Genomic DNA, 115,343 nt, shown 5'->3' on the forward strand with positions numbered 1-115,343 from the left:
AATGTAGCAAGGCTTTTTTAAATTGTTTAATTCTTGTTCTACTAATATCGTTATTAGCTAACACTTTAATTGTTTTAATAGTCTTTTGTTTAATTCCCACAATGCTGTTTTGTTGCTATCCCATTTCAAAAGCGTTACTGCTTCCTCAAAGCATAACCACTTATAATTGAAGTGTTCTTTAGATAATGAGATGTTTTTTGTAGGGACTTTAACTCCGAAAGAAAATTCTTTTATTACATAAACATCTTCTCCCCAAAGGAATCCTCCAACTACATCCTCTACTGGTAGTGAAGACACAGAATCTAATTTTATATATGGGCATTCTCTTGAAATACCAGCTTCTTCAAACGCTTCCCGTTTTGCTGATTCAATAGGAATCTCACCGTCTTCTCCACCACCAGCTATTCCTTGCCAATAACCATAATCACTTCGGTTGAAAATGGCATATTGAATAGAATCGTCAGTTTTTATATAAGGAAATATTAATACTTGATATGGTGCTCTCATTGCTTAACCTCCTCTCAAAAATAAGCTTTAAATAAATATAAATAAAGAGCAAACATCACAATTCTACATTAATAATGCAGGTTTATGGTGTCAGCCCTCTATTTTTAAAGAATTTTATTTTTCATATACAGACTTACTCTTAACGGAGGGAAAAACCGCTTATTTCCTGTCGAATTCGCTTAGCGTGTTTTTTTCTAAATGTTAGCAGTACCCCATATTATTCAATTGCGCCAGCAACATCATAATCATTTAAATCTAATTCAATTGATTGTCCCAGCGCTAATTTAGCAAGTTCTGACCCTAAAAATGGACCTGCAGTTAAACCTGAAGCACCTAATCCGTTCGCAACAAGAATGCCTTCAAAGTTAGGAAGCGGGCCAATAACAGGTAAGAATCCTGGCGTAAATGGTCTGAATCCAACTCTCGTTTCAAGCATGGTAGCATTTTCTAATCCAGGTGCAACTGTTAATGCTTTTTGGAAAACTTCATTTAAACCACCAGCCGTTACACGGTGATCAAAACCAGTATCATTCTCATGTGTTGCACCAATTACGACATGGCCATTGTCAAACGTTAAAATGTATTGATCATTTGGCGGCATAACAACTGGCATATTTTCTGTTGCTGTATTTTCCATTTGCAGATGAACAATTTGTCCTTTTTGGAATGTAACTAAGAAATTAATTCCTAATGGGTTCAAGATTTCGTTCGCCCATGCACCTGCAGTTACAATAACCTTTTCTGCTAAAATTGTTTCATCGTTTACTTTAACTCCAGTAATATGATTACCTTCACAGACTAATACTGCATCGCCTTTTATAAAAGTTGCACCATGTTTTTTCGCAGCGCTTATTAATGCGTTGCGTAATAATCTTCCGTTTACTCGTGCAGCACCACTAATATGAACAGAACTATATTCATCTGATAATGCTGGGAATAATTTTTTCGTTTCTTCATCTGATAAACGCGTAATTTCACCAATCTCTGGTGCATCTTCACGACGTTTATAAGCTCGCTCTTCCATCTGATCTAGTTTTTTCTCATCAGTATGTAAACTAATTGCACCTACACGGTTGTAACCTGTATCCGTTTCACCGTCTTCTTCTAATTGCTGAATTAAGGAAGAATAGTAACGTGCACCGCCTTTAACGATTCTATACCACGCTTTATTACGACGTTGCGAAAGCCATGGACAGACAATACCTGCTGCTGCATCCGTTGCTTGACCTACTTGTTGACGATCAACGATAGTAACGTTCGCGCCAGCCTTAGCAAGATGATAGGCAGTAGACGCTCCTAAAATGCCAGCTCCAACTACAATATACGATTTCATTTCAAACACCTTTTTTCTTTTGCTAATTATTTAAATATAAGAACATACTTTAGTATACTGAAAGGAATCCTTTTTTCAATGTGCCAAACGCAATTAATTGTTGCATCATTGTGAATTGCCTAGTCTTACTTTTTCTTTTTACGAAATAATTCGATTGTTTTATAGCCTTGTGAAAGAATTTCAATCATTTTTTCAAGACGTTTTTCACGTGTTTTTGCTTGTTTTACAGAAAACAGATTACGTGCCCAATCTTTTTGGTATCCAGGTGTTAAACTTTGATAAAACTTAAGTTCATTTGGATGATTAGCTAATAAAGCTTCAACATCTTGAATTCGATCTGCATAATCAGCTACACATTGGCTCATTGCAGGCGTTTTCGTCGCTTTTTTCTTCTCACGCTTTAAACCTACAACAGTAAAAACGTCATCCATACTTACCATTCGCGCAAATTTAATATCGCTTTTTCCCACATATCCATCTTCTCCAACGTTTAATGCTGGAAACATCTCATCACGGTGAATAAACGTACTGTAGCGAGAGTTACCTTTTTTCGGATATGCGAAGAATATATAACCTTTTTCAATCAGTAACTCTTCATTACTAATAATATAATTCGTTTGTTTCATCATTTCATCAAGTGTTTCTACAAAAATAAAAATGGCATCGTGTTCTTTTGAAAATACAGTTTCTTTATCTGTAAAAACTTCGTAATCACTTGGTTCATTAATAACAACCATATTCGTATACTTGTTAAGCTTCAATTTATCGATAACTGACATAAAAATCTTCCTTTACATTCAAAATTCATTGTACATACTTTTTCATACCGTTCTAGTGTATTATATCTATTAAGAAAATTAAACTTTAATAGTTATTTTAAATCACAATTAATATAATAGCCGGTTCTGAATAAGAACCGGCTATTTGTTTTATCATAACTTAATTGCAAATAAAGTATATAAAAGCTCTCTATATTGATCTTCTGTAATTTCACGTTTCGTTTTTTCCCCATGAATTATTTCAGTTAAACTTGTATTCGTTAAAGAGACATGGCCAGATTCTGTTAATTTGACCGCAATGGGTCCTTTATTGAAAATAGATTTCTCATCTTCTATTACTCTTTTTTGAACATCATTCACTACTGCCTCATCAATCATACGATTATAAAAAGCATGGCAAACTTTCCACTCACCGTTAATATCTTTTCTTTCTAGAACGTAATTCCCTTTACTCGTATCTTTTCGTCTCACTCGATACGTACCATTTTTAGAAGAAACAGACTTGCCAGTAAAAGGTACAGGGACTAGAGGTACTAATGAAGCAATACCTACATCAATTAAGTATCGTTCGTTAGTATAATTTAAAATAATCGTTATATGTCCATCCTCAAGTGCCCATGCGTTTATATCATTTTTATATACGGTACCTAATGCGAGTTGTATATCATAACCACAATCTTTTAAAAAGTAGTAAAAAAGAGTATTTAATTCATAACAAAGTCCGCCGCGGGATCTAGTTGAAATTTTATCCTGTAAATTTTCCATAGTAATTGCATTCGTATTACGTGCTATAACATCCAAATTCTCAAATGGTATAGTGTGTGCAAATGCAAAGAGAATTGTATTTAATTCTTCAAACTTCACTTCAGTACGCTTCGCAAGATTCAATCTTGTAAAAAGCTTATGTTGTAGACTTGTCATAGTCAGCACTCCTTAAAATGTATAAGTTAAAATAGTATATGCTGATTGTAAATTTGATGGGGTACGGAAACAATGTACATTTCGTTTAACTGTACCGGTACAAAAAGTCTAACTCACAAGATTACTTAAGATAAGAAGTTACGAATACAAATGTAATAGTTTGTCTATAGGTAAATTATTATAATCGCTGAAATCAACAAAATATTGAAGTTGCCACATTTGGCTCTTTTTAGCTTGATTGCTAACAGGGTTATCCCATATAGGATAAATCCTCATAGCCATCTTGCCTTTTTGATTTTGTGTTCTCAAGATTTTTTCCTTAAGAAGAATCTCTTTAGGGAAAATAAATTGTCCTAGTTTATTATCAACTATACAAGTGATAACTAATAAGTCAGGAGCAGCGTCATAAGAAAACGCTTGATTTTGCATATTGTCATCTTTCTCCCAAAAAGAAACAAATTGACCAATTTTATTAGGAGTAATTTTTGATTTTCTAAAACGAATGCTTTTGTTATTTAAGTGAAATAAACATCCTGCATATTCTGCGTTTTGCTTTTCTTCTTTTAAATTCGTAATTATTAAATTGTTAGGTTTGTAAACTATATTGTTTAAATTTCGGATCGTATCATTAAAATTGTTCAAGAGAACTCCCCCTTTATTCATTTCTTAGTTTACCACAAACGTCAGTTCTTCTATGTTGTAAATAATAAGCGATGTGAAAAAGAGGGAGATTTTACTGGGGTATTATTATTGCTTTAATGTACTTAGTTTTTCAATTGCTTGTTGTTCGGTTGCTAAGTAAAAAATGTCTTTACCTTTATTACATTCATAAATAAAATCCTTTAAGCTTTTACTAGTATACATAGAGAAATCTCCAATGATAGCAATCTTTACCTTGTAGTTTATAAACTTTTGAAGGATATCGCCCGCAAGACGTGTTTTTAGATCAAAGAAATCTTCACTTATTAAAGATTTATGGATAATAATATGTTTCGCATCTACCTCATATTGAACTGTTGCCATAGTATCTAATGCAGATTGAACATCGGATATTAATACCTTATCGTTTCTAATGACCGCAATATTGGTTCCATCGATTACTACTTTCTTTATTTCCATAGTCCCACCCCTTTATAATTTACAAAGTATGAGTAAGATTGTTTTACAAAACTTCGTATTAATTATAGATAAAATAGCCGCAGTTATTAAAATGGCCTCTATTTTTTATAACTAATACGGTCAATGAAATTAATGATAGTTTCTCTTTTTTTATATTTTTGAATATATATATGGAATTACTTTTACTTGTTATAAAAATATTGTGGAGTAACATAACTTAACAAACTATCCAAAGTGTTAATCTCGGCATATGGTTGTATTTTGGTAGTATTCTTGATTTTCTGAGGGTTAAACCACACACCTTTTATATTTACATTTTGAGGACCAGCAATATCCTTTTCTAAGTCATCTCCAATAAATAATACATCTTCTGGTTGCACATTAAGCTTATTTAATGCTAGTTCGAATATACGTTTATCAGGTTTACTCAATCCCACTTCTTCAGAAATAATAATCGTATCAAAGTAATTGTTTAAATTCGTGTTAATTATTTTGGCCTTTTGCCTTTGAGTTGAGCCATTTGTTATAATTCCAACTTCAAAGTGCTTCTTTATATGATTTAAGAAATGAATAGTGTTTTTGTCTATTGAAAAACATTTAGGAAAATTATTATTCCAAAAATCTTGGAGGTAATTGCGTGGTAATCTATACTTCGGCGGGAATACATCAAACAATGATTCTAAAACTATCGTTTTATCACTCATGCCGTATTCCCTTTTATCGTATTCTTTGAATTTCTGTAACATATTGTTTTTGACTGTATCACTAACATCCTCATAACACTTTTCTAAAACAAATAAAAACAATTTATCTACTGCCTTATCCCTATTAAGTAACGTATCATCTAAATCAAACAGCATAGCTTTATAACCTCTCAAATAAATTCACAACCTTTCTCGCATGATTTAAATAATTCTTAGTTCACACCTGAAGCTTTTACTAAATTAGCAAAAAAACTCCAAAGTTTGTGATGTACCCCCTAGAATTTCGCTAACTTCTTTTATATTGAAATTCATCACCTTTTCCCCGCCTATTAAAGTAGCGAAAGTAGATTTTCAAACAGTTTAAGAAATCACATGTAATTTACATTATTATACATTAGTTTTTCGTAAATAGTAATCGTTCAGCTTTTTATACGATAAGTTTTTTTATGGAGAATAAATACACAATCTTGAAATGGATCTAATACAGTAAACTTCCTATGAAGTTTCCTACTGTATCTCCACATAAACTCCAGATTGTACGGCTATAATGACTACCAGAGGTGATATTATGAAAAACTATCATATCCTCGTGGTTGAGGACGATCAAGAAATTCAGGAATTAATTAAACAATTTTTAATGACACAACAGTATACAGTGGTAGTTGCTTCCGATGGACTAGAGGGTATGACACAATTTAATAAGCAATCCTTTGATTTAATTCTTCTAGATGTAATGATGCCCAATCTTAATGGATTTGAAGTTGCTAAAATGATTCGAGGTCAGTCAAACGTACCAATTATTATGCTAACTGCGTTGGAGGAAGAGGAAGATCAGATGAAAGGGTTCGATCTTGGGATTGATGATTATATAACAAAACCCTTTTCGTTTCATGTTTTAATTAGACGAGTCGAAGCTGTACTTAGAAGAAGTTATGATAAAAATGTAAATAATCATTTGGTATTTAAAGAAGTGCGCATTGATGTTGATGCATATCGAGTATATGTAGATGATGTTGAAATTTTGTTAACGACCAAAGAGTTCGAAATTCTACAACTACTATTTCAAAATGAGAGAAAAGTACTTACAAGAGAAAATATCGTAGAAAAAGTTTGGGGATACGATTATTTTGGAGAAACACGAATAATTGATACACATATTAAAAACCTACGTAAAAAACTAGCTATTCCCTACATTAAAACAATAAAGGGTATTGGTTATAAAGTGGATGAATAAAATTTTAAAAATCATGAAGATGAAGCAAATTACTTATAAACTCTTTATGACTACATCTCTCATCTTGTTATCCTTTGCAGTATTGATTTATTTAACTTTATATTTCTTTCTCCCTACGTTTTATGAGCAATACAAAACAGATCAACTTCAAACAGGGATAAAAGAAATAATTGATAAGTCAAAAGATCTTACGTTTCAAGATGCGATACCACTTTTTGATGAATACGCAAAAAAAAATAACGCGATGCTTTCGCTTCAAAATAAAGAAGGAATAATTATTTACTCGCCTTCATTTTCTTTTATTCAACGTGGTACACAAACAACAGTAGTTACTAAAGCAGCACGATTTGAGAATGCAGGTACCATTAGCAATTCATATAATGTTACGGAACCAATTCAATTCCAAGATGGTAGTTTAACGCTTGTAGTGTTCGCAACATTTCAACCGATTGATGAAGCTTCGCAAGTATTAGTGCGCTTTCTCCCCTATATTAGTATCATTGTGATCGTAATTGGTATAGGGAGTGCTTATTTCTATTCCAGGTTTATTACAAAGCCACTTATTTATATTAATGAGGGTGCACAAAAGATGGCAAATTTAGATTTCTCCGAAAAAATTGAGGTTCGTTCTACAGATGAGTTAGGAGAATTATCTAATAGTTTGAATGACATGTCTATTAACTTACAACAAGCTATGTTTGATTTAAAAAAAGCAAATGAACAATTAAAAAATGATATTGAAAAAGAAAGAGAAATAGAAACAAAACGCAGAGAGTTTTTTGCGATTGTAGCACATGAATTAAAGTCCCCTCTTACTGTAATGAAAGGATACTTAGAAGGGATGATATACAATATTGGCCCTTATCAAAATCGTGATCAATATTTAAAGAAAAATCATCAAATTATTGAAAGTATGGAACAACTAGTTCGTGAAATTTTAAGTATGTCAAAGTTAGAACAACACACTTTTAAACTAAAAATAGAAGAAGTTAATCTTTCAAAGTTAATTGGTACAATCACAAAAGATCTTGAATTTTTCGCTTCTCAAAAAAGCATCCAAATAATAAAAGAAATTGACTCTGACCTTTCTGTTTATACAGATCGTGTTCTTTTTGAAAAAGCATGTAAAAATATTATCCATAATGCAGTTATGTATTCACCACATAATGAAAAAGTCTATATAAAGTTAAGTAAGGATTCTAAACAAGGTCAAATTAAAATGCAAATTATAAATACAGGTATCAATATTAAAGATGAAGATATACAACAAATTTTCAAACCATTTTATCGAATTGAAAAATCTAGGAATCGAAATACCGGAGGAAGTGGTTTAGGTCTATATATTGTTAAACAAATTCTTGAAACACTAGATATAAAGTATTCTATACAAAATAGGGAACATAGTGTGCAATTTTGCATGAACATTCCTTTATCTGAACAAAAAACAAACAAACTCCCCTTTTAGTAGGACGAGTTTGTTTGTTTTTGTAGTAAGTATAAACTTATTAGGGTTCAATTGTCCCAAGGGTGAGTGTGTACCTATCTCCCCACGATTCTTGTAGTAGTTCAATCACTCTCGCGTGGGTAAGAATGCCTAAAAACCTTTCATCTTCCCCTACAATCGCAATATCAAGCATTTAATCGTAAAGAAAATTTGGTAGAACGAAGCATTTTCTTTGATAAATTCCGCCGTATCGATTTAAAGGAAGGGATATTTTATTAATACAATCAATTTTTATTGTACAATTGTTCTTACGATATGAAAATACAGTGTAAAGATGAACCTGATAAATCATATACTTGTAGAATTTAAAAAGAGATTAAAACAAATCAATTTTCTGTATTTCAAAACAGTAATGTTCGGGCTGATATGGGCGAAAAACATCAAGGCTCTAATCATTTAAAGTTTAAACTGTATAAAAGTTAGCGTAAATGACGAAGGAAAAGACAGCTTTGCATTGTGCTGCACATTCAAGAATTAATTCTTACGTAGGGAGTGCTTATATGAAAAGCATAAAAAATGTAATATTACTAGTAGTATATTTCATATTTTTAAGTGGTTGTAATCAAGAAAATGAATCTGAGGTACAAGAATATATAAAAGAAAAACACGGTATCGATATTGTGGTAACAGATTGGAGCTCGATAAATGAAAATAATGGTGGTAATACCTACCATACTGTGCAAGAAAAAAACAACAAAAATTTCAAATTTCGAGTAAAGGTACAAGGCCTCCTCTATTCATATATAGTAGGTGATGAATACAAATATGGAAAAAAAACATATGAGGCATATCAGAAATTCCAACCAACTCTAGAAGAAATGAAAAAGTTAGGGTACGTGGAAAATGAAAATGAAAATGTTCTGCAATATATGTTGGATAATCAAAATCCAGAAGAAGGAAGCCCAACAGATGAGTTGCTATTAACTTTGCAAATGAGTAACGAGATTGACTTTAGCCAATTGGATTCCGTAGAATTAGATCGTTTATATGCCCTATTTCAACTGATTCAGAAGAATAATAAAAAGATAACAGAACTAGAAATTAAAGATCATACTGGTAAATCTTTAGGTGGACCTTTTAAAAATGTACAAAGAGTAACAACAAAAGAAGAACTGTTACAAACAATGAAATCCACAATGAAAGACCCAATAAACGAATACTAGAAAAATTGGATTAGAACGCAGACCAAAGTAGAAGAAAAATTACATGAAATGCAAAACGATCGATTTTCAATTGAAGGTATTACGTATTCAAGTTCGGATGATGAAAAATATCGAAAATATATAGTGACTTTAGTTATTAATACGACCAATACTATATTTGAAAATAATCCCCCTTTAATTGAGGATTTAATCAAAGTAACCACAATCCTTAAAGAAGAACTAAATACGAAAAACTTTGACATCAATTTAAAAAATAAGTCTGGAACAAGAAATACAAATTGGTTATCATCAAAAGAAATTAAAGAAGCAAATAACATTGAAGATCTTGTAAATGAGAAGTACCCTGCGAATTAAATGTAAATTCCTATTCATGTTTGTTATTTAATGTGAAATCAAGCTCTTTCGATTTATTATGAAAACTTACAAAATACTTAAAAACCCCCAACAAATCTTTAGCTGTATAGAGAAAATGAGAAATAGGGTCCTATTCATATGGGGCTCTATTTGTATATCAAATTAATTTAGGTGTTTACACATACGCATTGCAAATTCATTGTTGTTTCTATTTAATGTGAAATCAAACTTTCAGATTAATTTGGAATTCTTTTATGATAAGCTATATGTAAAGATTAAACATAAAACATAAAGGATGATTCGTATGCAAATAAGACCAAAGATAAGTGAATATAACTCCTATTATGCAACGTATATTAACTTGGTATCAGACGGAAATATCATACATATTTTAGAACAACAAATGAAGAAAACGAATCTTTTATTAAAGGGAATTTCTGATAGTGAGGGACTTTTTCGGTATGGTCCTACTAAATGGAGTATAAAAGAAGTACTCGGTCATATAGCGGATACAGAACGAATTATGGCGTATCGATTGCTATCTATTGCTCGAGGCGAGACAGCAGAACTTCCAGGCTATAACGATGATATGTATGTTCTTAGAGCTGCTTTTGATAAGCAATCTATGCAAGTTCTTCTTGAGAATTTAATAGTTGTTCGCCAATCTACCCTGTATTTACTTAGAATCTTAGATAAAGAAGCTTGGTTACAAAGAGGAAATGCGAACAATTCTGAAGTTACAGTACGTGCATTAGCATACATCATTGCTGGCCATGAGCTTCATCATGTTCAAATTCTAAAAGAACGTTATCTTGGTTCTGATGCACATCCAGCAAGTTAATACTTGAAGAAAAAGAGTCCTATTTAAGTAGGGCTCTTTTTCAGTATTTATAAAGGATTAGTGCTTAGAGCCATGACTAATTAAACGTCTTTATTTATAAAATTCACCACATATGATGTAAGCTATCCCCTTCTATTCTGTGCATAATTTTCTTCAGGCTCGTATACTATAAACACTATAGTTCAGGAAAGGTGATGACGCTATGTATGAACAACAAACTAATAGGGATAGAGATCAAAAAATGATGTTTTCTATGCAAGGAGTTCCCTCAAATAAAGTTAACATGAATCAATTACCTAAATGGATTAGAATTTTCGGCTATTGTGCGTTTGGTTGGATGATAGTATTTAGTTTATTTGTGATAGTAGGTTTAATTCTTCAATAACTATGTAGATAAATAATTAAACGGGATAGTATTTAGATCATATATCTAGGTAATGTCCCGTTTTTTATGTGTAATTACCCCATGATATAAGTAACCAATTATAATAAAAAGAACCTGTAGAATATCCTACAAGTTCTTTTTCAAATATTGTTACAACGGGAACAACAAACTATCTTAACATTCAATACAGGGAGACCATTTTGATTATGGCTTGATTTTATTATAAATCAAATATAAGCTTTTGAAAGTGATGAATTTCGAAAATTATGTGAATTGAAAAACTACGATGTTTATATTAGATTTCGTTTACGACCAACTTCTTATTACTTAAATACACTGCACGATCTGATTTTCTAGCAACTTCCTGTGAATGCGTCACAACAATAATACATTTATTTTCTTTATGTGCAAGTTCTTGAAACAGTTCTATTATATCCATGGCCGTTTCTTCGTCGAGGTTTCCTGTTGGCTCATCCGCAATAAGTAAATCAACATTACAAGATAACGCTCGAGCAATTGCTACACGTTGTTGTTGCCCACCACTTAGTTGCAAGACGTTTCGTTTTGCTTCTATTTCTGTGAGTCCCACTTTCTCTAATAATTCTAATGCCCTTACCGTCTTATTTTTCACTTTGACACCTGTAATTTCCATTGCTGTTAGGACATTTTGAAGAGCAGTCATATAGGTAATCAAATTATAAGATTGGAAAATTACAGATACATTTTGATTACGGTATCGATCCAAACCAATTTTTCGAATATCTTTCCCATTATACAGTACATAACCATTTTTGGGGACATCCAGTCCACAACCTAAGCTTAGAGTTGTGGTTTTTCCAGATCCGGATGGTCCTAAAATTGTATAAAAATGACCTTTTTGAAAAGAAAAGTTGACATTATCTAGTATCGCTACATTTTTCCCATTACTTTCATAATAATAATCCAAGTTTTTAAATTGTAAAATCGTTTCCATATTAAGCCTCCTTATTCATCTTTTAAAAGAATTTGTTTTGGATTTAAACGTAGAATAGATAATGCCGGAAGAAGCGTTGCTATTATAGCAATAGCTAGTCCAATCCCCCCCATTTTCCCTACATCTTCTCCTGTTACACTTACATCAATTTTATCAATTGGATCTTCTTTTTGGTTTTGTAAAGTACCACCAGGTCCAGACATCATTACAGTACCATTTCGCGTAGTGTCTGTTTCTTCGCTCGCTGCAGCAATTTCACTCGAAAGTAAATGATCCCCGATATATTGAGAAACTTTAGCTCCAGTTGTTACGGATAATCCAAATGCTAAAATAGCGACACATACTACTTCTATTACGAACTGCGCCATCAGTTTCCACTTTTTCTCTCCAATAGATAACAGAATCCCCATTTCCTTACGACGTCCTTTAATTGATAGCATAATGATTAATCCTAAAATAATCGCACCAGCAATCGATACAATATAAATAATCATTTGAGAAGTCGAAGAGATACTCTCGATAGGACCAATCATTTGTTTGTACAATGAATCATGTGCATCTAATTTATAATAAGTAAAATCAATATTAGATTTTTTTGCTTCTTTTTTAAATGCATCAATGTATTGTGGGTCATTCAAGAAATACACGACTTGAACACTACTTATACCTTGATCTACTTCTAATTTTTTCATAGTTGAATGCGGCATATATAGTTTATTAGCTGGATCCATTATAGGGGGGGCCTGTTGACCCATTGCTTGCTCATTCGTTTCGTAAATACCGATAATTTCAACCTCAAGGGTTTCCTTTTTATCCCCTGATTGCACTTTAACTTTGTCTCCTACTTTCAAATTGTTTAATTCCGCTAATCGTTTTTCCATTAAAGCTACATTCTGATCTTTCATCTGTTCTGTAATTGGTTTTCCATCAATGATTTTACTTTTTCCGTTTTTAAAGCTTTCTTGTAAAGCTGTCTTGCGAACTCCCTCAATCATAAAAGAAGCATTCATATCTATTTCTGTACCAGAGCCTGAACCGCCTCGTACAGCCGCCATTCCCACTTTACCTTTTCCTTCATCTTCTCCTTCTGAAGCTCCTACTAGTTTAAGCCCATCAGAAATTCCGAAAGTATTGCCTATGTAATTATAGTCTTTTACATATTTTGATTTCGCTAATTGATCTGCTTCTTTTGTGTTAAGCTTCGGTGGATTAGGCATCTCTCCAGTTTCACGAGCTTGTTGACCTAATTTATCGAAATCAAGACCTAAAGTAACATCTGCACCTAGTTTTTTTCTTGCAGCATCCGCTGCTTTTTTTGATGCATTTTGGATTGTGAACCCTGAAAGAACCAAATTTGTAACAATCAGAAAAACTGCTATCAAAATTAATGATGTTCCTATCCTTTTTTTCATACTGAGAATTGCTCGTTTCATAAAATTCATTTTCTCTTACCTCCTTGATAACTTGTATTCTATATAGGTTATCTAGAGTCTATATGGAGCTAATCGGTAGTTTATCTAGAGATATAAGGAGTTTATGTGTAGTTATGTATTTATCTGTTGAAGAAAAACTAGAACACAAATTTAAAAACGTAAGCGTTTTTGAAGATTGGTAAGAAGTTAGTCCGTTTAAGGAACTTATAAAAAAAGAGAGATTAAGCTTAAATTAATGTATGTAACATAAAAAATATATTTAACGTATAATTTTTATACGTTAAATATAGAGAGCCTATTTAAATATCTATATGGGGATTGTTAATGATTCTCATAGAAATCACGTCATTTTCAAAGGTGTACCTCCACAAACTTTATTTTTTAATAATGTGGAGAAAATATGTTTCAAAAAGAACACTGCCTTTTTATTAAAGCGCTTATTTAGTCCTTCAGGACACATAAGAGTTCCTGTTGATGCATGTAGCTGACTACACAATCGGACTAATGAATCACTCGCTACTCGTTGACTAATCCAGACACATATAGTAGCTAAATCATATCCTGAAAATTTACGTTTTCGTTTTACAAAACCTAGCTCTCTAGCGAGATTTTCCAAAAATGAAGGGGTAAGATGTTCATATAATTCTTCAACGAATAATTATAATTCGTCAAAAATTGATAGATACATACAAAAACGCCATCCTTTCCTATGATTCTACAGAAAGAATAGCGTATTTTTTGGTTCTGGTGCAAAGGTAGTGGAAAAGAAAATATAACATATATATTTCTAGCATAATGGTAGGATAATCCTGGTTCCTCATCATTTCTACTAAATCACGAAAAATTAAGTTGTACCGTACCAACGTACAGTTAACAAAATAATACCTTGCTGATAATGCTTCCATTTGAACAAATTTTCCTTTTCCATACCGATCACACATCTTTTGTAGAGTAATAGTATCAGCATATCCCAGTTTAAGAGGTTACTTACGAAATATTTAGAATTTTTTTGCGATAATCCTCCGAAATGTAATACGGACTTTAAATACTTTCATTTATAATTCTCTATTTGTCTATACTTTTCATATCGCTGTTGTATAAGCTCTTCCGAGGATAATAGTATCAATTTTTTTAGAGATGATTCGATTACAGATTCAATCATTTTTGCCTGTGATTTTATATCATTTTGTGCTCCACCTTTAATTTCAGGAATGATTTCATCAATAATTCCTAAATGTTTTAAATCTTTTGCTGAAATTTTCATATGTTCAGCAGCTTCTGGAGCATACTTAGCGTCCTTCCATAGGATAGATGCTGCTCCTTCTGGCGAAATTACCGAGTACCATGAATACTCTAACATATGGATATGGTTACCGACACTAATGCCAAGAGCTCCACCACTTGATGCCTCTCCAATTACAATACAAACAATTGGCACTTTAAGTGTAGCCATTTCAAATAGATTTCGAGCTATCGCTTCAGAAATTCCACGTTCTTCAGACCCTTTCCCTGGATAGGCGCCTATTGTATCAATAAATGTAATAATAGGGCGATTAAATTTATCAGCTTGTTTCATAAGTCTTAGCGCTTTTCTATAACCTTCTGGATGTGCCATTCCAAAATTTCTTTCTATACTTTCCTTTGTATTTCTACCTCTTTGATGACCAATAACCGTAACGGGAATCCCTTTAAATTTTGCAATACCACCTATCATTGCTTTATCATCACCATATAATCGATCACCATGAAGTTCGAGAAAGTTTGTAAACAATAAAGGTATATAGTCCAATGTCGTGGGCCGGTTACGTAGCCTTGCAATTTGAACTCGTTGAAAAGATGTAATATTAGAATAAATTTTATCTTGCATTTTATTTAAACGTTTTTCTAATACATGAATTTCTGATGATAAATCTACATTATTTTCTTTCATAATTTTCTTTAATTCATCAAATTTCTCTTTTAATTCAATAATAGGACGTTCAAAATCCAAACTCATTTTATCCTCCAAATGTTATGATTTACCTCACTCTAATCAAAAGGCTTAGAAATAGAATCAATAAATAATTCAAAACCATCCACAACTATTTTTTGTTCTGATTCTGATAAATTATTGAGAATACTTTGATAAAATGTAATGGATTGCTCTCTTAAGCAATTAACAGTTATGTGACCTTTTTCTGTGAGGTGCAGAAAAAGTTCTCTTCTATTTTTTTCATTTACTTCACGATAAATAAGCCCCTTTTTTACTAACTTATCTACCAATCTACTTACAGTTGAAGTCTCTAATCTAAGTTTATTGGATAGTTGCCAAACAGTTAATTTTTCCACCTCTAGTTCTTCTAACGCCATCATTTGAGAAGTTGGTAAAGGTTTTTCAAATGGTCCATTGGGCAAATTTTGAGATTCAAAAACCCCAGTTATTATAATCATTTTCTTAATATCTGTTCTTAGTTTTAAGGCATCTTCTCTTTTCAAAAAGGTCACCCTCCTACAACTATTGTATCATACATCAATTGTATTATACATGAATATGATTTTTTCACAAGCTTAACGTAAGCCAATATTACAACATGGACGAGATATTTCTTCTTGTTAAAATGGTATAAGTGGATTGTTTTCTACAAATGGCAAAACATCAATTATGTATCAGGGGCCTTTATGGGGTACCGCTCATCGAAATCAAGCTAAGAAAATAAAACTACCCCAAAAACGAAATTTTGTGATAACTTGTAACAAAATTTCGTTTTTGGGGGGAATTCTAAATTCTTAAGTTGATGGGCATGGGGTAGTACCAACAAAACGCGAATTTCGTACACTAAGATTTTTCAACATAAAGATTGTTGATGACTTGTAAGTGTCAGTAATTAAATAAAAAGAGCATGTATTAAAAAGATGATAATAACATGCTCTAAACTTATCTATTAATTTTAATTTCTTAAGGATGTCTACAAGTAATATTGAAACATCTCATGTGTTAAAAAGTGCTCCCTGCAGTGCTTTTATGTATCGATCTGCTGACTTCTGAACAGCAAGGTTAGCATGCTCTGACACGACTCGATGAAAAACATTATGATCTCTCTTACTTTACTAGCAAGAAGTGGAATCAGGTTTGGATAACTGTACATGAAAACTAACCCAATGACAGTCGGCAACCACTTAAATGATATCACTTGTTTACAAAATACTTTTAATATGATTTTCACCTTTCCAGTGTAAAACTGTTCCTCCTTTAAAATGACCTCCAAGACGATTTAAAGTAATGCCATTTGTTAATACAAAAGACTCACATACTTGTATACTCACAATCCCTTTGATTTGTTTTTGGATGGTAAAACATGTTTTTCTACTCTTTCATATTGAGTAAGTAATTGCCTAATAAAAGATAATTTCGGTACTAACCAATACGAAAATACCGCTGAAATACATCCTATTAAAGCCCCTACTGCAACATCAAAAGGATAATGAACCCCTACCCAAATACGAGAAATCGCTACACAAAATGCAAGTATAAGCCATAACCATCCAGTTTTTTTACGAACAAGCCAAAACGAAAAACAAATCGAAAAAAAGAGAATTGTATGGTCACTAGGAAATGAATTATCTACAGTATGGTCGATAAGTTTATTAACATCAGGCAATGCTGCAAACGGTTGATAATTCAGATGAAATTTCCCTGCTATTTTTCCGGTCACCTCAGCGATCACAAAAGCAATCATCGCTTGAATAACCATCACCCTACTTTTTCTAGCCCCAGTAAACCAATAAGCTAAAATAATTAAAGCTAAAATATATACCATATATTCTGCCAAAAATACCATGGTTGAGTTTAGGAATGAATATTGTTTACCTAAATCATTAATTGCTCGAAAAATATCAATATTGAATTGAGAAAAAGACATTTCAAATCCCTCCTTTTTAGTAAAGTGTTTTACTGATTGCCATATACTTTCATTACATGAATAGTTTTGGTTATTGTACGCATCTAAAAATATCAACCTTTTATGACATCGCTTTCTTCTTTTTTACTTTAATAAAAAAAGAAAAAGGAAAACATCGAACTTTCTTACAAACATTCGTGCATTCTTACAGTTTTGTCATTTTCTCGTCATTTTGTAAATAGGTTCATCGTCTTGCCTTTCGCTATTTCAAAAACTCTTATATCTACAATTATGGAAACCTTTATTACACATAAAAAAGAGAAGAACCTTGGTGAGTTCTTCTCTTTTTGTTTATTAAATTGTAATATAATTACAGTATGTGAAATTATATTATTTTAACTTTAAAAACAAAGTGAAAACAACCTTCACTCTGCTTTTGGCATTTATTTGATCGGTTTCTCTGTTTTTAAAACAAATGAACTTAATGCAGGAACTTTAATTTTATTGTCATGGACAACGTAAAGTGTTTTACTACCTGCCTGTTTACCATCTACTAGTACTTTCCAAGGACCTTTCGATGGAAGCGTTATGTCAACGGCTTCTCTATTCGCATTGTGAGCCACCATAAAGTTTTCGTTTTTATTCCCATTGCCCTTTCCGTCTATTGAATAAGTCACAACATTTTTGGGAGCATCAATAAACGATACCTGTTTTCTAATTTGTTCTACAGATGTCATTCGAAAAGCTGAGTACTTTTTGCGTAATTCTATTAAGCCCTTCATATAATCTACTTCATTATTAAATGCTGCACGTCGCAACCAGTCCATCTGGTTAATTGAATCAGGAGATTTGTAACTATTATGATCACCATATTTCGTGCGCATAAACTCTTGTCCTGCATGTAAGAATGGAATACCTTGTGATGTTAATAAAATAGAAGAAGACAATTTATGCATTTGTTTTCTTACTTCTTCACTGTCACCTGGATTAGTCAACTCAAGTTTATCCCATAATGTATGATTATCATGTGCTTCCACATAAGTTAGTACCTGCTCCGGATCTTGATAAGTAGACGAATTTGTATCGTAGTCAATGCCTGCTGTAATGCCTTTTTTAATACGGTCTTCCATGTTTTCCTTTCCATTTACAAATCCATTTTCCTTCTCCTCAAATACACTACCTTTCAATCCATCACGTATATTATCGTTAAAATGGGCAATCCCTTTCATTTTTTCTGCATTCTTTTGATTTGCTTTCAACTCTGCTGCAAGAGGTGTATTTAAATCCCAACCTTCTCCATGCAGTATAATAGAAGGGGCAATTTGATTAACAGCTTTACGTATTTCATTCATCGTTTCATAATCATGAATACCCATTAAATCAAAACGGAATCCGTCTAAATTGTATTCTTTTGCCCAGTATGCTACAGAATCGATCATAAATTTCCTCATCATTTTTCGTTCTGAAGCAGTATCATTTCCTACTCCGGTGCCATTTGCAAATGTTCCGTCTTCATTGTAACGATAATAATAACCTGGAACTAACTTATGAAAATTAGATTCAGCAGCATTATACATATGGTTATAGACTACATCCATAACAACACGAAGATTATTATCATGCAGTGTTTGAATCATTTGCTTTAATTCAGTTATTCGAACAGTTGGCTCATATGGATTTGTAGAATAGGATCCCTCTGGAACGTTGAAATTTTTCGGGTCATATCCCCAGTTATATTGTGGTTCGTTTAATTTCTCTTCATTTACTGAAGCATAATCAAATATCGGTAAAAGCTGAACGTGTGTAACACCAAGATCTTTCATATGATCAAGTCCTGTTTTCACACCTTCAGGCCCTCTTGTTCCTTTTTCTGTTACACCTAAATATTTTCCTTTATGTTTAATGCCGCTTTCAGGCTGGATAGAAAGATCACGTACATGCAATTCATAAATAATAGCATCTTCCGGATTTTTAAATTTCGGCTTTTTGTTAGCGTTCCATTTTTTCGGATTTGTTTCTTCTAAATCAACAACCGCACCTTTATCTCCATTTACAGAAGCAGCACGTGCATACGGATCAACTGCTTCAGTCCACTTATCACCAATTTTCACCTTATACGTATAAAAGAGATCTTTTTGGTTCCCTTTAAGTTCTGCTTTCCAAGTGCCCTTTTCACCTTGTTGCATGTTTATTTCAGTACCTATTTTATCGTTCCATTTTTTATATGTAACTAACTTCACTTCACTCGCAGTAGGAGCCCATACACGGAACTTTGTATGTTGTGGTGTATATATATTACCTAAATCATTACTGCCATAATAAAATAAATTATCAAACTCCTCACTACGAATGACTTTACCGATTTCAGTATTCGTATAAGCTAAGTTTTCAATTTTAACTTTGTATGTCTGTTTTAAATCAATTTTCTGCTCTGTAATTATTTTAACTTTATTAGTAATATTTCCACTGTTTATATCATAAGGACTAATATTCTTAATTTTAATGCCTTCAATTTCAATTTTCCGTTCCTTAATATGAAACGGGATATTAGTGGTTACAGTAATTTCATTGAAACTATCAATAGTTGCTTTTTGAATTGATAGATCCGAAGAAGGCTTAGAGTTATATACTTTTTCATCACCAGAAAGAATCCATACTTCAGCACGACCGTCCTTTATATTTTCAATCCAACGATCGCCACCATCTTTTTCCCACTCATTTGTACGAATGATAAATCCTACGCGATTATAGTTACCATCTATATTAATCTTAGCGTACTTTCCAAATTCATCTTCACCAGTAAATTCATATGATTTACCATTTGCATTTTCACCCCATATCCAAAGGTTCCAGTCTTTTGTATTTCCAGATTGCTCTTTGTAATGAATGATAACTTCAGTTGTTTTCGAGTTTGAAACTGCCTTTACACTTTGAAAAGAGAAAACAGATGATAACATAACGATTATAGTAAGTAATAAAACTGATTTGCTAATTAATCTTTTTATCATTTGCACCACATACACCCTTTCTTTAAATAGTACGCACGATTTATTATGCTCGTACTAAATTCCACTGCTTAAATCAATCTAAAAATCTAGTTTAACTCACCCCCATATTGGCTATTTTCACATATGTATTTCAATGATCTTTTTAATACGAAAACGTTTGCATTAATGTTTTAAAAAATAGATTTGTTTATGTCTTCATATATTTGTAAATACTAAAAGATCAGGGAAATCATTTTAAAGCAACCGTTTGTTATCGCTTTCATTCTATAGTACTTTCTATAAAGAGGTCAATATATTATTAATTTTCTGTTTTTATACACTTTAAACCTTATATATTTGTAGAAACTTATTGAAGAGAGACAGCCTATTTATTGCTTAGTAAGTTTATTTTCACTAATGCATAGTTATGTAAAAAACAGCTAATATCCTTAAAAGGACATTAACTGTTTTTCATAATGTATTAATATATGAATAATAACTATATTTCTAACTTAGTTAATTTTTGCTGCATCAAATGCCTTTTGTACTGCTTGAACTTCAGCTGCATTCGCACCATATTTATTAGTTGCCACTCGAATACATGCTGATCTCAATTCTTTGAAATTAGAAGTCATGTTTAACTCATCTGTATTTGCATAATAGAAGATATCAAACATTTTATCTTCACCAATCCCTTTGACAGTTACACCGTTATGAGTTCCGCCTTTTGCAATGAGATACGCAACTTTATTAATAATACTTGAATTAAAATGAACGCCACCTTGATCCCATCCATTAAAATCGTTAAATTCACTGTAATCATCTGGATATGGTACTCCAAGTGAAGATGGAACAGAAGCCGGGTTTTCCATATCACGGAAAACAGAACCAGTTTGTTCTCCCATCGTCCAGTTAAAGCTTCCATTATTTACGTATTTCTCAATAGATGTCCCCATAATATCAGATAGCGCTTCATTAATCGCACCTGATTCACCGTAATATTCAAGATTAGATTCGCTAGAAGTAACAGCATGTGTAAATTCATGTCCAGCTACGTCATATGCTTTGACGATAGGATCTCCATATACAAGCATACTTCCATTATTAGCACTTAATGCATTCTGCCAATTTTTCGGATCATTCGTATCTCCAGAATCCCAAGCATGTACAACTGAAACTACCTTTTGTCCCTTATTATCAAAGCTATTACGCTTGTATTTATCTTTATAAAAATCAAATACTTTTGTTGCTAAGTAATGAGCACTTACTGCTTTTGGATCGTTAAATGTTGTCGAAGTACTAGTTGCTAATGTACCAGGATAATAGCTTTCTTCTTTAGTAATATCTCTATAATTCACATCATATGTTTCAATTCCTTGCCCTCTTGTATAATCAGCAAGAGCATATTTGCCATTACTTTGTTTAGAGATGCCAAATGTACGTGATATACCTAAATCATCTTTTCCTGTTCCAGTTAATGATGTAAGATTGCTTTTTTTACTTTTCTTTAATGCTCCAACTAGTTTTTCACTTGCTTTTAAGTTAGATTCTTGTACCATATTTTTTAACATATCACCATTTTGTGCATTTACTAAATATGTTCCGGAAACATAGTTTGGTGTAGCAGCTTCAAATGTAACCTGGTATGCATTACTTGCTTGTCCATTATTTTCATCAACAAAAATAACTTCCTTAACTTCTGGCTCAGAAATAAAATTGATATCGTTCCCGTACTTCGTATAAATATATTGTTTCGCCTCATCTTTTGATAGATTGATAGGTTTTTTCAATTCTTCTTGTTTTAAATTTTGCGCGCTATCACCTGAAACACTTTTAATAACACCGTTATCATCTACGTGTGCAGTTAATTGATGACCATATACTTCTTTTCCTTCGTATGTTTGCTGTATACGTACAAGTGTAGTCCCATCATATGAACCACGTTTTTGAAGTACCTTATAATCTACTCCTGTTTCTCCATTGACTTGCTTTGGAGAAAGAGCTTGTTCTGTTTTCTCCTTAAGAGCATCTTTTACTACATTCTCTGGTGCCTTTTGTGACGGTTGTGTAAGTTCACCCGAACGGAACGATTCCTCTTGAATTTGAATTTGTAGTTGGTCTGTTTCCTCTGCATGACCTACCCCGTATGGTGCTACAGCTGTTAAAGCTAAGCCTGTTGTTAATGCTACCTTAGTTAATGTCTTTTTGTTTTTCATTTTGTTCACCTCGTATAATTTTTGAAATAGAAAGCTTGTACAAAGTATACTTGCTGTTTCTGTCGAAAAAAAGAGAAAATACACAATTTATGTAACATTATGCAAAATTACATATATGTGGTCGATGGTATAAAGAAAGAACGACACATATATGTATATTGATTTCAATAAAAAAGAGCCCTTTTAGGCGCTCCTCCAATTGGTTAGTTGTTAATTATCTATATTCATTCTAATCAAAGTACCCTTACATCTAAATAACAACATAAAAACCCACTCTTTACTATTTTAAGAGCAGGTTTAATGCTATTAAAATAACAATTATTATAGGACATCTTATAATTTATATTACTTATTTAAACTTATATTTCGGAAATGAAGTTGATTTAGAATAAAGATGGACCAAATGAATACTAATGACCTTGATAAACAAGAAAAAGAAATTTCATGTTTTGTTTTAAGATGTATATAGTAGACAAATACTTTAGTGAGGCAGCGCATCTGCAATTTGGTTTTTTAATATAATGTTGTTATGTATGTCTATAGCTACATGGATTGTAACATTATGAGATAGCTGGATTCTCATATGAGTTTCAGGCTTTTTATTTTGTCAAAAATATCTTTAATTTGTCTCCCATTTAGATATAGTAAAGGACACATCTATTGCATGTTATTAGCTCAAGGTATGTTCTTTTAAAGCTATTATAAATATGCATAGTAAGAAATAAAACCATAATTATTTAAATAAAAAAACCCCCGGATTTGTTTAATGATCCAGGGGTTTTTTTATCGTTGAGTCTTTATATTTCCATACCGATCACAAACTTTTTTAGGATAATGGTATGTCCAAGTTTAATAGTTTTTTGCACGAAAGCTATCTATTTTATATTTATTTAATTATCCTACTAAGTTTTTTGTAAAATTCACCTTTTCTTTTTACATGATTAAACTGATTTGGATTAATATTAGCTTTTTGCGAGAGTGCTACAATCTCTTCTTTTGTAATTGAATCTTTAGTATTTATAGATGCTATATTTGTATATTTTCCATCTTCAGTTTTTGGAATTTCTAAAATCCCTTTATTTACAAGATCCACTACAGCCCTATGCTCTGAAGAATGTGTATCTACACCAATAATTTTCCAATTATGCATAACTTTTGGCGTATATACACCGTTCTTTACCTCTTTTAAATATGTAATAGCAAGGTTACGAATGGTTCCACCAGTTTCTCCGAATGCATTCTCTTGTTTAGATGACCAAATTTGTTCAAATTTCCGTCCCTCTAAAGCTCCACCTTTAGCCTGAAGAGCCTCCATTCTATACGCATTCATTCCCAGCGTCATAACATCGTTCGTTTTGATTGGTTTATTTGTACGAATAGAACGTAAATTTGTAATTCTACTTCCATATGGTTTTGTTAAGTCAATTTCGTATTTTACGCCTCCAAAGAAATCATTCGTACTGTATTTAGAAGCACGACGGGTTTTATCAAAGCTAACTGTTACATCTCCGGCACGAGATGAGTTAAAATACCCTGCCGCCCATTCCATATAGTCTTTTAAGTCTTTCCCAGTTACCTTATATACCGTAATTTCACCCAAAGCATATTGATAATTATATGCAATATCTTTTTTCTTAATAGGACCTACATCCAAACGGGCATAGTCATTATCAATTTGATGGGCGACTACATCTGCTTTGCTGTAGTAGAGCATAACTTCATGAAAGAAATCTGATAAAGGTGTCTCTTGAATCTGCACACTTGGAATACCCTTTATTTCATTTTCAGGAACAAGGTTTCTACCCTTTAATTGAGCGACTACAACATTTGCATCTCCTCTCGCATACTCGTGAAAAGGTGTCAGTGTGTCTTCAAGTGTAGGATCAGATACTACTGTTGTTCCATCAGTATTTTTTACAGGTATAGCTGTAGCAGTTTTATCTTTTAAAACCAGCTCTCCATCTTGCTTTGTAAAAGTAAGGTCAATACGCGAGATATGTGTTCCATATTTATCTGGTTCTGTAATAATAACGCCATTTACAACTTCTTTTTTAACAAGTTTATGCATATGAGCTGCAAAAATAGCACTTAGTTCCGGACAAGCATTCGCAATATCTTGAACACCAGTACCAGGGATTCCATTCTCATTTTCTAGTCCCATATGCATAACCCCTACCATTACATCTACTTTACCCTCTAATTCTTTAATTGCCTTTTTTGTCTCTTCTACTGGATTTTTCACTACCAATCCATCCAAATGATCTGTCCCTTTTTCGAAATCACTAATCATTGGTGTATTCATACCAATAATTCCGACTTTAATTCCACCTTTTTCAACAATTGTATATGCAGGAAGAAAACGCTCTCCATTTTCCTTATAAATATTTCCTGCTAACGTCTTGCCCTTATATTGCTCACTAACTTTTTTCAATGTATCTAATCCAAAGTTAAATTCATGATTTCCAAATGCCCAAGCATCATATCCCATTGTATTCATCGCTACCATCATTGGCGATTGTGGCTGATCATTGAATAACTCTACTGAGTTTCCTTGAATTGTATCCCCAGCATCTACTAATATGGTATTGGGATTTTCCTGACGCACCTTCTTTATAACCGTATAAAGCTGCGTTAAACTTCCACTCGTATTTGCACCATCAAGTGCATAATCCCAAGGCATAAATCTACCATGAATATCTGCCGTACCTAACAATGTAATATTAACATCAGATTCCTCAGCCTTAGAAATAGCTGGTTTGGCTGTTACTGCTGTTACAAGAAGCATAAGAATAATAAAATAGCATACATAGTTCTTCCATTTCATTTTTTGCATAATAACAATATTTCTCCCCTTTTTGTACTGCTATAAAGTTGCTTGAACTTTAAAAATGTAACTTATTATTCGGAAAAATTCAACTACAAAAGATAATTTTGGAGGTGGTTCTGTTGTGAAAATATAGAGAATAAAATGCATATACCCCCTAGCAGAATAGTATTTACTTCTTCCTCCAACGTGTGAAGAGCGCTAAACCAACGGTAGATGTATATGTACTTTCAAAATTATGGACATATAACTCATTTCCTGAAATCATTATAACTTAAAGATATAGTGTGTAATGCTGATTACATTTTCGGATTTCATTGCTAATTTATTTCCTTCTAAATGAAAATGCTGAGATCACTTCCAAAAATAATAACCCCGTCTTCATTTAAGACGAGGTTACACTTATACAGTAATTCGGATTCAGTTTTTTTGAATGTTCGTTTCCTTTTCAAAAGTAAGATCTGCTAGTTTCTTATTTTCTTCTGCTCATTGGTTGCTTTCAACTAAGTTCATCATAATTTTAATCAGGATTTGCATTTTATCACTCGAACCCTTGATGCTATCCTAAATCGCTCAATAAATAGATAATAATTTTTACTTTTCAACTTCACAAAACAACTTTATCTCTTTGATTTGTTCTATATGACGCTGTTCATGCAAATAGATTAACTCTATCCACTGATCAAGAAATAATTCTCCAAGAGCTGGATGCATCACTGATTTTTTTGCTAATTTAGATTCATCTTCTATTGTACTCAGAAAACGCATCAATTCTTTTCTAGAGTCGTTTAACAAATCAACCATTTGCAGTACTTCAAATGGTTCTATACTTGGTTCAATCATTTCTGGTGCTATAAATTTTATCGATCTATCTAATACAATAGTGTGAATTTCTTTACGCTCATTTTGGAAACTATCCATCTTTTTTAATCCTGACGAAATAACCGTTATAACTCTCTCATCTAATAAAACTAAGTGATGACAAACTTGTGCTATACTCCATTTATCCTTATCTGGTTTTTTATTAAATTGAGCATCACTTAACAAAGTAATTTCCTCAAATAATTGATTTCTCGTTTCATAAAACTCGTCATTTACAAATATATTCATGTGAATTCTCCTTTCATTAGAACCTATATACTTAGATTCCTGCGTTAGAAATATTCTCTATAGAAAAAAGATTTTCCTTCACTACTATTTCAATCAAATCTTTTCTTGCTTTAATAGTTTCTCTAATTCACGACGAAATATATGAGTTTTCTCAACATCCTTGAAGATTTCCTTGAGGTTATCATGTGCTACAGCTACACCATAATACTTTCCACCGAATCCTTTCAATACAACTACATAAAACGTTCCTAATTATCAATCTAGCATTAAGTAAATGTAAAAAATCACCCTATTTATTCATTTTTCATGCGTATGTATGTACATTTGTTAATTTATTCGATATATTATGTGTATTGAATGATTACGAAAAGCTTATAGGTCGCTAAAAAACACCTTATATTTTTATATCCATGAAAACTACAAAATGTATAAAATTCCATTTGTCAAATGAATTTAATGCGGAAGGAGGTTTGTGGTTACTTCATCGGGATATAATCATCAGTTTTGAACTGATAAAAATATAGGAGGCGACATAATGTTTCGTACGATTTCAAATTTCATGAGAGTAGCTGAGATAAGAAGGAAAATCCTTTTTACATTGGCGATGTTAATCGTTTTTCGAATTGGCACGTTTATTCCAGTTCCTCATACTAACGCAGAGGTATTAAAAGTACAAGATCAAGCCAACGTTTTAGGTATGCTAAACGTATTTGGTGGAGGAGCATTGCAACACTTCTCGATCTTCGCTGTAGGTATTACACCATATATTACAGCTTCCATCATAGTACAATTACTACAAATGGACGTTATACCTAAATTTTCGGAATGGGCAAAGCAAGGTGAAATGGGCCGTAAGAAGTCAGCTCAATTTACTCGATACTTTACAATCATTCTCGCATTCATACAATCCATTGGGATGTCTTATGGTTTTAATAATATAGCAGGTGGACAATTAATAACAGATCAAAGCTGGACTACATACTTATTTATTGCGACAGTTTTAACTGCAGGTACCGCATTTTTACTTTGGTTAGGTGAACAAATTACCGCTAACGGAGTAGGTAATGGTATTTCGATGATTATCTTCGCAGGACTTGTTGCGGCGATTCCAAATGTTGCGAATCAAATTTATTTGCAACAATTTCAAAATGCAGGCGATCAATTATTCATGCACATCATAAAGATGGTCTTAATTGGTCTCGTAATTTTAGCGATAGTTGTTGGCGTTATTTACATTCAACAAGCTGTGCGTAAAATACCGATTCAATATGCAAAAGCTGTTTCAGGAAACAATCAATATCAAGGAGCAAAAAACACTCATTTACCTCTTAAAGTAAATAGTGCTGGTGTAATTCCAGTTATCTTTGCTTCCGCATTTTTAATGACGCCGCGTACAATTGCGCAGCTCTTCCCTGATTCAAGCGTATCGCAATGGTTAGTTGCAAATCTTGATTTCGCACATCCAATTGGAATGACGCTTTATGTCGGTCTTATCGTTGCTTTCACATACTTCTATGCATTCATTCAAGTGAACCCTGAACAAATGGCTGAGAATTTGAAAAAGCAAAATGGATATGTACCTGGTATTCGTCCTGGTAAATCAACAGAACAATATGTAACTAAAATTTTATGCCGTTTAACATTTATCGGCGCAATTTTCTTAGGTGCAATTTCAATTTTACCGCTCGTATTCACGAAAATTGCTACATTACCACCTTCTGCACAAATTGGTGGTACAAGCTTACTTATCATCGTCGGTGTAGCACTTGAAACGATGAAGACGTTAGAAAGTCAGCTTGTGAAGCGTCATTATAAAGGCTTTATAAAAAAAGCAAATTAAGTAAAAAACACAGTTGGTTATTTTTCCAACTGTGTTTTTAATTCTACTACCTCTAATTTCCCCACTAATGTATCAATCACTTTTTCCAAGTTCATTATTTTTTCTTCTAAGGATTGAATGCGCTTATTGCTCTCGTCTACATCATTATATTTTAAATTATCATCGGAGATTTTGAACTGCTCCCCTAATTCGGAAGTGATATCTTTAATAGTTGATTTTTCATCATTACTGGTTGTATTTGATTTTAATTCAAATTGAAGTTCATATGTATTTCCAGTTACTTCTTTCGCTATTTGCGAAATTAAATCTTTATAAGACTTTTTAACCCACTCTTGTTGAAATTCATTTTTAAAATAAATGATCAATGAATTTTCATTTATTCTGGCTGTCGTTTCTTTGACCCATGTTTCATATGATGGTCTCGAAATTGTTAATTGCATTTTATCTTTTATTTTATTCCAAATTGTACTGGATTCCTCTTGTCCGGAAGTGCGATGATTATTTTGCACGTGATGAGTCTGTACTATAGAAATGGCGTTTAATTCTATTTCGAACCAAATTTGGTATTCTTCATTTGTAATTTTCTGTACGGTACTTGAAATTATATTTTTATACTCTCCTTCCAGCAAATCACGATGAAAAGCATCTTCACAAAAGATTATTAATTTATTATCTTCTATTGTAGCATTTGTATTTCTAATCCATGTCATAAATGTTTTCTCAGCTACTTTTGGCCTTAATGCTTTCTTTACTTCATCCCAGCTATTAAGCCTTTCTTTTTGAACATCTTTCAACTTAGATGGTTCGTCATTACATAGATCAAACTGAATTTCAAACGTCGTATTAAACATTTCTCTTAATGTATGAAATACTAATTCTTTGTAATGAGATTCTAACCAGTCACGTGCAAATTCATTCGGACAATAAACTGTTAATATATCATCCTCTAAATAAACAGTAGTATTAGTAAACCAGGTTTCATATGATGGTTTTGAAATTTGTGGTCGGATTTTTTCCTTTACTTCAGTCCAATTTATTTTCATAATAACTCCCCTCTTTTTACAGTTCTCTTTCATATAGCTTAATAATATTACGCCTTTCCAATAAATAAAGTCAATCCGTATCGTAAATAAAATTCAAGGAGCCCTGTTTTATACAGGGCTCCTTCTTTATACAACTACATTTCCTTCTCAAATAATCTTCCTTGTTTGAAATACATACGGAGTGTGGATCGATTAGCTAAAAATACACCAACCAAAATAAAACAAGCACCTATTCCCATTGTAGGGTTTAAAGGTTCTCCTAATATGATGTATCCAACTATAATAGCAATTAACGGTGATACATATAACCACGTTGATGGGAATACAGGATTCGTTTTTGATAAGAGCCAATAATATAATCCGTGCCCACCAATTGATCCGATAAAGATGAGATATAAAATAGACCACTGTACGCTCCATGAAGCTAATACAGTTACATTCGGCTGTTCTACTATGACAGATACGATTAGTAATAAAACTCCTCCGTAAAACATTTGAATACCATTAATGAGAAATGGTGATACACTTTGTAAATCCGAAAGTATTTCTTTTGAGCGAATAGAGCCTATTCCGTAAAATAACTCTCCTACAACTAAAACAATACAAGCAATACTCCATATGAAACTTACTTCTTGGTGCATTCCTGGTAAAGAAACAAAAACAACACCTGTTAGTGCAATAATTAAAGCTACGAGTTGCTCCTTTTGTAATTTTGTCTTATTTCTCTTTGCTTGTAATAACAAAATCATCATCGGTCCCGTAGCAGAAAGCACAGCAGCTAATCCTGAAGAGATATATTGTTCCGCCCAGTACAATGTAGCGAATGTCATAAACGTTAAACAAAATCCAGCATATATGATACGTTTTGAAAATACATATGGCATAATTTCTTTTCGCTTTAACTTGAATATAATCATAAGGATTACGCCTGCTAAAATGAAACGAATTCCTGCTGAAAATAATGGGGGCGCTCCTGCTTCAATTCCGATTTTTATCGTTAAAAATGTTGTTCCGAATATAATACATACTAAAATATAATTGAAAATGACCATTTTCCTTCCTCCTTTTTACTCTTACCATGAGTATAGAAGGTACGGTGTATAACAGTGTATATATGTATATAACAGTTACCTAAAATCATAGTTGATTCTCTTTATATTTTTCGCTTTAATTAAATAAAAATGAAAAAGGTGAAACCATGAAAATTGTCCTTCGTAAAGAATCCAACATACCGTATTACCAGCAAATATATATGCAAATCGTTGAAAGAGTACAAAGTGGCATGCTTTCACATGGTGACGCACTTCCATCTTTACGCTCTATGGCCGAAGATTTACAGATTAGCCTATTAACTGTTCGTAAAGCATATAAGCAGTTAGAAAAGAAAGAATATATACGCATTGAGCAAGGGAAAGGTGCTTATATACATAAACATGTAAAGAAAAATTTCAAACCTATTCCGTTTAAATGGCAACAAACGAAAACGATTAATGTTATGCGATCTCAATATGCAATGAATCAGCACCGGAAATATTACGATTTTTCACAAGCGATTTTATATCCTCGCTTATTACCAAATCCATTCTTGGCAGACGAAATGCATAAAATACTTGATAAAGACCAGATGATCCTAGCAACTTATGGGCCAGTTCAGGGTGATTATGAACTGCGAGTTGAAATAGCAAATTACTTAAAAGAACACCAGAAATTACTGACAGACCCATCTCAATTATTAATTACAAGCGGAGCACAACAAGGAATTGATTTAATTGCTCAAACATTATTAAAACCTGGTGATATTGTATTAGTGGAAAGTCCTTGTTACAGTGCTGCACTTGATATTTTCATCAATAAAGGTGCTAAAATTATACCAGTTTCTCTTGATAATCATGGAGTTCGCTCCGACTTAATCGATGATATTTGTCAAAGTAAAAATCCCGTATTATTGTATACAAATCCAACTTTCCAGAACCCGACTGGTACAGTAATGAGTAAGGAACGAAGAATGGAACTTATCGAACTAGCGGAGTTATATGAGTTTTTTATAATTGAAGATGATTCTTTCGGGGAAATATATTTTGAGTATGCTACTGTTCCCTCTCCTATCAAAAATTTTGATACAAACGGCCACGTAATATATATAAAAGGATTTAGTAAAACGTTAGCACCGGGACTACGTATCGCAGCACTTATTGCCGAAGGTCCTATTTTTGAATGGTTATACGCTGTAAAAGGTTCAATGGATATAGGTAGTCCTTTATTAACGCAAAAAGCACTCCTTCCTTTTTTACGTGCAGAACGTATGAAAAATCATTTAGAAAAATTACGTACGGCTTTACAAATTAGACGTGATATAACTATTGATATTTTATCACCACTTAAAGATGTACACTTTGAAATACCAAATGGTGGTTTTAATTTATGGATTACACTTCCTGATACAATAGATCCCTTTACCTTATTACAAAAAGCAAATGAAGTAGATGTCTCTTTTTTACCAGGAACAGCTTGTCTATTACATAACGAAAGAAATAATAACAAATTAAGGATTAGCTATTCCATGTTAAATGAAAAAGATATGTTGATTGGTTTAGAGAAATTACATGATACAATACGATACAGCACATTTTTGAAGTAATATCACATATCCACCGAAAAATAACATTCCTAAATCTACATTTCAGGATGTTATTTCTCGGTGGATAAATTTAATTTTTTCTACAAGTCAATATCTACATTTTCATTGCACCTTAATTACAATCTTACCTCTAACATGTTGACCTTCACTCAAAATATGAGCTTCTCTAATTCCTTCTTCATTAAACGGCACAACTTTACTTATAATTGGTTTTATTTTTCCGTGTACAATTAATTTTGATAATGCTTCTAATTGCTTTCCGTTTGGTTTTAGCCATAAAAAACCTGATTTTATCCCTTTTACTTTTTGAATTGGCTCATGAACAATCGAAACTAAAACACCACCAGATTTTATAATTTGAAAGCTTTTTTCTTGTACTTCCCCACCTATTGTATCTAATACAATATCGAAATTTGATAGTAGTTCTTCAAATTTATCTTTTTTATAATCAATAACGAGATCTGCTCCTAAAGACTGTAAAAACTCTTCATTCTTACAACTTGCAGTTGTCGCAACAAAAGCTCCAAATGATTTTGCGATTTGGATTGCCAAACTTCCAACTCCACCAGCTCCAGCATGAATGAGTACTCGGTCATGTTCTTTTATTTTTGCGTAATCTACAAGACTTTGCCACGCTGTAAGTCCTGCAAGAGGAATAGAAGCTGCCTCTTCGAAACTTAGATTAGTAGGCATGTAAGATACTAAATCCGATTTTACTGTAATGAATTCAGCATAAGAGCCCTTCCCTATATTTTCAGGTTTCGTAAATACTTTATCTCCTACTTTGAAGCACTCTACCTCTTCCCCAACTTCTTCAATAACCCCAGCTACATCTAACCCTAAAATGATTGGAAATGAAAACTGTAACTGTTCTTGTAAGTCTCCCTTTCTAACTTTCCAATCAACAGGATTAACAGATGTTGCGAGAATACGTATCAATACCTCGTTACCTTTAACAATTGGTTTTAAAACTTCTCTTTCTTTTAATTCTTCAACATTACCATATTGATCTATTACAATTGCTTTCATTTCTACTCCCCCTTGCTGTTTATTTTAATAACTTACAAATATTTCTCAAAATTTTTTGCCTTGAATTATCATAAACTTATTTTTGGGGGTAATTACGTGTGAAGCATTATGAATTCCAAAACGAAACTTACACACACGTTAGAATCATTCAAAATTGCATTTTAAATTAAATTCAAAAGAAATGGGGAGAACTCTATGACTGAAAAGATATTTAAAATAAACGGGATTGATATATGTACAGAAAGCTTTGGTAACCCTAAAAACCCAGCTGTTTTATTAATTATGGGTGCTACGTGTTCAATGGTTTATTGGGCTGAAGAGTTTTGTGAACAGTTGGCTAACACAGGGAAATTTGTTATTCGTTTTGATAACCGTGATGTGGGACGCTCTGTTGCATATGAACCTGGAACTTCCAATTATACAGTTACAAATATGGCTGAAGATGCAATTGGAGTACTAGATGCTTATCATATTGATAAAGCACATCTATTTGGTATGTCATTAGGTGGTATGATTGCTCAAATTGCTGCCGTAAACCATCCCGAAAGAGTTTTATCGTTAATATTACTAGCTACAAGTGTGATAGGCTCTGACAATAACACGCGCGATTTACCCCCAATGGATGAAAGAATTTTAACACACCACGCAAATGGCGCGCATTTGGATTGGACAAATGCAAATGTTGTGGCAGAATATTTCGTTTCAGGATCTCGCTTATTATGTGGATCAAAACGAACATTTGATGAAGCTATGGTTTATACACAAGTAAAGCAAGAAATAGCACGTGCAAACAATCTATTAAGTATGTTTAATCACGCTTTACTTCGAGGTGATGATGCTTATGAAGGAGTACTTCATTCGATACATGCACCTACTTTAGTCATTCACGGAACAGACGATACAGCACTCCCTTTTGAACATGGTCTCGCACTTATTGATGAAATTCCTAACTCAGTCCTATTAACCCTTGAAGGCGCAGGACATGAAAACCATCCCGATGATTGGGAAGACATCATTCATGCTGTTACTGAACATACATCTAATATATAGGTAAATAACGAATAGAAGGGGCACACCACAATTTGTGCCCCTTCTATTCGTTACATGTAAAAAAGCCCATCACTGTATCCGTATGTATAGTGATGGGCAATACTTATATTTTTCTATGTTTAAAAAAATGGACAATCTAATTGATCAACAGATTCCCATGATTTTTTTTTTATATTTTCGGTGGATTTATTAGCTTCTAGTGGCACGTTTTTAAAGGGATTTACTTCGACCTTTAATACGGATGATGGCTCCACGTATAGTGTGAAAACATGGCTACTTGGTATAGCTTTTGACACATCAATATCTCCTACTTGTTTAAAGAGTTGCTGTGCTGCAAAGAAAAAGAAATTAGTTGGGTTTGATTGTTTATTCAGCCATGCAATCATTTCAGGTGATACTGATTTATGAATATTGATTTTTACTCGATCACCACGTTTATATCGCCTAGATCGCATACTTCCACCAACTAACTTATCGTTAAGTTTGTAAACCCTAACTCTTTTTGCTTATGCTCTCTATATTTTGGCGAACAAGTGTAGACTAATAATCCACGTGCATTTGTAAATAATGGATTATCTACAAAGATTACATTTGTTAAACGCCCTTTTTGTTTTAAAATCATTTTCAGGCTATTTTTAATAATAACCGCGCCCCCACCATAAATAAATACGTATGGATCGTCCTTCATATCATCAATTTTGTTTATGATATCCGTTGCGACACGCGCTGCTAAACCTAATAATGCTGGTTGTGATTCTTCAACTAATAATGCATTTCTAGGGTGTTTATCATTTAAATAAATTTGATTGAATTCTGTAATGCTATCAATCGTCTTTGTTGGATACTTCCGGTTCCATCTCGTAATAATTTGTAGTAACGTTTCTTTCACACCGTATGATAAGCCTTTACTTAGTTGTGGTCTAAAGTTTACGCCTAGTGAAACTACTTCTTCTGTCGTCCCTGCGCCAATATCAAAAGATAATAGTGTTTTATCAACAAAATCAATTTCTGAAACTTGATTTTGTTCACATTCAATTTTATGTTTCACAACATTTCCTTCTTCATCATATACAATGCCCCACGTCCCAGAAGCGCCCTCAGGTAGGCATTTACAATATTCGATAGAAATATTAATTGTCACATCACGTCCATTTGGATAGTGGAATACAACTTTATGATTACCCATATAACGTTTTGCATTTTCCGCAGCTATTTCTTGTGTAATAAGCTGCATAGGAAGAGCAACAGATAAATCATAACGAATATTAATGTGACTAGAAGTTGGACTTTGGCGCATAGCACTTACTGCTAAACCAGATAGAATGGTAATAACCATTAACTCATCCGTTGATTTATTCGATTTCTTCTCAACCTCAGTACCTTTTAATTGATCTTGAATGACCTTTTTACCAACGATATACCGCACGTTATTTAACATTAACGATGGAGAACTAATGGTCACGTCAATGTGATTTTCTAGTTCAGATAATGAAACATCTCCCTCATCTAACAATCCTGTAGGCTCTCCTATATATAAAGAATATATACTCGGAATAAAAATAGGGTCTTGCCCTTTCACCATTAACTTCAAACCGTTATTTCCTGCATCAGCACCAGCTTTTAAAAGAATAGACATAACTACCCCCTAAATTAATCTGACATCCCTTCCAAATATATGCGAGCCCATTCTTTTACATTCAAATGTAATGTAATTTTTTATTAATCGTAAAAACAAAATATCATATTCTCGGCCCTTTATGTAAAAAGCATTTGACATAGAACTTTTCCAATTTTATACTATTAGTGTAAAGAGTTTTTTACAACTATGGAGGTGCTATTTCTAATATGAATCGTAAAAATTTCATTTTACTAACAATCGTTTTATCGTTACTTGGAGTACTTATACATGGAGCCTATAAATATATCACTGAAGGTGCGATTTTAGGCGGAACAATCTTCGCAAGTGCAATTATAATTAGCTACTTCATCAATCATATTACGTGGGGAGATCCCCACGGTGTATCAGAGGAAAGCCAAGATGAAATGGGACAGCAAATTAAATATAAAAGTTTTAAAGTTGCTTATTTTGTGCTAATATGCCTTATGTTTGTTATTTTAATATTGTCAGAAGGATTTGCATTCCTATTACTCGATGAAATAAAGAATCTTCCTCTCTTTATCGCAATTTGTTCTTCATTCTTTATTTATCCTATTGTCGAACTTATAGTCGCAAAACAATATAAATCAAAAGATGAGATTTTGTAAAGTGATAATAAAGTTATTTAATTCTGATTAAAAAATATAAGAGCCTCGCTACAATTCATATTGTAGTAAGGCTCTTATATTTTTTAATTTCTAACCTTTTAAATGAGTTTGTAGACAAATATAAATAATAAATTTGTTTACTAAATCCATTATTTCATCCCCAAATAATAAAGTATAAATTTTTTTTATTAGTCTTTATACCTAGCATAAATAAGATTATTCACTTTTATCGAAAGCCTTCATTTCACCTAATTTAAGTTCTTGACCTTAACTGTTTTCACATCTAATTTAATTAGTACCATTACGCTCTAACCCTTGTCGATTGAAATATTGTTCAATTAATTCTTTACCTGTTTTGATTGTTGTATAATACTGTCCTTCATATAATTTTCCTTCTGATGGATTATGAAAGGTTTCATATTTCTTTAGTTCTGTATCTTCATCAAATAACTTCTTTGCAACTTCTAAGTCTGATGTTTCAATTGCACCAAATACCCTACCTATATCATAAACGCTCTCTTCATCAAAACTCTCTTCTAGAAGATAGTGTTTATCCTCTTCTATAGGTGTTATCTTACCTTTTGTAAGTGAGTATAGGTGCTTCGTTTCTTCTACTTGTACCATGATAAAAATCCAACCAACTCTTACAACCGTACATGGTGCTATCCCCTCTAATGTAAGTGCAACTACTTTTTGGTCTTTCACAAATTTCCCCATCTTACCTACCCCTTAATTCGTTTGTTTTATACTATAACCATAGTCTCTTAAATATTTATCTGCTCTAAGTAATACGTCTCTAAGAGGTTTCTTTTCTGTAAATGTTAGTCTATTGTCAATCGTGTTCCAATATACTTTACCGTATTTCGTTACAGCTTCTACTTGAATATTGTCAGCATATCTTTTGTATCATAAAAAGCTTCTGTAAATCCTTCTGTAAACTTCTTGATATATTCAGATCCTACTACCATTGCTTGTTTAGTCGATTTATAATTGTAAACTCATAACGGATTCGTTCATGATAACTAGATAACAGTTTGCTCCAAAAAACTTATTGTCTACCATTCCATACTATACCCATTCTTGCTTTGCCTTTGAAAAATTATGCTTTTCTACACCTTGTAATAAATTGAAATTTTTTTATAGAGATAACCTGCATGGTTAGTTCTATATAAATTAAACAACTTGATTATCTCTTAACAAATTTTCTATATACAGAAAATCTAATCATTTTATATTTACATCCCCTCTACTATCGCTTTTAATTTATTCACAGTCCGCCAATTCCTTATCGTAGCTGGTGTATGTAACTTCTGGAACTGATTCATTAATTTAGAATTCCGAATGCTATTTTTGAATAACAAATACACTACTTTTTCATGTATATAACAATCTTCTGTCTCATTTTTTTGTATAAGTAGCTGATCTTTTTCTGCTTCAGAAAGTTCATTTGCTAAGAAGGCAACCTGTATACTTTCCCCTTCTAGCAATGAATCGGCCCCATAGGGACATCTTTTTATAACATTTATAAATTCCTCATTTGTTCTTAACATGACTGGAACATCAAAACTAAAAACGTTTTTAATTTCAGATTGTATTCGTTCCTTTAGAAAATTAATATCTTTTTCAGATTCGAACACGATATTACCGCTTTGAATATATGTTTTTACTTGTTTTAACCACATTGATTCAAACACTCGTTTTAAATCAGCCATTTTGATTACCTTATGCCCGCCTACATTAATTCCTCTTAGTAGTGCAATATAAATCGTCATATCATTTCTCCTTATTCAAATGTGTTTCATAAATGATGTAAAGTGATAATAAAGTTATTTAATTTTGTTCAACGAAAGCACCTGTTTGTTGAACAAATAGTGCTTTCATTATAGAGATGTTGACTTTTTAAATAAAGGTATGCACCCTCCACTAGGCCCATAAGCAACTCCAATTTTTTCCCATTCATATTTTTCGTAATAGCCTTCAAGATCTGAAGTAAGATAAAGAAATTTGTACCCTCTTTTTGCTGCTTCTAGCAGTCCATGATTCAACAAATTTGCTCCTATAGAGTGGCCCCTAAATTTTTCATCTACAAACAAACATGCTAGCCACGGGCTCAAATCCTGACGACTATTTAAATCGTTGCGAATTAATGCATACGTTCCAATAATCTTATCATCTACTTTTGCAATGTAAAAACTCGGTATGTCATTTGGATCAGTTAAAGCATTAGTCATACAATCTTCATAAAAAGCACGCCCACCTTCTTCACCCCATTCTTTCCAAAAAACATCTATTGCCTTATTAAATAAGTCATCCTTATTTAGTAATTGAATTATTTCCATAAAGCTATGCCCCCCAAAAGTATTATTTAATGATTGTACAACTAACTAAAATGAATGCTTTTCAAGTATCTTTATTTTTTATGTAACTAGCTATAATTTCTTTACTCTTAAATATAGCCTTTTAATATTTATTCTCTTGTCGTTCTAAATAAAAAAACTTACTACTTTGTTATGCAAGAGTAAGTTTTTTCTCATTATTTCATGATAGGTAAATGCATTATAATTTGTTGACCAATTGGCCCCATTCTTCTAACGCCTTTATCTTGAAATCCAACCTTTTCATATAAATTTTGTGCAGGAATATTTTTTTCATTCACAGCAAGTACAACTTCATTTTTTATTGGAAAATAACGTTTTACAAACGCTTGTAATAAAGCCAATGACTTTTTAGCATATCCTTTTCTCTGTCTATTGTGATTTACAGAAAAAGATGTTAAAAGTAAAGCGTCTTCATTATCTGTGAACTCCTGCACTCTATCTCCCGTTTGCAATACGAAAAGGCCAACAGGTACCCCATTGTAATCCAAAATAACAATCACATTTTTTGTACGATCACTTTTAGCTTTCTCCAGCAATTCGCCTGGGTCTGATGTAAATTGAACTTGTTCACTTGGTAAAGTAAATGTTTGTATAATTTCTTTATATTTCTCCTTATACGGAACTAATTGAATTTCCCCTGTATGTATGTTCATGCTAAACTCTCCCATTTTTAACTTATTAACTTAAACCTTGCTGCGCTTTGGAATGCACTTTTCCATCTAAAAAGGTAATTTCAACTAATGAAGTTGGATCGCTTCCCTTCCAAGCGAAAATTTGTTTAATTTGTGTAGAATGTTCTACGCCTTCTTCTATGACTAAATCCCCTTCAAAACCAATTAATTCTTTCACTTCTGTATAAGTCATTCCTTCATTTATATTCGAGAAATGATTTATATTGATAGATTCGTTTTGCTGCCTTTCCATCACAGTAGAAGAAGTCGTTGTTTGTTTTTTTACTTCTTTCTTCTGTTCACACGCTGTCATACTGAAACCTAAGCATAAACTACATAATATTAATGTGCTTTTTTTCATCATAACAGTTGTCCCTCCCCTCATAATTAAACCATATATTCCCTTAAAAATAAACTGAATATTTAATATTATATTGAAAAACCCTGTACAATTTAGTACAGGGTTAAGGTTAACTTTATTTATTCAAATGATTATTTGATTGATCATTTTGTTCTTTTCTTAGTTCTTGTTCTTCATCTTTTGGTAATTGTCTATCATTATCTTTAATTGGATTCGTTTCTCGATTTTCAATCATGTCATTTGGAACTTGCGGCATTACTCGGCCAACAATTGCCGCTAACTCATCGAGTATACCTTCGCCTGTTTTTCCTTTTTTAATTTGCTTTCCAATTTGTTTCAGTCGTTCATACGTATCAACATCTGCTACAACGACTGCATTAGCACCATCTGGATCGTTTTTTAAACTTTCTGCAACAGAGTATTTAATGGACTCCACACGAGTTCGATCGAGTTTCGCTTTTACATCAATACCTACAATAGCATATTTCCCAACAACGACCGCTGTTGCATCATTCACACCTGGCACACTTGCGGCTAAAGATGCTAAATGGTCTGCTGCTTTTTCATTTGGCTTATTTGGTTTGTTCGTATAATTAACATTTTTCATCGAAACATTTTTTTGCTCTGGCTTTTCGTTTGGATTGTCCTTTTTTCCAATACTGCATCCAGTTATAAATAAGCAAAGCATCAACATATATAGTAGGATCTTCATTATTCTCACCACTTTACTATTAAAGTTTAATCATAAATTTTTTCAACAGCTTGCATTTTCTTCACTTTTTCCTCTGCTCCGCTATTTGCATTAATGAAAATTTGATACGTATCTTTCCCTAAAGTACCTACAAATTCATAGCAAAGTACTTCATTATGCAAATCATTTACTACGACAGCTTTACGTTCTTCCATAACTTTAACATCTGGATTGATTTTCTTTCTTGCTTCTGCTGCAGTTAACTTTGCTGATGGAACTGTTCGTTTTTGATGTGATGCTAAATATTCTTTTGCGGAAAATCCAACGATAGAACCGTCGTCTAAAGCAATTTTCATTTGGATTGCTTCTGGATAAATTCGTACACCATTCTCATTTACTACATACGTAAATACACCAACATTATCATATTGTGAACTATCATAAAGCTCCATATTGTTAAATTTATGGTCCTTTAAGAATTTCAAACCTTTACTTCCTGCATCGTTTAAACTAATTTTCTGTTCTTTAATTTCTCGATTATTCATAACCCAAATTGGATATCCGCCTTTTCCGGTAATATCCATATAAAACTCATTATTCGTTACGGAATCTTTAATTTTCACACTATAGAAAGATTCTTTCGCACCTTTTCCGCTTTTCTCAACTTCTACTTTTTCATTTCCTTTTAAATTCAAAAACGATTTTGCAATTTTCGCCGCTTCATCTTTTGAAATTGCTTTTCCATCTGCTTCAAATCCGCCTTTTTTATTTTTTTGTGCACTTGTAAAGGTAGGTCCGAAGTTTGTAGATGAATACGATGTTACATTTTTTTCTACTGTCTTTAGTCCGTCAATAATTGTATTGTCTGCAGGGTCACGATTGGATGCGAGGGCCATCTCAACATCCATCCAGCGTAAATTGTTTTTCAAAACAAGATGTTGCACTTTTCTTAGTTCATCTTGTATATTTCCTGCATTTGAATATAAAGTTTCCAACGTTTTGTATTCTTGATCATTTAACGGCTCTTTTTCTAAATCACGAATGGCTGCACGGTAACTAAAATCACCGATATTCGCTAAAAATTCTTCCGTTTTATTAAAAGGCATTAATGTTAAAGGAAGTTGTCCTACATCTGAACGAGCTTCTGATGTTAATCTCCATACATCTGCTAATGCAGGCGATAAAGATGCGCGTGAATTCATTGCAAGCGTTGTTCCAATTTTGTCGTGCAATAAATCAACCTCATATGCTAAATCATGAAACGCACGTTGATAGCTATTTTCTGCTCGAATTAATACTGCATTCTTCTCTTGATGCTCTTTATAGCCCCAGTATCCTGTCCCGACTACACCAATTGTTAATAATACGATTATAATACCTCGTAACATAGTTCCACCTCCGCTCTATTTACAGAAAATATGTTTCCCGATCTTTTTAATTTGTGGACGAGTCCAAATCCATTTACTTGTTGCAGTATCTGGATTGAAGTAGTACAATGCGTTTCCTGTTGGATCCCATCCATTAATTGCATCTAATACTGCCTTTTTCGCTGTTTCATTTGGCGTTAAATATATTTGTCCATCCGCAACTGCGGTAAAGGCTCTCGGCTCAAAGATTACACCCGAAACGGTATTTGGAAATGATGCACTTGTAACACGATTTAAAATAACCGCAGCTACTGCAACTTGTCCTAAGTACGGCTCACCACGAGACTCTCCATATACTGCGTTTGCCATAAGCTGAATGTCATTTTGAGAATAACCATTTGGAACATTTGTCCCTTTATTTTGAGGTGGTTTATTTTCTTGTGCAGTACCACCGCTATTTTCTTTATTCGTTGTCGTTCCTTTATTAGCAGTTGACTTGTTATACTTCGTTGCCTTCACGAGCATTTGCTTCGTTTTAGCTCCAGCTAAACCATCAACAGGTAATCCGAATTTCTCTTGGAAATTTCGAAGTGCCCAGTATGTACCCCATCCGAAAACACCATCCACTTTTCCCGTATAAAATCCGTTATATTTCAAACGAGATTGCAATTCAATGACATCTTCGCCAGATGCTCCTCTTTGAATGACTTGATTAGAAAAAGCTTCTACATTCTTTAGTTGTATACTACTGACCATTAAAGATAGTCCTATGAACGTAAGTAAAACTGCTATTTTAAAAATAGCTTTTTGGCGCATAAATTTCCCTCCTTAATTACGGAAATGATTTCTTGGTTATGTTTTGTAAAAGCCTCGCTTTTATGTAAAGAAGACAAAAAAATCCAAACTCATATCGTTGAAAAAATATGTAAATAATATAAAAAAAGGATAAAAGGAGTTCATCATGAAGAAATTGTTAAAGCGTGTCGCACTTGTCATTCTGTTCCTAACAACATGTTCAAATATATATACCGGCCCATCAATTGTTCATGCGCAGCCGCCATATGCCAAATGGGGTAAACTTGCTGTAGAAAAGACGAAAGAACAATACCCAAAAGCTGAGATTATTGATTACCTTCATATAGGCAGAAAACCAAAAACCATTCAAATAACAGTTGAAAAATTTAAATTGTGGCTACGTGAAGATGGAAAAGAATACGGTGTTTTTGTTGATGTAGAATTTGAAACGAAGACGGAGAAATTTATAAAGATGTCATTTCAGAAGACGAGTAGATAAAATGAAGAACCCCCACTGTTTATTTTTTTAACAGTGGGGGTTCTTCATTTCTAAAATTATTTCCTAAAATTTCGATTCCCTAAAAATCTGACCAATATACAAATAGCACCGATTACAACTGCTATCCCTATACTGTATAAAAGTACTCTACCATATCCACCTATTCTCGGATCTAAAAACGGATAAGGATACCAATTCACGATTGGACCACGTATTAAGCTATATAAAACGTAAAAAAACGGGAATAAGAGCCAACTTGTAGCTTGTTTCCAGGTAATTTTCTTACTAGGTGGATTTAAAACCCAATCTAAAAGCATTGCGATTGGCATGATATAATGTAACACCGTATTTACCCATGGTATTGCGGTTTGAAGTGATTCTTCTAACCCTCTTAATAATAAAAAATAAATGAGTCCAGTCGTAAGTATGTATACAGTTGCTGCACCACGAAGTATACCAAACTGTTCTGATCGACCAAATGTAGCTGTTCCAATACTACTTAAAAGGAGAATACATGCAACTAAAATGTTACTTTCAATCGTAAAGAAACTAAAAAAATTAACTGGATTAAACGGTTTCACTTGTGCTCTTATTAGAAACTGCGTAATAAGGGCGCTACATGCTAAAAGACTTAAGCATAGTCTAAATAAAGATAACGTTTTTACACCTCTCATATATTCGCTCCTCTCCCTATATAAACTTATAATTCTCTTTGTACATGCTCAATAAATAACTTTAATGGAACGAGCCCACGTTTAGGCATATGACTACTTATTACAGCTACGACTTCTAACTGCGGAATGATAACGATGTATTGCCCGCCGTATCCCATAGCAAAGTATATGTAATACGGTATGTGAAATCTTTCGTTATTCAATACCCACCAGTGATATCCATATGCTCCGACATGTTCATACGTTTCAAATAGAGATGTACTCGATTCTTCTAACCATTTCGATGATACGATTTCATTTCCCTGCCAATACCCATTCTGTAAACATAATATTCCGAGCTTTAATAAATCTTTAGATTTCATTTTCATACCGAAACCACCAACATGTATTCCTTGGGGATCTTGTTGCCACTCATATTCTGTAATTTCTAATGGATCAAATAAATATCTTTTCGCAAACTGCTCTGTCGGCATTCCAGTAGCTTTTTGGACAATATAGCTAAGCAAATGAGAAGACCCTGAGTTATAATTCATTTTTGTAGCGGGTTCTTCAATTATTGGCTTTTCTAATATGTACTGCACCCAATTCTCTGATTCAACAAAATCATTTGGGAAAACGACCCCATTCCCAAACTCCTTCCAGTCTTCTCCTGTTGTCATCGTTAATAGATGGTAAATTGTTAATTTGCTTTTTTCTTTTGGTACATTTAGAATCCATTTTGTTATTGGTGTATGTATATCATTTATATATCCCTTATCTATAGCAATACCTATTAATATAGATACAATGCTTTTTGTAATCGAATTTATTTTATTTAAATTACTTGCACATTCTATCGTTTTATAATACTCATTTGTTAGCTCACCTTTTTGATAAACAAGAAATGTATTCACTTTTTTCTTTTCAAATTTATTTTCTAGTTGCTTGAAATCCAAAACTTTACCTCCGTTTAAAAAATCACTTAATTTATTATATCTTGTAGCTTCTATTAAAACATAATTGAGTTCAAATAAAAAACAAACCTGTCAGTTTGACTGACAGGTTTGTTTTTATAATTTCGTGCGAACATTCCATAGCTCTGGGAAGAATCGTTGATCAAGTACTCGTTTTAAATAAGATACACCAGAAGAGCCACCTGTTCCCATTTTATGTCCGATAATGCGTTCTACCGTTTTCATATGACGGAAACGCCATTGTTGTAGCCAGTCTTCAATATCGATTAATTTTTCAGCAAGCTGATATAAGTTCCAATATTTTTTTACATCGGCATACACTTCTAACCATGCCGCTTCTACAGTTGCATCTTCTTCATAAGGCTGCGTAATATCACGATTTAGCACATCTTTATGAATAGGGAATCCTTCTTTTACCAGAGCTTGTATTGCCACATCATATAAACTTGGTGCATGTAGCGCTGTATGAAGTCGAGCGTGTAATTCTGGATCCTTTTCATAAATTTTTAATGCATGCGGTGTTTTATAGCCAAGTGCATACTCAATCATACGATATTGATACGATTGAAACCCTGAAGCTTGACCGAGTGAATCACGAAACTCAATATATTCTGATGGTGTTAATGTCGCAAGAATATCCCAAGATTGAATAATTTGTGATTGAATTTTTGAAACACGTGCTAACATTTTAAAAGCTGGTTGTAATTTATCTTGTTTAATAGATTCAATTGCAGCGTTTAACTCATGTAAAATAAGCTTCATCCAAAGTTCACTTGCTTGGTGAATCACGATAAACAGCATTTCATCATGATGGTCTGATAATCTCTTTTGAGAAGATAGTAAACTATCTAATTGTAAATACTCCCCGTACGTCATATTCTCTTTAAAGTCCGTATGAATCCCTTTTTCCATAATTACCTTTTCATTTTCTTTCATATTAGCCAAACGCCCCTTTATATATATTTCTACTTATATTGGTCTAATAACTGCTCGAACTGGACTTCCATCTGCATCCGTTAAGGCAAGTGGTAATGCGATTAGTTCATAATCACCGTCTGCTACATGATCTAGTACGACATTTTCTAAAATGTGTATGCCATGTTTAAACAATTGGTGATGCGCTTCTAATTCTTTATCATCTAATGGATCAACTGAAGGTACATCCACCCCTATTAAACGAATTCCTTTTTCAGAAAGAAACGGTGCAATATCAGCACGTAAATGCGGAATTACATCTGGGAATTCATTCACTTTACCATGTGAAGATGTGCGTAACAACAATCGTTCTACACCTTCTAAATGAAAGTTTTCCAATTCCTTTTTCCCAATGCTTTCAAGATTAGAGACATCAATGATGCGCGCTGGGCCGACATAAACTTGAACATCTAAATCTATTACTTTTTTACCTTGATTATCAAAATGAAAAGGTGCATCAATATGGGTGCCTGTATGAATACTCATCGTTAACTTTCCGACATTTACTGATCCACTCTCTTCTTTTGACCATGATACTTCATACGAGAACGGTGTATCTCCTGGCCAAGTGGCAATATCATTATTTAGCGGTTGTGAAATATCAATCCACTCTGATACTTTCATACTTATGCCACAACCTCTCGCTTATTTTCGAAATTCTTATATTCTTCATCTTTCATGATTTTCTTTAAAATTTGAACAGAATGCCATACTTCCTCGTATGTGTTATATAATGCAACTGGCGCAAGTCTTACTCCATTTGGCGCCCGGAAATCTGGAATTACTCCATTTGCTTTTAACGCTTTACAAATACGCGCTGCTTCCGAATGCTCTAAATAAATATGCCCGCCTCGTTTTTCATCCTCTAATGGATTTCCAATTGTAAATCCGCAATCTTTTAATTCGTGATCAATTAAATCCAGCATGTATCTTGTAATATGTAGGGATTTTTCACGTAAACGTTCTATACCAGCATCTTTAAAAATTTCAAGAGAACCGATTAAAGGTGCAGTACTTAATACATGCGGTGTACCAATTTGATAAGCGCCTGCATGATCAGCTGCGGTTAAAGTATGTTCCATATCAAACTGCTTATCTTTTCTAGAACTAAACCATCCAGATAATCCTGGAAGTCTATTAAAATGTTTATTATTTATATAAAGGCCCCCAACACCACCAGGTCCTGCATTTAAATATTTATAATTACACCATACAGCGAAATCAACATCCCACTCTTTGAACTGATGCGGAATAGAACCGATTGAATGACATAAATCAAATCCAATATGAATTCCTCGTTTATGAGCTTCCGCTGTTAAACGTTTCATATCAAGAATTTGACCACTTCTATATAAAACAGAAGGTAATAAAATTAAAGCGATATCATCTTCCATTGCCTGAATAATATCATCTTCAGAAAGTGTTCTACCATCTCGGCTTTTCACTCGTACTAGATGCTCTTCTGGATCTAATCCTTTTAAACGAATTTGACTTTGAAGCGCATAAATATCTGATGGAAATGTTAGTTCATCCGCAAGAATTTTTGTGCGTATTCCTTTCGGCTCATAGAAAGTTGCGATTACTTGATGAATATTCGTTGTCGTGGAACCGGTTACAATTGTTTCTTCCGGTAAGGCTCCAATAAGAGGTGCGGTCAATTCACCTAATTTTTCTGAAAGGAAAAACCATGGATGTTCTCCTTCTGTCCACCCATCAATGCCATACTCTTTCCATGAATCTAGTAAAGTAAGTAACGATTTCTCTGCTCTTTTTGAAAGTAAACCTAATGAGTTTCCATCTAAATATATTGTTCCTTCTTTTTTATAAAATTCAGTTTGAAAATCTTTCAGTTCATCATGTTTATCACATTCAAGCGCATACTCATAAGTTGGTTGAAATGGTTCTTCATACATGGTGTCACCTTCTTTTAATTTTCTTTTTATTCTAACTAATTGAAATATATCACCTTAGTTGATATAACGTCAATGATATTATGTCAGTTGACTTTATATATGAGTTTCTTTTACAATACAGTTATATTTTCAGATATTTCAGTATAAAGAGGTGATTCTTTGAAAAACAGTACTCTTTCATCAAGAAAACACCGCTCCTTAGAAACAAAAAAGAAATTATTACACTCTGGTTACACTATTTTTATTCATAACGGATTTCAAAATACGACAATTACACAAATTATTAAACACGCAGAAACCGGTTATGGAACGGCATATGTATACTTTAAAAACAAAGATGATCTCCTCATTGTTTTAATGGAAGATGTCATGAATCAATTTTATGATATTGCTGAGCGTACTTTTTCTCCTGAAACAAAAGAAGAAGCACGTATAATGATTCAAAAACAAGTTAAAGCATTCCTCCAATTAGCAGAAGAAGAACGAGCTATATTGCAAGTTGTGCAGGAAGCTATAGGATTATCAAAAGAGATACGTCAAAAATGGGATGAGATTCGGGAACGCTTTATAAACAGTATTACGCAGGATATTACTTACTCTCAAGAAAATGGGTTAGCATATCCTGAATTACATAAAGAAATTGTAGCACGTGCTTGGTTCGCGATGAATGAGATGTTTCTTTGGACGATTGTGCAAAATGATAAAAAGATTGACTTAGAAGAGGTTGTACATACGTTAACTGAGATGTATACGACAGGGTTATATAAATAGCACACCTTCAATAAATAAGGTGTGCTATTTTACATCTATAAAAATATTTTATCTGGGTATGGTAACGCTAAAAGCGGCTTTTCAGATAAAGAGAAATATTGTAGTTTTAAAGATTCACCATCTATTGGTTTTAGCTCGCCACTAGTAACTTCACACTCAAACACAACAACTATATATTCTACTTCATCGCCATTCGGATATGTATGACGGTACTCTTCTCCTCCAAATACCCCTTTTTGTTTTTTTACTTGCACTTTCAATCCTGTTTCTTCCCAAACTTCCCGAACTACTGCTTCTTCTGGAGTTTCCCCAGGTTCAATTGCTCCAGCTGGCAAACTCCAGTATTCCCCACCAGGAAATTGAAACAAAATATCCCCCTGCTCATTTTTTATAACAGCAGCTACACTTGGCATGAAAATTAGTTCATGGCCTAATTGCTCTCGGATCTTTTTATAATATAGCGACATAGACATTTAATTCTCTCCTACTCCAATAATAAACAACTGTATTTTCTGACACCTATTGTATAATAATACCAATAACAATTTCTATATAGAAAGGATAAGAAAATGACCCAAGTACAACTAATAAATAGCTTTCTATCATTTTTAGGTACGACAAAACAGCCTACTAGCTTAAAGTTTTTAAATGAGCTTATTAAAGCTCATCAAGAAAAAATAAAATGGGAAACCCTTACTAAAATAATTGACTGGGAAAAGGGTAATGAAACAGGTAATTATTTTCCTTCCATTGAGACATACATAAACCGTATTACAACAAAAGGTCTCGGGGGTACTTGTTGGACGCACTCGATTGGATTCCATTGGTTATTATCAAATCTTGGTTTTGATGTTCATTATATGTATATGGCCCCCGCACATTTATGCTTACGAGTTAACTTAGACCAACCATATTATGTCGATGTCGGTTACTGTACGCCTTTATTCCAAGCTTACCCACTTTATGAATCATTTCAAGTAAGTAATGTAAGAGAAACTTTCACTTATGAAGTCTCAAATAATAGGATTAAAATTGCTAGAAATCCAGGTCCAGCAAAGATCTTACATACAGAGCCAATACATTTATCAAGTATGAAAGAACTCATTACAAAGTCTAACGATTGGCATACATCTCCTGTATTAAAGAAAATTCAGATTTTCGGTTATATCGATGGTATTCCAACTTCTATTAATGATAATGTTTTAAAACGATATTTCCAAGGTAAGAAAAGAGAACAAATCATTACATCTTCTGAACTTAATTATTGGATAACAGAAAGATTTTGTGTTGATAAAGAAATATATGAAAGAGCTATTGAGATTTTCAATGAAAAATTTTCAAACAGTAAAAGCGTTACTCATGAGATTGAGTAACGCTTTTACCTTAATATATTTTTAATATTAATCTTCTTTATGATAAGCAGCTTCTACACATTCTGCTAGACGTTCCATTTGTTCCATAGTTAAACCTCGTGAAATCCAGCCTGTTAACTTATACATCATTTTATAATAAAAATTACTAGGTTCATATTCTGAAATTAATGTTAGTGCTGTACCTTCCTCATCTTCTTCTAACATATAAGTCATTGCTGAATATCCTTGCTTCATTTCACTACCAAGTGAAATAATATGCGGTGCATCGTATTCAAGGATTTCTACTTCAGCCTCGAATATTTTCTTACCGACTTTTTGAACAGTAATATATTTATCTCCTACACGTGGATTCTCTTTATCCATATTTGAAGGATAGCGATTTTCTATTATAAACGTATTCCATTCTTTTATTTTTTCATCTTCTATTATGTAGTCACATACAACATCCAATGGTGCTTTTATTACTATTTCAATTGCAAAACTCATTATACTGCCCCTCTCAAATACCCTATCCATTTCTATTTTAACTAAATCATTATGCCATATTTTATATAGTGAAATACAAGTAGAATTTTAACTTTTTATTGTGAGGGGGATTCAATAAATGATCATTTTTTATTAATTTAAAAACTTATTCATACAAAATATTTTATTAAAGATACAACAATTAAAAACAAAGCCACGAGTAGTAAAGCAATCCCTATACTTCTATTTTCTTTTTCGTTATTTTTTAAATTTTGCACGCCTATGCTAACTAACATAAACCCTAAAAGCGTTTGTAAAATTAGCATACTCAGTTCCGAAGTATCATTCCAACTATAAATGGAATACCCCATTATAATAATTGCAAGTAAAACAGTTACGATCCTATTCGTACGCAAATCCTCCCTTTTTAAAAAGAAACCGCTAAGTTTCCTTAGCGGTTTTATTAACAATTTATATTTAGTAAATGTGCTTTTCATGAATTTGATATAAGTCAAAAGAATTTCCTGTCCAATATAACTACGCATGTTAGCCCACTTTTTCTTTATCCAGTCTACTTACAATTCCAACTATAAATTTATATTCAATCCTCCTCTTCTTAACCTTTTTAAACCCTTCTTTCGTATCAAAAATTAAACATATTTTCCGAAACCACATTCGTACGTATAGTGACTCAAAATAAATAGGTTTTATAATTCCTCTTTCCTCAAATTCAGTTCCATCTTTATTTTCAGTTTCCGTTCGAACAAACCACCTATTTCCGATGCCAATTTCAATATACTTCACAAAAGTCCCCCTTTCGGGAATTAATTTCTAACTATTCTATTATTTCCCCGGTAAGCGCACATTCCGACAGAACATGAGCCCACAAAGAAAAAGTAGATTACAAAAATCTACTTTATAGCTTATATTTTTGCATTCGTTTATAAAATGTACTTCGAGGTACATCTAAAAGTTTGGCAGCTAATGAAACATTTCCGTTTGTCTTTTCTAGCGCTTCAATCATGCTATCACGCTGTATTTTTTCACGGAAATTTAATGTATGCTCCGTTTTATTTTCTGCTTGCAATGCAAGTTGATGTTGATTTCCCATCATAGTTTGTAATAAAAAAGAGATTTGTTTTTCGCATATTTCGCGACCTTGCGACAAAATGTAAATGCGTTCTAATACATTTAATAATTCTCGAATATTTCCGGGCCATGTATGCTGAGAAAATTGATTACAAATACTTTTTGGAAATACAACATTCCAATCCTTTCGTACACAAAAATGTTGTATGAAGTACGGAATATCCTCTTTTCTTTCTATTAACGATGGAACATATAGGGGATAAACATGTAAACGATAATATAAATCTTGACGAAATTTCCCTTCTTCTACTAATCGCAGTAAATCTTTATGTGTCGCAGTAATAATGCGAATATTTACTGGTACCTCTTTTGAACTGCCAATTGGGGTTACTGCTCGTTCTTGTAAAACACGTAATAATGCCACTTGCATCTCTGGTGGTACTTCACCAATTTCATCTAAAAATATTGTTCCTCCGTCTGCTTGTTCGAATTTCCCTTTATATCCTTGGCGCCGCGCACCTGTAAACGCTCCTTCGGCATAACCGAACAATTCACTTTCCATTAATTCTTTTGGTAATGAACCGCAGTTAACAGCTATAAAAGGACCATTTTTTTCTTGGACTATTTTCATGAATCGCTCTCGCTACATATTCTTTCCCTACACCTGTTTCTCCGCATACATATACACTAGCGTCAGTTGGAGATACAAGCTTAATTTCTTCTAAAGTATGTTGAAATGCCTTGCTTGTCCCAATAACTCCAGGGAAAGTAATTCCGTTTATAAATGGGGAAGTAGCAAATAAATTCCCTTGTTTTTTTTCCTTTACATAAATACATTTCCCGATCATTCTATCATTACTATATACTGGTACTTCTAATTTAGGTTTCAACCCATTGTGCATTAAATCTTCAAGTTTCATTCGTGACCAATTAGAGACTCGTTCCCGAACCCTCTTGCTCGCAGAAACGATAACATCACGATGATTACAAATGACAACTTGTTCTTCACTGTCAATTACATCTAAAAAACGATGGATTAAATGTAGTTCATTTTGATGCACTCGAATACTACATTCACGTTCAATCGCATGTGCAATCGAAGTGACCATCCCGAGCATATATGGATGTGAAAATTCAATTGGACAGGAGAAATCTAGAACACCAATTAATTTCCCATCATCATTATGAATGGGAGCGGCCGCACAGCTCCAGCTATGAGATGCGACAGAATAATGCTCTGTTCCACTGATCATAATAGCCTCTTCAATCTCTAAAGCTGTTCCTATCGCATTTGTACCAACAGCTGCTTCCGTCCATTTCACACCTTCAATGAAATTAATATGTTTCGCTCGTTTCAACGTTTGTTGATTTCCACTTAATGATAGAACGTAACCGTCTGGATCAATTAATAATGCCATCATTTGCAGTTCATCAATGGTTTTTCTCATATTTTGTAATTGAGGTATTGCTATATCAAGGAAGATTTCACTCTTTTTCTTTTGATCCTGAAAAATATTAGAAGACAAAATTTTCTGACCTTTATTCATATGAGGATTCACATTTGCTACTTTACATCGATGCCATGACTCTGAAATTCTTTCGTTTATACGGTTCGAATCAAGGACTCCTTCATCAACAAATTTTTTCCATGTATGTAAGTAAAACGGTGAAGCTAGCATTGTATCATCTCCCTATTCATTATTTTGGAGATCTGTAAAAACATACTTTTTTTATAAAACCGAATAAAAGCGTTTTCAATACAACTAGAAAGACGACACAAATATGTTAATAATTTGAATATCTTAATGCACTTCTTTATTCTTTTTTAGTAGAACTATATTTTGTATAATGGACGCAAAGAAAATACATAACCAAAACCACTTTTGTGGAGTATCATTTATAAAGAAAACTATGACCGTTATTGCAAATAAAATGGTAGACGCTAAACTAAAATATAATTTTGTTTTAATTCCCATTATCCCCCACCTCTCTATCACTTTACAGTACATACTAACTCTTCATTTTTCAACTCTACTATGTACTCCTGTAAAACATATTCTTTCCCGCCATGTTTTTCATACCAATCATGTATTCTTTTAACATGTATCTTGTCGCTTCTAATTTTCGATTCAATTTCTTTATACTGTTCATAACTATCATATTCCCATATGGCGAATATTTCTGTTGTACCATCATTATTATCTTTCATCCAGCGTCCTATTAGCCTAGAGCCATACTTTAACTGATTAGGTAAGTTCGTGTTATTAAAATGCTCGTTAAATATTTCTATAAATTCATTCTTTACTATATAGTACTTCCTTCTATAAAACATATATTTTCACCTCTTTTATGAACAGACTCAAATACACCTTCCCATTGCTACCGTATTATAATACTTCCCATCCGACAGTCTTTTATCATTTTTCAAAATACCTTCTACTTCAAATCCTAATTTTTTATAAAGTTGAATGGCTTTTTCATTTGTCTCTAACACTTGTAATGATATCTTTTTCACTTCATTTTCATCAGCCCACTGAATAGATTGTTGCAATAGTTTCTTACCCATTCCATATCCCCAAAACTCTCTTAAAATACAAACGCCAAACTCCACTTTATGGGCTAATCTCTTTAAATTGGATCCTTCACATCTTGAAAACCCTACGATTTGGTTGTGAACTTCTACAACTAAAAAGAGATTCTGCATCTCTTCACTATCTGCTTTTATTATTTTTTGAAAACCTACCTTATCTATAAATCCCTCTCCAGCTTCTCTATCCATATTTTCAGTTTCGCCATCGATCTGAACTCTAATCTTCGATAATTGCTCAGCATCCGTTTCAGCCGCAGAACGAATCGTATAAGCTAATCCATTTATATGAAACTCTTGTCTTTTTATAATCATTTCAAACTCCTTTTAAATGCAGTCTATTGATGCTATTACAATTTCTTTACCTTGTTTCTCAAATTCTTGAATCGTTTCTTTACTAGCGTCTCCATCTGTTATTATAAGGTCAATTTCTATCAGTGACTCTCCTTTTATAAAGCAGTCTATTCCAAGTTTAGTATGAGGAGCTAAACAAATGTTTCTTCTAGCAATCTTACTTACTGTTTTACTAAAATAAGCAACTTCCGGCGTTGCAGTACTTATACCATTCAATGAAATGCCGCCACCTGTAGAAAAATACAGATCAATTGAGAATCTACTTATCAATTCTGAGGCAAGTGTATCTGTCATATTTCCTGATGGTTTCACCTTTCCACCAATTAAGTACGTATCAATGTTCTTATATTCCCGTAACGTACTGGCAATTTCTATAGAATTTGTAACAACTGTAAATGATGTTTCAGGTAAATACTTTAACATCGCATAATGAATAGATGCCCCGCCAATAAAAACGGAATCTCCTTCTTGTATGTAGGATGCAGCAACTTTCGCAATCGCATCTTTCTCTATTGAACGATCACGATAACGTTTCGATGGTTCGTCGGCTAAGTTTCTCACTCGCGCGAGTTCAACTGCACCTCCGTGCGTTCTTTTTAATAAACCATCCTTCTCCATAATAGACAAATCTCTTCTTATAGAATCAATAGACATATCGAAACTTTCCGCAAGATCTTTAGCAATTACCCTTCCATCTTTCTTAAGTAACTCTAAAATTTTCTCTCTACGCTCTTCAGTAAACATCTTCCCACCACCGTTATTGAAGATTCAGAAATTTTATCTTTATTTTAATTATATGCACACTTCTTCCGTTTTACAATATTTTCAACTCTTATATTTTCAGCTTTATACAGTTTTGTTCCTCTTTTTATCCCATTACATTCAACACCGAATAAATGTATATTGATAATTTAGCATCTAAATAAAAAACAGTCATATAAGACTGTTTTTTATTTGTAAAGTTATAAAGTTTACTAGTTACCTATCTCCAGCAATACATTATTTGCACAAATCATCACTTCTTCAAATGGACAATCAAATAAAACCCCTAGTTCAAAACCCTCTTCAGCAAGGTCTATTTCATGACATAACCACCAAGCACCTTCAAAATTTTCCGGAATAGAACATTTCGTTACCCCTGTGAAAGTTACTTTAAGTTTATCAAAATCACTGAAAGTACCACTGCAATCTAAAGTTATAATTAGCGTATCTTCTGATCTTCTCTCTACTAATTTGACTACACTATCATGTAGTGAGTATTCATGTAGTTGAACGACATTCTGCGCGAGCTTTTCTTTTATAGTATTATAATTATCTATATACGCTTCTTCTAAATCATTCATTCTTTTCTCATAATCTACTGTCCACTCAAGCATAAGTTTCTTTAATTTTTCCGGTGGGTATTCTGAATTAATTGTATTGTCATGAATGTATGGATGTAGTGACTTAGGTAGGAATTTTAATAAATCTTCTTTCTTTTCTTCCACATCTTCTCTCAAACTTTGCTTATAATCCATTCCTACCTTTTCGCTTTCTCGCAACATCTCTTCCCATTCTTCTAATGTTTCTGAGAAAATTAAAAATCCAGATACTTGCATTTCTTTATACCAATCTTTATTGAAATACCTCAATGGCTTTCCTCCTAAAACATTTTAACATCCAGCAAAAACGATATATCTATTTATTATATCATTCCAATAACTATTTTTTCTAAAGAAAAAATGCAAAACTGTAAATATTCCGCCTTTTATTTCTAAAACTTCAGAATATTTACAATAGTTCATAATTAGAATACATTTTACTAGTACAAAGATTCATCTGTACAAAAATCTAAACAAAAAGGGATGGTTATATGTTGAAGAAATTAGTAGCAGGGACATTAGTAGCGGGATTTGCATTAACTGGAGGATTAGGTGCAGTAAGTGCTGAAGAAAAAAGTAACACAATTAAGTCTTTTGATTATTTAAAAGTGGATGAACAGAATGTTAAATCACTTACAAAATTAAGTGATCAGGATAAGAAAGACATCCAAATTACTATGGTATTACCAGAGCAAAATGAAAATGGAGATTGGCTAGCTTATGGTTTTACTAGCCGTGATACATTAGATGCTTATATTGAAAAGGATAAAAAAGTACTTAAAAATAAAATTAATCCTTTAGGTAGCGGTGCTGGTAGTACTGATTTTTATGAACATAAAGATAAAGGCGGACAATATATTTACTGGAGCAGCGGTTTTAAAAACTTACCATCTAGCTGGAACGACAGAATTTCCTCTGTAAGTACAGCATCACCTTCTGCAAGTTATTCGACGACACTTTGGGAGCATACTTCTACACAAGGATATGGAAAAGGTGTTGTATTTAAACACGCTGATTGGTACGGTAAAACTGCTAATTTAGCTGCTGATTGGAACGATATTACTTCAGCGATTGACGTAAAAAAATAATAGGATATTCAATTTCTTCTGTAAAAATTCAACCCACTATTCTCTCATTCATTTAGAGAATAGTGGGTTATTATATTTCCATTTAAGCATGTATAGCATGTCCTACGGCTTGCAATAACGCTTCATGAATCGCTTCAGATAAAGTTGGGTGTGCCGCAATATAATCTCTCATAATATCAGCGGTAACTTCTGTATGAATCATTACAGTTCCTTGTCCGATTAGTTCGGTTGCATGAGGACCGATAATAGAAATCCCTACAATTTCTTGATATTTAGGTTCCACAATGACTTTTACTTTACCCGTTTGTTCTCCAATAATAAGCGCTTTTCCGTTTGCTGTAAAAGGACATTCTCCGATAAGAATATCACCATATTGCCCTCTTGCTCCTTTTTCTGTTAAACCGACGCTAGCAATTTCTGGAGCTGTATACATACAGCGAGGTACAGCATGATAGTTTGCCTTCACATCTTCCCCACTCGCATGTAGCGCTGCTGTCGTTCCTTCATGGAAAGCAACGTGAGCAAGCTGTATTCCCCCAATCACATCACCTGCTGCGTAAATATGTGATACATTTGTTTGCATATGTTCATTCACTGAAATTCCTTTATTTGAAAATTGAACACCTATTTTTTCTAAATCTAATTCTTGTACTCGTGGTTTTCGGCCGACAGAAACGAGAACATATTCCGGATTGGCTTCTTGGATACTTCCTTCATATTCAAATGAAGCTTGCTTCTTATAATTATTTAATCCTTTTAAAGCTGCTCCTGTAAATATTTCTACGCCATCACTTTCTAGTTTCTTTCTCAATATATGTGCGATATCTTCATCCTCATCAGGTAATAATTGCGGTGCCATTTCGATAATCGTAACTTTTGTTCCGAGACGACTATAAATACTTGCAAACTCGCAACCTATGACACCACCGCCAACGATTAATAATGATTTCGGTATGTTTTCTAGGGACATTACATGGCTACTATTTAAAATCCACTTCCCATCAAATGGAGCAAAAGGTAATTCTGTTGGTTCTGAACCTGCCGCAATAATGAACAGTTCTCCATCTACTACATCTTCTTTATCACCGTGTGTAACTCGCACACGGTGATCCGTTTCAAATTTCGCTTTACCTTGTATAACTTTTATTTTATTTTTCTTCATTAAATATTGAATTCCTTGGACGAGCTGCGTTACGATTCGTGATTTTCTCGCCTGCATTTGCTTCCAATCAATTGATATACTTCCTTTGTTAAGCGTAACTCCATAATTATTCGCTTTTCTCACAATGTCATGCACTTCCGCACTTTCTAACAATGATTTCGTAGGCATGCAACCGACATTTAAACAAGTCCCGCCAAGATTAGCTTCATCAATAAGAGTGACATCTTTTCCATTTTGAGCCGCGGTAATTGCCGCTACATAACCAGCAAGTCCGCCCCCAATAACAACTAATTTACTCATTCTCTCACCTTCTCTTTATAAAAGAATTGTTACAGGTTCTTCTAAATAACGTTTAATTGTGCGTAAAAATGCAGCTGCTGGTGCACCGTCTAGTACACGATGATCGAATGTTAAACTTAAAGGTAACATACTACCTTTTTTAATTTTTTTCCCTTTATATACCGGAACATGTTCAATTGCCCCAACACCTAAAATACCTGCTTCAGGTGTATTTAATACTGGTGTGAAATATTCAATCCCAAAACTACCTAAATTACTAATTGTAAAGGTTGTTCCTTGCATATCATCACTACTTAAATTACCTTCTCTTGCTTTTTGTGCAACGTTTTTAATTTGTTTAGATAACTCTACTAAAGATAGATTATTAGCAAAACGGATAGCTGGAACGACTAGTCCCTTTTCTAACGCGACCGCCATACCTAAATGAACATGTTCAAATTGATGAATGGTATCATCTATATAAGCGCTGTTTATTTCTTTATGCTCCCCAAGCGCTAATACAACAGCACGAGAAACGAGATCCGTAATAGTTAGTTTGTTATCGTATCTTTTTTGTACAACTTCTGCTATTTCTTTATGTAAAGCAACTAAATCTGTAACATCTACTTTCATCGTTAACGTTAATTGCGCACTATTTTGTAAGCTGGCCTGCATACGATTTGCGATTGCTTTCCGCATACCAGTCACAGGAATTACTTTACTGTCTTCTTGTTCAAGTACTTCTGGAATTGCTACTCTTTCTTCAAGCGCCTTTAATACATCTACCTTTGTAATTCTTCCACCTGGACCTGTACCAAGTAACAATCTAATATCAAGATTTTCAGTTTTCGCAATTTTCTTCGCTACTGGAGATATTTTAACTCTTTGCTTCGTCACATCTATCACATATGGTTCTGGATGTTGGACCTTTTTAGGTTCTGGATTAGATGTTTTTTCTTCTTCAACATTTGTACTTTCATAGACTTCTACTTTTTCGTTCGGTTTACCGATATAGCAAATTACAGTGCCAGGTGGAACTTCTTCATCTTCACTTACAGCTATATCAAGAACAGTTCCATCAGCTGGTGCTTCTATTTCAGTTTCGATTTTTTCCGAGTTAATACTAGCAATTAGTTCACCTTTTGCTACATGATCACCCGCTTTAATATTCCAGCTCGTAATACTACCTTCTTTCATCGCCATACCTAACTTCGGCATTACAACTTCTACAGCCATGTTTCTCTCTCCCTTCTCATCGTTTTATTACACATGTAATACAGATTGGTCTCCGATCATTTCTGATACAGTTTCGATTACTTTCTCCGGCGTTGGTAAATATAACTTTTCAAGTGGTGGTGAGAACGGAACTGGTGTATGTGGTGCTGTAATTCGTTTAATAGGTGCATCTAACAAATCGAATCCTTTATCCGCTACAATTGCCGCAATATCTGTTGCAATACTACATCTTGGATTTGCTTCATCAATGACGATAAGACGGTTTGTTTTTTCAACAGATGCTAAAATCGTATCTTCATCAAGCGGTGATAAAGAACGTGGATCGATTACTTCTACTTCAAGTCCTTTTTTCGATAATTGCTCAGCCGCTGCAAGTGCTGTATGAACTTGTTTTCCAATTGCGACGATTGTTACGTCAGAACCTTCACGTTTCATATCTGCTTTTCCTAAAGGAATTGTATAGTACCCTTCTGGCACTTCACCTTTCATATTGTAAAGTGTTTTATCTTCAAAGAAGATTACTGGGTCATCATCTTCAATTGCCGCTAATAATAAGCCTTTTGCGTCATACGGAGTAGAAGGAACGACAACTTTTATACCTGGAATGCTCGTAAATAACGCGTATAAACTTTGCGAATGTTGTGCTGCTGCGCTAAAACCAGCACCGTGCATCGTACGTACTGTAACTGGCACTTTCGCTTTACCACCAAACATATAACGGAACTTTGCACCTTGGTTTAATACTTGATCAAGACAACTACCGATAAAGTCATTAAACATTAATTCAGCTATCGGACGTAAACCAGTTGCCGCCGCTGCCATCGCTGCTCCCATATAACCTGCTTCTGAAATTGGTGTGTCTAAAATACGATTTCGACCAAATTCTTGTACAAGTCCTTTCGTCACGCCAAGTACACCGCCCCATGCTTCATCATCTTGCAAGTGATCAACTTGTGCACCGCCTGCAACGTCTTCACCTATTAAAATTACATTTTCATCACGACGCATTGAAATTTTCATCGCTTCATTAATTGCAGTTGACATACTTACTGTTCTAGTCATTATTTTTCACCCTCCTCTTATTTGTAAGAAACATATACATCTTTTAATAATTCTTCATCCTCTGGATATGGACTATTTTCACTAAATTCAATTGATCTTTGCACTGCTTCATCTACTGCCTTTTCCATATCGACAAGTTCAGATTCAGTTAATAAAGCTTCATGAATTAAATGCTTACGGAAATTCACAATTGCATCTTTTTCATTTAAATGTTCTTCTTTTTCTTCTGAAGTTTTATACGTTTGTGCTTCACCTTCGAAATGACCGTAATTGCGATATGTCATACATTCAATTATTGTTGGACCACCGCCATTACGTGCGCGCTCCACCGCCTCTTCAGCTGCTTTATATACTGCAAGTAGATCTTTTCCATCCACTTGAATACCAGGAATATTGTAAGCTTTCGCTCGATCTGCAATGGAATCACAACTTGAAGCATATTCAAATGTCGTTGCTTCGCCATAACCATTATTTTCTGCGATAAAAATAACTGGTAACTTCCAAATCGCTGCTAAATTAACTCCTTCATGGAATGTTCCTTCATTGTTTGCTCCGTCACCGAAGAAGCAAACACTCACATCTTTCGTTCCTTTATATTTAGCTGTTAATGCTGAGCCGCAAGCAAGTGGAAATCCTCCGCCTACAATCCCATTTGCACCAAGCATTCCTTTATCTAAATCGGCAATATGCATGGAACCGCCCTTCCCTTTACATAACCCAGTCGCTTTCCCAAAAAGTTCAGCCATCATACCATTTAAATCACAACCTTTTGCGATACAATGACCGTGCCCTCTATGCGTACTTGTAATACTGTCACTATCTGTTAAGTGGGCACATACACCAACTGCTACCGCTTCTTCACCTGCGTATAAATGAACGAAACCTGGCAGAACGCCTTGCGCGAACAATTCATGTACCTTATCTTCAAACTTACGAATCTCTAACATTTTTTCATACATCCAACGAGCTTGTTCTTTCGTAATTTCATTTCCTTTACTTTCAGTTGTTTTTAACATGTCCAGCCCTCCTATTTTCTTGTTCATCTTTTATATTGCAAGTACTGTGCCAAATTCTAATCCCTGATTTAATAGGTTTTCTCTTTTCTTTCATAATAAAAAAGTGGACAAAATGAGACATATGTCTCGTTTTGTCCACTTTTGTTCACCAAATTTGAGAATTATTATCTTATTCATTATCAAAACTCTTCTGTAACTTCCGGATGTAAATAATTTGACCAATATGATAAGCATTATGAGTTGTTACATTTGCTAACACTTCCCACCACTTAGCAGAGACAGGAAATCCCACTACATCACTTTCAACCTTCTCTTCATTTATAAGCTTTTGCCATTGTAATAGTTTCTCTAGTAGTTTTTCTCGTAATTCATCAAAAGTTTGATTATCTGAAAGCATAAAACTTTTGTTATTATCTCCAATAGCGGGTACGGCATTCACATTTGATTCTTTGTACCTAGTTTGCCACGTTGAGTTCCAGTACAGTAAATGTTGTACAATTTCAGCTATACTATTACTCTCTTCATTCGGTTTCCAAAAAGCTTCCCTCTCAGATAGATCTTTAACTGCATCTGAAAATGGAATATACCAACTAGGATCGTTTGCATTCGCTAATAATTGATCTGCTATTAGATCTTTCACATGTACCACTTTACGTCTCCCCTTTAAAAAGATTCATTTCATGACAATACTCACTTCTCTAAATACGCTGAATTTGTAAGATTTCCTCTTTTTAAACGCAATCCCATACATATACACATAAAAAAACCGAAAGCACCTAATCCATAAGCTGCTGTATAACCACTTGTCCCAATAATCCAGCCAGCGAGTCCTGGTCCAATCATTTGACCAACTGCATAAAAAACAGATATAAAACTAATTGCCATCGATACATACTTTTGGGATACTTGCTTTGATGCTGCAACTTGAATTAATAAAAGGATACCACCGAGGCTAGAACCCCAAATTATTGCCGATACGATAAAACCCATTATATTTCCAAAAAGAATTGGCGCCACATCACCTATTACAGCTAATAAAAGTGCAATACATAACGTTTTCTTTATGCCAATCCGATCTGAAATCAATCCCCAGATAGGAGCTCCTACTATTGAAAACATACCAGCAATTGCATAAATCGTTCCTGACATTGCTGCCGAAATACCACTATCAATCATAAAACTAGTTTGATATAAATTCGGAATTAAGTAAACAATTCCCACAATAAAATACATCCATGCAATAACATATAGTTCTTTTGTTTTCCATAAAAACGATTTATGATTCCTTTTTTCCTCATCGTCTGTTACATCTGGATTTTTCAAAATAATTGAAGCAATACATACTACGATACATGTAATAACGCCAAACAAAAACCATACACCACGCCAACTATACTCAGGCAATGTACGTACTACATAAGGAACAATTATTCCACTAAATAACATACCTATGCCAGCACCGCTTAATAACAGCCCCATTACAGTTCCTCTTTTGTCCGGAAACCATCCTACCGTTATTGACATGAGTGGTGTATATACTAAAGCACTACCAGCTCCAGTACATAGCATACAAATAGCGACTAACCAAAATAAAGAAACAAAAGCTAATCCCAATAAACTTACAACAACAAGCCAACTCCCTATTAATAAAACTGATTTCGCGCCAAAACGGATAGTAAATATTCCAGATGTTCCTACAGTTAATAAATAGCCTAAAAAAAGTATAGTTCCTAACATACCTGATTGAGCTGTAGATAAGTGAAGCCCCTCTTGCATAAATGGCAATATAATTCCATATGCCATACGTGCAAAACCGGTTGTTGTTATAATCAGGAACATTCCTATTAATACAAATACCCAAAAGTGATGTTCATTCCGTTCGTTCATTTACATTCCCCCATAAAAAGTTATTTTCAATTGGATGTTGATTGTAATTATAATGACCATTACAAAAAGCAACTACCAAATGACGGAGGAGTTTACGGTATAACGGATTTTTAATACATACGTAAAATTTCAGAAGGATTTATTCCATATTTCTTTTTAAATGACTCTGAAAAGTGACTAATATTTTTGTACCCAACAGCGACTGCTGTTTCAGTTACATTATTAGTTCCCAAACGTAATAAAAACATCGCCCGTTCCATTCGCTGTTCTCTTAAATATGCAAATGCAGATGTACCAAATACCTCTTTAAATCCCAGTTTTAATTTATAATCATTTAAACCTACTAACTGAGCTAATTCTAATAATGATGGTGGTAATTCCATCCGTTGCACTAATATTTCTTCAGCACGTTTTATTTTATTTATATCACTTTTTGATAAAACTCTTCTTTTTATTTCATTACGATTCTTTAACAAAAACCTCCCAAAATGTATGGAGAGTAATTCAAGCACTTTACTTTCAATTTCTAGTTGATATATACGATCTTGATGTGGAAAGTCTATCATTTTTGAAATAATATTAGCTGATAGAGAGTCAATTGGACTTTGCAACTTTTTAAAGGAGTGATTACCTAATAGGGCGTGAAAATTAAGCATTCCTTCATCCGTATAATCCAGCATAAAATGATTAAACAATGGTACAGGGATTCCAATAGCTAATGAATATAGAGGCTTCTCTTTTTCATATTCAAATAACACATCAAAATCATTCATAAAATATAAATAGCTATTTCCAGGCTTTAATTCATGCGAAGAATGACCTACTTGTACCTCCCCAGAACCTTGAAAACAAAAATTAAGCTCCACCATTGCTGCATCTGATGCAAATTGAATATGGTGATTATTACAGAATTGAAAATTTGAAAACACAATTTCCATTCCAGAAAACGAGGTCCACCTTCGTACTTCACCTTTACCTAATATTTTTGGTACATTCATATATCTTTCATCTGCCATTTGTAATCCATGAAAATATTTATGAAAAATATCATGAAAACCGTTAGTCCTCATGAAATTCACACTCCTTTAATAAATAAATCATTAGTTAATTGATAATTATTTTCAATTATAACAAATATCTTTATACAATAAATAGCTTTTCGCAATATAACTCGTTATGATAAAAGAAAAAGAAAGTGAGCAAAAAATGAATAAAAAAATCGCAGTTATAACAGGGGCTTCAAGTGGATTCGGACTATTAACTACACTTGAGCTTGTGAAAAAAGACTATTTAGTCATTGCTACAATGCGAAACCTTAATAAACAAGAAAATCTAATATCTCAAGCTACTCAACTCAACTTGCAGCAAAACATAAAAATTCAACAATTAGATGTAACCGATCAAAACTCAATACATAACTTCCAATTATTTTTAAAAGAAATAAACAGAGTAGACCTTCTTATTAATAATGCAGGATATGCAAATGGGGGCTTTGTAGAAGAAATTCCAGTACCGGAATACCGTAAACAATTTGAAACGAACCTTTTTGGTGCTATTTCAATCACTCAGCTTGTTTTACCTTATATGAGAGAACAAAAAAATGGAAAAATCATTAATATAAGCAGTATTAGTGGCCAAGTTGGCTTTCCTGGTCTATCCCCTTACGTCTCTTCAAAATATGCATTAGAAGGCTGGAGTGAATCCCTTCGTTTAGAAGTACAACCTTTCGGAATAGATGTTGCTTTAGTTGAACCAGGTTCTTATAACACAAACATTTGGGAAGTTGGTAAACAACTAGCTACAAACCAATCTGATACAATTTCTCCTTACAAAGATTATATGGATAAAATACAAAAACATATGAATAGCGGTAGTGATACATTTGGTAATCCAATAGATGTTGCTCATAAAATCGTAAAAATTGCTGAATCGAAGCATACGAATTTACGATATCCAATTGGAAAAGGTGTAAAATTTATGATCTTAGCGAAGAAGATTCTTCCTTGGAGATTGTGGGAGTACCTTGTTTTGAGAAGCTTTAAGAAAATGTAATTAACTTTTCCAAATAAATTTTGAAAGAGGTGCTAATTAAATGTTAGGTTTACCGTATGGGAAAGTGTTTTTAGTTCCGTGGTCTGAAGAATGGGAGTTTGAGTTTTTAAAAGAGAAACAATTCATTGAGGAACAAATTGGCGAACATATTTTAGCGATACACCATATTGGTAGTACTTCTATTCCACATTTAAGTGCAAAGCCAATAATTGATATCGCGATCGAATTAGAAGATTATAAGTACGGTTTAACATGTATTAAAAAGTTAGAACTACTAAATTATAAGTATAGAAAAGATGTACTGCCTGAAAGATACTATTTTAATAAAGGCGAGCCACGAACTCATCAAATTCATATGTATGAACACAGGAACAAATATTTAATAGAACAATTACAATTCAGAGATTACTTAATAGACAACAAAACTTCTCGTATTCAGTATGAACAGTTAAAGATTCAACTTTCACGAGCTAATCCTAATGATAAACATCAATATGCAGAGGACAAAACAAATTTTGTTACATCGATATTAGCCAAAATAAATGATAAATTTAAATAAGGAACCATTTAGTAGTAAATGGTTCCTTATTTATTAGTTATCTCATGATTTGTACCATCAATAATAAAATCTGCCAATTTATGTGGCTTATGACTTTCTACATACATATCTTCAGCAACCATCCAATTGTTTTCCCACATATCGCGCGCTGCTTCCCCGTCTCTAGCAATCCCTCTTTTTATCCGTGTTTCACGAGGGCAATTCACCCATATTTTCAAATCATACACTTCAGCCAGCTCCTGACGTGTTGCATATACACCTTCTATAATAACAATTCCGTTTGCAGGGACATTATGAGATTCGGCTAAAGAATCCGTTTCCCAATCATAACGTTTATAACAGCCTTCAACGCCATTACTAATCGGATCTAAAACTTCTTGTAAAAGGCGTTTCCAATCAAAATCTGCACCAATCGATTTATTCGTAGGATGTTCATTTACAATTTGTGCAGATGGTAAATAAAAATCGTCCATATGTACAACCGTTACAGTGGAAAACTTACTTTTTATTTTATTAGCTATCGTACTTTTTCCTGCGCCACCACAACCATCAATACCTATTATTTGTAGTGATTGCTCTACAGACTTCACTCGAATTTGTTCTAATATGTTATTTAACCCCAAACCATTTCATCCCCTCGTTTTATATCTATAGACTTACTTTTACGCTGAAATCGGATCGAAGTAAAGTAGCAATGAAATCATAACTACAAATGCAAGTAAACCTATTGTAGAAAGGATGTATTCTTTCGATTCTCTATCAAATTTCCACTCCATCCATGCGCGTAACGTCCATAACGTTGCAAAAAAAAATGAAAAAGGCATACCCTATGTTTGCATTTTCATCTCTATTAACATAAATAATAATACTTACAAAATAAATAATAAACAATACAATTTCCAATTTTACATGCAAGCTATTTACATGCTTATATCCAAAGAAACCCCTCTTCTCCATATTCAACTTTCTTCTTAAAAATTGCTCTAAAAAATATCCGCCTATAGCAATTCCTATAATTATTATCCAAACAGAAGAATTCCACATGTTCAATCCCCTCCTATTACTACGTTGCATTATTTAAAATAAAGTGGATTACATGACAGTTATCCTTTTGTGAATAACTTACCTTCTCTTCAATTCATCTCATTATTTATACCACCAACAATCATTTTTTTATGCGGCAGTTGGAAAGAAGTAGAAAAGCATCGAAGTCATAAAAGCAAATGTAAATACTCCGATCATCGAAAATATATATTCTTTCGATTCTCTATCAAATTTCCATTCCATCATTGCTCTTAATACTAACGTTCCGCCTAAATAAGTAAAAATGACATAAGCAATATTAACACTTTCGAATTTAAAGATAAAAATAAAACTAGTTATTAAATAAATAAAAAGAAGTCCTATTTCCAATTTTTTATGTAAACTATTTACATGTTTTTTATATCCCCAAAAACCACTCTTTGGCATATTCAATTTTTTTCTTAAAAACTTATCAAAAAAATAAACAGCTATACAAAATACAATACTTATAATCCAAAAAGTAGAAGTTCCCATTACTCCACCTCCTATAACTTTATTTATTTTTAGAAATAAAGTGGACTATATTATGGTTATCCTTTTCTAAATAACTTACAATCCCTTCAGGATATGTTAGCTTCGTTTTTAATCCTTCTATACTTTTCCATATTATTATAATATCCGCATGTTATTTATGTCTTATTTCATTGGTAATTATCTCTTCAACAGTTCCCCCATGTATCAATGTACAGTGATGTCCTTTTTCATTCTTCCACTCAAAAATATGCTCACTCATAATTGCTAACTTTTGAACATCAACTTTCAAATCATATTCTTCCATCAACTCCCGCATTATTGCTTCTTGTGCCGTCTCACCAAATTCAATAGAACCTCCTGGAAAACTGTAAAATGATTCATTCTCATCACATTGAACAAGCACTTTAGAATGATCTTTATTTAAAATCATTACTTCAGCACGTAATTTAGGATTTTTCATTTGTCTCCCCATTCATTCCACATATGATTAAATCCAATAGTTATAAAAGAAAAGATTAAGCATAATTCCTGTTATTATTAATAATGGGACCGTTCCTAAAGAAATGACATATTCCCTTGATTCTTTATCAAATTTCCATTCCATATATGATTGAAAGCAGTATAAAGTTATTAAAAATAAAATGGGTAAATTACTAATATAAATAGGATTTAAAGTGGCACATATCATCGTAATAACTATATAAGAAATGATAAGAGCCCTAATGCCCCATTTATGAGCGTTGTTTACATATTTACTATTCCAGTCAATTTGTTTCGGTATATTTAATTTTTTTCTCACTACTTTTTCCAAAACAACTAAGAAAATGATCCATAATACTAATAAAATTCCTTTAACTAAAAACAGTGATGTCTCCTCCTTTACCTTTTATCCGGTTGATCACTCGGATATGTAGCATTCTCTTTGTTTTCAACGTCCCAACTAATAATTGTCGCACTATCTCGTCCGAATTGATGATGAACGTGCTCTAATACATGATGAACACTTTCTTCAAGTTCTACATTATTTCTATTCATATCATTATACAGATTCAATGGTGTTTCATAATGACGTTCCCTGCATTCTAATACTCCATCTGTAACCATTACAATTCGATTCTTTCCAGTACGTAATTCACGAATGCCTGTTGAATAGCAAGGAACAGGTAAATCAAATGTGTTTACATTTCCAACCCATTCGTAAAAATGACGTTGATTTAATGCATATTGTCCTAACTTATGTAACTCTTCATGAAATACATAAATGAGGCAATCGCCAATAGATAACCACCATATATAATTTTCTTTTCTTACACCTATTAAGCAAGCTGTTTCACCTTTAATGCTTTGGCACTTTTCATTAAATGAAGAGGATTGAAAGATTGTAAGTAGATGATTTTCAACAGATCGAAATACTGTATCAATTGATTCATTCATCATTACTTTTATATGTTCATATTCCTTTTGGATTGTATTTACTACTAAATCAACACTTTCCGCACTATTATGTCCATCTAAAATAGCTGCAAATTCCCAATCACCATTTGACCAAACTAACGCACCATCTTCATTCTTTTTTGCTCCGGCACTTATATTCCCACCATATATACCGAGCACAATATCACCATATTGTTTTACTGAAACTTTGTCTAAACACATCTTCGTATTTCCAACCCATGAATATTGTCTATTATTTGTTGTATGCATATTCACTCACCATATATTTTCGTATTCTTTCGCATAGTTTTTTGATTTTTTCTGCGTCACCATAAGGCGCACCGGTCCATTTCGCCACTTCAGTCGGTGACCAAAACTCTTTTGGTGTATTTGCATAACGCGGTATGATGTGCATATGCATATGTGGTACACCATTTCCTGAAACAAAAGTGTAAATATGTTCCGCACCTTCACTTTCTTTTAGCGCTTTACTTACTCTACTTGTTATAAGTCCGAACGCTTTCGCTTCTTCATCTGTTAGTTCAGCAAGGCCAGGTACATGCCTTTTTATATCTATCATTACATAACCCAAGTATGTTTCTTCTCTATCCCAATGGACATGTCCAACGTATATAAGATCATCTTCATAAATAGCACCACCTGGAACTATAATATTTCCTATATGTTTTTCACAAATAAAGCAGTTTTGTTCTACTTGATTGTTTGTTGACATATCCATCACCAACCTTTTTATATATAATACCACAAAAAAAGGAAAAACAGGATTTATATTCCGAAAATTCATTCTTTTGACACGGCAATTTTTGAAATGAATTTAGACCTCATTATTTCTTCAAAAATGCAATTCCAATTACAATCCCAATGACAATGCCAATTACTAAATTATTTGTAAAGTACCCTTGAAATACACCAATTACAACCCCTATACCAACACCTATCGCCAAAGCATCATTTTTATTATTTTTAGCCAAAATTACATCTCCTCCCATCATTTCTCGCTAAACAACATACATTTAATGGAATGTATTCATATATTCACTATCTCACTTGAACATTCCCAAAAAATGTACTTGAACTTCATATATAATATTTTCCATTTTCTGTACATACTCCTTTTACAATTGAAAAATTTCAAGTAACCATTAAATATATATAGGCATTTACTATAAGAAAGATCAGTAATTTATTTAAGGAGGAACGATTCAAATGCATCCTCATTGGAATCCAAATATAAATCAACAATATGTTTATTCCCCTCATCCTGTAAGGAATACATTGCATCATGATTCACAATATATGATGCAGCGTATTGCAAATCTTGAAAGTCAATTAGCGAAACTAATCTCATTAATTGAAGAAAATAATCATTTAATTAAATCAATGGAACAACAGCAGAACCAAGTTTGTGCACCAGCTGGCGGTTCTGTTATTGTTCGTATGTAATCTTTTCAAACAAAAAACACACTTTGTATAATAAAGTGTGTTTTCTTTTTATCTTCTTTTTTGGTGAAACCCTTGTGTAATACGGTCTAATATAATCGCAATGACAACAATAGCTAGTCCGGCTTCAAATCCCATTCCGATATTAACTTGTGTTACAGAACGATATACATCGACGCCAAGTCCAGGTGCTCCTACAAGTGATGCGGTTACAACCATTGATAACGAAAGCATAATACTTTGGTTCACTCCAGCCATTATCGTTCCGGTTGCGAGTGGTAATTGTACTTTAAATAGTTTTTGTGATGCTGTAGATCCAAATGCATTCGCTGCTTCAATTAAATCTTCTGGAACTTGTCTAATTCCTAAGTCTGTAAAGCGAATTGTCGGCGGCATTGCAAAGATTACTGATGCAATAATCCCAGGTACTACACCTACGCCGAAAAATGTAATCGCAGGAATAAGATAGACGAACGCTGGCATTGTTTGCATAAAATCTAACGTCGGTTTTAAAAATTTTGAGAAACGTTCATTTTGAGATGCTAATATCCCAATTGGAATTCCTACAATAATTGAAATAATAACGGATGTAAGTACAAGTGCTAATGTTTGCATCGTTTGTGCCCAGTAGTTAATATTTAAAATAAATAATAGCCCGATAAGCGTAAAAATGACTAAAGATAATTTTCTTGTTGTGTACCAAATGAGGAAACACAATATAATAATCATCAATATGGCTGGTATTATTGTTAAGAAATTAGTGAGTAAATCAACGAATCCACCGATAATATAAGAGAATCCTCGGAATAACCCCTCAAAGTGTTCATATAAACTTGCAACAAATAAGTCGACCCATTCCCCTAAAGGAATACGTGGTATACTATTCATCGTCTTTCACCTCTTCCTCAATGTTTCCTGCAAGAGCTTGAATGACACTTTCACGTTTAATGATTCCTCTAAGTCTTTTCTTCTCATCAATTACTGGTAACGGATATTTCATCTCCGCCATTTTTGCATATGTTTCCTCAAGTAAAGTATCCAAATAAACATGCGGAATATCATTAAGTAATAAATCAGCAATCGGCCACTGTTTTTGTACTGCTTTACTCGCATCATCCGCGGTTAATATACCTAAAAATTCATACTTTTTGTTGACAACATACACAGTAGAAACACCGGCGTTCCTCATGATTTGAAGTGCTACACGTGGTCCACGATCAATTAATAAAGTCTCCGGTCGTTTTAATATAGATTCCGCCGTGATTACTTTTCCTAAATTCACGTCCGCCACGAACTTCTCTACAAATTCATTGGCAGGACTCATCATAATTTCTTCCGGCGTTCCAATTTGAACGATTTCGCCATCCTTCATTAATGCAATACGATCCCCAATTCGCAGTGCTTCATCTAAATCGTGTGTAATAAATATAATTGTTTTTTCCATTTTATCTTGTAGCTCTAACAATTCATCTTGCATTTCTTTTCGAATTAGTGGATCTAATGCACTGAATGACTCGTCCATTAGTAATACATCTGGATTATTTGTTAATGCCCTTGCGATTCCAACACGTTGCTGCATACCGCCACTAAGTTGACTTGGATAATTATCTTTATGATGATCGAGTCCTACTAACTTCAATGATTCTAGTGCCTTATTTTCTCGCTCTTCTACTGGCACTCCTTGAATTTCTAACCCGTACGCAACATTTTGTATCACTGTACGGTGAGGAAATAAAGCGAACTTTTGAAATACCATGCTCATCTTCGTTCTCCTCACTCTTCGCAACTCTTCTTTTCCCATCGTTGCGATGTCTTCACCGTCTATGTATATATGCCCTGCTGTTGGTTTGATTAATTGATTAAGCATTCGAACTAGTGTTGATTTTCCGCTACCAGACAAACCCATAATAACGAAAATTTCTCCGGTGTATACTTCAAACGTTGCCTTCTTTACGCCAACATTCATTCCTGTCTCTTTTAAAATTTCCGATTTGCTTTTTCCTTCTTTTAATAAGGTAAGCGCTCTTTGCGGGTGTTTCCCAAATACTTTTGTTACGTTTTCAACACGCACCTTTGTATTATCCATGTCACTACTCCTTTTCTACCCATCTACTCATATAGTGTTGCGATTTTGCAAAGAAATATTACATAAAAATGACATTCATAAGATTTCTTTAAAATTCTCGTTTCCGTTCATAATAAGAATGCTTACTTATACATTTATTTAAAGAGGCAAACGTTTCTTAGGAGGTTTTCGATGCGAAAGAAAATTTGGTTTATATGCCTTGTATTATTTATTACTATGATTTTCACTTCATGTAATGCAACAAATGCAAATTCGAAAGGAAAAATTAAACTTGGTGTAACAAGTTGGAAAGAAAATATTGCAACTGCAAACATGTGGAAAGTATTACTAGAACAAAAAGGCTATAAAGTTGAACTCATGTATTTAGAAAAAGCTGCGATTTGGACTGGAGTCGCTCGCGGTGATGTGGATGCTAATTTAGAAGTATGGCTACCAGTTACGGATAAACCACTAAACAATCGTTATAAAGATGACATTGTCTTAAAATCAAAATGGTATGAGGGTACTGGGCTAGGTTTAGTCGTGCCTTCTTATGTGAAAAACATAAGCAGTATCGAAGATTTAAATGCTCATAAAGATGAACTAGACAATAAAATTATCGGTATCGAACCCGGTAGTAGTCTTATGAATTTAACGAATAAAGCAATGAAAGAATATAATATTAAACTAAAACTTGTCCAATCCTCTGAAGCTGCGATGATGAGTGAGTTAAAGAAAGCCTATACGAAAAAGAAACCAATCGCTGTTACGCTTTGGAATCCGCATTGGGGCTTTTCAGAATTTGACTTAAAATATTTAAAAGACCCTAAGAAAGTATATGGTGAAAAAGATGACATTTATTACTCTGTTCGTAAAGGATTCGAAAAAGATCACCCGGATGTTATAAAATACTTTGATAAATGGAAAATGAATGATGAGCAGCTTGGCACATTAATGGTCATGTTAAATAAAACGAAAGATCCCGAAGAAGCTGCGCGAAAATGGATTAAAAAGAATCAAGCACTTGTTGATGAATGGGTAAAAGATTAATAAAACAGGCTAGAGGATTAGCATATCCTCTAGCCTGTTTTTATCTTATTTTTTCGTAACAACATCATCTACAATTCCATACTCCTTTGCCTCTTCAGCAGTCATAAAATAATCTCTTTCTGTATCATGTGCCACTCTTTCAATCGGTTGCCCTGTTTTTTCTGCAATCATTTTATTAATATCATGCTTTAACTTTAGTATTCTTTTCGCTGTTATTTCAATTTCTGTTGCCTGGCCTTGCGCACCACCAAGTGGCTGATGAATCATAATTTCACTGTTAGGGAGCGCAAACCGTTTCCCTTTTGCACCTGATAATAATAACAATGCACCAAATGATGCTGCAAATCCCATGCATAGCGTTTGTACATCTGGTTTAATGAGATTCATCGTATCTAATATGGCAAAACCTGCTGTCGTTGAACCACCTGGGCTATTAATGTATAAATATATATCTTTCTCTGCATCTTCCGCTTCTAAAAATAATAATTGAGCTACGACACTACTCGCTACTTGATCATTAATTTCTGAACCGATAATAATAATTCGGTCTTTTAATAACCTCGAATATATATCATAGGAACGTTCTCCTAATTTCGTTTGTTCTACTACATATGGAATTGCATTCATTTTAAATCCCTCCAATAATTGTTATGCCGCGCAAAGCATACAACTGTAGGAAGAAGGCTTTTTCGTATTAAATAATAAGACTGGCTGTTTAGATGGTAACTTAGTAAAATCTATAGTAGGAAGAAGTTTCGTTAACAATTCCGGCCTTTCCTCACGAATAGACGTTACAACAACTTCAATATCATCTGTGAATTCGACTACTTCAATCCCTTCTTCACTTACAGTTTTCAGCCTATTTCTACTCCGAAATAAAGAAGCTTTCACTGCACCTTCTGATACCGAACATACTTTAGCAATATCAGCGATGCTATATTGAAAAACATCCTTTAATAATAAAATTGCGGATTGCTGTACATTTAATGACGACAATACTTTCCCTACCATTTCATGCAAATCTGCAATGTTCTCTTGTGGTTCTTCAAAAGTAATTTGGTCTCTTATTTTTTCATGAACTGATTTTGATTTGATCTGATCTATCCAACGATTTCTAGCTATTTTATATACAAGTGTCATACAAATATCTTTATTACTATATTTTTGAAGAACTTTACAAACTGTTTCTTGGGCAAGATCTTCGCCGTCCCATTTATTTTTCGTTAAAAATGTACAGTACCTTTTCAACTCTCCGTATTGCTCAATTAAAAAGTTTATATTTGAATGATTCATATCGATATGATTTTTTAAAACATGAGTTACTTTTGTGCACAAAATAACCACTCCTTTTCAGCGCTTACTTAATTAACGATTCAACAAATAAAAAAGTTACGGGGCATATAAAAAAATTATGTTTATGTTCAATAATTCGCGGTCATTAATATGTTATGTACAATTTTACGTGAGGAGGAACAAATTTGCCAAAATTAACAATTGAAGGTGCGGGAACGTTTGATGTAAAAGAAGGCACAAAATTAGTATTAGCGATTGAAAACAACGGTGTACACATACTGCATCGTTGCGGAGGAAAAGCACGTTGCACAACTTGTAGAGTAGAAATTATAGCAGGTGATTTCTGTGAAGTGAGTACGAATGAAAAGAATGCGATGACGGAAAAAGGAATTGAAGATCATTTACGCTTATCGTGTCAAATGCGTGTACATAAAGATATAGTCGTTCGTCCGGTACTTACTGTTGAAAATTCAGGTCTTGATGCTGGACCACGTCCGGCGGAGTAAAGTGATGAATTTAAAACAGCTCGCAGGTGAATATGCTGCTGACTATGTAAAAGATGGAATGAAAGTTGGGCTTGGAACAGGTTCTACCGTGTACTGGGCGATACAAAAATTAGGTGAACGTGTCAAAGAAGGACTATCATTTCAAGCTGTACCGACATCAAAGAAAACTGAAGCATTAGCACAGCAACTAAATATCCCCCTGATTTCGTTAAACGACGTACAAAGTCTTGATCTTACAATTGATGGAGCGGATGAAATTGATTCTAATTTACAGCTTATCAAAGGTGGCGGTGGTGCATTACTTCGCGAAAAAATTGTTGCTTCCTCCTCTAAAGAACTAATAATTATTGTTGATGAATCAAAAGTTGTGACCCGTTTAGGTACTTTTCCATTACCTGTTGAAATTATACCTTTTTCATGGAAACAAACCGAAAGGAAAATTCAATCTTTAGGTTGTCAAACAACGTTACGTTTAAAAAATAATGAAACATTTATAACCGATAACAATAACGTGATTATTGATTGTGTATTCCCTCATAACATATCTAATCCTGCCAATATACACACTCAATTAAAAATGATTACAGGTGTAGTTGAAACGGGATTGTTTGTTAATATGACTAGTAAGGCAATTGTTGGAACAAAAAATGGGATAAAGGAATTATAATGAAAGCTGACTCTTACAGTCAGCTTTTTATATTTTCTCTTTATTGCGTATCATTATGATATACTATGAAAACAAAAGCACATCACACTAGAAAGGGCTGAACAATTTGCACTCCCAACTCATAACAGAACTTACAGATTTAGAAACTGCCTTTCATATTCGAAAAGAAGTATTTGTAAAAGAACAAAATGTCCCTCTTGAAGATGAATTCGATACCTTTGATGAAATCGGTGAGAAATGTAAACATATTTTAGTTTATTATAACGATCTTCCTATAGGTACAGGTCGTATACGATTTGTAGACGGCGCTGGAAAATTAGAACGCATTTGTATTTTAAAAGACTATCGTAAATACGGATTAGGAAAAGTAATTATTCAAGCGTTGGAAGAGATTGCACGCAACAAAGATGCTACAAAAGTAAAACTGCACGGTCAAACACAAGCTGAAGGATTTTATAAAAAACTAGGTTATCAAACTTCTTCGGATGTATTTATGGAAGATGGTATTCCACATATACTTATGACGAAAATGTTATCATAATAAAAAGGGTAGTATATGAAACTACTTTATGTAGTCATATACTACCCTTTTTATTAATAGAAAAGTGAATTCTCAAGATTTCCTTTTGCATCAAAGCCCTTTATCTCTTAGTTCATACCTAGGTAAAACTTATATTGTTTTCCATAATGATAAGGCATAAATCCAGTTTGGATCCCCATTTCCTTTATAACTCTGGACTGCTTCATATACTTTTCCCTCGTGTAGAACTCTATCGCCCTTTTCATATGCTTTCTTTGCATCCCACTCTTCATATGAAGCGCTTTCAGTTTTTGTAGTAATTGTGAATATATCACTCTGTACAGATTCATTTCCAGCTACATCAACAGCTTTCACTACATATTTATAAGTAGTATTAGGGAGTAAATTTTTATCCATATAAGATGTTGTATTGGATGTTGCAATCTTTTTCATTGATCCTTCTGTTTCTCTATAAATATCGTAATGGTCTACACCAATATTATCGTCAGAAGGACTCCACATTAGATCCACACTTGAAGCTGTTGTTCCCATACTATGTAATCCTTTTGGTTGTGTTGGTGCTTCTGTATCAGGAGCCTCAACTGTCGTTTTAACTGTGAGCGCTGCACTTTCTTTCGAGACATTTCCAGCTGTGTCAATCGCTTTTACAGTATAAGAATATTCTGTACTTGGTTGTAATTTTTTATCAATAAAATGAGTGCCTGGTACTGTGTCAATCACCTCTCCGTTACGGAAGATTTGATATCCTTTTACCCCTACATTATCCGTAGAAGCGTTCCATGCTAGTTCTATACTATTCGCTGTTACTTTTTGTGCCTGAATTCCATTTGGAATACTTGGAGTTTCTGTATCTGGTTTCACATCATTGATGAGATTAACATCAATTACATTATAAAATGCATTTGCTGTATCAGCTACATCCCATACTGCTAAAATCACATGATATCCACTACGATCAGTAGGTACATTGATTTTGTGAGTTAAATTATTTGAGGCTGCCGAACCATCATGTTGTACAGTTCCAATTGGTTCAAAATCTGCTCTTGTAAGCGCTTTATTTGGATTCCATCCTTTTTTTGTAATATAGTAATGCCATTTACTCGTTAAATGAGGCGCTGTATACTTCCAAGTAAATGTATTTTCCCCGCCTGTGATTGTATTTTTAAACCAACGATCGGCTGTTTGTTGATCTAAAATACCACCAAATTTACCACCGGCAGAAGCGATTTGCCCATCAACCGGGCCACTTTGCGGGAACCCTTTTAGAGCTTCTAAACTTTGCGGTTCATACATAACACTTCCACAGTTTACATTTAGTGCACCATAGGTTGGACTACATAAAGCAGATCGGCTACCAGGCTTTTCAACAAAACCGTGCGCGTATGCGTTTTGAGGAATAAGTGTCGTGCCAATAATTCCAGCTGTTAACGCAACAGCACCTAGACTTTTTTTGTTCATTTTCATGTTTTGTAGTTGTTTTAAAAATCGATTATTCATATTCCTGTCCCCTTCTTGTTATACTTCGTAGTGTAATGTGGGCTTTGATGTAAAAGAATAACAAGAGACAATCTTATATCGATGTATGTGTTAGTTATGCATACACCGCAGTGAAAATATATTTCTTTTTATGTGAAATATTTCACTTAATGAATATATAATGACATAGAAATCACCAAAATACGTGCAGAAGTTGTGCAGAAACTGTGAAAGCATTACTAACTCGTAAAACTATGGCCTAAATTTATAAAAATGAATATTTAACCTTTCAATAAAATTGATTCTTCGCTACATAAAACAGAAGAGTGTCTATATCATTTCATATAGACACTCTTCTCATGTATAATCTTCTATTTATTACTGATCTATAAATGTAAAAATCTCATCAACGGCTTGCTTATAGCCACCAGATTTTTGGAAAGACCCCTTCAAATTCAAAGCAGCTTCTTTATATGAAGGATTATTTAATACAAGTTCTACACTTTCACGTAGTTGTTCCTCAGTTAGTTCTTTCATGTGCAACTTAATCCCAGCTCCGAGATTCTCCACTTGCTTTGCGATAACTGGCTGATCTGCACTTTGTGGAATTACAATGAGTGGAATCCCATTATAAAGTCCTTCATGTGTACTATTCATCCCACCATGTGTAATAAATAACTTTGTATATGTAAGTAGTTTTGCTTGTGGTACGTAGTTTTTTACAATGAAGTTTTTAGGAATATTACCCAAATCACTTATTTTTGTTTTATTACCAATAGACATCACAATTGTATGATCACTATTCTCGAACGCCTTCATACAAAGTTTATAAAAATCAAGTGCATCATTAAAAACAGTGCCTAGTGAAATGTAAATCGGGCTTTTTTCTTCAATTGAAGTAAAATCAAAGGCTTCATTTTTCACTTGTGTAGAGATAGATGGACCTATAAATTTATATATCTCATCAAACATATCTCCGAAAGGCTGGAACTCTTTAATTGTATACACAATAGTAAGTGGCGCTGGATTACAGAAAACTTCATACGGTGAGTTTATTTTAACACTATATTTTTCCGTAATTTCTTTTATTAAATTTTGAAAATCATTTTGTATTCTCTCATGAACCTCCGCTGGGATATTTTTCGAAAGGTAGTCTAACATTTGTTCAAATGATTTTTCATCCTGTGCAAACGATGTGCATGAATTTATTGCTGGAAGCTTTAGAATTTGAGCAATTATATGTCCACAGCCAAACATTGAATCATGAATGATGTAATCAAAATGTTCGCCTTCAATTTGTTCCAGAACATTTGGTATAATAACATCTGCCGTATGTAAAAGACCATTTATTCTCTCTAGTAAGTAATTTCGACCACCGGAAAGAAAAGCTTTTATAAACTTTTGCTCGTCAATTGTTCGTACAGTAGCACCCGTCTTCTCAATACGCTCTCTAAAAGATTCAATTGAAAAATAAATTACCTCTTCCCCACGTGAAACTAATTCTTCTACAACTTGTAATGTTGGATTTATATGTCCTTCTGATCCAGTATTAATGAATAAAACACGTGCCACTTTAAACACTCCTTAATTTAAATCTTTTCTATGTTGTCATTAAGATTACAGGTATTTGGTCTTATTCTTCTAAATGGACCTAGCGAGCCTAAATCCAAGGTCATCTATATGAAATGTAGGATGACTACGGCGACGACAAGTCGCACCGCAACCTCTAGCTGCTTCAGCCCAGCTACCGCCTCGAAAAATCCGGTATGATCCATATACCTTTTCATCATACAAATCATAGCACCATTCCCAAACATTTCCTAACATATCATACAAGCCCCATGCATTCGGTTCCTTTTTTCCGACCTCATGAATACGTCCACCTGAATTTTCATTATACCAAGCAATCTCTTTCAGTTCTCCATATATGTATCCAGTCGTTCCTGCTTTACACGCATATTGCCACTCTGCTTCTGAAGGTAATCGGTAGCCATTTGAATCTACATTACAACTAACAATTTGCCCACCATCAATAATAGAATAATATTCTTTTAATCCCGCTTTTTTTGAAAGTAAATTACAAAACATAATGGCATCATTCCATGAGATATTTACAGCTGGTTTATTTTTATCTTTCAATAAATTTGGTGTAAGATTCGTAATCGCATCATATAATTCCACCGTTACAACATATTTTGCAAGAAGAAACGGTTTAACTTGAACTTGCCATTCTTTTTTTATTCGATCATCTCTTAATTCTACTTTTCCTGCTGGAATTTTCACCATATTAGAATCAACCGGGCCAATGAATCTATTCAATCCTATCCCCCCCATGTTACTTCTTTTTACAATCTAACTATTTATGGTATCGTACTTCTTTAAAAATAGTTTTACTTCATTTGAAGATTTTAAAATAATAACATTTGTATCCTTACTCAATTGATTTAGCCTCTTTAAAATTGAAGGTCGTTTCATTTTAGGGTATTCCCATATCCATTTGAAAAATTGCAAGTCAAACCTTTCTTCACATCCCGCGCCCATATCCGGTCTTGTTTTATTCCGATATTGTATAACCCTTTTAAAAGCACGATAAACACATATTGTTCTATGAATATCAAGAAAGATGATTGTATCAGCTGCGTTCATTCTTATGTCCATTGTCCCGCCATAATTCCCATCAATAATCCACTCATCTTCTTTAACTAATTCATTTTGGACTATTCTTTGCTCTTCTTTCGGTACACCTTCCCAATTCGGTTTCCAGAATAGTGCATCAAGATGATGCACCTTAATATTTAGTTTATTTCCTAACTGTCTTGCTAATGCAGATTTTCCTGAACCACCAGAACCTATTAATATTATTTTTTTCATAAATACCCCTTTTTATATCTTTTATTTCTTCCGTAACACCAACTCACAAAACATTCCAATCCCAACACCAATTGTATAAGCTACTAAATCACTCCACAAAAATCCGTAGCCTAATACGAGTCCACCTAAAGTCGTTGTACGAATGCTATCTATCCATTCGGCATGATATAATTGGCTTATTTCAATCGCATAACAAAACAGCAAACTTATAAAAGCTAATTTCTTCGTTTCTATTTTAGGAAATACAAATCCGAACCCTGTAAAAATCATGAGTGCCCATAAAGCATCGCCTAAATAATCATTTAATAGAGCCGGCAGTGCAAAAGCAAACTTTCTTGAACTAAGTCCTAAAATAATAACAATGATAGTAAACATTGCGTATAGTAATCTATTTCGTTTCGTATTCATTTCAAAACTCCTAATTCATCATTTAAAACTGCAAAATAGCTAGTAAAATATAATCATTTTACTAGCTATTTTTTAATGGCTTTCATAATAAGAAAATGTGGATTTGTATTTAAGTAGTGATAAGATTTTTCATTTACTTCTTTCATCTTTTCAACTGGCCTCGGTTCCACCATTTTTTCTAACATAAAATAATTTGTTGTTTCATTAATTACGTCTTGGAGTGACCTTCTAAAAAATTCAACTTCAATTGTAATGTTTGGTTTAACCCACGTATCTACTATTAATTGTTTTTCGAAATAATTTTCACAAGTAAACTTTGTAAAATCCATAAAAGGATGATGTATGGAGTATATAAATTCTCCACCTGGCTTCAATACTCGGCGAAACTCCTGAAATACTTGATTCCAATTTTCTAAGTAATGAAGCGTTAACGAACTTACAATAACATCAAAAGTATTATCTTCAAATGGTAATACTTCTTGCAAGTCATGACAAAGAAACATTGCTTTATCACCCGTACTTTCCTTTGCAGCTTTTACCATTTCAGAACTTACGTCAATTGCAATAACATTTGCTCCTCTTTCTACAAATTGAGAAGTATACCATCCAGCTGCACATCCAGCATCTAGTATACTCTTCCCTTCTAATTTCTTTGGAATCATCTCCATCATCGCTGGTCTTTCATAATAGCTGTTATATGGATTTGCCAAATCTAGATTTTCTTTATATGTACTCGCTAATTTATCATATGTGTCTTTGATCGTGTCTTTCAATATATCCACCCCTCATACATATTAATCTAATAACTCTTGCTGCTTTTTCTTTGAAAATGATTGTAGTACTAAATCATACGACCAATCAATCATTTTATTAATTTGCTCCTGCTCTACATCCTTTTGTATATACACTGTATTCCAATGCTTTTTATTCATATGATAACCAGGAATTATGGTTTCTGGGAAGTCTTCTCTTAATCTTAGTGCAAGTTCTGGATCACATTTTAATGTAATCGCAGCTTTTTCTCCTTCTTCATGGTTTACTATCGCAAATATTTTATTATTAAGCCTCATACATGTTGCATTCCAACCATCTGGAGAATCTTCTGTCGCATTTCTTTTTGATAAACAATACATTTTTGTTGCATTCATTCTAATTGTCACCTCTTATTCTTTCACTATTTGATTACGATGCATTACAATTTGCTTTGTCACTTGAAATTGCTGTTCACCATAAAACTTTATTAGTTTCTCTCCGCAAAATAAACTAACAATATGAATGTGAGATATCTCTTGAAGTAAAATTGTAAGCATCCTCTCTCCAATACCTTTATTTCTTACACTCTCATGTACGACAACATCTTCTATGTACGCTCGAAAAACACCATCAGAAACAACTCTAGCAAATCCGATCAATTCATTTTCTTCCCATACCCCAATTGCTATACTATTATTTAACATTTTTTGAATATCGATTTCTTTTCTTTCTGGCCACCAACCTACAGAGACATAAAGTTTTTTTATTTTTTCTTCGGAAATTTGTTGTTCATGTTGCAATTTATACGTGTACATTTTCCTTCTCCCATCAAATTGCTCATTATATATACTTTGTCTTACTTTACTTCTTTCAATATAAAGCTATAGAATCCAACCTGTTATAAAAAACCTTCATAAAATTAATTTATAATATCGATTTTACAATTGCAATATAAACAGTTCCTTTCATATTTCTTCTATATTAACAATAACACGTAATATATTGAGTTGAATAATGATTAAAGCCACCCAATAGGGCGGCCCTCATTTTCATTTAACTTCATACCACCAACCTTTTCGATCAAGCCAACCTTTCATACCGTTTAATTGTGCATCGCTAGTTGGGTCGGAAATAAAATACGTTAAACCGTCCGATTGTAAAATGAAGGTAGCAGTCATTTTTAAAGAAGTTAATGCTCCCATAACATCTGGAGTTTCATAAGGTGAAAAGGCTCCAGATTGGATAATATTTTGCTTAGAAACTTGTGCTTGTATGTTTTCTTGTTTTGGTACCGATTCAGTAAACCAAGAAAGTGGCTTATTTCCTATCAATTGGTTTAAATCACATTTACCGATACCTGGTACATTACCTGTCTCAGTGTATTGCCAAATATCACAAGGATATGCTGGCTTATTACCGCCATACCTAGGAATCCATAAAAAATCACTTTTTACGTTCGCCATACCGAAAGGCTCATATACATGATGGCCAACATATAAGCCAACTTTCTTAGCACCTAGTCGGCGTAACTCATCGATAAAAGCTTGTGTACCAGCTCTCATATCATCCATTGTTTTCACTTCTACATCAGCAGCCCAAACTGTAGCACTCTTATCACCGCGATTCCAGAAATCTTGTGCTTCCTTCTTCGCATCAGCAATTGAAATAAAGCGGCAGAATGCATAGTTACCAAAAGGAATATTTCTTGTTTTCATTGCTTGGACATAATTTTTATATAAAGGATCTACATAATTTGATCCATCTTGTACCCTAGCGATTACGAAATCTAGTTGTGGAGCGGCTACATCCCAGTTAATGTCACCGTTCCATTTTGAAATATCTACAATGTAACCCATTGCTTAACACCTCCTTCTTTATTATTATATTCAGAGCTCGTCTGATTGCTCTTCTTCTCCTAAAAATTCAATAGTATTTGTTAGTGCACATAGTAAATACAACAACTGTCTTCTACAAAGACAGCACCTCATTTCCGATGAAAAGGAAAATCTTTGTTATAGGAATCGCACTATTTGTTCTCCTAATTGCATCAGATTGAGTAGTTGCTATAAACAAAAGAAAAAAGCATCATCGTATTGGTGATGCTTTTAAAATCCGCTTTTCTTATATAAGACGAATACGATTCCTATAACCTCTTCTCTAAAAAATGTTGACTATGTCCTTTAGGATGATCTTCAACAACACCGTATTCTCGGTAGCCGTACTTTTTATAAAATTCTGGTGCTTGAAAACTAAATGAATCTAATAATATTAATCTACACCCTTTTTCCTTTGCGATGTCTTCGATTTTATGTAACAGTTGACTGCCATAACCATCATGACGAACCGATTCATCAACCCATAAAAAATCTATGTGAAGATGATAAAAATACATTGTTCCTGTTACACCGCCAAAGATTTTTCCGTTCTCATCTTTCACTACGAAACTTACTTGTTCCATCGGCTGTTTTTCTTCATCTGTTAAAATAGACATGTTATATTGAATTACTTTATTTTTTATGTATTCTCCTTCAGTGCGAGTACCATTCTCTATGTGTTTCATATATTTCTTCCTTTCAACTTAGTAAGCTATCTTTAATTTTTACTTTTTCTCTTTAAAATAGTTATAAATACGAATCCACCATAAGTAACAAAGCATGAAAAACCAATTATCCCTGGCACAGAGACATAACCTGTTCTTATATAACTAATAACGGCAAAACAAGCGATAGACAATAAAATAGATGGCCAAAATATAAGAGCTGTTTTTCTTCGTCTCTCTTTCGATGTACTTTCTTTCTCTTCAGAAACACGTGTGCCAAAAAGCAATACAATACAAATAAGTATCGCTGCAAAGTAAAGGGTATCTATTGACAGAGTATGATCGTAAATCGCGATTCCAACTTCCAAAGCGATAATTGTTAAAATTAATATAATGATTGTTGATGTCTTTAAGTTTCTTTTCAATTACTCACCCCTAGCATACTTTGACTATATTCTTTGTATATGTACTTCAAAGCTACTGCAAAAGCTTCATCCACCTCTTTATTTCCACGTCGATTAGGTAAATCTTTCCCCCCAATAACATAAAGAAAGGGAAATTCGTTAAACATTCCTATTATACCAATATTTATTGTAGCTGTGGGTAGTCCACCTGTCATATGAGCCAAGTGATATGAATGTATTCCTTCATAGTCACCTTGCTGTCTTACCATGCCGCTAATAATAGGTTCCCATAATTCAGCTTCTGATTTATACCCTTGAAAAATTTGTACTAAAAGTGAAAGAACTTCATTTAATTCTCCAACATTTTTCTCATCTCTAGCATTCTCTTGTATATGAATTTTCGAAAAGTGCGTTTGAGCATACATTTGCACAATATCCCATCCACCACAGTACATTACAACTGACTGCGCAACGTAACTATCATGACATGCTATCATTACTTCAACTGCTTTACTAAGTGTTAAAGTACTTCTTCCTTGTAAATGTGGATATAACTGCGCACTATCTTCATGTGGATTAAATTTAACATGATGAAGTATATCATTCCAATTACATTTATTTTCCTTCACCATTTGAGCTACTACAAATCCAATTACTACTTTTGCTGCTGATGCTAACGGAATATTTAATTCACTATTATATGAAGCAACTATACGATTGCTTTTTGTAGAATAAATAGATATCCCAACTTGATCAGATTGTATCTCTTTCATTTTTTGAATGACAGTTTCCATTTCCATTCCTCATTTCATATCGTTTTATCACCTTCTAATAATTCAATATAGAATATAAAAACCCTTTTTAGCAGATTATATCGGCTATTACAATAAGAAAAAGGTAGCATGAATTACTCCATGCTACCTAAAATACTAAATTTCTATTCTTCTAAAGGTTTTTTAGGGCCACAAAGCTCCAATTGATAAAAAGCTAAATCTAGCCACTTATTAAACTTATAACCAGCCTTTTTAATCGTCCCCGCATGAACAAATCCATAGTTTTCATGTAAGGCAATGCTTTTCTCATTTTCTGCATCAATTCCAGCAATTAAGGTCATATATTCCCTTTCTTTTGCAACTGTGATTAATGCCTTCATTAAAGAAGTTCCTATCTTATTTTTTCTATATTCCTTATGAACATACACAGAATGCTCAATTGAATATTTATAGGCAGGCCAAGCTCTAAACGGCCCGAATGTCGCAAATCCTACTACTTTACTATCTAGTTCATATACTAAAATTGGATAACCGTCAGCCTTTTTTTGTTCATACCAATCTATTCTATTTTCAAGGGTTACAGGTTTATACGTATATACGGCTGTTGTATACAGTATGGCATCATTATAAATATCTAAAATATATGCTACATCTTGTTTTGTTGCTTCCCTTATCATTGCTTTCTTCCTTTCATAAGGCATATCTTCTTTAATATCACTCCTACATACGAATACGTGCTTTTCGGAAACCATCAAATATATTTAATACCGCAGATATAATGTAAATGAGAATACCTCCACCTATTAACCACGTTTTAAATTCCTCTGGAGAAGTAGCAAACACATTTGCCACAAACGTAATAAATCCTTCGGTAAATAAATTTGAATTTACTACAATTATTATAAATACTATTGTTCCAGCTATTTGGAGAATAGCATTCCCTATTGCCAACTTTTTCGTCCATTGTCCTTGTACTAGCTTAAAAAGAGATATAGCTACTTCGAAAACAATCATAACAACAACGATTGGCCAATATTGAAGTAAAACATCTTGATTAAACGTCGGCGTAACAAACTTCAATCCATTTTCCGTAGCATGGTATACGCCAACGAGATGGTTCGCATAAAAGTAAAGTGTAGCCCATATTGCCGTCCACATTAAGCTTCCAAATACTTCGAACTTTGAGATTGCCTTTTTCTTCGGGATATACGAAATATTTTTCAAATCATCTGGCGTCCATTTTTTTAAACTTGTTGTTAATGGCTGTGGATCCTTTTCTTTATCCGTTCTTTCTAAAACAGCAAATACAAGTGTCAACCAGAAAAATACATGGAGACTAACTTCGACAATTTCACCAATTCCTTTACCTATCAAATTTAAAATAACATTTAATACCGCTGGCTCACCATTATATCCTACAAAATTTTCTGCAACCATTGCAATGAGTGCGATAACAGCTGCAATTGGTATAATCATTTTTAATAACGTCGTATATACATCAAAATAACGTGGTCCAATTAAATGCATCGGTCTATCCAGATACCCATTAGCCAATGAAACTGGGCTTCCCAATTTTTCAAGGACACTCTTTACATCTTCCTCATCATACTCATCGGGTAACATATCCTCTATTGTTGACCGTAGTTCAAGAATAATATCTTCACGATTTTTTTCAGGTAATCTCTTCGCTACTTCCTCGACATACATATCAATCAAGTTCATTCTTGTCCTCCTCCTTTAATAAGTTATAAAGTTCTTTCGAATCCTTTATCCATTCCTTTTTTAACTGCAAAAATATCTCTAATCCGTATTCACTTAAAACGTAATACTTACGAGGTCTACTCTCCGTTTTATCCCAACTACTCGTCACTAGCTCCTGCTTTTCTAATCGGCGAAGTAGCGGATATAAAGTACTTTGATCAATTGTAATCCCCGATTGCTCCAATAATTGGACAAGTGAATACCCATACTGCGGCATTCTTAATTGGCTTAAAACCGCTAATGTTAATGTCCCTCTTCTTAGTTCAGTAATTAACGAATTTAATAAAGCATCCATTCACTCACCTCATTTTCATTACTATATGTCATACAGTATATGTTTTATACTATGTATCGTACAGTATTAGTGTGATAAAAACAATGAGTATTTACAAAAAATAGACAATTAAAAAGCACAAACTATATAATTTGTGCTTTTCTAGCTAATTTAAATGCCTAGTACAATCTTAATTTTGCACCTCTTGTAATATAAATTTTCCATTTTCTTTAGTAAATGGGGTAATATCTACAATTGCCTCAATATGAATTACTCCATATACATGCGGATATTCTTGACCGTTAGAAGCAAGTTCATTTTTTATTTTTGCTTTTATTAGGGATGGATTAATTGTTAGTAATAAAACATCTTCTTCATGACTAAAATGTTTCTCAGCAACTTTTAACGCTTGTTCTAAAAATGAGCAATGAATAAATCCCTCTTCTTTTAGTGAAGCTTCATTAATTTCTCCATCTATCTTTGCGATTTCCCAATCTCTTTTTGTTATTACTTTTGTTATCATAGTTATTTTCTCTCCATGTCTTTATATAGAAAAACAAGAGGTTCTTCTTTTTGTTACTAGAAAAGCCTCTTGTATGTACTATTTATTTTAATCCTTTAATTAAAGGCGATGCTTCCCCGCTATGGAAAATCCATAAATCATGAAGTGACCTTGTACATCCGACATACAATAACTTCGCATCGTGTTTTGTATTTTTGTAATGTTCTTCATCAACATCGATTAAAAGTACTGCATCAAATTCTAACCCTTTCGCTAAGTATACAGGTACTACCGAAATACCGCCTTCATATTTACTTTGATCTGCTTCAATGACGTTAACAGTCAACCCTGCATTTGTTAGCTTCTCATATATATCACGGCATTCATCATCTGTTCTTCCTATTACTGCAATTGTTTTCACATCTTCATTTTGTAGATGCTGTAAAGTCTTCATAATTTCAGTGAATTGATCTTCTGTTTGAATCACTTTCACTTCTTCCCCGCTACGGAAAACTGGCGTTGCAAGTCCAACTGGAATCTCTGCATTTTTAATTATCTCATTCGCAAATTCGATAATTTCTTTTGTAGAACGATAACTTCTCGTCAGTTCATAATAACCTGTTTCTTGGAATACTTCTTTAAAAGCACTCCAATCTTCAATTCCTTGATAATCATAAATTGCTTGAGATAAATCACCTAATATAGTGAAAGAATTACCTAGTGTAATTTCTTTTAATACATAGACTTGGAAAGGCGAAAAATCTTGTGCTTCATCGATAACAACGTGATGAAACTTTTGTCCGATTTCAATTCCTGAAATACGATGATGTATGTATATTAAAGCTGGTAAATCTTCTACATACACTTCTTTTTTACGACAACTCTTTTCTGTTTCTTTCACAAGTTCTTCGGGCAATACTTTGATTATTTCTTTACTTTTCAATATTGAACTATATAGTGCAAGTGAGCTCATTTTCGGCCAAAACTTCATATAAGTGTTCAATCTCTTTGTCGCTTCTTTTTTTAGTAATTTCTTCTCGTTTGATTCTCCATACTTTTTCAGTTCAATTTCAATCCAGCGCTTCATTCGGCCGACTAATCTTTCTCTTCTTTTCTTTAATGGATAATGTTTATATTCCACTTGCATCCATTTTTTAATATCTTCAACCGGAATAACCGCCTTGTCCCATGCCTCAAAATCACTTGTTGGTACTAATTCTTTTTCAAATTGAACCATTCTCTCTTCAACAAAGGACTTAAATTCCAGCGTGCCTTTTAATTTACCGAGCATAACCTTTTCTTCATCACGATTAATAGAAAATGCTTCTTTCAACTTTTCTTCTGTCTGCTTCAGTTTCACCGAATCATCTAACGTACGTAATGCCCAATCTGGAAACGTTGTTTGACTAATGTTCCCTACACCTAACTCAGGAAGTACACTCGAAATATAGTCTAAAAACAGACTATTCGGAGCGAAAACAATCATTCTCTCAGCTTCTAATTGCTCACGATATTCATAAATTAAAAAAGCAAGGCGATGTAAAGCGACTGTTGTTTTTCCGCTTCCTGCAACCCCTTGAATAAGTAATGGTAAGTTTCTTTCCGCACGAATAATATCATTTTGCTCCGATTGTATCGTCGAAACAATATCCTTTAGTTTATTATCTTTATTCTCACCTAATCGATATAGAAGAAAATCATCGGCATGCGAGACATCTTCATTTCCTTTTACATATGTATCAACAACACGTTCTAGTTCTCTTTTTCGAATAGAGATGTTTCGCTTTAAATAAACATCACCTTCTACTAATCCGTCTGGCGATTGATAAAACGCTAATTCATCTCCACCGGTAAATGAATAAAACATACTTGCGACAGGTGCCCGCCAATCAATTACAATCGGTTTCATCGTATCTTTATCTGAAACACCTACTTTACCGATGTAAATCGGTATAATATCTTCCTTACCATCCTCCTGAAAATCTAATCTTCCAAAGTATGGCTCTTGCACACCAATACGTAAATTTTGTCTATTAGACTCCCTCATACTTTCAAGAATTTGTTCTTTAAAATCTTCTCCATAATATACTGGAATTTTTTCAAGCTGTTCTAATTGATCATCCATCGTACTTAACGTATCTTTCATTCTTTTTAACTCTTCGTCAAAAATGCTGTTCATTTGATGATTCCCTCCTGTCCGTTCTAATTTTTCAGTCGAAATACAATTGTATTAAAAATCCATTTATAAAGTCAAGAATTTTAATTTAAGTTTTCCGAAAAAACTTACTTTTATCTTTCTAATATTGAAATTCTAATGCTGTTTTTACATTATAAGAATATACAACATCTAAATCATACAACTACACATATAATTAAGTGATTCATTCGATAGATACGATTAAAAGAGCTTTACACCTTACATACACTCCAACTTCTTTTCTAGTTGTCTATTATTTCATTTGTAAATTAACCAAGATTACAAAATTCAAAAACAAAAGTAAAGGAGTCTATTAAAAATGACTACCACCAAAAGAAAGCCTCTAAAGTTACACTTACTTATTTTTGTGTTAATTGTGTTGGCAAGTGGTTGGATTGGGGTATTTCTAGATTCTTTCCTAACGGATCAGCCTGACGGAAACTCTTTAGGTATGGGATTATGGCTAATATTACCCTTTCTCGCAAGTATTTTACTTAGAAGTATTGGTCGAGATTGGAATGATTTTGGGATCAAACTAAATTTGAAGGCAAACTTTAAATGGTATTTCGTTGCATTACTAATTTATCCATTCGTTATATTAATAACGATAAGCATAGCACTTATTTTTGGAGTAGCTAACATAACCAGTTTTGAAATGCACTCATTATTTTCACTCATATTCATGTCTACTATTGGTAACTTTATTAAAAATATTTTTGAAGAGTTTTCTTGGCGCGGTTATTTAACTCCAAAGCTGATTGAACTAAAGTTAAACGATTGGTTTATTTATATTATTTCTGGGTTAGTTTGGGCTCTTTGGCATGCCGCTTATTATTTAGTCTTTTTACCAAATGAATATTTTGAATCTATTTCAAGGCTAAATATGCTTTTATTAGGCTGTATACTTATGGTTTCTTGGTCTATTATGTATGTTGAAATATATAGACTTACAAAGTCAGTATGGCCATGCGTAATCATGCATGCAATTGAAGACGCCGTTCCTACTGTTTTAGTTACAATAACAGGGATTATTACACTTACCAACAGCAGTGATTTTTGGTTAAACCCTATTAGCGGAGTCGTTGCTACTGTTTTATTTCTTGGAATCGGGATCATACTAAGATCCATAAGAATAAAAAAAGAACGACAATGAACACGAAAAACAGTCAATTATTCACACTATAAAAGTAAAAAAGAGTAAGGAGTTAATCCTTACTTTTTTTTACTTTTATACGATATGATAAACATTCATTTAATGATACTTGCTCTTTATATTTTCTCTCTTCAAAGTCATACGCTCCTCCTGGGAAAATCCCAACTATACTGAAACGAGCCTCTGCACATAAATTACTAATCTCATCTATAGTATAGCAACGTAAAGATTGTGTCACAATATCATTTGAAGAATCCGTTTCCCACCAATGGTCCAGCATTCTAGCATTTTCACTATCATATTCATACTTTCGCATTGCAGAGCCAATCGGCATTTCTTGTCCATTTGCTTTTTCCCAATATAAAGGTTGATAAATATCAATAAGTGCACACCCATCATCTTTCAACCAATTATGGATACGTTTTAATAAAAATAATTGTTCTTCATCCGTTCCTACACCAAATCCGTCTAAATAACTAACAACATCAAACTTTTCTTCAAAGTTAATTTTATAAAAGTCAGCACAATGAATCACAATGTCCTTAGTAGAATGTTCTTTAGCAAACATAACTAACTCTGGTACAAGCTCAACCGTAGTCATTTTTACATCCAAATTTGACATCGCTCTTGCAAACCCGCCATTTCCAGCACCTAGTTCTAACATCGTCTGAAATGGATATCCCACTTGCTCTTTAATTTCTTCAGCAACTTCCTGTAACCAGTTTTCATTATTTATATCATGACTTAGTAATTCAAATTGTTTTTTATAAAATTCTTTTACATTTAATTCGTTCATTATTATTCTCCTCCTGTACGTTATTTTTCTACTACAGGTGAGAAACTAAATTTCTGACACCCATGAAAAACCCTCCTTTTTATTCCCCTATATTTACAATTTATCAAAATAATAAGAAATTTAAAAGTCTAAATATAAAAAATAGATAATGGATTATTCCACTATCTACTCTTTAGTTACTCTTATTTTTCTTTTTGATACTCCACCCAATCTCCAGAATCAATCACTTTCAATATCATCTTTTTATCTTGAGCGATATATACATATGCCTCTATTTCCCTATCAGCAGCATATACTGTTTGCTTGATTCGATAATATAAATCAGTCTCCGCATTCCCTGTATATTCTTCTAGTTCATCTAACTTACGCAATATCTCATCATTTACTTCATAAACTTCACCATAGACCTTTTCTTCATTTGAATAAATCATCGCCGGATAGCCTTCGTTTGTATCAAATAATTTGCCATACGTCCACGCTCCGTCTGCGATGCATATTGCACCTTGCATAAAATGAGCATTCGTTTGCTCTTTTCTTAACGTGCCATACACAAAAACGTGATGCATAAATCCCTATCCCCTTTACATGTCACTACTTTCTAATTTGTAAATAAGCACGAATCATAAAGTAACTCACTTCATTTGGAAGTTGTTCCTTAATCGATTTCAGACCACCATCAGCATTTTGCACGGCAGTTTCAATCAGCTGTTCGTATTCTGCAGGAACAAAACTGTTCCAGTCTACTTCCATTCCATCTTCAAAACAACGAATTAAATGATTTTCAATTGTTTGTCTAGATAGGTTACGTTCTTTTGCAATCTCATTTAAATCAATGCCTTGTTTATACATTTCATACGTTTCTAAATGAGAATTTGCTGAAGCTTTCCCTGACTTTTTCCGCTCTGTAACCACTTCTGTTTTAACTGTTTCAGCATAGTTTGGGTTTTCCTCAATAAAGTGCTGAACTGCTTGTAAGAAGTGAGAACCATACTTCACAAGTTTATGTTCGCCAATCCCTTTTACAGTTAAAAGTTCAGAGTCACTTTGCGGCATTTTTGCGCACATATCTTTCAACGTTTGGTCAGAGAAAATAACGAATGGAGGCACACCTTCTCCTTGCGCAATTTCTTTACGTACTTCGCGAAGCACTTCAAATAAAGGATGATCTTGAACAATTTGTCTTGTCTCTACTCGTTCTTTACGTAAAACATTCTCTTTACCTAGTAACACTTCTTTCCCTTTCTTCGTTACTTTTAATGTTGGATACGTACCATGTTCAACTGCAATTAACTCATCTGAAATGAGAAACTCAATAAATTCACTGACTTCTTTTACACTACGATTTGATAAAAGTCCGTATGTTGGCAAAGTATGAAAATTAAATTCAATGACTTTCTTATTTTTAGATCCAGTTAGTACTTGTGCAATCATTTGTTTTCCGAATCGTTGGTTCGTCCTAATCATACAAGATAGAACCATTTGTGATTCTCTCGTCACATCGATACTTTCGCGTTCGTCCGTACAATTACCACAGCGGCCACAATCTTCTTTAGGTTCTTCTCCAAAGTATTGCAAAATAAATGATTGTAAACATTGTTCTGTATGACAGTAGTCCGTCATATTTTGCAGTTTTTCAAGTTCATTTGAAAAACGAGATTCTCCGGTCGATTGATCAATTAAAAAGCGCTGTACTTGCACGTCTTGAGAAGAATATAGCAATATACATGCACTATCTAATCCGTCACGGCCAGCACGTCCTGCTTCTTGGTAATAACTTTCCATATTTTTTGGCAGTTGATAATGGATAACGTAACGAATATTCGATTTATCAATCCCCATACCGAATGCAGATGTCGCTACCATTACACTCACTTCATCACGTAAAAAGAGTTCTTGCTGCTCATTTCGATCGTTATCACTCATACCAGCATGGTATTTTGATACAGATACTCCCGCTTTCATTAAATCCTCATACAATTGATCAACTACTTTTCTAGTAGCTGCATATATAATCCCAGATTCTTTTTGATTTTGACGAATATAATCCGCTAAATATGCATTACGATCTTGTCCTTTAATAACAGAAAATGATAAGTTTTCGCGCTCAAACGTTGTCATAATCGTATTTTCTTGATTAATTCCAAGCGTGTTGCAAATATCTTCACGAACTTGTGGTGTTGCCGTCGCAGTTAATGCTAGTACGAGCGGCTTTTCTTGAAGATAATCTAATATGCGATGTATATGTAAATAACTCGGACGGAAATCATGTCCCCACTGCGAAATACAGTGCGCCTCATCAATTGCAATCATCGGAATTTTCATATCCATAAGTTGATCAACAAACTCCATTGAATCAAGACGCTCCGGCGCCACATAAAGTAACTTATAATGTCCTTGTTTTGCCAATTGAATTCGTTGATTCGCTTCTGTAATAGAAATAGAACTATTAATATAAGTAGCTGAAATACCGTTTTGCACTAATGTATCTACTTGGTCCTTCATAAGTGATATTAAAGGTGATATAACTAACGTCGTTCCTTCGAATACTAATGCGGGAATTTGATAACAAATTGACTTACCACCACCCGTAGGCATAATACAGACTGTATCTTTCCCATCTAATACATTTTTAATTGTTTCATCTTGTCCTCTTCGGAATGAAGAATAACCGAAATAAGACGCTAAAAGTTCTTGTGCTTTTGTAAACAAAAAAGAGTCACCTGCTTTTCTATATCTTTCATCTACTCCTATTATATCATCACTTATGCGTCATGAAAGTGATGAATGCATGACTAACAGCCTGCTTTTTCATTATTTTATACTTCTTTACGTTTTAGAGGTTAATTTGCACTGTGTTTTTGGTCCTAATTATGTTAATAACTTTTAAAACATAATTACAGCACATATAAAAAGAATTACAAAATAAACATACATTTTATTACTCTTCCTTGAATACTACTATTCTTATACATATGAATTCAGGAGGTTAATATATGAAGCATCATAATACTAGTTACATCAAGCAGAAAACAGTACCGAACCAACTCCAGTTTTCGAATAATGATGCGTGGAAATATGAATCGTATTTTAAGTATCAGCCATTATTTTCTTATAGAAAGCTTTTTCATTTTCTTTCTCAACTTTTAAAACGTTAATCCACGTGCGAAATATAGTATTCACAAAAATTTTCTCAATATAAACCTTATAGACATACTACAATACAGTCGTTATCATATGAAATATTCTGTTGGATAAACCCCTTATGTTGACCTGCTTATATAAGCAGGTCTTTTTTGATTAATATATATTTCAGTACACTTTTATATATGCTTGCAAGACTTTTCTCCATTTTATAACCATACTCCACTCACAACAAATGATGATAATGACAAGAAGTAAATTATAAGTTCTTAACATTTAATGAAGTAATTCTTTTTTCTCAATACACAAAATGAATTTTACTTGTTACTATAAAAGTGCTCCAGATGAGTTTTTGCTCATCAACATTATCTAGTTAAAGGGATCTGCCGCGGGAAGCAGATTTCTTTGACTTTATTAAAGGTCCACTTTCATTTGGACACATTTACCAGGTTTTTTTAAAAGAATTTTATGATAATATTACGTAGTCGAGTCCGACATCTCGGCAATACCCTTTTGAGGCTCTGCAACTTCCCTTGCAGAGCCTTGTTTATTTTTATATTCATTTTATTTATATATACCACAATAAAATTCTTCATCTTTTTCCATATCAATTTCTGAAATTAATCTAGGACACGTAACTAAAAATAAATTCCCATCATACTTTGAGTTATACATGTTCAAAGGAGTGTTACCGTTTATGTATTCTTATTGGCAATCGTATTACTCCCCCTATCATAACCCTTATGTACACTTTGATACATCTGTACGTAATTACCGAATTAGTAAAAACGAGAACTTTTTAAAAGGTTATATGCGTTCTTTATGGGAACAACATGTCGCTTGGACGAGATTAGCTATTATAAGTATTGTCTTTAATTTACCAGACGTTAACGTTACAGTTGGGCGTCTTCTTCAAAATGCAACACATATGGGACTATCACTTGAACCATTCTATGGTGAGGATGCTGTAAAAAAATATAGTGCATTAATTAAAGACCACTTAGTCATTGCAGCAGATCTTGTCAAAGCCGCAAAAGCTGGTGACCAAAATGCAGCAGCCACTATAGAAAAAAAATGGTACGCTAACGGTGATGAAATAGTGGCGTTTCTAACTAGTATCAACCCATATATAGAAAAAGAAGAATTTAGAAAAATGTTTTATGAACATTTAGCACTTACGAAAGCAGAAGCACTTGCTTTCCTAAATAAAGATTATGAAGCAGGAGTAAAACTGTACGATAAAATTGAAAAAGAAGCATTAGAAATGGCCGACATGATAACAAACGCGATCGTAAAGCAATTTCCGCAAGTGTTTCAATAACAATAAGCCGATTTGAAAAAACAAATCGGCTTATGAAACTTTCTATCAATGATATTTCACCTCTCCTCTTTACATTTAACGTATATCGATATATTTTATTAATATCCGTTTTTTATAGGAGGAAATAGTTTGATTAACGCCATCGGTCTCGTATTTATCCTCACAAATAAACACGAGAAAAAGAAAAAAGTTTATCTGAATGAAAAATTCGCATTAATAGACATTATTGATTCTAAGGAAGTATTTGATGATGAAGGTAACTCACTAGTAGAACTAACTTGTAAATACAGTATATATTTAGATGAAAAATATTACTGTAAATCTCTCGATGATTATACTGGACAAGTATTTCCGTTCTTAAGCGCTAAAATAGGAAAAGGACTTCTCAGAAATTTAAATTACTACTTTTCTTATGTTGATGCCTATGATAAAAAACCACCCGTTAAAGAAATTAGACCACTTATGAAACAAGTAACGAACAGATAGTGAAAATCACTCAAAAAAGAAAGCATCTAACTTCGGATGCTTTCTTTTTTGAATCCAGAACTAGTTACCTTTCATCCTCTTCTAAATATATGTATCCAAGCATACTTTAAATTAAAAACACTTGGAGGATTAAACTGAATGAAATACTCAGAAACGATTGTTAGTAAACGGATTCGCACACTTAAAATATCTAGTATGTTTATCATGCTAGTTTTAATCGGATGGCTTGGATATACAAAATTGCTTTATGAGAACGGATTTCTTCAAGAAAAGAAACTTTCAGTTGAAGTAATGAATACTAGTATTACAGGTGAAATTGAACAAAGTTTCCATGTAAACTTACAAGGTTACCGTAAAACAGACGTTGATACGATTATAGATGCGAGTAAAACCGATCCGAGCGAACTATCTTTAATCGAACTAATTAATACATCTTGTTCACAAGATTGCATAGGTGAACCATTGACATATGTGAACGCAAACAATGGATATATCTTTTATAAGGAATCTAGCGGAACTAATATCGCTATAAAAATTAAAAAACGAGATACATGGGAAATTGAAAGAAAATTAATTCAAGATGGAATGTAAAAGCTTCATATACAAAAAGAGTACTTACTTTTAAGTACTCTTTCAAAAAAATTTACCACTTGCGGCACTTATCATCATCATCACGCTTACGATTGCAACGGCAATCATCACAATCACAATGACGTTTACGTTTACAACCACAATCATCACAATCTCTACGTCTACATCTTCCAAACATTAGATCATCCCAAAATCTATTACAATTCCGGGATTGTCTACAACGACAATTGTTTCCCATGAATATGACTCTCCCTTCAATAGTATTCATCATATTCTATGTTTGAAAGTATAAAACGGCTTGTTTACTAGTCTATATTCTACGTTTTATAAAAGTTATTTTAGTACCCTTAACAATTCTTCCTTACATATTCAACGGAAATACAACATAGAAAAAAGCCCAATATTTGGGCTTTACATTCATGTATATTTTCTTTCTTCTCTCTCACAATAGTATGTAACTGCTAAGTTCACTAAAAATGCAACAAAAGCAAGGGTGCTCGTTGTTAAGAATATGTATTCTAATATTGATAAGTTATTAAAATCAATTAATAATAACACAAGACCTATACAAACAAAGCTAGATACATTACTTTTGAAAACTTTTTTCACTCTTAATCACCTCCATCTTCATACCTTAATTATACATTAGTTACCTATAATTCCTTCCCATCCCCCACAGCCCCTTTCAACCTCTGCAACATATACCCAATCCCTTTACACCCAGCTAACGGATACGTAATGATTTCTTCTGGATATAATTGTGTCACTACTTTCTTATGTTTCTTTCCTGCAAGTAAAACGATTTCATCAAACTGAAGCAAGTCCTTTTCAATCATCTGTTGTTTTAATTGTTCCATACTAATAATCTCATCACTCTTTGAATCAAACGCAAGATCATAGTTTTCTAATACAATATCATTTGGTCCTAAAAATCCATGCTTCGCCGATAAGATAACCCAATTCTCGAAAAACATAGTTGCATACGCCTGACATGCTTTTCCGAATGGGCTAATATATACATCTTTTGCCTCCATCGGCCCGTAATCTGAATACTTATCCCAAATTTTCTTCTTTCCGCATGGAATTATGCATAACCTCTTCATCTTTATTTCTTACCTCACTTCTAACTTTTTAAATATAAAAATATAGAACTCTCTACTTCTTCATACGCAGCTTCTATATCTCCAATTCCCACTACGTTCCAACCATTATTTGTTTCTATCGGTTTTTCATTCATTATGATATGAACTTGTGTCATATTTTTAAAATCTTCTTCAAAAGATGCTAAAACAGGTTGATTTATCATATATGTTTTATTATGTATACTTACACTTAAAAAAGTTTTATGTAATGCTTTATTTCCGTTTAACTTTACATTCATTGGATTAAACGAATTTAATTTTATATCCCCTACAATATATAGATGATACCCTTCTTCATCATAAAATTGCTTAATATCCTTACCTCTTTCGTTTTGTACAAAATGAAGGATTTGCTTCGTTTCTTTACTTATTACAATTTCATTATTTAAACTCAAATCCACATTTATATTTTGTTTTAAAAAGGCATATAACGATTTATCACTATTAAAGAAGCTCGTTTTCCATTCAGGAAGGATTTCATCTAATAATAAACATAAAAGCATTCCTGGGCTATAGCAGCTCTTTCTAATGTTACAATTAGCTTCATATACATCTAAAATGAACCCGCTATATTTTCGTAATGTTTCGCTTTCATCCTTTTTGCATACTGAATTGTATGCATTCATTTCAACATACCAAGCAGGCCCCTCTATGCTTTCAACCATACATTCATATGTTATAAACTCTTCTTTCATAAAACTAGCTCTATGCTCTCTTAGTTCAATAAATCGCTTAATATAATTAATTCTCTCAGCTTGTGACTTACAATGGACAGCATCATATAAACAAATTCGTTCTTTATTTCGCAATTCTATATTTTCTTCTGTTATAGGATATTGAAATCCTATAGATTCATTTGGAAATCTCCTTTCTTTATTCAAATATTGATAACAATGAAAAAGTTCATGCACCACAACCGCAAGTAAAGTTTCATAATCTTTATATCTATTCATATTCACAATAGCAGTCGGATAATCTTTGAATAGTATAAATGTATCAGCTTTAAATTGTTCATCCCACTTTAATACGGTATACTCATACTTATCATCACCTTTCAAAAATAAAGGATGATGAAATACATACACATACTCATCATTATATAATGCAAATGCAGCCCTATTAAAACCAGGCCATAGCGTATTCAATAATTCTATACTTACATCTTTCTTTATTCGATTTAATATATTGTTCATTATATGTAACACCCCTATATCATTCTACATACACCTATTCTATTCCACTTAAAAACAACCCTTTTATTTACATAAATATTAGAAATACATATATCTTATCTCAATCTATAATGTGTTATATAAATATATATGTGATGATTTTATGAAAAGGAGGTGAACATATGAAAAATATAATCCCTGCACTAGTACTCTATATTATTGTTTGCATAATCGCTATGATTGCTCCAGCATCTGAAGGCTATAATCACGTTGGCTGGAAGTTGTTTGTTGGGCAAGCGTATGCCATACCTATTTTCATCATTGCGGCTATTATTACATTTTATATAAACAAGAAGAAATCTACGAATAAACAGTTATAAGGATAGCTAATGCTATCCTTATTTTAATTCGCTAATCAGATCCAAAATAACCCTTGTTGTACTTTCTATCCTTCCTTCCGAAAAATCAAACGTAACACCTGTTTTTTCATATATTTCTTGTATAGGTAGGTTCCAATCTGAACTAGCTCCCTCTTTAAAGAAAGCAATCGCTTTTTCTCGATCTTCCCGATAAATTTGAAACAATTGTATTGCTCCTATTTGTGCAATTGCATATTCAATTTTATAAAAAGGAAACTGGACAAAGTGAAATGACTCTAACCAGCCTGCGCCGATTTCATTCTCTAATCCTGCAATATCAACGGATGAATATTGATACCTTTTACATATTTCAGCGTATTTCTTATCTCGTTCTTCTGGTGTATGGTTTGGATTTGCATAGATCCAGTGCTGGAATACATCTCCTGCAATTGACGACATTAATAAAGACAAAGCACGATATAATTGTACGCGCTGCACTTCTTTATATTCTTCCTCTTGCTTATAAAAGATATTGAGCTTATCCATTACTAGCAACTCCAGACTGAGGGCATAAAGCTCAGCCACCTCTTCGCGAAGATATCTTTCCTGCATGCTACTATCATTGTTAAATTGTTTATAAAAATGAAAAGCATGCCCCACTTCATGTATGAGTGCATTAATTGCATAGAATGATGGACTAAAATTAGAATACACAAAAACCTCTTTACTAAAAGGTAGGGTAAAACAAGCAGCTCCTGGCGCTTTATTTTCACGTTCTTCTACATCAATGAATCCTGCTTTCCTTATATGAATAAATTTCTCATAAAAATATAAATCTGTCGTCCGAAACATTTCTTCCACCCCATCCAATAAATCAATTTCATTTTGGAATGGGGCTTTTGGTAATTTACATGGCGTAAGATCCCAAGGGCGATATTTTTTTACGCCGAGATTCTTTTTAGAAAGACTTCCCAACTGTTCCCATATTGGTACAACATACTTTTCTATAGATTCATGAAGCTTATAACACTCTTCAATACTATAATCTCTATTTTTTTGTTTGAAAACATATTCACTATAATTATTAAATCCTGCATGTAAAGCTATCTCATTCCGCAATTGTATAAGTTCATTCATAATACAATCTATTTCTATTTTCACTACACTTCTTGCTTCACATAAAGCGTACCAAGCTTTTTCGCGAATAACTCTATTGGGGTTATCTAACTTGGCTTTTATGAATGCATACGTCTTTTGCTCGCCTTCCCAATTAATAAATATGTTAGACATTATTTCTCTATATTTCGTAATAAGTTCTTGCTCTTTAATGGAAAGAGCAATGTTCTTTTCATTAAACATTTTACTCTTCACTAATCGTTCTTTTTTCATAAATCCGTATTTCTGCTCATTTAATAAGTCGGAAAACGGGCACTCTCTAAATTTCTGGTCAAATTTTGCAGTGTAGCTTTTTAAAAGTGGTTGAATTGTATTTTGATTATACATATGTAAATTACGTTTATCTCTGTCATTTGTATCTCTATACGTGGCGATTAAACTACTTGTTATCTCCTCTTCTACTTCAGCGTTTACACGCAGTTCCTCTAAAAGCCAACGCTCTAATTCTGAAACAGAAGTAATTTTCCGCTCTAAAAGTGACTGTAATTTACTCTCCAAATCATTAAACATACACAATCCTCCTATTTTAAATTTTCTGTTTTTTAGAGATAAAAAAGGACAAGTAGCCAATCTGACTACTTGTCCTTTTTTTGTTAAACCATACACAATTATATTAAGCTTGGAATGCTTCTGTTAGTACTGGTACGATTTGTTTTTTACGAGATACAACACCTTTTAATGTAGCAGTGTTGTTTTCTAGAGATACGTTGTATGCTTTCTCAACAACGTTTGCTGCTTTACCGATTGCAAGACCGACAGAATCGTTAGTTAAGATATCAGTTACAACGAATAAGAATAGGTCTAAACCTTTTTCTTCTACTACTGCAGAGATAACTTTTTCAAGTTCCGCTTGATGTACAAGAACGTCGTTTGTATCAACAGCGTTTACTTGTGCGATTTCAACTTTCGCATTACCCATTTGGAATTCTTTAGCGTCAAGAGAGATTAATTGCTCCATTGTTTTTCCGCTTAAGTCAGCACCAGCTTTTAACATTTCTAAGCCGTAGCTATCAGCATCTACACCAGCGATTTCCGCTAATTCACGAGCTGCCGCTACGTCTTGCTCTGTGCAAGTTGGAGATTTGAATAGTAAAGAATCTGAAATGATTGCAGATAACATTAAACCTGCAACTTCTTTACGAATTGTAACGCCGTTTTCTTTGTACATTTTGTTTAAGATTGTAGCTGTACAACCAACTGGCTCACAACGGTAGTATATAGGATCGCTTGTTTCAAAGTTAGCAATACGGTGATGGTCAATAACTTCTAACACACGAACAGATTCGATATCGTTAGCACTTTGTTGACGCTCGTTATGATCAACTAAAATAACGTTGTCCACTTCGCTTGCAACTGTCTCAACAAAACGCGGTCCTTCTACTTTAAAATAGTCTAACGCAAATTGAGTTTCACCGCTGATTTCGCCTAAACGTACAGGCTCAGCATTCATTCCTAATTCTTTTTTCAATTCTGCATAAGCAATTGCAGAACAAATTGCATCTGTATCTGGGTTTTTATGCCCGAAAACTAGTACTTTTTCCATGTTTTCCACCTCTTCATGAAAAGGATATCTTAAAGAAGCAAATATGACAATATTTAAAGCATAATTTTTTATAAATAATTGCACTTTCTTCTATATTTTTCATCGTTTTGCGTAAAAAAGATCATCTAAAATGAATTAGATGATCAAAATGTATATTTCATTTAAAACAATGTAGGAACTTGCACTACATGATTTAGCGCGAAATTTGATGCTAAACCAGTATTTACAAGGTTCACATCTATAACTTGATAAAACGCATTCCCAGTGTCTGCAATTTCCCAAACAGCTAAAATAAGGTGATATCCATTTCTATCTGTAGGTACATTTGCTTCATGTGTCACGGAAGTTCCTGGTCTAGCTCCTCCGTCATTTTTCACATAAAACGGTACTAAATCTAAATCAGATCGTGATAATGGTTTATTTGGATTCCAATCTTTTTTTGTAATGTAGTATTTCCATTCTTTCGTACTATGAGGTGCGGTTAGTTTCCACTTGAATGTATTCGTCCCGCCGTTTAACGTAACTTTCTTCCACCTATCAACTGTTTGAACGTCTAAAGCAGGAAAATGGCCAGCTCCTGCGATTTGTCCATCAGAAGGTCCTAATTGCGGGAATCCACCTATTCCTTCTACACTTTGCGGCTCATATTGAATCGGACCGCAATTTACATTCACCCCTTGCTTACATAAATAAGAACGGCTTGCTGGTGATTCTACATATCCGTGAGCTGAAGCTTTTTCTGAAAAACCGAAAGTTAACAATCCCGTAAGTAATATGCCACCACTTAATATGACTTTCTTCACCTTCTGTAAACCTTTCGTTTTCATCCCGTCATCCCCTTTCCCATAATAAAGCGAAAATAACTATAGTTGCCTAGTCATCTTCTCTACATCCATTATAAGTCGAGGAACATTACTAAAAGAACCCTCTAAAAACTTTCTCAAATTCATTTATTTCATGTACTAAATGAATTTATTATTTTAAGCATGATAACCTTTTAATCACAACTTATATAACTTATATAACTTATATAATTTTATAATAAATAACTGTGGCATCTAAATTACCATTTGGAGATGTTGCGTAATCTGGTATTTTTCCAGCTTCTTGATAGTCTAATGATTTATACAATCTATTAGAAGGATCTCCTTCTCTCGTATCTAACACTAAAAGAGACCTGTTTTCTTGCTTTGCTCGTTCCTCTACTTTTTGCATAAGTAAACGTCCAATGCCATTACGTCTAAAGTTTGGATGAGTCATTAACTTGCAAATTTCGGCCCTATGGATCCCATTAGGCTTTGTAACTAAATGTAATTGAATACTCCCTGCCACTTCATTATTTATTTTAGCGACATACAAGATCACTTCTGGTGCTAAAACGACTTCCCAATACTTCGTTGATTCTTTTTGTTCCAGTGGAGGCAAAAAACCAATTGACGCCCCATCATCTACAACCGTTTTTAATAGTTCAGAAAGCTCTTCCATATCATCTTTTATTTGCTTAATCTCTTCAATTACTAAATCTTGCATTACTAATCCCCCTTTTGTTTCATTGTACCAATTTTTAAAGAAGGAATAACGAAATACGAAGATGAAATTATTTAAGGTACAATTTTTTAGAGAAAGGATACGTATATGAAGTATATATTAGATAGGACATACGCAAGGGAATTACTCGAGTGGGCATATGAACAAAACCCAGGTCCGTGGTTCGAACATTCATGTAATGTTGCCCTTGCAACTGAAAAGATAGTTGTAGAACTTATTAATAATGGGTACGACCTAGATGCTGACATAGCATATAATGCTGCCCTCCTGCATGATATAGGAAGATATAAAGGGTTTACTAAATCTGTTATTCATTCCTATGATGGTTATATGTATTTGAATAATTTAGGGTATACAGGAAACGCGATTATTTGCGTGACACATTCATTCCCGTGTAAAAATGAGCATTTAGATATAGCAGCGGAGTGGAGCCTTGTTCCTGATTATATGAAAAGCCTATTAATTGAAATATTGAATGAAAATAGTGACTACGACTTATACAATAAGGTCATTACCCTTTGTGACGCACTTGCTGATGCAGAGGGCTTTACTACGCTTGAAAAAAGATTGATTTCAGTTGGTTTACGACATGGAACAACCTCTCATTCTTCTTTACATTGGAAAGGTTTCTACACAATTAAGAATAAATTAGAATCTTTAATCGGTAAGAGTATATACAGCGTTCTTCCTGACGTAGAGAAATCAATTTATAAAAATATGGAATATTGAATTACATACAACTTAAAAACGATAGAATTTGTATGTGTACTTCTAAAGCACTCATTGAAAAGTGGAGGGATTAATTATTAGTAAAATAGGATTTGACCTAATAAATCATGGGGATAACTCTGATCTTGGATATGCAGATATTGAGGCGATATTTAAGAGATGTAAATTTTCTAACTGCTATCATACAAATGAACCACACTGTGCAATTAAAAAGGCTATTTCCGATGGAATTCTTATATAAGATATAATGAATAATTATTATAGGGATAAAAATGAATTCGAATATGTATGTAAACAAAAGAACAAAACAAAGGCCATTGATTATATGAAACAATTGAAGCTTTTTAGAAAATCTTAAAACTAAATAAATAGTTGTGATTTCTCATTCCCACTAACTTTAAAAATCTTACTTTATTACATCACATACAAGGTAATTTTTATACTCAAATTCAATCTCACGTAAAAGAACGTTTTAAACATAAAGTTTAAAACGTTCTTTTATATTCAATGCTTTTGATTTTTCAGTTCACTTAAACACTCTTGTACTAATGTTACTGCTTGACTCATTGCAGCTCCACCAGCAAATGCTGCTGATACACCACATGCTTCCAGAATTTCTTTATCTGAACACCCTTGATCAAGACAACCTTTTGTATGATAAATTGTACAGTATTCATCTTGCGTTGCTAGACTAATTCCTAATGCGATAAGTTGTTTTTCCCTTTTTGTTAAAGCGCCCTCTTGAAAACAAGCTTGCGTGAATGCATTATATGTTTCAGCAATTTCAGGAATTTGGTTTGTAAAACTACCGATACCTTCTTTATAATGATGTAGAACGTCATTTACTGAACTATGTTGTTCGTGTTCCATCTTATTATTACCTCCATTCAAATTATCTGTACCTATTGTAGTATGTGATGAAAATTAGGCAATATACCTCATTAATTAGAGTGAATATTCAGTTTATTAAAACTACAATTTCAGACTATCATCCACTACTGATTGTTCTTTATAGTTTTTCCTTTCAATCTCTTTACTCCTCTCTTCCCAAAATGTTAAACCTTCAATTCCCACATTTTTAGGATCAAACACTGGATCTTTCCCTTCTTTTTTCTGTGATTCATAATCTTTTAACACTTTTAATGCAATTTTACTTAATAGTAGAATCGCGATTAGATTTAACCATGCCATACTACCAATTCCTAAATCTCCAAGATTCCATAAAAGTGACGCCGATTCTACGCTACCGATGTATACCATAATTAAAAATCCAATTTTTAAAACTGGTTTTAACCAGCTATGTTTAAGCTCACGATCTAAATAAGTAAGTGTCGTTTCAGCGATATAGTAGTAAGCAAGTAAAGTTGTAAACGCGAAGAAGAAGATTGCGAATGAAATAAATATTGGACCAAACCCTGTCATAACAGTTTCAACTGCTTGTTGTGTATAGATTGGACCTGCATCAACATTCCCTATATTCTTTACAATGGCGCTTTTTCCTTCAGGTATAACATTATACATACCTGTTATTAAAATCATAAGAGCTGTCGCTGTACATACAACAATTGTATCGATATATACAGAAAACGCTTGAACTAACCCTTGTTTTGCAGGATGGGATACTTCAGCAGCAGCGGAGCTATATGTCGCTTCTCCAACACCAGCAACATTTGAGAATACAGCGCGCTTTACGCCCCATGCGATTGCTGCACCGACGATTCCGCCAAACATTTCATTTACACCAAAAGCACTAGAGAAAATTAAAGCGAACATACTTGGAATTTCTGTTACATTCGCAATTAATACGATACATGTAACAATTACATAGCCAATTGCCATAAATGGAACAAGCATTTGAGAAACGCCCGCAATTCTCTTTACACCGCCAAAAATGATTGCTGCTAATAATACGACTAACAATATACCAGTTATATATTTGCTAATGCCATTTGAGTTTTCAAACCCCACTGCGATACTACTAGATTGAATACCTGGTAATAAAACGCCATATGAAAGTGTTACAACGACTGCTACAATGACTGCAAACCATTTCATTTTCAAGCCTTTTTCGATGAAATATGGTGTACCACCGCGATATTCATTTCCAACTTTACTTTTATACACTTGAGATAATGTTGATTCAACAAATGCACTAGCTGCTCCTAAAAGAGCCATTACCCACATCCAAAATACAGCTCCTGGCCCGCCAAAAGCGATAGCTGTCGCGACCCCTGCAATATTACCTATTCCGACCCTACCGGATAAAGCTAAACAAAATGCTTGAAAAGATGAAATTCCCGTCTCCGAGCTCTTCCCTTCAAATAATAATTTAATCATCTCTTTAAAATAACGAATTTGTAGAAAACGAGTTGCAATTGTAAAATACACACCTGCTCCTAATGCAAAAACAACTAACCCAATACTCCACACTTGCCCTACTAACCACTCTACTAATTGCTCCATCCAAATCCCCCTTATCATTCTTTTAAAAACTATTTTATATATAAGAAAACGGACAACTATTATTAAACCTTCCAGTTGTCCGCATCTCTTATTATTTCATCCCTCTATTTATTAACAGATAGATTCTCTATTACTTTATATTTACCCAAACACTTTTCACTTCTGTGTAATTATCAAGCGCATATGAACCTAACTCACGACCGATACCAGATTGTTTAAACCCACCAAATGGTGCCGCTGCATTTTCTAAGTTATAATCATTAATCCATACAGTCCCTGCCTTTAATTTATTGGCAACTTGATGTCCTGTTTTAATATTTTGTGTCCATACGCCCGCAGCGAGTCCGTATGAAGAGCGATTCGCTCTTTCAATTACCTCTTCTGTTGAATCAAAAGGAAGTACAACGACAACTGGTCCAAAAATTTCTTCTTTAACAATTGTCATATCATCAGTAACATTGGTGAATACCGTTGGCTGTACAAAATAACCTTTTTCAAATGCACGTTCACCACCAGCAGCAACAGTAGCGCCTTCCGCTTTTCCTTGTTCAATGTAATGTAGCACACGCTCTTGTTGTTTTTTAGATACGAGTGGACCCATTTCTGTTTCCTTCTCCATACCTGCTCCAAGTTTCACTTTATTCGCCATTTTCACTAGTTCATTTACGACTGTTTCGTAATGTTTTCGGTGAACGAATACGCGAGATCCGGCACTACAATTTTGACCGTGATTATACATAATGCCTTGGGATGCACCGTTAATCGCTTCTTCTAAATCAGCATCTTCTAAAATGATATTTGGTGATTTACCGCCAAGTTCTAACGTTACATGTTTAATTGTTTCTGCAGATTGACGCATAATATATTTTCCCGTAACCGTTGAACCTGTAAAGGCTACCTTATCAATATCAAGATGGTTTACGATTGCCGCTCCTGCTTCAGGGCCAAAACCTGGCACAAAGTTTACGACACCGTTTGGAAAACCTGCTTCTTTAAAGAGTTTCGCTGTATATAATAATGATAAAGGCGTTTGTTCTGCCGGTTTTAATACGATTGTACAACCTGTTGCTAGTGCAGCTCCCATTTTCCAAGAAGACATAACGAGCGGAAAATTCCAAGGAATAATTTGACCTACAACGCCAACAGGCTCATGACGTGTGTAATTTAAGTAATCTTTTGAAATCGGAATTGTTTGCCCTATAATTTTTGTAGCCCATCCTGCATAATAGCGATAATTTTCTACAGTCGCTGAAATATCATCATCCAGCGCTACTTGATATGGTTTCCCATTATCTAAAGCTTCTAACTGTGCTAATTCTTCTCCATGCTCTTCGATTAAGTCTGCTAATTTATAAATAAGATGCGCTCTTTCAGCGGTAGTCATTTCTGCCCAAGGTCCTGATTCAAATGCAGATCTTGCCGCTTTTACTGCGATATCAATATCCTCTTCTTGTGCTTCGCATACGATAGCTAGAACATCTTCAGTTGCTGGATTGTATGTCTCAAATGTCTTTCCGCTAATTGAAGGAATAAATTCACCATTAATAAACATTTTTATTTCTTCATTTAAAAACGCTTTCACTTTTGGTCTCAGCTCAATGTTCGTCGTTAACATATATGCTCTCCTCCTTAATTAAACAGCTGCATGAGCTGCAATTTTTGAAATTATCGTTTGAAGTTTTTGATTTTCTTCTTCAGTTAATCCCAGTCTTGGATAGCGAGAAGGTCCCCCAACTTGCCCGTGTAGTTCCATTGAGCGTTTAACGATTTGTACATATTTTCCTGACCCTTCAAGAAACTCGCAAAGAGGTAAAATAGCATCGTTTATTTCCCAAGCTTTTTCTAATTCCCCATTTTGAAAATGCTCATACATTTTCGTAACGAGACCTGGAACAATATTTCCCGCTACTGAAACCCATCCCGTTGCACCAACTAAATAAGATTCCATAACTAAATCTTCAGATCCACAGAAGACTTGAAAAGCGCCTTCGCCTTGTCTTACTAAATCTCTCGCTTTACGAATATCTCCGCTAGATTCTTTAATATGTGTAACATTTTCACATTCTTTTCCTATACGGAGCATGAGCTCTGTACTCATATCAACACCAGATGTAAACGGGTTATTGTATAACATAATTGGTATATTTACAGCATTTGAGATTTCTTTAAAATGAAAATAGATTTCTTCTTCTTTTGGTTTACAATAATACGAGTTTATAATTAATGCACAATCTGCTCCGTGTGCTTCTGCATGTTTCGTATATTCAATCGTTTCTTTCGTCGTCTCCGCAGCAGTTCCAACAATAACTGGAATACGGCCATCAACTTCTTTTAATACAGTTTCTACCATTTTAAATCGTTCTTCTTTTGATAAACTAACAAATTCTCCCGTACTGCCATTAATAATAATTCCAGCTACTTTTTGCTCGATAAAGTAGTTTACGTTTTGTTTTACACCTTTCCAATCAATCTCTTGAAACTCATTCATTGGTGTTATTAATACTGGAAATGCTCCTTTAATTTTTTGCATCTTTATCTCTCCCTTTACCATTTTATTTTAATAAGAAGCCTGTTGGAAACGGATCAGTAGGATCTAATATAAACGTTTGCATACCTGTAATAAACCCTCTACTTTCAAATCGAAAAATGTATCCAAGCTCTTCCTTCTGCACTTTTTCTACTGTTATAAAACTATTAAATATACTTTCATTTTTAAAAGGTTTATCCGTTATATAATCATTTTTAAATAATGCATGAACGTAAGACACTATAGTAGAGACAAAACCCGGCGAACGTACTATAAAGTTATCTTCATGAAATGTAATCGACTTTATATGGTTCTTTTCTTTTTGCATAGAATCTACTAAAATAAGTCTTTTTATTAATGACTGTTTTTGTATAGCTTGAAGTGTCGCTTCACCCCATTTTTTTAATTTAGAGATGTTTTCAATACAGATTGCTGGCGAATGCGTATCCTTTTCTACAAATGCATATACTTTATCTGCCTGTATGAGGGAGTAACTTAAATTACCAACCTTTAAATTTTTCTCAATCATATAACATAGTTTGCTTTCAAACGAAACAGATACAACTTCATCATTCTCTACATACGCATCGACTGAAAATATGCCAGATAACGTTTCGATTTTGTATTGATTCGTCTCTCTCTTTTTTAAATACCCGCTTTCTAATAACATCGTTATGACTGCGACAATACCACCATAATGAAGCGGAATGGATCCTTCATGATTAAAAAATAATACAGCTGCATCGACTTCCGTATGAATAGAAGGAACGACAATACATCCATTTAAACCGATAAAACCACGCGGTTCATTTAATAAAAGCTTCATTTCTTCTGCTAATTCACCTGAAAATTGTTCGTTTAATTGCTCCAAACTATAGTAGTATTTGCATGGTACGTCTTTAATCACACGAAATGCCTCGCCATTTACGTGTACGTCTACTGCTGTATACATTTTTTGAATGTTCATTTTACATCCTCCGTTTCATGTTCCATCGGCGGAATTAGCAAAAAGCCTTCTTTATGTGGATCCTTTTCATTGTAAAAAAACCTGTGCATACCCATAAGCCAAGCTGATCCCGTAATTTTCGTTACTACAGCTTCAATATTTTCTACATATGTTGTATTCATAACACACCCTTTAAATAAAGAACCTACAATACTCTCATGAACAAATTCTTCATCGATGTCAATTTTTTTATGAGCATATAATACAGCTAACTTCGCTGATGTTCCTGTACCACATGGAGATCGATCAATTCCTCCAGGCGGAACAACAACTGTATTTTTCACATGCGCACTTTCATGAGTAGGATCTGTATAAAACTCCACATGGGTTAATCCTCTAATAAACGAATACTCTGGATGAATGATTTCAAACTTCTCATTAATTGTATTTCTAATATGAATCGCTTTATCAATGATTGTAGATGCGTTTTCTGATATTAATTCTAGACCTACTGACTTCGCATCGATAATGGCGTAAAAATTCCCTCCATACGCAATATCTGCCTCTACAGTTCCAATTTCTTCGACGTGTACTGAAATATTTTTCAGTAAAAAAGCTGGTATGTTACAAAATGAGACTTCTTTCGCTTTCCCATCTTGAACAGAAATATCTACTTCAACTAAGCCAGCTGGCGTATCTAGTTTTAAAGAAGTAACCGGTTCAACTACTGGAATTAAACCTGATTCAACTAAAGCTGTACATACACCGATTGTATCGTGGCCACACATCGGTAAATATCCACCTGTCTCTATGTATATAACACCTATATCAGCTTCAGGATGACACGGATCTGTTAATAGTGCTCCTGACATTACATCATGACCACGTGGCTCATTCATTAACAATTTGCGAATCCAGTCATACTCCTTTTTCATATGTAACATCTTCTCTGCCATCGTCTCTCCAATTAACTTAGGCAGTCCGCTAATCAATGTTCTCGTTGGATTCCCGCCCGTATGTGTATCAATCGTCGTAAAGACTCTTTGTGACCTCATCCGTTTAACACCCTTTCTGTAAAACGACTCAAACGAAGTGGTTCAATAGGAATGATTGTTTCTTTTTCATTTAATAATTCTTCAATCACTTTCCCAGTAACAGCTGCAAGACTAATGCCATCCCCTTCATGCCCCGCTGCTATAAAGTAGTTCGGGATATGTTCCACTCGTGAAATAATTGGTAAATGATCTTCTGTCCACGGGCGTAATCCAGCATATGAACGAATCACCATCATATCCGCCATTTTCGGATAAAAACGAATTGCTCTGTTTGCAATACATTTAATAACGTCGTTATTAATTCTCGTATGGAACCCTACAAATTCTCTACTACTACCAATTAAAAAATTTTGGCTTTCTGTCGGCTCAAAGACAAGAGCTACCCCATATTTTTCAGTTAAAGCATCCACTTTTCGTTTCCCGCCAAATTTAGAAATTAAATAACCAAATTCCATTACTTTACGACAGCCAACGTATTGTTGTCTTGAGGCTACAATAATATGCCCTTTCCTCGGTTCAATCGGGATATTTACATCCAACATTTGTCCGATTTTTGGAGCCCACACACCGGCTGCGTTTACCACTTGCTTCGCAGTAAACGTCCCATTTGTCGTTTCTACAATAAAGGAACCGTCTAGCTCTCTTTTCATTTCTTTTACTTCCGTATGATTAAAAGCTTTCGTACCAAATTTCTTCGATTCTTCAAGAAGTGAAAAAGCAAGAAGATACGGATTTACAGTCGAATCCGTCGCGCATTCTAACCCGCCTAATAAATCATCTGCAAAAAATGGCGATTCTTCTCTTATATCTTGTCTATCAAGCATTCGAAACGGTAAACCAACTTCTTTTTGACGATTCACCCATTGCTGCGCTGCTTCCATTTCTTCGTCCGACTCACATACGAGAATACTTCCTGGTGCTCTATATTCAAATGAATGCTCTAACTCTTCACTTAAATCAGTTACCAATTTTTGACTTACTAACGACATTTGACTATCAAACCCTGGGTCTTTATCAATAGCCAAAATATTCCCGTCACACCGTGAAGACGTCCCACTGACAAATTCTCCTTTTTCAATGATTGTTACGTCTCTACCGTATTTTGATGTGTAATAAGCGATAGAACAGCCAATAATACCACCGCCTATTATTAAAACGTCACAGTGCCTCACTTAGCACCCCTCCTTTCTTTTTACTCCCTCACTTTCTTTTATGCAATTGACGTGCCAACTCTACATATATACACTTTTTATAAAAAAAATTTTTATTTGTAAAAATATTTTAAATTTATCGTAAATAGGTGTATTATTTTTTTATCACTGTCAAAATTTTTATACATAACAGGAGGACAATATGGCATTCTCATTTCCCACAATAAAAGAATTTCTAAAAACTTTATCCATTGATCATACATACAGCATGCAACCTATTGAGCAAGTTGGAGAAAAATTTTATTACCGCCCTTCTACTACAGAAAAATATAACTGTGCAGTTATATATGAAGATGACTCATTCACCACTTTAATTGACATGTTTTCCAATGAAATAGTCGTCATCATAATGAATGAAAATAAAGTGCCTATATGCTGTATAACAGCCCAGCAAATCATTCCGTTTCTTGTTAAGTCTTACTATGAACTACAATCTTTTTATAACGCAGTAATACAAACAACTGATTCTTCCGTTACAGTCATCGATAATAAAGAACGCGTTCGTACTTGGACAGATGGCGCCGAAAAGATCTTTTCAGTCAACCATAATGAAATTATTGGGCAACCCATCACTCGCTTTTTTGACTATAAAGATTTGGAAATTTTGCAATCATTACATGACGGTAAAAGCATAATCGCTCAGTTCCATCAGCCTCGTCCAGATTTATTCGTATTAATTAACTCAAACCCAGTTTATTATAACGATGAAATTATTGGAGCGGTCGTTTCAGAAACAGATGTTACAAATCAAGTTGCTTTAAACGAAAAACTATTCAATATGTCACATGAAATGCACCGTTTAGAACAAGAGGTCGCAAAGTACAAAGATGAATCAGATCCTTTCCTTGCGATGAATGGAAAGAGCCCTGTTATTCAAAGAACAATACAATTAGCTAGAAAGGTTTGTTCGGTGAAATCAACTGTTTTAATACTCGGCGAAAGTGGTGTTGGAAAAGAAGTATTTGCAAAAGCAATTCATGAAGCAAGTGAAGCTACTAAGGCACCTTTCATTTCAATTAACTGCGGTGCAATTCCCGAGGCGTTATTTGAAAGCGAATTATTCGGGTATGAGCGTGGGGCTTTTTCTGGTGCAAATAGTAAAGGAAAAAAAGGTAAAATAGAGCTCGCGCAAGGCGGTACATTATTCCTTGATGAAATAGGAGAAATGCCGCTTGATATGCAGGTAAAACTTTTGCGTGTACTACAAGAACGAAAGTATTACCGTGTTGGTGGAGAAAAAGAGATTCATATTGATTTCCGCATTATCGCTGCTACAAATCGTGATTTACAAGAAGAAATGAGAAAAGGCACGTTCCGAGAAGATTTATACTATCGTTTAAATGTAGTTAGTTTGCATATTCCACCGCTTCGCGAAAGACGAGAAGATATTATCGAATTAACATACTCTTTCTTAAATGATTTTTCAATCAACTATAACAGACCAATTCGTGACTTACCTTCAAGCATTATGCATGAACTACTTCATTACAATTGGCCAGGTAATATTCGCGAGCTCCGTAACGTTGTTGAGAGACTTGTCGTATTTGCGACTGACGGTATTATAAAACAAGAATATTTACCATTTCATACAAATGAAACGTTAGACAACCATACGGCACATTCCCTATTACTCAGCAATAATAATACAATCCTCTCTTTGCAAGAAGAGATGGATGAACATGAGAAAAAAGTCATTGAGAGGGC

120 protein-coding genes and 9 pseudogenes (1 of these 129 running past the window's edge) are annotated in these 115,343 nt (G+C 33.5%); 29 read left to right on the forward strand and 100 right to left on the reverse strand.

What is annotated here, in order from left to right; all coding sequences use genetic code 11:
• Nucleotides 1-57 precede the first annotated feature (57 nt).
• From ACXY7N_RS18960 to ACXY7N_RS18990, 7 genes are all read right to left on the reverse strand, one after another.
• Entirely contained in the window at nt 58-507 is a 450-nt protein-coding gene (locus ACXY7N_RS18960) for an NUDIX hydrolase (protein ID WP_016134641.1), read from the reverse strand.
• Nucleotides 508-724: 217 nt separating this feature from the next.
• On the reverse strand, nt 725-1,840 hold the full coding sequence (locus ACXY7N_RS18965; RefSeq protein WP_488592555.1) for an NAD(P)/FAD-dependent oxidoreductase: 1,116 nt from the start codon (nt 1,838-1,840) through the stop codon (nt 725-727).
• 125 nt (nt 1,841-1,965) lie between these two features.
• A complete protein-coding gene (locus tag ACXY7N_RS18970; protein WP_488592556.1) occupies nt 1,966-2,619 on the reverse strand; it encodes a YdeI/OmpD-associated family protein in 654 nt (217 codons plus the stop codon).
• 153 nt (nt 2,620-2,772) lie between these two features.
• Complete coding sequence (locus ACXY7N_RS18975) at nt 2,773-3,540, reverse strand: arylamine N-acetyltransferase family protein (protein WP_016087636.1); 768 nt, start codon at nt 3,538-3,540, stop codon at nt 2,773-2,775.
• Nucleotides 3,541-3,678: 138 nt separating this feature from the next.
• Nucleotides 3,679-4,203, reverse strand: a complete 525-nt coding sequence (locus ACXY7N_RS18980) for a MepB family protein (RefSeq protein WP_488592557.1) — start codon at nt 4,201-4,203, stop codon at nt 3,679-3,681.
• Between the two features lie 84 nt (nt 4,204-4,287).
• Nucleotides 4,288-4,659 carry a DUF4180 domain-containing protein gene (locus tag ACXY7N_RS18985; protein ID WP_016087634.1) on the reverse strand — a complete coding sequence of 124 codons (372 nt, stop codon included), beginning with the start codon at nt 4,657-4,659 and terminating at the stop codon, nt 4,288-4,290.
• 182 nt (nt 4,660-4,841) lie between these two features.
• The gene (locus ACXY7N_RS18990) at nt 4,842-5,519 is read right to left on the reverse strand and encodes an HAD family hydrolase (protein WP_016087633.1); all 678 of its coding nucleotides are present in this window, start codon (nt 5,517-5,519) and stop codon (nt 4,842-4,844) included.
• Between the two features lie 412 nt (nt 5,520-5,931).
• Between ACXY7N_RS18990 and ACXY7N_RS18995 the strand changes: the two genes are divergently transcribed.
• The 5 genes and pseudogenes from ACXY7N_RS18995 (at nt 5,932) to ACXY7N_RS19015 (ending at nt 10,844) form a co-directional block, all read left to right on the forward strand.
• Entirely contained in the window at nt 5,932-6,597 is a 666-nt protein-coding gene (locus ACXY7N_RS18995) for a response regulator transcription factor (protein ID WP_016087632.1), read from the forward strand.
• Entirely contained in the window at nt 6,590-8,062 is a 1,473-nt protein-coding gene (locus ACXY7N_RS19000; RefSeq protein WP_001033672.1) for a sensor histidine kinase, read from the forward strand. The genes ACXY7N_RS18995 and ACXY7N_RS19000 overlap by 8 nt, the downstream gene beginning before the upstream one ends.
• A gap of 539 nt (nt 8,063-8,601) precedes the next feature.
• Nucleotides 8,602-9,618: pseudogene (locus ACXY7N_RS19005) on the forward strand (hypothetical protein).
• Nucleotides 9,619-9,922: 304 nt separating this feature from the next.
• The gene (locus ACXY7N_RS19010) at nt 9,923-10,459 is read left to right on the forward strand and encodes a DinB family protein (RefSeq protein WP_001167123.1); all 537 of its coding nucleotides are present in this window, start codon (nt 9,923-9,925) and stop codon (nt 10,457-10,459) included.
• A 202-nt stretch (nt 10,460-10,661) separates the two neighbouring features.
• The gene (locus tag ACXY7N_RS19015; RefSeq protein ID WP_488592558.1) at nt 10,662-10,844 is read left to right on the forward strand and encodes a hypothetical protein; all 183 of its coding nucleotides are present in this window, start codon (nt 10,662-10,664) and stop codon (nt 10,842-10,844) included.
• Between the two features lie 295 nt (nt 10,845-11,139).
• On the opposite strand, the gene ACXY7N_RS19020 is transcribed toward ACXY7N_RS19015, so the two are convergent.
• The 12 genes and pseudogenes from ACXY7N_RS19020 to ACXY7N_RS19075 all read right to left on the reverse strand — a co-directional run bounded on the left by ACXY7N_RS19020 (nt 11,140) and on the right by ACXY7N_RS19075 (nt 26,265).
• The gene (locus ACXY7N_RS19020; protein WP_000447848.1) at nt 11,140-11,817 is read right to left on the reverse strand and encodes an ABC transporter ATP-binding protein; all 678 of its coding nucleotides are present in this window, start codon (nt 11,815-11,817) and stop codon (nt 11,140-11,142) included.
• Nucleotides 11,818-11,828: 11 nt separating this feature from the next.
• Nucleotides 11,829-13,259, reverse strand: coding sequence for an ABC transporter permease (locus ACXY7N_RS19025; RefSeq protein WP_098560173.1), 1,431 nt, complete (start codon nt 13,257-13,259; stop codon nt 11,829-11,831).
• Nucleotides 13,260-13,617: 358 nt separating this feature from the next.
• Nucleotides 13,618-13,938 (reverse strand): annotated as a pseudogene (locus tag ACXY7N_RS19030) (IS4 family transposase); the annotation flags it as partial.
• A gap of 121 nt (nt 13,939-14,059) precedes the next feature.
• Nucleotides 14,060-14,178, reverse strand: a pseudogene (locus ACXY7N_RS19035) (IS6 family transposase); the annotation flags it as partial.
• A 123-nt stretch (nt 14,179-14,301) separates the two neighbouring features.
• Complete coding sequence (locus ACXY7N_RS19040; protein ID WP_098560174.1) at nt 14,302-15,246, reverse strand: acetyl-CoA carboxylase carboxyltransferase subunit alpha; 945 nt, start codon at nt 15,244-15,246, stop codon at nt 14,302-14,304.
• A 32-nt stretch (nt 15,247-15,278) separates the two neighbouring features.
• Entirely contained in the window at nt 15,279-15,725 is a 447-nt protein-coding gene (locus ACXY7N_RS19045) for a MarR family winged helix-turn-helix transcriptional regulator (RefSeq protein ID WP_000817662.1), read from the reverse strand.
• A gap of 492 nt (nt 15,726-16,217) precedes the next feature.
• Nucleotides 16,218-16,535: pseudogene (locus ACXY7N_RS19050) on the reverse strand (MBL fold metallo-hydrolase); the annotation flags it as partial.
• 14 nt (nt 16,536-16,549) lie between these two features.
• A complete protein-coding gene (locus ACXY7N_RS19055) occupies nt 16,550-17,149 on the reverse strand; it encodes an undecaprenyl-diphosphatase (RefSeq protein ID WP_016134649.1) in 600 nt (199 codons plus the stop codon).
• Nucleotides 17,150-17,571: 422 nt separating this feature from the next.
• The gene (gene pulA, locus ACXY7N_RS19060) at nt 17,572-20,142 is read right to left on the reverse strand and encodes a type I pullulanase (protein WP_016087623.1); all 2,571 of its coding nucleotides are present in this window, start codon (nt 20,140-20,142) and stop codon (nt 17,572-17,574) included.
• 485 nt (nt 20,143-20,627) lie between these two features.
• Entirely contained in the window at nt 20,628-22,331 is a 1,704-nt protein-coding gene (locus tag ACXY7N_RS19065; RefSeq protein ID WP_488592559.1) for a M4 family metallopeptidase, read from the reverse strand.
• 886 nt (nt 22,332-23,217) lie between these two features.
• A complete protein-coding gene (locus ACXY7N_RS19070; RefSeq protein WP_016134652.1) occupies nt 23,218-25,164 on the reverse strand; it encodes a bifunctional metallophosphatase/5'-nucleotidase in 1,947 nt (648 codons plus the stop codon).
• 585 nt (nt 25,165-25,749) lie between these two features.
• Entirely contained in the window at nt 25,750-26,265 is a 516-nt protein-coding gene (locus ACXY7N_RS19075) for a DinB family protein (RefSeq protein WP_116363421.1), read from the reverse strand.
• 535 nt (nt 26,266-26,800) lie between these two features.
• Between ACXY7N_RS19075 and secY the strand changes: the two genes are divergently transcribed.
• Complete coding sequence (secY, locus tag ACXY7N_RS19080) at nt 26,801-28,105, forward strand: preprotein translocase subunit SecY (RefSeq protein ID WP_488592560.1); 1,305 nt, start codon at nt 26,801-26,803, stop codon at nt 28,103-28,105.
• Nucleotides 28,106-28,122: 17 nt separating this feature from the next.
• On the opposite strand, the gene ACXY7N_RS19085 is transcribed toward secY, so the two are convergent.
• Entirely contained in the window at nt 28,123-29,148 is a 1,026-nt protein-coding gene (locus ACXY7N_RS19085) for a DnaA N-terminal domain-containing protein (protein ID WP_488592561.1), read from the reverse strand.
• 134 nt (nt 29,149-29,282) lie between these two features.
• Nucleotides 29,283-30,200: a DMT family transporter gene (locus ACXY7N_RS19090; protein ID WP_088083798.1), complete on the reverse strand. Its 918-nt coding sequence runs from the start codon at nt 30,198-30,200 to the stop codon at nt 29,283-29,285.
• Nucleotides 30,201-30,346: 146 nt separating this feature from the next.
• On the opposite strand from ACXY7N_RS19090, the gene pdxR reads away from it, so the two are divergent.
• Nucleotides 30,347-31,786 carry a MocR-like pyridoxine biosynthesis transcription factor PdxR gene (pdxR, locus tag ACXY7N_RS19095; RefSeq protein WP_016134656.1) on the forward strand — a complete coding sequence of 480 codons (1,440 nt, stop codon included), beginning with the start codon at nt 30,347-30,349 and terminating at the stop codon, nt 31,784-31,786.
• Nucleotides 31,787-31,888: 102 nt separating this feature from the next.
• Here pdxR and ACXY7N_RS19100 read toward each other — a convergent pair whose 3' ends face one another.
• Complete coding sequence (locus ACXY7N_RS19100) at nt 31,889-32,815, reverse strand: NADP-dependent oxidoreductase (RefSeq protein ID WP_016134657.1); 927 nt, start codon at nt 32,813-32,815, stop codon at nt 31,889-31,891.
• Nucleotides 32,816-33,010: 195 nt separating this feature from the next.
• On the opposite strand from ACXY7N_RS19100, the gene mleBCA reads away from it, so the two are divergent.
• Complete coding sequence (gene mleBCA / locus ACXY7N_RS19105; protein WP_016134658.1) at nt 33,011-33,865, forward strand: BCA family alpha/beta fold macrolide esterase; 855 nt, start codon at nt 33,011-33,013, stop codon at nt 33,863-33,865.
• A 119-nt stretch (nt 33,866-33,984) separates the two neighbouring features.
• On the opposite strand, the gene ACXY7N_RS19110 is transcribed toward mleBCA, so the two are convergent.
• Both ACXY7N_RS19110 and ACXY7N_RS19115 read right to left on the reverse strand, forming a co-directional pair.
• Nucleotides 33,985-34,320, reverse strand: coding sequence for a hypothetical protein (locus ACXY7N_RS19110; RefSeq protein WP_016087613.1), 336 nt, complete (start codon nt 34,318-34,320; stop codon nt 33,985-33,987).
• An 11-nt stretch (nt 34,321-34,331) separates the two neighbouring features.
• Complete coding sequence (locus tag ACXY7N_RS19115; RefSeq protein ID WP_016087612.1) at nt 34,332-35,501, reverse strand: ParM/StbA family protein; 1,170 nt, start codon at nt 35,499-35,501, stop codon at nt 34,332-34,334.
• Between the two features lie 209 nt (nt 35,502-35,710).
• On the opposite strand from ACXY7N_RS19115, the gene ACXY7N_RS19120 reads away from it, so the two are divergent.
• Entirely contained in the window at nt 35,711-36,130 is a 420-nt protein-coding gene (locus ACXY7N_RS19120) for a hypothetical protein (RefSeq protein WP_016087611.1), read from the forward strand.
• Between the two features lie 288 nt (nt 36,131-36,418).
• Here ACXY7N_RS19120 and ACXY7N_RS19125 read toward each other — a convergent pair whose 3' ends face one another.
• The 8 genes from ACXY7N_RS19125 to sleB form a co-directional block, all read right to left on the reverse strand.
• On the reverse strand, nt 36,419-36,847 hold the full coding sequence (locus ACXY7N_RS19125; RefSeq protein WP_016087610.1) for a hypothetical protein: 429 nt from the start codon (nt 36,845-36,847) through the stop codon (nt 36,419-36,421).
• A gap of 518 nt (nt 36,848-37,365) precedes the next feature.
• Nucleotides 37,366-37,902, reverse strand: a complete 537-nt coding sequence (locus tag ACXY7N_RS19130) for a DUF1697 domain-containing protein (protein ID WP_016134659.1) — start codon at nt 37,900-37,902, stop codon at nt 37,366-37,368.
• A 108-nt stretch (nt 37,903-38,010) separates the two neighbouring features.
• Nucleotides 38,011-38,469, reverse strand: a complete 459-nt coding sequence (locus tag ACXY7N_RS19135; protein ID WP_016087608.1) for a GNAT family N-acetyltransferase — start codon at nt 38,467-38,469, stop codon at nt 38,011-38,013.
• Between the two features lie 194 nt (nt 38,470-38,663).
• Nucleotides 38,664-39,161: a GNAT family N-acetyltransferase gene (locus tag ACXY7N_RS19140; RefSeq protein ID WP_016134660.1), complete on the reverse strand. Its 498-nt coding sequence runs from the start codon at nt 39,159-39,161 to the stop codon at nt 38,664-38,666.
• A 25-nt stretch (nt 39,162-39,186) separates the two neighbouring features.
• Nucleotides 39,187-39,543 (reverse strand): hypothetical protein, encoded by a 357-nt coding sequence (locus ACXY7N_RS19145; RefSeq protein WP_016134661.1) that lies wholly within the window; start codon nt 39,541-39,543, stop codon nt 39,187-39,189.
• A 112-nt stretch (nt 39,544-39,655) separates the two neighbouring features.
• A complete protein-coding gene (locus ACXY7N_RS19150; protein ID WP_016134662.1) occupies nt 39,656-40,252 on the reverse strand; it encodes a YhcN/YlaJ family sporulation lipoprotein in 597 nt (198 codons plus the stop codon).
• A 26-nt stretch (nt 40,253-40,278) separates the two neighbouring features.
• Entirely contained in the window at nt 40,279-41,619 is a 1,341-nt protein-coding gene (ypeB, locus tag ACXY7N_RS19155) for a germination protein YpeB (protein ID WP_016134663.1), read from the reverse strand.
• Between the two features lie 15 nt (nt 41,620-41,634).
• Nucleotides 41,635-42,414, reverse strand: coding sequence for a spore cortex-lytic enzyme (sleB, locus tag ACXY7N_RS19160; RefSeq protein WP_016134664.1), 780 nt, complete (start codon nt 42,412-42,414; stop codon nt 41,635-41,637).
• A gap of 145 nt (nt 42,415-42,559) precedes the next feature.
• Between sleB and ACXY7N_RS19165 the strand changes: the two genes are divergently transcribed.
• On the forward strand, nt 42,560-42,892 hold the full coding sequence (locus ACXY7N_RS19165; protein ID WP_016087602.1) for a DUF3889 domain-containing protein: 333 nt from the start codon (nt 42,560-42,562) through the stop codon (nt 42,890-42,892).
• 56 nt (nt 42,893-42,948) lie between these two features.
• Here the strand turns inward: ACXY7N_RS19165 and ACXY7N_RS19170 are convergent, their stop codons facing one another.
• The 5 genes from ACXY7N_RS19170 to kynU all read right to left on the reverse strand — a co-directional run bounded on the left by ACXY7N_RS19170 (nt 42,949) and on the right by kynU (nt 47,407).
• The gene (locus ACXY7N_RS19170; protein WP_016087601.1) at nt 42,949-43,566 is read right to left on the reverse strand and encodes a Pr6Pr family membrane protein; all 618 of its coding nucleotides are present in this window, start codon (nt 43,564-43,566) and stop codon (nt 42,949-42,951) included.
• A gap of 26 nt (nt 43,567-43,592) precedes the next feature.
• Nucleotides 43,593-44,501: a serine hydrolase domain-containing protein gene (locus ACXY7N_RS19175; protein WP_016134665.1), complete on the reverse strand. Its 909-nt coding sequence runs from the start codon at nt 44,499-44,501 to the stop codon at nt 43,593-43,595.
• A gap of 114 nt (nt 44,502-44,615) precedes the next feature.
• A complete protein-coding gene (gene kynA / locus ACXY7N_RS19180) occupies nt 44,616-45,455 on the reverse strand; it encodes a tryptophan 2,3-dioxygenase (RefSeq protein WP_000661967.1) in 840 nt (279 codons plus the stop codon).
• 33 nt (nt 45,456-45,488) lie between these two features.
• Nucleotides 45,489-46,118 carry an arylformamidase gene (kynB, locus tag ACXY7N_RS19185; protein WP_016134666.1) on the reverse strand — a complete coding sequence of 210 codons (630 nt, stop codon included), beginning with the start codon at nt 46,116-46,118 and terminating at the stop codon, nt 45,489-45,491.
• 2 nt (nt 46,119-46,120) lie between these two features.
• Nucleotides 46,121-47,407, reverse strand: coding sequence for a kynureninase (kynU, locus tag ACXY7N_RS19190; protein WP_016134667.1), 1,287 nt, complete (start codon nt 47,405-47,407; stop codon nt 46,121-46,123).
• A gap of 159 nt (nt 47,408-47,566) precedes the next feature.
• Between kynU and ACXY7N_RS19195 the strand changes: the two genes are divergently transcribed.
• Nucleotides 47,567-48,178: a TetR/AcrR family transcriptional regulator gene (locus tag ACXY7N_RS19195; RefSeq protein WP_488592562.1), complete on the forward strand. Its 612-nt coding sequence runs from the start codon at nt 47,567-47,569 to the stop codon at nt 48,176-48,178.
• 35 nt (nt 48,179-48,213) lie between these two features.
• On the opposite strand, the gene ACXY7N_RS19200 is transcribed toward ACXY7N_RS19195, so the two are convergent.
• Nucleotides 48,214-48,651: an NUDIX hydrolase gene (locus ACXY7N_RS19200; RefSeq protein ID WP_016087595.1), complete on the reverse strand. Its 438-nt coding sequence runs from the start codon at nt 48,649-48,651 to the stop codon at nt 48,214-48,216.
• Nucleotides 48,652-48,747: 96 nt separating this feature from the next.
• Here ACXY7N_RS19200 and ACXY7N_RS19205 point away from each other — a divergent pair, with 96 nt between their 5' ends.
• The gene (locus ACXY7N_RS19205) at nt 48,748-49,551 is read left to right on the forward strand and encodes an arylamine N-acetyltransferase (protein ID WP_016134668.1); all 804 of its coding nucleotides are present in this window, start codon (nt 48,748-48,750) and stop codon (nt 49,549-49,551) included.
• A gap of 27 nt (nt 49,552-49,578) precedes the next feature.
• Here the strand turns inward: ACXY7N_RS19205 and ACXY7N_RS19210 are convergent, their stop codons facing one another.
• The 8 genes and pseudogenes from ACXY7N_RS19210 to ACXY7N_RS19245 all read right to left on the reverse strand — a co-directional run bounded on the left by ACXY7N_RS19210 (nt 49,579) and on the right by ACXY7N_RS19245 (nt 55,677).
• Nucleotides 49,579-50,037, reverse strand: a complete 459-nt coding sequence (locus ACXY7N_RS19210) for an SRPBCC family protein (protein ID WP_016134669.1) — start codon at nt 50,035-50,037, stop codon at nt 49,579-49,581.
• Between the two features lie 149 nt (nt 50,038-50,186).
• On the reverse strand, nt 50,187-50,387 hold the full coding sequence (locus tag ACXY7N_RS19215; RefSeq protein ID WP_050582727.1) for a YczI family protein: 201 nt from the start codon (nt 50,385-50,387) through the stop codon (nt 50,187-50,189).
• 175 nt (nt 50,388-50,562) lie between these two features.
• On the reverse strand, nt 50,563-50,820 hold the full coding sequence (locus ACXY7N_RS19220; protein ID WP_016134671.1) for a DUF3977 family protein: 258 nt from the start codon (nt 50,818-50,820) through the stop codon (nt 50,563-50,565).
• A gap of 112 nt (nt 50,821-50,932) precedes the next feature.
• Nucleotides 50,933-52,784, reverse strand: a pseudogene (locus ACXY7N_RS19225) (sigma-54-dependent Fis family transcriptional regulator).
• A 314-nt stretch (nt 52,785-53,098) separates the two neighbouring features.
• Nucleotides 53,099-53,437 carry an NIPSNAP family protein gene (locus ACXY7N_RS19230; RefSeq protein ID WP_016087589.1) on the reverse strand — a complete coding sequence of 113 codons (339 nt, stop codon included), beginning with the start codon at nt 53,435-53,437 and terminating at the stop codon, nt 53,099-53,101.
• 27 nt (nt 53,438-53,464) lie between these two features.
• Nucleotides 53,465-54,007, reverse strand: coding sequence for a GNAT family N-acetyltransferase (locus tag ACXY7N_RS19235; RefSeq protein WP_016087588.1), 543 nt, complete (start codon nt 54,005-54,007; stop codon nt 53,465-53,467).
• A 12-nt stretch (nt 54,008-54,019) separates the two neighbouring features.
• Entirely contained in the window at nt 54,020-54,790 is a 771-nt protein-coding gene (locus ACXY7N_RS19240; protein ID WP_488592563.1) for a DeoR/GlpR family DNA-binding transcription regulator, read from the reverse strand.
• Nucleotides 54,791-55,020: 230 nt separating this feature from the next.
• Nucleotides 55,021-55,677, reverse strand: coding sequence for a DUF4085 family protein (locus ACXY7N_RS19245; protein ID WP_016087586.1), 657 nt, complete (start codon nt 55,675-55,677; stop codon nt 55,021-55,023).
• A gap of 221 nt (nt 55,678-55,898) precedes the next feature.
• Here ACXY7N_RS19245 and ACXY7N_RS19250 point away from each other — a divergent pair, with 221 nt between their 5' ends.
• On the forward strand, nt 55,899-56,495 hold the full coding sequence (locus tag ACXY7N_RS19250; RefSeq protein ID WP_016087585.1) for a hypothetical protein: 597 nt from the start codon (nt 55,899-55,901) through the stop codon (nt 56,493-56,495).
• An 82-nt stretch (nt 56,496-56,577) separates the two neighbouring features.
• Here ACXY7N_RS19250 and lpdA read toward each other — a convergent pair whose 3' ends face one another.
• The 7 genes from lpdA to ACXY7N_RS19285 form a co-directional block, all read right to left on the reverse strand.
• Nucleotides 56,578-57,957, reverse strand: a complete 1,380-nt coding sequence (lpdA, locus tag ACXY7N_RS19255; RefSeq protein ID WP_488592564.1) for a dihydrolipoyl dehydrogenase — start codon at nt 57,955-57,957, stop codon at nt 56,578-56,580.
• A gap of 15 nt (nt 57,958-57,972) precedes the next feature.
• Nucleotides 57,973-59,172 (reverse strand): dihydrolipoamide acetyltransferase family protein, encoded by a 1,200-nt coding sequence (locus ACXY7N_RS19260; protein ID WP_016087583.1) that lies wholly within the window; start codon nt 59,170-59,172, stop codon nt 57,973-57,975.
• A 27-nt stretch (nt 59,173-59,199) separates the two neighbouring features.
• Nucleotides 59,200-60,234 (reverse strand): acetoin:2,6-dichlorophenolindophenol oxidoreductase subunit beta, encoded by a 1,035-nt coding sequence (gene acoB, locus ACXY7N_RS19265; protein WP_016087582.1) that lies wholly within the window; start codon nt 60,232-60,234, stop codon nt 59,200-59,202.
• A gap of 17 nt (nt 60,235-60,251) precedes the next feature.
• Complete coding sequence (acoA, locus tag ACXY7N_RS19270; RefSeq protein WP_016087581.1) at nt 60,252-61,250, reverse strand: acetoin:2,6-dichlorophenolindophenol oxidoreductase subunit alpha; 999 nt, start codon at nt 61,248-61,250, stop codon at nt 60,252-60,254.
• A gap of 169 nt (nt 61,251-61,419) precedes the next feature.
• The gene (locus ACXY7N_RS19275) at nt 61,420-61,899 is read right to left on the reverse strand and encodes a DinB family protein (RefSeq protein WP_016087580.1); all 480 of its coding nucleotides are present in this window, start codon (nt 61,897-61,899) and stop codon (nt 61,420-61,422) included.
• 41 nt (nt 61,900-61,940) lie between these two features.
• Nucleotides 61,941-63,137: an MFS transporter gene (locus ACXY7N_RS19280; RefSeq protein WP_488592565.1), complete on the reverse strand. Its 1,197-nt coding sequence runs from the start codon at nt 63,135-63,137 to the stop codon at nt 61,941-61,943.
• Nucleotides 63,138-63,247: 110 nt separating this feature from the next.
• Nucleotides 63,248-64,207, reverse strand: coding sequence for a helix-turn-helix transcriptional regulator (locus tag ACXY7N_RS19285; RefSeq protein ID WP_016087578.1), 960 nt, complete (start codon nt 64,205-64,207; stop codon nt 63,248-63,250).
• A 136-nt stretch (nt 64,208-64,343) separates the two neighbouring features.
• Here ACXY7N_RS19285 and ACXY7N_RS19290 point away from each other — a divergent pair, with 136 nt between their 5' ends.
• Nucleotides 64,344-65,189, forward strand: a complete 846-nt coding sequence (locus tag ACXY7N_RS19290; RefSeq protein ID WP_016134679.1) for an oxidoreductase — start codon at nt 64,344-64,346, stop codon at nt 65,187-65,189.
• A 40-nt stretch (nt 65,190-65,229) separates the two neighbouring features.
• Entirely contained in the window at nt 65,230-65,748 is a 519-nt protein-coding gene (locus ACXY7N_RS19295; RefSeq protein WP_098878904.1) for a GrpB family protein, read from the forward strand.
• A gap of 26 nt (nt 65,749-65,774) precedes the next feature.
• On the opposite strand, the gene ACXY7N_RS19300 is transcribed toward ACXY7N_RS19295, so the two are convergent.
• The 8 genes and pseudogenes from ACXY7N_RS19300 to ACXY7N_RS19335 all read right to left on the reverse strand — a co-directional run bounded on the left by ACXY7N_RS19300 (nt 65,775) and on the right by ACXY7N_RS19335 (nt 69,749).
• Complete coding sequence (locus ACXY7N_RS19300) at nt 65,775-66,371, reverse strand: uridine kinase family protein (protein WP_098560194.1); 597 nt, start codon at nt 66,369-66,371, stop codon at nt 65,775-65,777.
• A 39-nt stretch (nt 66,372-66,410) separates the two neighbouring features.
• Nucleotides 66,411-66,822 (reverse strand): annotated as a pseudogene (locus tag ACXY7N_RS19305) (DUF4181 domain-containing protein).
• 99 nt (nt 66,823-66,921) lie between these two features.
• A complete protein-coding gene (locus ACXY7N_RS19310) occupies nt 66,922-67,305 on the reverse strand; it encodes a DUF4181 domain-containing protein (RefSeq protein ID WP_016087572.1) in 384 nt (127 codons plus the stop codon).
• A gap of 19 nt (nt 67,306-67,324) precedes the next feature.
• Nucleotides 67,325-67,765: pseudogene (locus ACXY7N_RS19315) on the reverse strand (NUDIX domain-containing protein).
• 27 nt (nt 67,766-67,792) lie between these two features.
• Entirely contained in the window at nt 67,793-68,116 is a 324-nt protein-coding gene (locus tag ACXY7N_RS19320) for a DUF4181 domain-containing protein (RefSeq protein WP_082181410.1), read from the reverse strand.
• Nucleotides 68,117-68,184: 68 nt separating this feature from the next.
• On the reverse strand, nt 68,185-69,009 hold the full coding sequence (locus ACXY7N_RS19325; RefSeq protein WP_488592566.1) for a PP2C family serine/threonine-protein phosphatase: 825 nt from the start codon (nt 69,007-69,009) through the stop codon (nt 68,185-68,187).
• The gene (locus ACXY7N_RS19330) at nt 68,993-69,544 is read right to left on the reverse strand and encodes an HIT family protein (RefSeq protein WP_116363406.1); all 552 of its coding nucleotides are present in this window, start codon (nt 69,542-69,544) and stop codon (nt 68,993-68,995) included. Before ACXY7N_RS19330 ends, ACXY7N_RS19325 begins: the two co-directional genes overlap by 17 nt.
• Nucleotides 69,545-69,584: 40 nt before the next feature.
• Nucleotides 69,585-69,749 (reverse strand): glycine zipper domain-containing protein, encoded by a 165-nt coding sequence (locus ACXY7N_RS19335; RefSeq protein WP_016087567.1) that lies wholly within the window; start codon nt 69,747-69,749, stop codon nt 69,585-69,587.
• Between the two features lie 217 nt (nt 69,750-69,966).
• Between ACXY7N_RS19335 and ACXY7N_RS19340 the strand changes: the two genes are divergently transcribed.
• Nucleotides 69,967-70,203 (forward strand): hypothetical protein, encoded by a 237-nt coding sequence (locus tag ACXY7N_RS19340; RefSeq protein ID WP_116363405.1) that lies wholly within the window; start codon nt 69,967-69,969, stop codon nt 70,201-70,203.
• A 48-nt stretch (nt 70,204-70,251) separates the two neighbouring features.
• On the opposite strand, the gene ACXY7N_RS19345 is transcribed toward ACXY7N_RS19340, so the two are convergent.
• Nucleotides 70,252-71,088: an ABC transporter permease gene (locus tag ACXY7N_RS19345; RefSeq protein ID WP_016134686.1), complete on the reverse strand. Its 837-nt coding sequence runs from the start codon at nt 71,086-71,088 to the stop codon at nt 70,252-70,254.
• Nucleotides 71,081-72,286, reverse strand: a complete 1,206-nt coding sequence (locus ACXY7N_RS19350) for a quaternary amine ABC transporter ATP-binding protein (protein ID WP_016087565.1) — start codon at nt 72,284-72,286, stop codon at nt 71,081-71,083. The genes ACXY7N_RS19345 and ACXY7N_RS19350 overlap by 8 nt, the downstream gene beginning before the upstream one ends.
• A gap of 171 nt (nt 72,287-72,457) precedes the next feature.
• On the opposite strand from ACXY7N_RS19350, the gene ACXY7N_RS19355 reads away from it, so the two are divergent.
• Complete coding sequence (locus ACXY7N_RS19355; protein WP_016087564.1) at nt 72,458-73,315, forward strand: glycine betaine ABC transporter substrate-binding protein; 858 nt, start codon at nt 72,458-72,460, stop codon at nt 73,313-73,315.
• A 45-nt stretch (nt 73,316-73,360) separates the two neighbouring features.
• Here the strand turns inward: ACXY7N_RS19355 and clpP are convergent, their stop codons facing one another.
• Nucleotides 73,361-73,942: an ATP-dependent Clp endopeptidase proteolytic subunit ClpP gene (gene clpP, locus ACXY7N_RS19360; protein WP_000991620.1), complete on the reverse strand. Its 582-nt coding sequence runs from the start codon at nt 73,940-73,942 to the stop codon at nt 73,361-73,363.
• Between the two features lie 21 nt (nt 73,943-73,963).
• Nucleotides 73,964-74,650 (reverse strand): RNA polymerase subunit sigma-70, encoded by a 687-nt coding sequence (locus ACXY7N_RS19365; protein ID WP_016087562.1) that lies wholly within the window; start codon nt 74,648-74,650, stop codon nt 73,964-73,966.
• A gap of 143 nt (nt 74,651-74,793) precedes the next feature.
• Here ACXY7N_RS19365 and ACXY7N_RS19370 point away from each other — a divergent pair, with 143 nt between their 5' ends.
• From ACXY7N_RS19370 to ACXY7N_RS19380, 3 genes are all read left to right on the forward strand, one after another.
• A complete protein-coding gene (locus ACXY7N_RS19370; RefSeq protein WP_016134687.1) occupies nt 74,794-75,114 on the forward strand; it encodes a 2Fe-2S iron-sulfur cluster-binding protein in 321 nt (106 codons plus the stop codon).
• Nucleotides 75,115-75,118: 4 nt separating this feature from the next.
• Nucleotides 75,119-75,781, forward strand: coding sequence for a ribose-5-phosphate isomerase RpiA (gene rpiA / locus ACXY7N_RS19375; protein ID WP_016134688.1), 663 nt, complete (start codon nt 75,119-75,121; stop codon nt 75,779-75,781).
• A gap of 106 nt (nt 75,782-75,887) precedes the next feature.
• Nucleotides 75,888-76,322, forward strand: a complete 435-nt coding sequence (locus ACXY7N_RS19380) for a GNAT family N-acetyltransferase (protein WP_016134689.1) — start codon at nt 75,888-75,890, stop codon at nt 76,320-76,322.
• A gap of 129 nt (nt 76,323-76,451) precedes the next feature.
• On the opposite strand, the gene ACXY7N_RS19385 is transcribed toward ACXY7N_RS19380, so the two are convergent.
• The 17 genes from ACXY7N_RS19385 to ACXY7N_RS19465 all read right to left on the reverse strand — a co-directional run bounded on the left by ACXY7N_RS19385 (nt 76,452) and on the right by ACXY7N_RS19465 (nt 90,262).
• On the reverse strand, nt 76,452-77,819 hold the full coding sequence (locus ACXY7N_RS19385; RefSeq protein ID WP_016134690.1) for a lytic polysaccharide monooxygenase: 1,368 nt from the start codon (nt 77,817-77,819) through the stop codon (nt 76,452-76,454).
• Nucleotides 77,820-78,176: 357 nt separating this feature from the next.
• On the reverse strand, nt 78,177-79,370 hold the full coding sequence (locus ACXY7N_RS19390; protein WP_016134691.1) for a macrolide family glycosyltransferase: 1,194 nt from the start codon (nt 79,368-79,370) through the stop codon (nt 78,177-78,179).
• A gap of 69 nt (nt 79,371-79,439) precedes the next feature.
• The gene (locus ACXY7N_RS19395; RefSeq protein ID WP_016134692.1) at nt 79,440-80,132 is read right to left on the reverse strand and encodes a formylglycine-generating enzyme family protein; all 693 of its coding nucleotides are present in this window, start codon (nt 80,130-80,132) and stop codon (nt 79,440-79,442) included.
• An 18-nt stretch (nt 80,133-80,150) separates the two neighbouring features.
• On the reverse strand, nt 80,151-80,669 hold the full coding sequence (locus ACXY7N_RS19400; RefSeq protein ID WP_488592567.1) for a DNA topology modulation protein: 519 nt from the start codon (nt 80,667-80,669) through the stop codon (nt 80,151-80,153).
• A 21-nt stretch (nt 80,670-80,690) separates the two neighbouring features.
• Nucleotides 80,691-81,077, reverse strand: coding sequence for a ribosomal maturation YjgA family protein (locus ACXY7N_RS19405; protein ID WP_016087554.1), 387 nt, complete (start codon nt 81,075-81,077; stop codon nt 80,691-80,693).
• A gap of 65 nt (nt 81,078-81,142) precedes the next feature.
• Nucleotides 81,143-81,850: a class I SAM-dependent methyltransferase gene (locus ACXY7N_RS19410; protein ID WP_016134694.1), complete on the reverse strand. Its 708-nt coding sequence runs from the start codon at nt 81,848-81,850 to the stop codon at nt 81,143-81,145.
• A 21-nt stretch (nt 81,851-81,871) separates the two neighbouring features.
• Nucleotides 81,872-82,225, reverse strand: coding sequence for an MmcQ/YjbR family DNA-binding protein (locus tag ACXY7N_RS19415; protein WP_016134695.1), 354 nt, complete (start codon nt 82,223-82,225; stop codon nt 81,872-81,874).
• A 15-nt stretch (nt 82,226-82,240) separates the two neighbouring features.
• On the reverse strand, nt 82,241-82,645 hold the full coding sequence (locus tag ACXY7N_RS19420; RefSeq protein WP_016134696.1) for a GNAT family N-acetyltransferase: 405 nt from the start codon (nt 82,643-82,645) through the stop codon (nt 82,241-82,243).
• Between the two features lie 234 nt (nt 82,646-82,879).
• Entirely contained in the window at nt 82,880-83,686 is an 807-nt protein-coding gene (locus ACXY7N_RS19425; protein ID WP_016087550.1) for a GH25 family lysozyme, read from the reverse strand.
• Nucleotides 83,687-83,973: 287 nt separating this feature from the next.
• Nucleotides 83,974-84,390 carry a GNAT family N-acetyltransferase gene (locus ACXY7N_RS19430; protein WP_016134699.1) on the reverse strand — a complete coding sequence of 139 codons (417 nt, stop codon included), beginning with the start codon at nt 84,388-84,390 and terminating at the stop codon, nt 83,974-83,976.
• Nucleotides 84,391-84,422: 32 nt separating this feature from the next.
• Entirely contained in the window at nt 84,423-84,794 is a 372-nt protein-coding gene (locus ACXY7N_RS19435; RefSeq protein ID WP_016134700.1) for a hypothetical protein, read from the reverse strand.
• A complete protein-coding gene (locus ACXY7N_RS19440; protein ID WP_016087547.1) occupies nt 84,791-85,567 on the reverse strand; it encodes a serine hydrolase in 777 nt (258 codons plus the stop codon). The genes ACXY7N_RS19435 and ACXY7N_RS19440 overlap by 4 nt, the downstream gene beginning before the upstream one ends.
• Before the next feature lie 143 nt (nt 85,568-85,710).
• On the reverse strand, nt 85,711-86,223 hold the full coding sequence (locus ACXY7N_RS19445; protein ID WP_016087546.1) for a GNAT family N-acetyltransferase: 513 nt from the start codon (nt 86,221-86,223) through the stop codon (nt 85,711-85,713).
• A gap of 43 nt (nt 86,224-86,266) precedes the next feature.
• The gene (locus tag ACXY7N_RS19450) at nt 86,267-87,268 is read right to left on the reverse strand and encodes an HAAS signaling domain-containing protein (protein WP_016087545.1); all 1,002 of its coding nucleotides are present in this window, start codon (nt 87,266-87,268) and stop codon (nt 86,267-86,269) included.
• Nucleotides 87,255-87,602 (reverse strand): PadR family transcriptional regulator, encoded by a 348-nt coding sequence (locus tag ACXY7N_RS19455; protein WP_016087544.1) that lies wholly within the window; start codon nt 87,600-87,602, stop codon nt 87,255-87,257. Before ACXY7N_RS19455 ends, ACXY7N_RS19450 begins: the two co-directional genes overlap by 14 nt.
• 169 nt (nt 87,603-87,771) lie before the next feature.
• Nucleotides 87,772-88,104, reverse strand: a complete 333-nt coding sequence (locus ACXY7N_RS19460; protein WP_016087543.1) for a DUF952 domain-containing protein — start codon at nt 88,102-88,104, stop codon at nt 87,772-87,774.
• An 82-nt stretch (nt 88,105-88,186) separates the two neighbouring features.
• Nucleotides 88,187-90,262: a HelD family protein gene (locus tag ACXY7N_RS19465; RefSeq protein ID WP_488592568.1), complete on the reverse strand. Its 2,076-nt coding sequence runs from the start codon at nt 90,260-90,262 to the stop codon at nt 88,187-88,189.
• A gap of 337 nt (nt 90,263-90,599) precedes the next feature.
• Here ACXY7N_RS19465 and ACXY7N_RS19470 point away from each other — a divergent pair.
• A pseudogene (locus ACXY7N_RS19470) lies at nt 90,600-91,465 on the forward strand (CPBP family glutamic-type intramembrane protease).
• Nucleotides 91,466-91,485: 20 nt separating this feature from the next.
• On the opposite strand, the gene ACXY7N_RS19475 reads toward ACXY7N_RS19470, so the two are convergent.
• The 3 genes from ACXY7N_RS19475 to recQ all read right to left on the reverse strand — a co-directional run bounded on the left by ACXY7N_RS19475 (nt 91,486) and on the right by recQ (nt 94,938).
• Nucleotides 91,486-92,229, reverse strand: coding sequence for a class I SAM-dependent methyltransferase (locus ACXY7N_RS19475; protein ID WP_016087540.1), 744 nt, complete (start codon nt 92,227-92,229; stop codon nt 91,486-91,488).
• Nucleotides 92,230-92,411: 182 nt separating this feature from the next.
• A complete protein-coding gene (locus tag ACXY7N_RS19480; protein WP_016087539.1) occupies nt 92,412-92,795 on the reverse strand; it encodes a gamma-glutamylcyclotransferase family protein in 384 nt (127 codons plus the stop codon).
• Between the two features lie 25 nt (nt 92,796-92,820).
• Entirely contained in the window at nt 92,821-94,938 is a 2,118-nt protein-coding gene (gene recQ / locus ACXY7N_RS19485; RefSeq protein ID WP_016134703.1) for a DNA helicase RecQ, read from the reverse strand.
• A 284-nt stretch (nt 94,939-95,222) separates the two neighbouring features.
• On the opposite strand from recQ, the gene ACXY7N_RS19490 reads away from it, so the two are divergent.
• The 4 genes from ACXY7N_RS19490 to ACXY7N_RS19505 all read left to right on the forward strand — a co-directional run bounded on the left by ACXY7N_RS19490 (nt 95,223) and on the right by ACXY7N_RS19505 (nt 97,768).
• Complete coding sequence (locus ACXY7N_RS19490) at nt 95,223-95,384, forward strand: hypothetical protein (RefSeq protein ID WP_016134704.1); 162 nt, start codon at nt 95,223-95,225, stop codon at nt 95,382-95,384.
• A 683-nt stretch (nt 95,385-96,067) separates the two neighbouring features.
• A complete protein-coding gene (locus ACXY7N_RS19495; RefSeq protein WP_016087537.1) occupies nt 96,068-96,691 on the forward strand; it encodes a hypothetical protein in 624 nt (207 codons plus the stop codon).
• 129 nt (nt 96,692-96,820) lie between these two features.
• The gene (locus ACXY7N_RS19500) at nt 96,821-97,177 is read left to right on the forward strand and encodes a hypothetical protein (protein ID WP_000606233.1); all 357 of its coding nucleotides are present in this window, start codon (nt 96,821-96,823) and stop codon (nt 97,175-97,177) included.
• Nucleotides 97,178-97,315: 138 nt separating this feature from the next.
• The gene (locus ACXY7N_RS19505) at nt 97,316-97,768 is read left to right on the forward strand and encodes a hypothetical protein (RefSeq protein WP_016134705.1); all 453 of its coding nucleotides are present in this window, start codon (nt 97,316-97,318) and stop codon (nt 97,766-97,768) included.
• Nucleotides 97,769-97,820: 52 nt separating this feature from the next.
• Here the strand turns inward: ACXY7N_RS19505 and ACXY7N_RS19510 are convergent, their stop codons facing one another.
• From ACXY7N_RS19510 to ACXY7N_RS19525, 4 genes are all read right to left on the reverse strand, one after another.
• Nucleotides 97,821-98,006, reverse strand: coding sequence for a hypothetical protein (locus ACXY7N_RS19510; RefSeq protein ID WP_080117946.1), 186 nt, complete (start codon nt 98,004-98,006; stop codon nt 97,821-97,823).
• A 179-nt stretch (nt 98,007-98,185) separates the two neighbouring features.
• Nucleotides 98,186-98,377 (reverse strand): hypothetical protein, encoded by a 192-nt coding sequence (locus tag ACXY7N_RS19515; RefSeq protein WP_016087535.1) that lies wholly within the window; start codon nt 98,375-98,377, stop codon nt 98,186-98,188.
• A 44-nt stretch (nt 98,378-98,421) separates the two neighbouring features.
• Nucleotides 98,422-98,871 carry a DUF6884 domain-containing protein gene (locus tag ACXY7N_RS19520; protein WP_016134706.1) on the reverse strand — a complete coding sequence of 150 codons (450 nt, stop codon included), beginning with the start codon at nt 98,869-98,871 and terminating at the stop codon, nt 98,422-98,424.
• Between the two features lie 20 nt (nt 98,872-98,891).
• A complete protein-coding gene (locus ACXY7N_RS19525; RefSeq protein WP_016134707.1) occupies nt 98,892-100,103 on the reverse strand; it encodes a hypothetical protein in 1,212 nt (403 codons plus the stop codon).
• A gap of 161 nt (nt 100,104-100,264) precedes the next feature.
• On the opposite strand from ACXY7N_RS19525, the gene ACXY7N_RS19530 reads away from it, so the two are divergent.
• Nucleotides 100,265-100,462, forward strand: a complete 198-nt coding sequence (locus ACXY7N_RS19530) for a DUF4017 family protein (protein ID WP_016087532.1) — start codon at nt 100,265-100,267, stop codon at nt 100,460-100,462.
• An 18-nt stretch (nt 100,463-100,480) separates the two neighbouring features.
• Here ACXY7N_RS19530 and ACXY7N_RS19535 read toward each other — a convergent pair whose 3' ends face one another.
• From ACXY7N_RS19535 to ACXY7N_RS19550, 4 genes are all read right to left on the reverse strand, one after another.
• Nucleotides 100,481-102,127 (reverse strand): M3 family oligoendopeptidase, encoded by a 1,647-nt coding sequence (locus tag ACXY7N_RS19535; RefSeq protein WP_098486490.1) that lies wholly within the window; start codon nt 102,125-102,127, stop codon nt 100,481-100,483.
• A gap of 103 nt (nt 102,128-102,230) precedes the next feature.
• Nucleotides 102,231-103,160 carry a manganese-dependent inorganic pyrophosphatase gene (gene ppaC / locus ACXY7N_RS19540; RefSeq protein ID WP_000416871.1) on the reverse strand — a complete coding sequence of 310 codons (930 nt, stop codon included), beginning with the start codon at nt 103,158-103,160 and terminating at the stop codon, nt 102,231-102,233.
• A 161-nt stretch (nt 103,161-103,321) separates the two neighbouring features.
• Nucleotides 103,322-103,987, reverse strand: coding sequence for a lytic polysaccharide monooxygenase (locus tag ACXY7N_RS19545; protein WP_016087529.1), 666 nt, complete (start codon nt 103,985-103,987; stop codon nt 103,322-103,324).
• Nucleotides 103,988-104,186: 199 nt separating this feature from the next.
• Nucleotides 104,187-104,690, reverse strand: coding sequence for a GNAT family N-acetyltransferase (locus ACXY7N_RS19550; RefSeq protein WP_016134709.1), 504 nt, complete (start codon nt 104,688-104,690; stop codon nt 104,187-104,189).
• Between the two features lie 105 nt (nt 104,691-104,795).
• Here ACXY7N_RS19550 and ACXY7N_RS19555 point away from each other — a divergent pair, with 105 nt between their 5' ends.
• Together ACXY7N_RS19555 and ACXY7N_RS19560 are read left to right on the forward strand one after the other, a co-directional pair.
• Complete coding sequence (locus ACXY7N_RS19555; protein ID WP_016087527.1) at nt 104,796-105,437, forward strand: HD domain-containing protein; 642 nt, start codon at nt 104,796-104,798, stop codon at nt 105,435-105,437.
• Nucleotides 105,438-105,498: 61 nt separating this feature from the next.
• Nucleotides 105,499-105,795, forward strand: a pseudogene (locus ACXY7N_RS19560) (hypothetical protein).
• 146 nt (nt 105,796-105,941) lie between these two features.
• Here the strand turns inward: ACXY7N_RS19560 and ACXY7N_RS19565 are convergent.
• From ACXY7N_RS19565 to ACXY7N_RS19595, 7 genes are all read right to left on the reverse strand, one after another.
• Nucleotides 105,942-106,307, reverse strand: a complete 366-nt coding sequence (locus ACXY7N_RS19565; protein ID WP_016087526.1) for a carboxymuconolactone decarboxylase family protein — start codon at nt 106,305-106,307, stop codon at nt 105,942-105,944.
• A 102-nt stretch (nt 106,308-106,409) separates the two neighbouring features.
• Entirely contained in the window at nt 106,410-107,900 is a 1,491-nt protein-coding gene (locus ACXY7N_RS19570; protein ID WP_016087525.1) for an alanine/glycine:cation symporter family protein, read from the reverse strand.
• 130 nt (nt 107,901-108,030) lie between these two features.
• Entirely contained in the window at nt 108,031-109,515 is a 1,485-nt protein-coding gene (locus ACXY7N_RS19575; protein WP_488592569.1) for an aldehyde dehydrogenase family protein, read from the reverse strand.
• An 18-nt stretch (nt 109,516-109,533) separates the two neighbouring features.
• Complete coding sequence (dapA, locus tag ACXY7N_RS19580) at nt 109,534-110,430, reverse strand: 4-hydroxy-tetrahydrodipicolinate synthase (RefSeq protein WP_016134711.1); 897 nt, start codon at nt 110,428-110,430, stop codon at nt 109,534-109,536.
• Nucleotides 110,431-110,452: 22 nt separating this feature from the next.
• Nucleotides 110,453-111,394 carry a proline racemase family protein gene (locus tag ACXY7N_RS19585; RefSeq protein WP_488592570.1) on the reverse strand — a complete coding sequence of 314 codons (942 nt, stop codon included), beginning with the start codon at nt 111,392-111,394 and terminating at the stop codon, nt 110,453-110,455.
• The gene (locus ACXY7N_RS19590) at nt 111,391-112,428 is read right to left on the reverse strand and encodes a proline racemase family protein (protein ID WP_016087521.1); all 1,038 of its coding nucleotides are present in this window, start codon (nt 112,426-112,428) and stop codon (nt 111,391-111,393) included. The genes ACXY7N_RS19585 and ACXY7N_RS19590 overlap by 4 nt, the downstream gene beginning before the upstream one ends.
• Nucleotides 112,425-113,600: an NAD(P)/FAD-dependent oxidoreductase gene (locus ACXY7N_RS19595; RefSeq protein WP_016087520.1), complete on the reverse strand. Its 1,176-nt coding sequence runs from the start codon at nt 113,598-113,600 to the stop codon at nt 112,425-112,427. The genes ACXY7N_RS19590 and ACXY7N_RS19595 overlap by 4 nt, the downstream gene beginning before the upstream one ends.
• A 181-nt stretch (nt 113,601-113,781) precedes the next feature.
• Here ACXY7N_RS19595 and ACXY7N_RS19600 point away from each other — a divergent pair, with 181 nt between their 5' ends.
• Nucleotides 113,782-115,343, forward strand: the 5' portion of a protein-coding gene (locus tag ACXY7N_RS19600; protein ID WP_353811214.1) for a sigma-54 interaction domain-containing protein. It continues 97 nt past the right edge of the window; the window shows 1,562 of its 1,659 coding nt (coding positions 1-1,562); it begins with the start codon at nt 113,782-113,784; its stop codon lies beyond the right edge, outside the window.

It is taken from the genome of Bacillus sp. 5w2, assembly GCF_054353775.1.

What these genes read in the sequence shown, in the direction of transcription:
- ppaC (WP_000416871.1), bottom strand. Translation starts at nt 103,160, where the DNA reads ATGGAAAAAGTACTAGTTTTCGGGCATAAAAACCCAGATACAGATGCA.
- ACXY7N_RS19090 (WP_088083798.1), bottom strand. Translation starts at nt 30,200, where the DNA reads ATGGTCATTTTCAATTATATTTTAGTATGTATTATATTCGGAACAACA.
- ACXY7N_RS19395 (WP_016134692.1), bottom strand. Translation starts at nt 80,132, where the DNA reads ATGGGGGGGATAGGATTGAATAGATTCATTGGCCCGGTTGATTCTAAT.
- ACXY7N_RS19505 (WP_016134705.1), top strand. Translation starts at nt 97,316, where the DNA reads ATGAAATACTCAGAAACGATTGTTAGTAAACGGATTCGCACACTTAAA.
- ACXY7N_RS19055 (WP_016134649.1), bottom strand. Translation starts at nt 17,149, where the DNA reads ATGTCTTTTTCTCAATTCAATATTGATATTTTTCGAGCAATTAATGAT.
- ACXY7N_RS19145 (WP_016134661.1), bottom strand. Translation starts at nt 39,543, where the DNA reads ATGATGAAAAAAAGCACATTAATATTATGTAGTTTATGCTTAGGTTTC.
- ACXY7N_RS19440 (WP_016087547.1), bottom strand. Translation starts at nt 85,567, where the DNA reads ATGGAAACTGTCATTCAAAAAATGAAAGAGATACAATCTGATCAAGTT.
- ACXY7N_RS19150 (WP_016134662.1), bottom strand. Translation starts at nt 40,252, where the DNA reads ATGAAGATCCTACTATATATGTTGATGCTTTGCTTATTTATAACTGGA.
- ACXY7N_RS19335 (WP_016087567.1), bottom strand. Translation starts at nt 69,749, where the DNA reads ATGGGAGGAGATGTAATTTTGGCTAAAAATAATAAAAATGATGCTTTG.
- kynA (WP_000661967.1), bottom strand. Translation starts at nt 45,455, where the DNA reads ATGAAAGAAAATGAAAAGGTAATTATGGAAAAAGGGATTCATACGGAC.
- ACXY7N_RS19015 (WP_488592558.1), top strand. Translation starts at nt 10,662, where the DNA reads ATGTATGAACAACAAACTAATAGGGATAGAGATCAAAAAATGATGTTT.
- secY (WP_488592560.1), top strand. Translation starts at nt 26,801, where the DNA reads ATGTTTCGTACGATTTCAAATTTCATGAGAGTAGCTGAGATAAGAAGG.
- ACXY7N_RS19405 (WP_016087554.1), bottom strand. Translation starts at nt 81,077, where the DNA reads ATGAATACGAAACGAAATAGATTACTATACGCAATGTTTACTATCATT.
- ACXY7N_RS19110 (WP_016087613.1), bottom strand. Translation starts at nt 34,320, where the DNA reads ATGCGATCTAGGCGATATAAACGTGGTGATCGAGTAAAAATCAATATT.
- clpP (WP_000991620.1), bottom strand. Translation starts at nt 73,942, where the DNA reads ATGAATGCAATTCCATATGTAGTAGAACAAACGAAATTAGGAGAACGT.
- ACXY7N_RS19210 (WP_016134669.1), bottom strand. Translation starts at nt 50,037, where the DNA reads ATGAGTTTTGCAATTGAAATAGTAATAAAAGCACCATTGGATGTTGTA.
- ACXY7N_RS19025 (WP_098560173.1), bottom strand. Translation starts at nt 13,259, where the DNA reads ATGAATTTTATGAAACGAGCAATTCTCAGTATGAAAAAAAGGATAGGA.
- ACXY7N_RS19345 (WP_016134686.1), bottom strand. Translation starts at nt 71,088, where the DNA reads ATGAATAGTATACCACGTATTCCTTTAGGGGAATGGGTCGACTTATTT.
- ACXY7N_RS19590 (WP_016087521.1), bottom strand. Translation starts at nt 112,428, where the DNA reads ATGAGGTCACAAAGAGTCTTTACGACGATTGATACACATACGGGCGGG.
- kynB (WP_016134666.1), bottom strand. Translation starts at nt 46,118, where the DNA reads ATGAAAGTATCAGAGTGGATTGATATTTCACAACCGCTAAATAATGAT.
- ACXY7N_RS18980 (WP_488592557.1), bottom strand. Translation starts at nt 4,203, where the DNA reads ATGAATAAAGGGGGAGTTCTCTTGAACAATTTTAATGATACGATCCGA.
- ACXY7N_RS19570 (WP_016087525.1), bottom strand. Translation starts at nt 107,900, where the DNA reads ATGGAGCAATTAGTAGAGTGGTTAGTAGGGCAAGTGTGGAGTATTGGG.
- ACXY7N_RS19550 (WP_016134709.1), bottom strand. Translation starts at nt 104,690, where the DNA reads ATGCAAGATTTAGTAATTGAAGAGATTAAGCAAATAAAAGATGATATG.
- ACXY7N_RS19350 (WP_016087565.1), bottom strand. Translation starts at nt 72,286, where the DNA reads ATGGATAATACAAAGGTGCGTGTTGAAAACGTAACAAAAGTATTTGGG.
- ACXY7N_RS19330 (WP_116363406.1), bottom strand. Translation starts at nt 69,544, where the DNA reads ATGAATTTTCGGAATATAAATCCTGTTTTTCCTTTTTTTGTGGTATTA.
- ACXY7N_RS18970 (WP_488592556.1), bottom strand. Translation starts at nt 2,619, where the DNA reads ATGTCAGTTATCGATAAATTGAAGCTTAACAAGTATACGAATATGGTT.
- ACXY7N_RS19510 (WP_080117946.1), bottom strand. Translation starts at nt 98,006, where the DNA reads ATGGGAAACAATTGTCGTTGTAGACAATCCCGGAATTGTAATAGATTT.
- ACXY7N_RS19125 (WP_016087610.1), bottom strand. Translation starts at nt 36,847, where the DNA reads ATGGGGAAATTTGTGAAAGACCAAAAAGTAGTTGCACTTACATTAGAG.
- ACXY7N_RS19295 (WP_098878904.1), top strand. Translation starts at nt 65,230, where the DNA reads ATGTTAGGTTTACCGTATGGGAAAGTGTTTTTAGTTCCGTGGTCTGAA.
- ACXY7N_RS19205 (WP_016134668.1), top strand. Translation starts at nt 48,748, where the DNA reads ATGACCCAAGTACAACTAATAAATAGCTTTCTATCATTTTTAGGTACG.
- ACXY7N_RS19310 (WP_016087572.1), bottom strand. Translation starts at nt 67,305, where the DNA reads ATGGGAACTTCTACTTTTTGGATTATAAGTATTGTATTTTGTATAGCT.
- mleBCA (WP_016134658.1), top strand. Translation starts at nt 33,011, where the DNA reads ATGACTGAAAAGATATTTAAAATAAACGGGATTGATATATGTACAGAA.
- ACXY7N_RS19490 (WP_016134704.1), top strand. Translation starts at nt 95,223, where the DNA reads ATGAAGCATCATAATACTAGTTACATCAAGCAGAAAACAGTACCGAAC.
- ACXY7N_RS19285 (WP_016087578.1), bottom strand. Translation starts at nt 64,207, where the DNA reads ATGAGGACTAACGGTTTTCATGATATTTTTCATAAATATTTTCATGGA.
- ACXY7N_RS19140 (WP_016134660.1), bottom strand. Translation starts at nt 39,161, where the DNA reads ATGAACATACATACAGGGGAAATTCAATTAGTTCCGTATAAGGAGAAA.
- ACXY7N_RS19250 (WP_016087585.1), top strand. Translation starts at nt 55,899, where the DNA reads ATGTTGAAGAAATTAGTAGCAGGGACATTAGTAGCGGGATTTGCATTA.
- ACXY7N_RS19085 (WP_488592561.1), bottom strand. Translation starts at nt 29,148, where the DNA reads ATGAAAATAAATTGGACTGAAGTAAAGGAAAAAATCCGACCACAAATT.
- ACXY7N_RS19280 (WP_488592565.1), bottom strand. Translation starts at nt 63,137, where the DNA reads ATGAACGAACGGAATGAACATCACTTTTGGGTATTTGTATTAATAGGA.
- ACXY7N_RS19020 (WP_000447848.1), bottom strand. Translation starts at nt 11,817, where the DNA reads ATGGAAACGATTTTACAATTTAAAAACTTGGATTATTATTATGAAAGT.
- ACXY7N_RS19445 (WP_016087546.1), bottom strand. Translation starts at nt 86,223, where the DNA reads ATGATAAGGGAAGCAACAAAACAAGATGTAGCATATATTTTAGATATT.
- ypeB (WP_016134663.1), bottom strand. Translation starts at nt 41,619, where the DNA reads ATGTTACGAGGTATTATAATCGTATTATTAACAATTGGTGTAGTCGGG.
- ACXY7N_RS19555 (WP_016087527.1), top strand. Translation starts at nt 104,796, where the DNA reads ATGAAGTATATATTAGATAGGACATACGCAAGGGAATTACTCGAGTGG.
- ACXY7N_RS19040 (WP_098560174.1), bottom strand. Translation starts at nt 15,246, where the DNA reads ATGAGTTTGGATTTTGAACGTCCTATTATTGAATTAAAAGAGAAATTT.
- sleB (WP_016134664.1), bottom strand. Translation starts at nt 42,414, where the DNA reads ATGCGCCAAAAAGCTATTTTTAAAATAGCAGTTTTACTTACGTTCATA.
- ACXY7N_RS19465 (WP_488592568.1), bottom strand. Translation starts at nt 90,262, where the DNA reads ATGAACAGCATTTTTGACGAAGAGTTAAAAAGAATGAAAGATACGTTA.
- ACXY7N_RS18960 (WP_016134641.1), bottom strand. Translation starts at nt 507, where the DNA reads ATGAGAGCACCATATCAAGTATTAATATTTCCTTATATAAAAACTGAC.
- ACXY7N_RS19325 (WP_488592566.1), bottom strand. Translation starts at nt 69,009, where the DNA reads ATGCATACAACAAATAATAGACAATATTCATGGGTTGGAAATACGAAG.
- ACXY7N_RS19235 (WP_016087588.1), bottom strand. Translation starts at nt 54,007, where the DNA reads ATGATTATAAAAAGACAAGAGTTTCATATAAATGGATTAGCTTATACG.
- ACXY7N_RS19340 (WP_116363405.1), top strand. Translation starts at nt 69,967, where the DNA reads ATGCATCCTCATTGGAATCCAAATATAAATCAACAATATGTTTATTCC.
- ACXY7N_RS19115 (WP_016087612.1), bottom strand. Translation starts at nt 35,501, where the DNA reads ATGTCTATTCTTTTAAAAGCTGGTGCTGATGCAGGAAATAACGGTTTG.
- ACXY7N_RS19100 (WP_016134657.1), bottom strand. Translation starts at nt 32,815, where the DNA reads ATGAAAGCAATTGTAATAGATCAATATGGTAATGTTGAAGAATTAAAA.
- ACXY7N_RS19575 (WP_488592569.1), bottom strand. Translation starts at nt 109,515, where the DNA reads ATGTTAACGACGAACATTGAGCTGAGACCAAAAGTGAAAGCGTTTTTA.
- ACXY7N_RS19565 (WP_016087526.1), bottom strand. Translation starts at nt 106,307, where the DNA reads ATGGAACACGAACAACATAGTTCAGTAAATGACGTTCTACATCATTAT.
- ACXY7N_RS19400 (WP_488592567.1), bottom strand. Translation starts at nt 80,669, where the DNA reads ATGAAAAAAATAATATTAATAGGTTCTGGTGGTTCAGGAAAATCTGCA.
- ACXY7N_RS19525 (WP_016134707.1), bottom strand. Translation starts at nt 100,103, where the DNA reads ATGAACAATATATTAAATCGAATAAAGAAAGATGTAAGTATAGAATTA.
- ACXY7N_RS19480 (WP_016087539.1), bottom strand. Translation starts at nt 92,795, where the DNA reads ATGCATCACGTTTTTGTGTATGGCACGTTAAGAAAAGAGCAAACGAAT.
- ACXY7N_RS19170 (WP_016087601.1), bottom strand. Translation starts at nt 43,566, where the DNA reads ATGAGAGGTGTAAAAACGTTATCTTTATTTAGACTATGCTTAAGTCTT.
- ACXY7N_RS19130 (WP_016134659.1), bottom strand. Translation starts at nt 37,902, where the DNA reads ATGACGATTTATATTGCACTACTAAGAGGAATTAATGTAGGCGGGCAT.
- kynU (WP_016134667.1), bottom strand. Translation starts at nt 47,407, where the DNA reads ATGTATGAAGAACCATTTCAACCAACTTATGAGTATGCGCTTGAATGT.
- dapA (WP_016134711.1), bottom strand. Translation starts at nt 110,430, where the DNA reads ATGCAAAAAATTAAAGGAGCATTTCCAGTATTAATAACACCAATGAAT.
- ACXY7N_RS19070 (WP_016134652.1), bottom strand. Translation starts at nt 25,164, where the DNA reads ATGCAAAAAATGAAATGGAAGAACTATGTATGCTATTTTATTATTCTT.
- ACXY7N_RS19455 (WP_016087544.1), bottom strand. Translation starts at nt 87,602, where the DNA reads ATGGATGCTTTATTAAATTCGTTAATTACTGAACTAAGAAGAGGGACA.
- ACXY7N_RS19135 (WP_016087608.1), bottom strand. Translation starts at nt 38,469, where the DNA reads ATGGAAATAATTCAATTACTAAATAAGGATGACTTATTTAATAAGGCA.
- ACXY7N_RS19420 (WP_016134696.1), bottom strand. Translation starts at nt 82,645, where the DNA reads ATGTACACGTATAAATTGCAACATGAACAACAAATTTCCGAAGAAAAA.
- ACXY7N_RS18995 (WP_016087632.1), top strand. Translation starts at nt 5,932, where the DNA reads ATGAAAAACTATCATATCCTCGTGGTTGAGGACGATCAAGAAATTCAG.
- ACXY7N_RS19585 (WP_488592570.1), bottom strand. Translation starts at nt 111,394, where the DNA reads ATGAACATTCAAAAAATGTATACAGCAGTAGACGTACACGTAAATGGC.
- acoA (WP_016087581.1), bottom strand. Translation starts at nt 61,250, where the DNA reads ATGTTAAAAACAACTGAAAGTAAAGGAAATGAAATTACGAAAGAACAA.
- ACXY7N_RS19000 (WP_001033672.1), top strand. Translation starts at nt 6,590, where the DNA reads ATGAATAAAATTTTAAAAATCATGAAGATGAAGCAAATTACTTATAAA.
- ACXY7N_RS18975 (WP_016087636.1), bottom strand. Translation starts at nt 3,540, where the DNA reads ATGACAAGTCTACAACATAAGCTTTTTACAAGATTGAATCTTGCGAAG.
- ACXY7N_RS19230 (WP_016087589.1), bottom strand. Translation starts at nt 53,437, where the DNA reads ATGTTTTATAGAAGGAAGTACTATATAGTAAAGAATGAATTTATAGAA.
- ACXY7N_RS19535 (WP_098486490.1), bottom strand. Translation starts at nt 102,127, where the DNA reads ATGTTTAATGATTTGGAGAGTAAATTACAGTCACTTTTAGAGCGGAAA.
- ACXY7N_RS19520 (WP_016134706.1), bottom strand. Translation starts at nt 98,871, where the DNA reads ATGAAGAGGTTATGCATAATTCCATGCGGAAAGAAGAAAATTTGGGAT.
- ACXY7N_RS19290 (WP_016134679.1), top strand. Translation starts at nt 64,344, where the DNA reads ATGAATAAAAAAATCGCAGTTATAACAGGGGCTTCAAGTGGATTCGGA.
- ACXY7N_RS19200 (WP_016087595.1), bottom strand. Translation starts at nt 48,651, where the DNA reads ATGTCTATGTCGCTATATTATAAAAAGATCCGAGAGCAATTAGGCCAT.
- ACXY7N_RS19425 (WP_016087550.1), bottom strand. Translation starts at nt 83,686, where the DNA reads ATGGGTTACATTGTAGATATTTCAAAATGGAACGGTGACATTAACTGG.
- lpdA (WP_488592564.1), bottom strand. Translation starts at nt 57,957, where the DNA reads ATGAGTAAATTAGTTGTTATTGGGGGCGGACTTGCTGGTTATGTAGCG.
- ACXY7N_RS19450 (WP_016087545.1), bottom strand. Translation starts at nt 87,268, where the DNA reads ATGAACTTGATTGATATGTATGTCGAGGAAGTAGCGAAGAGATTACCT.
- ACXY7N_RS19215 (WP_050582727.1), bottom strand. Translation starts at nt 50,387, where the DNA reads ATGGGGTATTCCATTTATAGTTGGAATGATACTTCGGAACTGAGTATG.
- ACXY7N_RS18990 (WP_016087633.1), bottom strand. Translation starts at nt 5,519, where the DNA reads ATGCTGTTTGATTTAGATGATACGTTACTTAATAGGGATAAGGCAGTA.
- ACXY7N_RS19385 (WP_016134690.1), bottom strand. Translation starts at nt 77,819, where the DNA reads ATGAATAATCGATTTTTAAAACAACTACAAAACATGAAAATGAACAAA.
- ACXY7N_RS19460 (WP_016087543.1), bottom strand. Translation starts at nt 88,104, where the DNA reads ATGATAACAAAAGTAATAACAAAAAGAGATTGGGAAATCGCAAAGATA.
- ACXY7N_RS18985 (WP_016087634.1), bottom strand. Translation starts at nt 4,659, where the DNA reads ATGGAAATAAAGAAAGTAGTAATCGATGGAACCAATATTGCGGTCATT.
- pdxR (WP_016134656.1), top strand. Translation starts at nt 30,347, where the DNA reads ATGAAAATTGTCCTTCGTAAAGAATCCAACATACCGTATTACCAGCAA.
- ACXY7N_RS19240 (WP_488592563.1), bottom strand. Translation starts at nt 54,790, where the DNA reads ATGTTTACTGAAGAGCGTAGAGAGAAAATTTTAGAGTTACTTAAGAAA.
- ACXY7N_RS19260 (WP_016087583.1), bottom strand. Translation starts at nt 59,172, where the DNA reads ATGGCTGTAGAAGTTGTAATGCCGAAGTTAGGTATGGCGATGAAAGAA.
- ACXY7N_RS19495 (WP_016087537.1), top strand. Translation starts at nt 96,068, where the DNA reads ATGTATTCTTATTGGCAATCGTATTACTCCCCCTATCATAACCCTTAT.
- ACXY7N_RS19355 (WP_016087564.1), top strand. Translation starts at nt 72,458, where the DNA reads ATGCGAAAGAAAATTTGGTTTATATGCCTTGTATTATTTATTACTATG.
- ACXY7N_RS19430 (WP_016134699.1), bottom strand. Translation starts at nt 84,390, where the DNA reads ATGAAACACATAGAGAATGGTACTCGCACTGAAGGAGAATACATAAAA.
- ACXY7N_RS19530 (WP_016087532.1), top strand. Translation starts at nt 100,265, where the DNA reads ATGAAAAATATAATCCCTGCACTAGTACTCTATATTATTGTTTGCATA.
- ACXY7N_RS18965 (WP_488592555.1), bottom strand. Translation starts at nt 1,840, where the DNA reads ATGAAATCGTATATTGTAGTTGGAGCTGGCATTTTAGGAGCGTCTACT.
- ACXY7N_RS19545 (WP_016087529.1), bottom strand. Translation starts at nt 103,987, where the DNA reads ATGAAAACGAAAGGTTTACAGAAGGTGAAGAAAGTCATATTAAGTGGT.
- ACXY7N_RS19475 (WP_016087540.1), bottom strand. Translation starts at nt 92,229, where the DNA reads ATGAACGAATTAAATGTAAAAGAATTTTATAAAAAACAATTTGAATTA.
- ACXY7N_RS19120 (WP_016087611.1), top strand. Translation starts at nt 35,711, where the DNA reads ATGAATCGTAAAAATTTCATTTTACTAACAATCGTTTTATCGTTACTT.
- rpiA (WP_016134688.1), top strand. Translation starts at nt 75,119, where the DNA reads ATGAATTTAAAACAGCTCGCAGGTGAATATGCTGCTGACTATGTAAAA.
- ACXY7N_RS19075 (WP_116363421.1), bottom strand. Translation starts at nt 26,265, where the DNA reads ATGAATATATTTGTAAATGACGAGTTTTATGAAACGAGAAATCAATTA.
- ACXY7N_RS19165 (WP_016087602.1), top strand. Translation starts at nt 42,560, where the DNA reads ATGAAGAAATTGTTAAAGCGTGTCGCACTTGTCATTCTGTTCCTAACA.
- acoB (WP_016087582.1), bottom strand. Translation starts at nt 60,234, where the DNA reads ATGACTAGAACAGTAAGTATGTCAACTGCAATTAATGAAGCGATGAAA.
- ACXY7N_RS19010 (WP_001167123.1), top strand. Translation starts at nt 9,923, where the DNA reads ATGCAAATAAGACCAAAGATAAGTGAATATAACTCCTATTATGCAACG.
- ACXY7N_RS19065 (WP_488592559.1), bottom strand. Translation starts at nt 22,331, where the DNA reads ATGAAAAACAAAAAGACATTAACTAAGGTAGCATTAACAACAGGCTTA.
- ACXY7N_RS19415 (WP_016134695.1), bottom strand. Translation starts at nt 82,225, where the DNA reads ATGAATGCAACAAAAATGTATTGTTTATCAAAAAGAAATGCGACAGAA.